This is a genomic window from Methylobacter tundripaludum SV96, from assembly GCF_000190755.2.
Lineage (GTDB): Bacteria > Pseudomonadota > Gammaproteobacteria > Methylococcales > Methylomonadaceae > Methylobacter_A > Methylobacter_A tundripaludum.
This window is the reverse complement of record NZ_JH109152.1, coordinates 2,613,576-2,728,918: the sequence shown is the minus strand read 5'-3', so window position 1 is coordinate 2,728,918 and position 115,343 is coordinate 2,613,576. Positions and strand designations below refer to the sequence as shown.

Annotated in this window: 103 protein-coding genes, 1 pseudogene and 1 riboswitch (1 of these 105 only partly in view); of the genes and pseudogenes, 48 read left to right on the top strand and 56 right to left on the bottom strand. The window is 48.7% G+C overall.

The window, feature by feature from the left end; all coding sequences use genetic code 11:
- From METTU_RS12165 to fdxA, 13 genes are all read left to right on the top strand, one after another.
- Positions 1-115 carry the end of a DUF2971 domain-containing protein gene (locus METTU_RS12165; RefSeq protein ID WP_006891922.1) on the top strand. 686 nt of this gene lie to the left of the window's left edge, so the window shows 115 of its 801 coding nt (coding positions 687-801); its start codon lies off the left edge, out of view; its stop codon occupies positions 113-115.
- Positions 116-477: 362 nt separating this feature from the next.
- Positions 478-1,983: a leucyl aminopeptidase gene (locus tag METTU_RS12160; RefSeq protein WP_006891921.1), complete on the top strand. Its 1,506-nt coding sequence runs from the start codon at positions 478-480 to the stop codon at positions 1,981-1,983.
- Positions 1,976-2,458, top strand: coding sequence for a DNA polymerase III subunit chi (locus tag METTU_RS12155; protein ID WP_006891920.1), 483 nt, complete (start codon positions 1,976-1,978; stop codon positions 2,456-2,458). The genes METTU_RS12160 and METTU_RS12155 overlap by 8 nt, the downstream gene beginning before the upstream one ends.
- A gap of 50 nt (positions 2,459-2,508) precedes the next feature.
- On the top strand, positions 2,509-5,304 hold the full coding sequence (locus METTU_RS12150; protein ID WP_006891919.1) for a valine--tRNA ligase: 2,796 nt from the start codon (positions 2,509-2,511) through the stop codon (positions 5,302-5,304).
- A gap of 124 nt (positions 5,305-5,428) precedes the next feature.
- Positions 5,429-7,141, top strand: a complete 1,713-nt coding sequence (pilB, locus tag METTU_RS12145; RefSeq protein ID WP_006891918.1) for a type IV-A pilus assembly ATPase PilB — start codon at positions 5,429-5,431, stop codon at positions 7,139-7,141.
- A 2-nt stretch (positions 7,142-7,143) separates the two neighbouring features.
- Positions 7,144-8,364, top strand: coding sequence for a type II secretion system F family protein (locus METTU_RS12140; protein WP_006891917.1), 1,221 nt, complete (start codon positions 7,144-7,146; stop codon positions 8,362-8,364).
- 180 nt (positions 8,365-8,544) lie between these two features.
- Entirely contained in the window at positions 8,545-9,432 is an 888-nt protein-coding gene (locus METTU_RS12135; RefSeq protein ID WP_367301497.1) for a prepilin peptidase, read from the top strand.
- Positions 9,433-9,436: 4 nt separating this feature from the next.
- Positions 9,437-10,039, top strand: a complete 603-nt coding sequence (coaE, locus tag METTU_RS12130; protein WP_006891915.1) for a dephospho-CoA kinase — start codon at positions 9,437-9,439, stop codon at positions 10,037-10,039.
- A gap of 7 nt (positions 10,040-10,046) precedes the next feature.
- A complete protein-coding gene (zapD, locus tag METTU_RS12125; RefSeq protein WP_006891914.1) occupies positions 10,047-10,817 on the top strand; it encodes a cell division protein ZapD in 771 nt (256 codons plus the stop codon).
- Entirely contained in the window at positions 10,817-11,023 is a 207-nt protein-coding gene (gene yacG, locus METTU_RS22485; protein WP_006891913.1) for a DNA gyrase inhibitor YacG, read from the top strand. Before zapD ends, yacG begins: the two co-directional genes overlap by 1 nt.
- A gap of 360 nt (positions 11,024-11,383) precedes the next feature.
- On the top strand, positions 11,384-11,860 hold the full coding sequence (locus tag METTU_RS12120) for a CYTH domain-containing protein (protein ID WP_006891912.1): 477 nt from the start codon (positions 11,384-11,386) through the stop codon (positions 11,858-11,860).
- 51 nt (positions 11,861-11,911) lie between these two features.
- Positions 11,912-12,598 carry a tetratricopeptide repeat protein gene (locus tag METTU_RS12115; protein ID WP_006891911.1) on the top strand — a complete coding sequence of 229 codons (687 nt, stop codon included), beginning with the start codon at positions 11,912-11,914 and terminating at the stop codon, positions 12,596-12,598.
- Between the two features lie 128 nt (positions 12,599-12,726).
- A complete protein-coding gene (gene fdxA, locus METTU_RS12110) occupies positions 12,727-13,050 on the top strand; it encodes a ferredoxin FdxA (protein WP_006891910.1) in 324 nt (107 codons plus the stop codon).
- A 147-nt stretch (positions 13,051-13,197) separates the two neighbouring features.
- Here fdxA and METTU_RS12105 read toward each other — a convergent pair whose 3' ends face one another.
- Both METTU_RS12105 and METTU_RS12100 read right to left on the bottom strand, forming a co-directional pair.
- Positions 13,198-13,485, bottom strand: a complete 288-nt coding sequence (locus METTU_RS12105; protein ID WP_006891909.1) for a hypothetical protein — start codon at positions 13,483-13,485, stop codon at positions 13,198-13,200.
- A 111-nt stretch (positions 13,486-13,596) separates the two neighbouring features.
- A complete protein-coding gene (locus METTU_RS12100; protein ID WP_006891908.1) occupies positions 13,597-13,911 on the bottom strand; it encodes a DUF3301 domain-containing protein in 315 nt (104 codons plus the stop codon).
- Positions 13,912-14,081: 170 nt separating this feature from the next.
- Here METTU_RS12100 and METTU_RS12095 point away from each other — a divergent pair, with 170 nt between their 5' ends.
- Both METTU_RS12095 and METTU_RS12090 read left to right on the top strand, forming a co-directional pair.
- Complete coding sequence (locus tag METTU_RS12095) at positions 14,082-14,495, top strand: GFA family protein (protein WP_006891907.1); 414 nt, start codon at positions 14,082-14,084, stop codon at positions 14,493-14,495.
- A gap of 39 nt (positions 14,496-14,534) precedes the next feature.
- Positions 14,535-15,206: an alpha/beta hydrolase gene (locus METTU_RS12090; RefSeq protein WP_006891906.1), complete on the top strand. Its 672-nt coding sequence runs from the start codon at positions 14,535-14,537 to the stop codon at positions 15,204-15,206.
- A gap of 99 nt (positions 15,207-15,305) precedes the next feature.
- On the opposite strand, the gene gltA is transcribed toward METTU_RS12090, so the two are convergent.
- From gltA to zwf, 4 genes are all read right to left on the bottom strand, one after another.
- The gene (gltA, locus tag METTU_RS12085) at positions 15,306-16,604 is read right to left on the bottom strand and encodes a citrate synthase (protein ID WP_006891901.1); all 1,299 of its coding nucleotides are present in this window, start codon (positions 16,602-16,604) and stop codon (positions 15,306-15,308) included.
- A gap of 212 nt (positions 16,605-16,816) precedes the next feature.
- A complete protein-coding gene (locus tag METTU_RS12080) occupies positions 16,817-17,467 on the bottom strand; it encodes a bifunctional 4-hydroxy-2-oxoglutarate aldolase/2-dehydro-3-deoxy-phosphogluconate aldolase (RefSeq protein ID WP_006891899.1) in 651 nt (216 codons plus the stop codon).
- 24 nt (positions 17,468-17,491) lie between these two features.
- Complete coding sequence (gene edd / locus METTU_RS12075) at positions 17,492-19,312, bottom strand: phosphogluconate dehydratase (protein ID WP_006891897.1); 1,821 nt, start codon at positions 19,310-19,312, stop codon at positions 17,492-17,494.
- 179 nt (positions 19,313-19,491) lie between these two features.
- Positions 19,492-20,979, bottom strand: coding sequence for a glucose-6-phosphate dehydrogenase (zwf, locus tag METTU_RS12070; RefSeq protein WP_006891896.1), 1,488 nt, complete (start codon positions 20,977-20,979; stop codon positions 19,492-19,494).
- A gap of 439 nt (positions 20,980-21,418) precedes the next feature.
- Between zwf and METTU_RS23665 the strand changes: the two genes are divergently transcribed.
- Together METTU_RS23665 and METTU_RS12065 are read left to right on the top strand one after the other, a co-directional pair.
- Complete coding sequence (locus tag METTU_RS23665) at positions 21,419-21,592, top strand: hypothetical protein (RefSeq protein ID WP_006891894.1); 174 nt, start codon at positions 21,419-21,421, stop codon at positions 21,590-21,592.
- A 155-nt stretch (positions 21,593-21,747) separates the two neighbouring features.
- Entirely contained in the window at positions 21,748-22,110 is a 363-nt protein-coding gene (locus tag METTU_RS12065) for a hypothetical protein (RefSeq protein WP_006891891.1), read from the top strand.
- Positions 22,111-22,261: 151 nt separating this feature from the next.
- Here METTU_RS12065 and METTU_RS12060 read toward each other — a convergent pair whose 3' ends face one another.
- The 4 genes from METTU_RS12060 to hsdR all read right to left on the bottom strand — a co-directional run bounded on the left by METTU_RS12060 (position 22,262) and on the right by hsdR (position 28,870).
- Positions 22,262-24,109 (bottom strand): restriction endonuclease subunit S, encoded by a 1,848-nt coding sequence (locus METTU_RS12060; protein WP_006891890.1) that lies wholly within the window; start codon positions 24,107-24,109, stop codon positions 22,262-22,264.
- Positions 24,106-24,648, bottom strand: a complete 543-nt coding sequence (locus METTU_RS12055; RefSeq protein WP_006891889.1) for an endonuclease domain-containing protein — start codon at positions 24,646-24,648, stop codon at positions 24,106-24,108. Before METTU_RS12055 ends, METTU_RS12060 begins: the two co-directional genes overlap by 4 nt.
- 8 nt (positions 24,649-24,656) lie before the next feature.
- Positions 24,657-26,441 (bottom strand): type I restriction-modification system subunit M, encoded by a 1,785-nt coding sequence (locus METTU_RS12050; protein WP_006891888.1) that lies wholly within the window; start codon positions 26,439-26,441, stop codon positions 24,657-24,659.
- A 77-nt stretch (positions 26,442-26,518) separates the two neighbouring features.
- Positions 26,519-28,870, bottom strand: a complete 2,352-nt coding sequence (hsdR, locus tag METTU_RS12045; RefSeq protein WP_006891887.1) for an EcoAI/FtnUII family type I restriction enzme subunit R — start codon at positions 28,868-28,870, stop codon at positions 26,519-26,521.
- 185 nt (positions 28,871-29,055) lie between these two features.
- On the opposite strand from hsdR, the gene METTU_RS12040 reads away from it, so the two are divergent.
- Positions 29,056-29,346 carry a DUF5710 domain-containing protein gene (locus METTU_RS12040; protein ID WP_040580534.1) on the top strand — a complete coding sequence of 97 codons (291 nt, stop codon included), beginning with the start codon at positions 29,056-29,058 and terminating at the stop codon, positions 29,344-29,346.
- A gap of 90 nt (positions 29,347-29,436) precedes the next feature.
- On the opposite strand, the gene METTU_RS12035 is transcribed toward METTU_RS12040, so the two are convergent.
- Positions 29,437-30,438: an efflux RND transporter periplasmic adaptor subunit gene (locus METTU_RS12035; protein ID WP_006891885.1), complete on the bottom strand. Its 1,002-nt coding sequence runs from the start codon at positions 30,436-30,438 to the stop codon at positions 29,437-29,439.
- A 279-nt stretch (positions 30,439-30,717) separates the two neighbouring features.
- On the opposite strand from METTU_RS12035, the gene gcvH reads away from it, so the two are divergent.
- From gcvH to mazG, 4 genes are all read left to right on the top strand, one after another.
- Positions 30,718-31,101 carry a glycine cleavage system protein GcvH gene (gene gcvH / locus METTU_RS12030; RefSeq protein WP_006891883.1) on the top strand — a complete coding sequence of 128 codons (384 nt, stop codon included), beginning with the start codon at positions 30,718-30,720 and terminating at the stop codon, positions 31,099-31,101.
- An 83-nt stretch (positions 31,102-31,184) separates the two neighbouring features.
- Complete coding sequence (locus tag METTU_RS12025) at positions 31,185-31,544, top strand: diacylglycerol kinase (protein WP_006891882.1); 360 nt, start codon at positions 31,185-31,187, stop codon at positions 31,542-31,544.
- 66 nt (positions 31,545-31,610) lie between these two features.
- On the top strand, positions 31,611-32,543 hold the full coding sequence (locus METTU_RS12020) for a carbohydrate kinase family protein (RefSeq protein WP_006891881.1): 933 nt from the start codon (positions 31,611-31,613) through the stop codon (positions 32,541-32,543).
- Positions 32,544-32,770: 227 nt separating this feature from the next.
- Complete coding sequence (gene mazG / locus METTU_RS12015) at positions 32,771-33,571, top strand: nucleoside triphosphate pyrophosphohydrolase (RefSeq protein WP_006891880.1); 801 nt, start codon at positions 32,771-32,773, stop codon at positions 33,569-33,571.
- Positions 33,572-33,613: 42 nt separating this feature from the next.
- On the opposite strand, the gene METTU_RS12010 is transcribed toward mazG, so the two are convergent.
- The 3 genes from METTU_RS12010 to thiC form a co-directional block, all read right to left on the bottom strand.
- Complete coding sequence (locus METTU_RS12010) at positions 33,614-36,247, bottom strand: methyl-accepting chemotaxis protein (RefSeq protein WP_006891879.1); 2,634 nt, start codon at positions 36,245-36,247, stop codon at positions 33,614-33,616.
- A gap of 158 nt (positions 36,248-36,405) precedes the next feature.
- On the bottom strand, positions 36,406-36,849 hold the full coding sequence (locus tag METTU_RS12005) for a universal stress protein (RefSeq protein ID WP_006891878.1): 444 nt from the start codon (positions 36,847-36,849) through the stop codon (positions 36,406-36,408).
- A 186-nt stretch (positions 36,850-37,035) separates the two neighbouring features.
- A complete protein-coding gene (thiC, locus tag METTU_RS12000) occupies positions 37,036-38,916 on the bottom strand; it encodes a phosphomethylpyrimidine synthase ThiC (RefSeq protein WP_006891877.1) in 1,881 nt (626 codons plus the stop codon).
- A gap of 29 nt (positions 38,917-38,945) precedes the next feature.
- Positions 38,946-39,063: riboswitch (TPP riboswitch) on the bottom strand.
- A gap of 335 nt (positions 39,064-39,398) precedes the next feature.
- Between thiC and minC the strand changes: the two genes are divergently transcribed.
- From minC to METTU_RS11980, 4 genes are read left to right on the top strand one after another with little or no spacing between them, the layout of a single operon-like run.
- On the top strand, positions 39,399-40,139 hold the full coding sequence (gene minC / locus METTU_RS11995) for a septum site-determining protein MinC (RefSeq protein WP_006891876.1): 741 nt from the start codon (positions 39,399-39,401) through the stop codon (positions 40,137-40,139).
- A 28-nt stretch (positions 40,140-40,167) separates the two neighbouring features.
- A complete protein-coding gene (minD, locus tag METTU_RS11990; RefSeq protein WP_006891875.1) occupies positions 40,168-40,977 on the top strand; it encodes a septum site-determining protein MinD in 810 nt (269 codons plus the stop codon).
- Positions 40,977-41,243 (top strand): cell division topological specificity factor MinE, encoded by a 267-nt coding sequence (minE, locus tag METTU_RS11985; RefSeq protein WP_006891874.1) that lies wholly within the window; start codon positions 40,977-40,979, stop codon positions 41,241-41,243. The genes minD and minE overlap by 1 nt, the downstream gene beginning before the upstream one ends.
- Positions 41,244-41,272: 29 nt before the next feature.
- Positions 41,273-41,470 carry a winged helix-turn-helix domain-containing protein gene (locus tag METTU_RS11980; protein WP_006891873.1) on the top strand — a complete coding sequence of 66 codons (198 nt, stop codon included), beginning with the start codon at positions 41,273-41,275 and terminating at the stop codon, positions 41,468-41,470.
- Positions 41,471-41,543: 73 nt separating this feature from the next.
- On the opposite strand, the gene rapZ is transcribed toward METTU_RS11980, so the two are convergent.
- The 10 genes from rapZ to METTU_RS11930 all read right to left on the bottom strand — a co-directional run bounded on the left by rapZ (position 41,544) and on the right by METTU_RS11930 (position 49,945).
- The gene (rapZ, locus tag METTU_RS11975; protein ID WP_006891872.1) at positions 41,544-42,401 is read right to left on the bottom strand and encodes an RNase adapter RapZ; all 858 of its coding nucleotides are present in this window, start codon (positions 42,399-42,401) and stop codon (positions 41,544-41,546) included.
- A 77-nt stretch (positions 42,402-42,478) separates the two neighbouring features.
- Positions 42,479-42,769 (bottom strand): ribosome hibernation-promoting factor, HPF/YfiA family, encoded by a 291-nt coding sequence (gene hpf, locus METTU_RS11970; protein WP_006891871.1) that lies wholly within the window; start codon positions 42,767-42,769, stop codon positions 42,479-42,481.
- Positions 42,770-42,824: 55 nt separating this feature from the next.
- The gene (locus METTU_RS11965) at positions 42,825-44,270 is read right to left on the bottom strand and encodes an RNA polymerase factor sigma-54 (protein ID WP_006891870.1); all 1,446 of its coding nucleotides are present in this window, start codon (positions 44,268-44,270) and stop codon (positions 42,825-42,827) included.
- A gap of 82 nt (positions 44,271-44,352) precedes the next feature.
- Positions 44,353-45,078, bottom strand: a complete 726-nt coding sequence (gene lptB, locus METTU_RS11960) for an LPS export ABC transporter ATP-binding protein (protein ID WP_027148893.1) — start codon at positions 45,076-45,078, stop codon at positions 44,353-44,355.
- 85 nt (positions 45,079-45,163) lie between these two features.
- Entirely contained in the window at positions 45,164-45,688 is a 525-nt protein-coding gene (gene lptA / locus METTU_RS11955) for a lipopolysaccharide transport periplasmic protein LptA (RefSeq protein WP_150107839.1), read from the bottom strand.
- A gap of 16 nt (positions 45,689-45,704) precedes the next feature.
- Positions 45,705-46,274 carry an LPS export ABC transporter periplasmic protein LptC gene (gene lptC / locus METTU_RS11950; RefSeq protein ID WP_006891865.1) on the bottom strand — a complete coding sequence of 190 codons (570 nt, stop codon included), beginning with the start codon at positions 46,272-46,274 and terminating at the stop codon, positions 45,705-45,707.
- A 1-nt stretch (position 46,275) separates the two neighbouring features.
- On the bottom strand, positions 46,276-46,833 hold the full coding sequence (gene kdsC / locus METTU_RS11945) for a 3-deoxy-manno-octulosonate-8-phosphatase KdsC (RefSeq protein WP_006891864.1): 558 nt from the start codon (positions 46,831-46,833) through the stop codon (positions 46,276-46,278).
- Positions 46,833-47,810: a KpsF/GutQ family sugar-phosphate isomerase gene (locus METTU_RS11940; RefSeq protein ID WP_006891863.1), complete on the bottom strand. Its 978-nt coding sequence runs from the start codon at positions 47,808-47,810 to the stop codon at positions 46,833-46,835. Before METTU_RS11940 ends, kdsC begins: the two co-directional genes overlap by 1 nt.
- Before the next feature lie 174 nt (positions 47,811-47,984).
- A complete protein-coding gene (gene pip, locus METTU_RS11935; protein ID WP_006891862.1) occupies positions 47,985-48,932 on the bottom strand; it encodes a prolyl aminopeptidase in 948 nt (315 codons plus the stop codon).
- Positions 48,933-49,099: 167 nt separating this feature from the next.
- Positions 49,100-49,945, bottom strand: coding sequence for a putative outer membrane beta-barrel protein (locus METTU_RS11930; protein ID WP_006891861.1), 846 nt, complete (start codon positions 49,943-49,945; stop codon positions 49,100-49,102).
- Between the two features lie 537 nt (positions 49,946-50,482).
- On the opposite strand from METTU_RS11930, the gene thiO reads away from it, so the two are divergent.
- Both thiO and METTU_RS11920 read left to right on the top strand, forming a co-directional pair.
- Positions 50,483-51,583 carry a glycine oxidase ThiO gene (gene thiO / locus METTU_RS11925; protein WP_006891859.1) on the top strand — a complete coding sequence of 367 codons (1,101 nt, stop codon included), beginning with the start codon at positions 50,483-50,485 and terminating at the stop codon, positions 51,581-51,583.
- 57 nt (positions 51,584-51,640) lie between these two features.
- Positions 51,641-52,654, top strand: a complete 1,014-nt coding sequence (locus METTU_RS11920; RefSeq protein ID WP_006891858.1) for a quinone-dependent dihydroorotate dehydrogenase — start codon at positions 51,641-51,643, stop codon at positions 52,652-52,654.
- Positions 52,655-52,736: 82 nt separating this feature from the next.
- On the opposite strand, the gene pmbA is transcribed toward METTU_RS11920, so the two are convergent.
- The 9 genes from pmbA to rlmH all read right to left on the bottom strand — a co-directional run bounded on the left by pmbA (position 52,737) and on the right by rlmH (position 64,564).
- Entirely contained in the window at positions 52,737-54,068 is a 1,332-nt protein-coding gene (gene pmbA, locus METTU_RS11915; protein WP_040579768.1) for a metalloprotease PmbA, read from the bottom strand.
- Positions 54,069-54,338: 270 nt separating this feature from the next.
- Positions 54,339-54,494 (bottom strand): hypothetical protein, encoded by a 156-nt coding sequence (locus METTU_RS23660; protein WP_006891851.1) that lies wholly within the window; start codon positions 54,492-54,494, stop codon positions 54,339-54,341.
- An 82-nt stretch (positions 54,495-54,576) separates the two neighbouring features.
- Complete coding sequence (tldD, locus tag METTU_RS11910; RefSeq protein ID WP_006891849.1) at positions 54,577-56,028, bottom strand: metalloprotease TldD; 1,452 nt, start codon at positions 56,026-56,028, stop codon at positions 54,577-54,579.
- Between the two features lie 95 nt (positions 56,029-56,123).
- On the bottom strand, positions 56,124-56,705 hold the full coding sequence (bamC, locus tag METTU_RS11905) for an NlpB/DapX family lipoprotein (RefSeq protein WP_040579767.1): 582 nt from the start codon (positions 56,703-56,705) through the stop codon (positions 56,124-56,126).
- A gap of 7 nt (positions 56,706-56,712) precedes the next feature.
- On the bottom strand, positions 56,713-57,516 hold the full coding sequence (locus METTU_RS11900; protein ID WP_006891847.1) for a carbon-nitrogen hydrolase family protein: 804 nt from the start codon (positions 57,514-57,516) through the stop codon (positions 56,713-56,715).
- A gap of 115 nt (positions 57,517-57,631) precedes the next feature.
- Positions 57,632-61,633, bottom strand: a complete 4,002-nt coding sequence (locus METTU_RS11895) for a YhdP family protein (protein ID WP_006891846.1) — start codon at positions 61,631-61,633, stop codon at positions 57,632-57,634.
- Positions 61,634-62,070: 437 nt separating this feature from the next.
- A complete protein-coding gene (gene rng / locus METTU_RS11890; RefSeq protein ID WP_006891844.1) occupies positions 62,071-63,525 on the bottom strand; it encodes a ribonuclease G in 1,455 nt (484 codons plus the stop codon).
- On the bottom strand, positions 63,522-64,097 hold the full coding sequence (locus METTU_RS11885; protein ID WP_006891843.1) for a Maf family protein: 576 nt from the start codon (positions 64,095-64,097) through the stop codon (positions 63,522-63,524). The genes rng and METTU_RS11885 overlap by 4 nt, the downstream gene beginning before the upstream one ends.
- Positions 64,097-64,564 (bottom strand): 23S rRNA (pseudouridine(1915)-N(3))-methyltransferase RlmH, encoded by a 468-nt coding sequence (gene rlmH / locus METTU_RS11880; RefSeq protein ID WP_006891842.1) that lies wholly within the window; start codon positions 64,562-64,564, stop codon positions 64,097-64,099. Before rlmH ends, METTU_RS11885 begins: the two co-directional genes overlap by 1 nt.
- Positions 64,565-64,697: 133 nt before the next feature.
- Between rlmH and METTU_RS11875 the strand changes: the two genes are divergently transcribed.
- The 3 genes from METTU_RS11875 to fliW all read left to right on the top strand — a co-directional run bounded on the left by METTU_RS11875 (position 64,698) and on the right by fliW (position 67,255).
- Entirely contained in the window at positions 64,698-65,342 is a 645-nt protein-coding gene (locus METTU_RS11875) for an LPP20 family lipoprotein (protein WP_006891841.1), read from the top strand.
- 153 nt (positions 65,343-65,495) lie between these two features.
- Complete coding sequence (locus METTU_RS11870; RefSeq protein WP_006891840.1) at positions 65,496-66,722, top strand: flagellar assembly protein T N-terminal domain-containing protein; 1,227 nt, start codon at positions 65,496-65,498, stop codon at positions 66,720-66,722.
- 77 nt (positions 66,723-66,799) lie between these two features.
- Positions 66,800-67,255 carry a flagellar assembly protein FliW gene (fliW, locus tag METTU_RS11865; RefSeq protein WP_006891839.1) on the top strand — a complete coding sequence of 152 codons (456 nt, stop codon included), beginning with the start codon at positions 66,800-66,802 and terminating at the stop codon, positions 67,253-67,255.
- A gap of 430 nt (positions 67,256-67,685) precedes the next feature.
- On the opposite strand, the gene panD is transcribed toward fliW, so the two are convergent.
- The 5 genes from panD to pcnB all read right to left on the bottom strand — a co-directional run bounded on the left by panD (position 67,686) and on the right by pcnB (position 71,797).
- Complete coding sequence (gene panD, locus METTU_RS11860) at positions 67,686-68,072, bottom strand: aspartate 1-decarboxylase (RefSeq protein ID WP_006891837.1); 387 nt, start codon at positions 68,070-68,072, stop codon at positions 67,686-67,688.
- Positions 68,073-68,174: 102 nt separating this feature from the next.
- A complete protein-coding gene (panC, locus tag METTU_RS11855; protein WP_006891836.1) occupies positions 68,175-69,017 on the bottom strand; it encodes a pantoate--beta-alanine ligase in 843 nt (280 codons plus the stop codon).
- 5 nt (positions 69,018-69,022) lie between these two features.
- A complete protein-coding gene (gene panB, locus METTU_RS11850; protein WP_006891834.1) occupies positions 69,023-69,838 on the bottom strand; it encodes a 3-methyl-2-oxobutanoate hydroxymethyltransferase in 816 nt (271 codons plus the stop codon).
- Between the two features lie 37 nt (positions 69,839-69,875).
- A complete protein-coding gene (gene folK, locus METTU_RS11845; protein WP_006891833.1) occupies positions 69,876-70,379 on the bottom strand; it encodes a 2-amino-4-hydroxy-6-hydroxymethyldihydropteridine diphosphokinase in 504 nt (167 codons plus the stop codon).
- A gap of 14 nt (positions 70,380-70,393) precedes the next feature.
- On the bottom strand, positions 70,394-71,797 hold the full coding sequence (gene pcnB, locus METTU_RS11840; protein WP_006891831.1) for a polynucleotide adenylyltransferase PcnB: 1,404 nt from the start codon (positions 71,795-71,797) through the stop codon (positions 70,394-70,396).
- Positions 71,798-72,019: 222 nt separating this feature from the next.
- On the opposite strand from pcnB, the gene METTU_RS25090 reads away from it, so the two are divergent.
- The 6 genes from METTU_RS25090 to METTU_RS11810 all read left to right on the top strand — a co-directional run bounded on the left by METTU_RS25090 (position 72,020) and on the right by METTU_RS11810 (position 78,604).
- Positions 72,020-72,199 (top strand): hypothetical protein, encoded by a 180-nt coding sequence (locus METTU_RS25090; protein WP_006891830.1) that lies wholly within the window; start codon positions 72,020-72,022, stop codon positions 72,197-72,199.
- Positions 72,200-72,670 carry an RDD family protein gene (locus tag METTU_RS11830; RefSeq protein ID WP_006891828.1) on the top strand — a complete coding sequence of 157 codons (471 nt, stop codon included), beginning with the start codon at positions 72,200-72,202 and terminating at the stop codon, positions 72,668-72,670.
- Positions 72,671-72,725: 55 nt separating this feature from the next.
- Positions 72,726-74,084: an HDOD domain-containing protein gene (locus METTU_RS11825; protein WP_006891826.1), complete on the top strand. Its 1,359-nt coding sequence runs from the start codon at positions 72,726-72,728 to the stop codon at positions 74,082-74,084.
- A gap of 7 nt (positions 74,085-74,091) precedes the next feature.
- The gene (gene prlC, locus METTU_RS11820; protein ID WP_006891825.1) at positions 74,092-76,179 is read left to right on the top strand and encodes an oligopeptidase A; all 2,088 of its coding nucleotides are present in this window, start codon (positions 74,092-74,094) and stop codon (positions 76,177-76,179) included.
- Positions 76,176-77,636, top strand: coding sequence for a 4-hydroxy-3-polyprenylbenzoate decarboxylase (gene ubiD / locus METTU_RS11815; protein ID WP_006891824.1), 1,461 nt, complete (start codon positions 76,176-76,178; stop codon positions 77,634-77,636). Before prlC ends, ubiD begins: the two co-directional genes overlap by 4 nt.
- A 137-nt stretch (positions 77,637-77,773) precedes the next feature.
- Positions 77,774-78,604, top strand: a complete 831-nt coding sequence (locus METTU_RS11810; RefSeq protein WP_040579766.1) for a hypothetical protein — start codon at positions 77,774-77,776, stop codon at positions 78,602-78,604.
- Positions 78,605-78,843: 239 nt separating this feature from the next.
- Here the strand turns inward: METTU_RS11810 and METTU_RS11805 are convergent, their stop codons facing one another.
- From METTU_RS11805 to METTU_RS24045, 5 genes are all read right to left on the bottom strand, one after another.
- A complete protein-coding gene (locus METTU_RS11805) occupies positions 78,844-79,734 on the bottom strand; it encodes an IS982 family transposase (protein ID WP_006890243.1) in 891 nt (296 codons plus the stop codon).
- Positions 79,735-80,073: 339 nt separating this feature from the next.
- Positions 80,074-80,286 carry a type II toxin-antitoxin system HicA family toxin gene (locus METTU_RS11800; RefSeq protein ID WP_006891820.1) on the bottom strand — a complete coding sequence of 71 codons (213 nt, stop codon included), beginning with the start codon at positions 80,284-80,286 and terminating at the stop codon, positions 80,074-80,076.
- Positions 80,283-80,489, bottom strand: coding sequence for a type II toxin-antitoxin system HicB family antitoxin (locus METTU_RS11795; RefSeq protein ID WP_006891818.1), 207 nt, complete (start codon positions 80,487-80,489; stop codon positions 80,283-80,285). The genes METTU_RS11800 and METTU_RS11795 overlap by 4 nt, the downstream gene beginning before the upstream one ends.
- Positions 80,490-80,765: 276 nt before the next feature.
- Positions 80,766-80,921 carry a hypothetical protein gene (locus METTU_RS23880; RefSeq protein WP_174269936.1) on the bottom strand — a complete coding sequence of 52 codons (156 nt, stop codon included), beginning with the start codon at positions 80,919-80,921 and terminating at the stop codon, positions 80,766-80,768.
- A 42-nt stretch (positions 80,922-80,963) separates the two neighbouring features.
- Positions 80,964-81,140 carry a hypothetical protein gene (locus METTU_RS24045; protein ID WP_217182822.1) on the bottom strand — a complete coding sequence of 59 codons (177 nt, stop codon included), beginning with the start codon at positions 81,138-81,140 and terminating at the stop codon, positions 80,964-80,966.
- 369 nt (positions 81,141-81,509) lie between these two features.
- On the opposite strand from METTU_RS24045, the gene METTU_RS11790 reads away from it, so the two are divergent.
- Genes METTU_RS11790 through METTU_RS11775 form a run of 4 tightly spaced genes read left to right on the top strand, consistent with a single transcriptional unit; the run spans position 81,510 to position 87,940 of the window.
- Complete coding sequence (locus tag METTU_RS11790) at positions 81,510-82,175, top strand: CerR family C-terminal domain-containing protein (protein WP_006891816.1); 666 nt, start codon at positions 81,510-81,512, stop codon at positions 82,173-82,175.
- Positions 82,168-83,730 (top strand): efflux transporter outer membrane subunit, encoded by a 1,563-nt coding sequence (locus tag METTU_RS11785; protein WP_040579765.1) that lies wholly within the window; start codon positions 82,168-82,170, stop codon positions 83,728-83,730. The genes METTU_RS11790 and METTU_RS11785 overlap by 8 nt, the downstream gene beginning before the upstream one ends.
- Positions 83,727-84,839, top strand: coding sequence for an efflux RND transporter periplasmic adaptor subunit (locus tag METTU_RS11780; RefSeq protein ID WP_006891812.1), 1,113 nt, complete (start codon positions 83,727-83,729; stop codon positions 84,837-84,839). Before METTU_RS11785 ends, METTU_RS11780 begins: the two co-directional genes overlap by 4 nt.
- Complete coding sequence (locus tag METTU_RS11775) at positions 84,836-87,940, top strand: efflux RND transporter permease subunit (RefSeq protein WP_006891811.1); 3,105 nt, start codon at positions 84,836-84,838, stop codon at positions 87,938-87,940. The genes METTU_RS11780 and METTU_RS11775 overlap by 4 nt, the downstream gene beginning before the upstream one ends.
- 153 nt (positions 87,941-88,093) lie before the next feature.
- On the opposite strand, the gene METTU_RS11770 is transcribed toward METTU_RS11775, so the two are convergent.
- The 6 genes from METTU_RS11770 to hemC (METTU_RS11745) form a co-directional block, all read right to left on the bottom strand.
- Positions 88,094-89,611: a GTPase family protein gene (locus METTU_RS11770; protein WP_006891810.1), complete on the bottom strand. Its 1,518-nt coding sequence runs from the start codon at positions 89,609-89,611 to the stop codon at positions 88,094-88,096.
- A 3-nt stretch (positions 89,612-89,614) separates the two neighbouring features.
- Positions 89,615-90,790, bottom strand: a complete 1,176-nt coding sequence (locus METTU_RS11765; RefSeq protein ID WP_040580531.1) for a YcjF family protein — start codon at positions 90,788-90,790, stop codon at positions 89,615-89,617.
- Positions 90,791-91,008: 218 nt separating this feature from the next.
- Positions 91,009-92,241 (bottom strand): heme biosynthesis HemY N-terminal domain-containing protein, encoded by a 1,233-nt coding sequence (locus METTU_RS11760; protein WP_006891808.1) that lies wholly within the window; start codon positions 92,239-92,241, stop codon positions 91,009-91,011.
- 12 nt (positions 92,242-92,253) lie between these two features.
- Positions 92,254-93,573: a uroporphyrinogen-III C-methyltransferase gene (locus tag METTU_RS11755; RefSeq protein ID WP_006891807.1), complete on the bottom strand. Its 1,320-nt coding sequence runs from the start codon at positions 93,571-93,573 to the stop codon at positions 92,254-92,256.
- A 1-nt stretch (position 93,574) separates the two neighbouring features.
- On the bottom strand, positions 93,575-94,345 hold the full coding sequence (locus METTU_RS11750) for a uroporphyrinogen-III synthase (protein WP_006891806.1): 771 nt from the start codon (positions 94,343-94,345) through the stop codon (positions 93,575-93,577).
- Between the two features lie 30 nt (positions 94,346-94,375).
- Complete coding sequence (gene hemC, locus METTU_RS11745; protein ID WP_006891805.1) at positions 94,376-95,317, bottom strand: hydroxymethylbilane synthase; 942 nt, start codon at positions 95,315-95,317, stop codon at positions 94,376-94,378.
- A gap of 191 nt (positions 95,318-95,508) precedes the next feature.
- On the opposite strand from hemC (METTU_RS11745), the gene argH reads away from it, so the two are divergent.
- Together argH and METTU_RS11735 are read left to right on the top strand one after the other, a co-directional pair.
- Positions 95,509-96,957 carry an argininosuccinate lyase gene (gene argH / locus METTU_RS11740; RefSeq protein WP_006891804.1) on the top strand — a complete coding sequence of 483 codons (1,449 nt, stop codon included), beginning with the start codon at positions 95,509-95,511 and terminating at the stop codon, positions 96,955-96,957.
- A gap of 98 nt (positions 96,958-97,055) precedes the next feature.
- Positions 97,056-99,860: a class I adenylate cyclase gene (locus METTU_RS11735; RefSeq protein WP_006891803.1), complete on the top strand. Its 2,805-nt coding sequence runs from the start codon at positions 97,056-97,058 to the stop codon at positions 99,858-99,860.
- Positions 99,861-99,862: 2 nt separating this feature from the next.
- On the opposite strand, the gene METTU_RS21790 is transcribed toward METTU_RS11735, so the two are convergent.
- Entirely contained in the window at positions 99,863-102,925 is a 3,063-nt protein-coding gene (locus METTU_RS21790) for a bifunctional diguanylate cyclase/phosphodiesterase (RefSeq protein WP_006891802.1), read from the bottom strand.
- A 291-nt stretch (positions 102,926-103,216) separates the two neighbouring features.
- Here METTU_RS21790 and gap point away from each other — a divergent pair, with 291 nt between their 5' ends.
- Positions 103,217-104,230, top strand: a complete 1,014-nt coding sequence (gene gap, locus METTU_RS11725) for a type I glyceraldehyde-3-phosphate dehydrogenase (RefSeq protein ID WP_006891801.1) — start codon at positions 103,217-103,219, stop codon at positions 104,228-104,230.
- A 15-nt stretch (positions 104,231-104,245) separates the two neighbouring features.
- Positions 104,246-105,691 (top strand): pyruvate kinase, encoded by a 1,446-nt coding sequence (gene pyk / locus METTU_RS11720; protein ID WP_006891800.1) that lies wholly within the window; start codon positions 104,246-104,248, stop codon positions 105,689-105,691.
- Between the two features lie 1,223 nt (positions 105,692-106,914).
- Here the strand turns inward: pyk and METTU_RS11715 are convergent.
- The 4 genes and pseudogenes from METTU_RS11715 to amoC form a co-directional block, all read right to left on the bottom strand.
- Positions 106,915-108,079: pseudogene (locus tag METTU_RS11715) on the bottom strand (IS3 family transposase); the annotation flags it as partial.
- A 185-nt stretch (positions 108,080-108,264) separates the two neighbouring features.
- A complete protein-coding gene (amoB, locus tag METTU_RS11705) occupies positions 108,265-109,509 on the bottom strand; it encodes a bacterial ammonia monooxygenase, subunit AmoB (RefSeq protein ID WP_006891798.1) in 1,245 nt (414 codons plus the stop codon).
- Positions 109,510-109,619: 110 nt separating this feature from the next.
- Positions 109,620-110,363: a bacterial ammonia monooxygenase, subunit AmoA gene (amoA, locus tag METTU_RS11700; protein ID WP_006891797.1), complete on the bottom strand. Its 744-nt coding sequence runs from the start codon at positions 110,361-110,363 to the stop codon at positions 109,620-109,622.
- Between the two features lie 123 nt (positions 110,364-110,486).
- Entirely contained in the window at positions 110,487-111,239 is a 753-nt protein-coding gene (amoC, locus tag METTU_RS11695; protein WP_006891796.1) for a bacterial ammonia monooxygenase, subunit AmoC, read from the bottom strand.
- 288 nt (positions 111,240-111,527) lie between these two features.
- On the opposite strand from amoC, the gene METTU_RS11690 reads away from it, so the two are divergent.
- Positions 111,528-111,965, top strand: coding sequence for a hypothetical protein (locus METTU_RS11690; protein WP_006891795.1), 438 nt, complete (start codon positions 111,528-111,530; stop codon positions 111,963-111,965).
- A gap of 294 nt (positions 111,966-112,259) precedes the next feature.
- Here METTU_RS11690 and rpmE read toward each other — a convergent pair whose 3' ends face one another.
- Positions 112,260-112,460: a 50S ribosomal protein L31 gene (rpmE, locus tag METTU_RS22480; RefSeq protein WP_006891794.1), complete on the bottom strand. Its 201-nt coding sequence runs from the start codon at positions 112,458-112,460 to the stop codon at positions 112,260-112,262.
- Positions 112,461-112,555: 95 nt separating this feature from the next.
- Here rpmE and METTU_RS24485 point away from each other — a divergent pair, with 95 nt between their 5' ends.
- Positions 112,556-112,786, top strand: a complete 231-nt coding sequence (locus METTU_RS24485) for an exonuclease/endonuclease/phosphatase family protein (RefSeq protein ID WP_254257908.1) — start codon at positions 112,556-112,558, stop codon at positions 112,784-112,786.
- A gap of 523 nt (positions 112,787-113,309) precedes the next feature.
- Here METTU_RS24485 and hemC (METTU_RS25085) read toward each other — a convergent pair.
- Positions 113,310-114,773, bottom strand: a complete 1,464-nt coding sequence (gene hemC / locus METTU_RS25085) for a hydroxymethylbilane synthase (protein ID WP_050897779.1) — start codon at positions 114,771-114,773, stop codon at positions 113,310-113,312.
- 206 nt (positions 114,774-114,979) lie between these two features.
- Here hemC (METTU_RS25085) and METTU_RS11670 point away from each other — a divergent pair.
- Positions 114,980-115,343: lyase family protein (locus METTU_RS11670; protein WP_040579762.1), on the top strand; the 364-nt coding region annotated here is incomplete at its 3' end.

Below are 115,343 nucleotides of genomic sequence, written 5' to 3'. Positions count from 1 at the left end.
CGAAATCATTGCCAAAGAAATTGTTAATAGACCAAAATTTAGGCATCTTAAACTTTTCAAAATGAGTATGCACTCTGATGAATACAAGTTGGTGCGAACAAAAATAGAAATATAATCTATCGCTCTCTCCAATTTTCTCCATCCCATTTTCAATTTCCTGTCGACAAACAAAGACCGCTCTGCATTGGCTGTAGTCTGTGGCTTTATCTTTAAAAAATCAACACACTTTCAGAGGGGCTTGAGTAAAAACTTCATGTCCTTCGTGTCTCGGCAATCGCTCCTGCATTGCTCTACCTCCTGCATCCATGCAGTCGTTCGTGGTGAATCTATAAAATCCAATTTACCGCCAACCCTACCTCCCCAATCAAAAACCGATATTTGTGTTGTATAATCCCAGCTAAACGGCCCATCTTGTAACGCGCTATTTTCCAGCCCGCTCAAGATAATGCTCTATTCAACAAATAACCGAGTTAAGTCATGGACTATTCAATAGAAACCGCGCCACTAGAAGAGCTGCAATGTGATTGTGTTATTGTTGGCGTTTATCAAGACCAACAACTCAGTCTATCGGCAACCGCCCTTAACAACAGCACCAACGGGCTGATTAACAACATCGTCAGCCGTGGCGACCTGAGCGGAAAAAACGGCGAAACCGTGTTAATCAACGCGGTTCCGGGCAGCAAGATTGAACGCATTTTGCTGGTCGGCCTAGGCGAGAACAAGCCGTTATCCGGCAAGAACTACAAAAAAGCCTTGCTGACCGCTGTCAACAGCCTGAAAAAGCCGCAAATCAAATCGGTGGTCTGCTGCCTGGCGGAATGCGATGTGACAGACCGCGACCGGCAATGGAAATCTCAGCAAATCATCGAAGTTTTTAACGATGCCGCATATCAATTTACCCACACAAAATCCGATAAAGAAACCGAAAGCAAGATTGAAAAAATCTCCATTACCGCCACGGAGACTGAACAGGCTTTGACGCACGCCGGATTAGTGCAAGGCAAGGCTGTTGCCGAAGCTATGAATTTAACCAAGCATCTTGGCGATTTACCGGGCAACATCTGCACACCGACCTTTCTTGCCGAACAGGCGCTTGAACTGGGCAGAAAATACGCCAGTCTGGCGGTTAAGATACTGGAAGAATCCGACATGGCGGCACTGGGCATGGGCGCTTTCCTGTCCGTCTCGCGCGGCAGTCGTCAACCCGCAAAGTTGATTACCCTGGAGTATCAAGGCAGCGAGAAAAACGCCAAGCCTATCGTGCTGATCGGCAAAGGCCTCACCTTTGACGCGGGCGGCATTTCATTAAAACCGGGCCCCGGCATGGATGAAATGAAATACGACATGTGCGGCGGCGCGACTGTTCTGGGTACCTTGCTCGCCGTAGCGCAAATGCAGCTGCCGCTGAATATTATCGGCCTGATCCCTTCATCGGAAAACATGCCCGACGGCGACGCCAACAAACCGGGCGATATTTTGACCAGCATGTCCGGCAAAACCATTGAAGTGTTAAATACCGACGCAGAGGGTCGTCTGCTGCTGTGCGACACCTTGACTTATGCGGAACGCTACAACCCCGATGTGGTGATAGACATCGCCACCCTGACCGGCGCGGTTGGAGTGGCTTTAGGCCGAGTGCCCAGCGGCCTGCTCGGCAATGACGATGCCTTATGCAATGAACTGACGGCGGCCGGTGAAATCGCCAACGACAGTGTCTGGCGTTTACCGCTCTGGGAAGAATATCAGGAGCAACTTAAATCCAATTTCGCCGACATGGCCAATGTCGGCGGCAAAGATGGCGGCACCATTACCGCCGCCTGTTTCCTGGCGCGATTTGCCGAAAAATTCCGCTGGGCGCATCTGGACATTGCCGCCACGGCTTGGCGCACCGGCCCAACCAAAGGCGCAACCGGCCGTCCTGTGCCGCTATTAAGCCAATATCTGATCAGCCGTGCGCAACCGTCACAGAATATAAGTGGCTGAAGTCAGCTTTTATATACTGCCGTCGGAATCGCTGGAAGAGAGGTATCTGTTTGCCTGCAAACTGATCGAGAAAGCCTATCGTAGCGGCAGTTTTTGTTACGTGCTGACCGATTCTGCCGAACAAAGCCGAACCATAGACGACCTGCTCTGGACTTTCAGGGCAGGCAGTTTTATTCCGCACCAGATATATACCGGCGAGCCGCCTGATATCGCCAGGGATGGTGTGTATGCCGCAGGCTCACCGGGAGCGAGCGCGGCCACGGAAAAAGTCATCCTGATCGGCTCATTGGATGCGCCCGAGCACTGGCAAAAAGTCCTGTTCAACCTATCCTCGCGCTATCCTGACGTAGGGCCGCAAACCGAGCGCATTCTTGAAATACTGGATAATAGCGAAACAACCAAAGAAGCGGGCAGAAACCGTTATCGCCGGTACCAACAGTCAGGCATGCCGGTTACTACGCATAAAGACTGGTAACAAATAAATCATCATACGCATCAACTATTACAAAAAAAGAGCGCCCATCCATGGAAAAAACATACGCCCCTCATTCAATCGAACAACGCTGGTATCAAACCTGGGAAGAAAAAGGCTATTTTGCGGCCAAATCGGAGGGTGAATCCTATTGCATCATGATCCCGCCGCCCAACGTCACCGGCAGTTTGCACATGGGCCATGCGTTTCAGGACACCATCATGGATGCGCTCACCCGCTACCACCGCATGAAAGGCTTCAGCACCTTATGGCAGCCGGGCACCGACCATGCGGGTATTGCCACGCAAATGGTGGTGGAACGTTTATGCAATGCGGAAGACAAGACCCGCCATGACTATGGGCGTGAAAAGTTCATCGAAAAAATCTGGGAATGGAAAGAGGAATCCGGCGGCACGATTACCCGCCAATTGCGGCGCATGGGTTCTTCGCTGGACTGGAACAAAGAGCGTTTCACGATGGATGACGGTATGTCCGATGCGGTGCAGGAAGTGTTTATCCGGCTTTATGAAGAAGGCCTGATTTATCGCGGCAAGCGCTTGGTTAACTGGGACCCCGTTTTGCATACTGCGGTTTCCGACCTGGAAGTGTTGTCGGAAGAAGAAAACGGCTCAATGTGGCATTTGCGTTATCCCCTATCCAATGGTCAGGGACATTTGATTGTTGCAACCACACGCCCTGAAACCATGCTGGGTGACGCGGCGGTAGCGATTCATCCGAATGACGAGCGCTATAAGCATTTGCTCGGCGAATTCGTGGAGCTGCCGTTAACCGGCCGCCGTATTCCGATTATTGCCGATGAGTATGTCGATCCCGAATTCGGCACCGGCTGCGTCAAGATCACCCCGGCCCATGACTTTAACGATTACGAGGTTTGGACGCGCCACCGTCATACGTCAGCTATCCAGGACTTGCCGCATGGCGGCTTGATTAATATTTTAACTGTCGACGCGAGCATCTGTGCCGAAGAGTTAGTCCCTGTTCAATATCAAGGCCTTGATCGCTTTGAAGCGCGTAAGAAAATTGTCGCCGATCTTGATGCGGCAGGTTTACTGGAAAAAATCGCCGACCATAAATTGATGGTACCGCGCGGCGACCGGACTAACAGCGTTATCGAACCGCTGTTGACCGATCAGTGGTATGTCAAGGTAGCTCCGTTGGCCGAGCCTGCGATTGCCGCTGTTGAAAACGGCGACATCAAGTTTGTACCCGACAATTGGAAAAACACTTATTTTGAATGGATGCGCAATATCCAGGACTGGTGTATCTCCCGGCAAATCTGGTGGGGGCATCGCATCCCCGCTTGGTACGACGAACTGGGCAATATTTACGTCGGCAACTCCGAGCAGGCCGTTCGCGCCAAGCATAACCTGCCCGCCGACTACCCGCTTAAACAGGATGAGGATGTGCTGGACACCTGGTTTTCATCAGCGTTATGGCCTTTCTCCACACTGGGCTGGCCGGAAAACACCGAAGAACTGGCCAAGCATTATCCAACCAGCGTACTGGTGACCGGCTTCGACATCATTTTCTTCTGGGTGGCGCGGATGATCATGATGGGGCTGAAATTCCAGGGCAAAGTACCGTTTAAGGAAGTCTATATCCATGGTTTGGTACGCGATGCCGAAGGACAGAAGATGTCCAAGTCCAAAGGCAACGTGCTCGACCCGATTGACATCATCGACGGCATAGAACTGGAAGCGTTGGTTACAAAACGTATTTCCGGCATGATGCAGCCGCATTTGGCCAAAAAAATCGAGCAGGATACGCGCAAACATTTCCCTGACGGCATCCAGTCTTACGGCACCGATGCGTTGCGTTTTACCTTTGCTTCATTAGCGTCCACCGGTCGCGATATTCGCTTTGACCTTGCCCGCACCGAAGGTTACCGCAATTTCTGCAACAAACTGTGGAACGCGGCGCGTTTCGTGCTGATGAATACAGAAGAGCAGGACAACGGCTTATCCGATGCGCCTGGCCAATACAGCCAGGTGGACCGCTGGATTACTTCCCGTCTGCATCAGGTAACGGCAGTAACCAGCAACGCTATCGACAATTACCGTTTTGACCTCGCGGCCCAAGCCATTTATGAATTCACCTGGAATGAGTACTGCGACTGGTATCTGGAGCTGGCAAAAATATCCCTGCAATCGAATGATGCGGCATTGCAACGCGGCACGCGTAAAACCCTGCTGACGGTTCTGGAGTCGATTTTACGTTTGGCGCATCCGATCATGCCGTTTATCACCGAAGAAATCTGGCAGCGGGTCGCGCCGTTGGCAGGTATTGAAGCTGACACCATCATGTTGCAACCTTACCCGGTTGCCGATGAAGCGCACATCGACAGCAATGCGATCGCCGAAACCAACTGGGTGATGAATTTTATTCTGGGTGTGCGCCGTATTCGCGGCGAAATGAATATCGCCCCCAGCAAACCGCTGCCGATATTTTTGCAAAACGGCTCTCTTGCTGATCAGCAAAGCTTAAACAACAACCTGGTTTATCTGCAAAAATTGGGCAGACTGCATTCAATTACCTGGTTAACGCCTAATGAAAGTACGCCGGAATCGGCAATTGCTTTAGTTGGCGAGATGAAAATCCTGATCCCGATGGCAGGCCTGATTGACAAAGAAGCGGAACTGGCGCGACTGGAAAAGGAAATCCAAAAAATCAACAACGACCTGCCCAGAGTCGAAGGCAAACTAAATAATCCGGCGTTCGTCGATAAAGCGCCGCCGGAAGTGATCGATAAGGAAAAAGCCAAGCTGGCCGATTTGCGTTCAATGCTTAACAACCTTGAAGAGCAGCAACGCAAAATACAGGCTTTATAAGAAAAGCAGACGAAAGGCTAAAGGCAAAGGAAATCCCTCCTTTAGCCCTTAGCCTTTCGCCTTGTACCCTCCCCCTTTTTCATCTATATTTGTCTAAACAACCGACAAAGCAATCATCATACCTATGACTACCGCATCAACAAATTTACAATTTAGTGGCCTTACACGGTGCTTGATTGAAAAAGGCTTGCTAACTGAGAGCGATGCGCAAATTCATAGTCAGGAAGCACAAAAAAACCAGATCCCGCTAATACGCTACCTTGTTACCAATAAGCTGATTAACAGTAAAGCTTTGGCACATCAAGCCTCGCAAGAATTCGGCGTCCCTTTTTTTGACCTGGATGCCATTGACTTCCGTAGGCTCCCTATCAATCTGGTCAGTGAAAAGCTGATCCGCAAATGCCATGCGCTGCCCCTGTTCGCCAGAGGCAAAACCCTATTCGTCGCCGTATCGGACCCGACCGACTTTCGCGCTCTGGATGACATCAAGTTTCACAGTCGCCTTAACCCCGAAGCCATTCTGGTTGAAGAAGACAAACTGATCAAAGCCATCGAAGCCTCCTTAGAGGCCGCCGATACCTCGATGACTGATATGCTTGATGAGGATCTTGATAATCTGGACATCACCGGAGGCGAAGAAGATACCGCTAAAGCCGATGTTAACTCGGATATTGATGATGCGCCGATTGTCCGTTACGTCAACAAGATACTATTGGACTCCATCAAACAGGGAGTATCCGATATACACATGGAACCTTACGAAAAAACTTTCCGCATCCGCTATCGATCGGACGGCATACTCCGCCAGGTTGCCTCCCCCCCTCCCAGCATCGCCAACAGACTTGTCTCCCGCCTTAAGGTCATGTCTAAAATGGATATTGCTGAGCGCCGGGTTCCACAGGACGGCCGTATCAAAATGACCTTGTCCAAGAATCGTGCAATTGATTTCCGGGTAAATACCTGCCCTACCCTATTCGGCGAAAAAGTCGTTTTGCGTATCTTGGATCCCACCAGCGCCCAGCTGGGTATCGAAAAACTGGGTTTTGAACCGGAACAACAACGGATTTTCCTTGAGGCTATCAATAAACCCTACGGCTTAGTGTTGGTAACAGGGCCAACGGGTAGCGGTAAAACGGTTACGCTCTATACGGGGTTGAATATCCTCAACACCATGGAGCGCAATATTTCCACCGCCGAAGACCCTGTCGAAATTACCGTGGAAGGCATCAATCAGGTCAATATGAATCCTAAAGCAGGCCTGACCTTCGCCAGCGCTTTACGCGCTTTTTTACGGCAGGATCCTGACATCATCATGGTCGGCGAAATTCGTGATTTGGAAACCGCCGAAATCGCCGTTAAAGCCGCGCAAACGGGGCATTTGGTGTTATCGACCTTACACACCAATGATGCGCCGCAAACTTTGAATCGCCTCATGCAAATGGGCATACCGCCCTTCAACATTGTTGCTGCGGTCAACTTGATTATGGCTCAACGTTTGGGTCGACGACTCTGTGAACACTGTAAAGTCCCCGCCAATTTTCCTGATAAAGTCCTCCTTGATGCAGGCTTTAAACAAGAAGAGTTGCGCGACCTTAAAATATTCAGCGCGGTGGGCTGCGAGCATTGCACCAATGGCTATAAAGGCCGGGTCGGCGTTTATCAAGTCCTGACGCTCACTGACAAAATGCGCTCACTGATATTAAACGGGGGTAATACCGATCAATTGGCGGAATGCGCCTTGGCGGAAGGCTTTAATGACTTGCGCAGATCAGGATTAAACAAAGTGCGCATGGGCATGACCAGTCTGGAAGAAATTGATCGAATCACCAAGGAATAAACATGGCAGAGCAAACTGAACAAATCGATTTCGTCTGGTCGGGAACCGATAAAAACAAAAAGAAAACCGGAGGAATAATCTCTGCAAAAACCGAAATTATTGCCAAAACCGAGTTGCGGCGGCAGGGCTATCGGGTTATTACATTCAAGAAAAAACCCAAGCCGCTATTCAGCGCAAAAGTCCAGGCTATCACGCCGGGCGATATAGCCATTTTTGCCAGACAATTAGCCACCATGCTAAAAGCGGGCGTGCCTTTGGTTCAGTCATTCGATATTGTCGGCAAAGGCCACGACAATGCCAGCATGGAGATTCTGCTGCTGGGCATCAAAGCCGACATTGAAGCCGGTGACACCTTAGCCGAAGCCCTTAACAAAAGGCCGCTGTATTTTGATGAATTATTTTGTAACTTGGTTGCCGCAGGCGAACAGGCGGGGGTATTAGAAACACTGCTGGATAAGATCGCCACCTACAAAGAAAAAACCGAGTCTATGAAGAAAAAGATCAAAAAGGCCCTGACCTATCCGATCGCCGTCATAGTCGTGGCTTTTGTCGTCACCACCATCCTGCTGATTTTCGTGGTACCGGTTTTTGCCGACATGTTCAAAAGCTTTGGCGCAGATTTGCCCGCCTTCACCAAAATGGTTGTTCATATGTCCGAATGGATGCAGGCATGGTGGTATATCGTTGTCGGTGTTGTTGTCGGCATCGTTTACACATTCGGTTATTTTAAAAAGCGATCCAGAGCATTTAATCATTTCCTGGATAAAACCCTGCTAAAACTGCCGATAGTCGGCCTCATTTTAAACAAGTCCGCTGTTGCGCGTTTTGCCAGAACCTTGGCAACCATGTCAGCAGCGGGGGTACCCTTGGTAGAGGCACTGGAGTCCGTTGCCGGCGCCTGCGGCAACATTATCTACACCGAAGCCGTTTTAAAAATGCGCGAAGAGGTGGCAACCGGACAAAGACTTCAATTCGCCATGCAGCAAGCAGGTCTTTGGCCGCATATGGTGGTACAAATGGTGGCCATCGGCGAAGAATCAGGTTCTATGGATTCTATGCTGTTGAAAGTTGCCGATTTTTTTGATGAAGAAGTCGACAATCTTGTTGATAATTTGAGCAGCTTAATGGAGCCAATTATTATGGTGATTTTGGGCACTTTAGTCGGCGGACTGGTTGTCGCCATGTATTTGCCTATATTTAAAATGGGTGCCGCGGTCGGCTAATTGCCTCACCTGCCAAGAAATGCAAATTAAACAGCATAACGGCCCATCCGTCTTGTTTTTAAATTGCTCCAGTAGAAGCGGCTATCAACCTCAGTCGATACAGCCTTAAGTTAAGCTACTCGCAAAAGCGCCCACCGTAGAACACTAACCCTCAAGAAAACACAGATGCAACAGCTTAGTATGCTTTTAAATATACCCACTCTCTTTTCGGTACTGGCCGGTGTTATTGGCCTGCTTGTCGGCAGTTTTCTCAATGTTGTTATCTATCGATTACCGATAATGATGCAACGAGGATGGCGTAAGGAGTGTTTGGACTATCTGCAAATCAGCCCGGAAACAGCACCAGCCGACGACGCCCTGAATGCAGGATCGGCAGAAGAACCCTTCAACCTGATTCTTCCCCTATCCCGCTGCCCCAGCTGCAACACGCCCATCAAGCCTTACCAGAACATTCCGGTCATCAGCTACCTTTTTTTAAGCGGCAAATGTGCAAAATGCGGCTGTCGCATTTCGATGCGTTATCCGATCATAGAAGCTTTCACGGCGCTAGCCTCAATCGTAGTGGCTTGGCATTTCGGCTATACGCCCCAGGCCGTTTTTGCCCTGATACTGACTTGGTCGTTGATTGCGTTAATTTTTATTGATGTCGACCACCAGTTATTACCCGACTCCATCACCCTCCCCTTACTTTGGCTGGGGATGTGCCTGAGCCTGTTTAATGTATATACCGATGCCCACGCCAGCATCATCGGCGCTGCTGCCGGCTATACGGCTCTTTGGGCGGTCTTTCACCTGTTTAAACTGGCAACCGGCAAAGAAGGCATGGGCTATGGCGATTTCAAATTATTGGCTTTATTCGGTGCCTGGCTGGGTTGGCAGTACTTGCCGATTATCATTTTATTATCATCACTGGTCGGCGCGGTTATTGGAGTGGGCATGATCATTTTTGTCAAACACGATCATAACGTCCCCATCCCCTTCGGCCCCTATTTAGCTGCCGCCGGATGGATCGCGTTGTTATGGGGAAATGACCTCAACCACCTCTATTTGACCACCGTAGGCCTGTAAGGTCATGCTGAAAGTCGGCCTCACCGGCGGCATAGGCTGCGGAAAATCGACTGTTGCCGAAATTTTCGCCGACTTGAATATCCCGGTGCTTGATGCCGACCAAATAGCCCATAGCCTGGTCGAAAAAGGCCAACCCGCACTGGCTCGAATACAGCAGGAATTTGGCACCTCCGTCCTGAACCCGGACGGTTCGCTGAACAGACGACATCTCAGGGAAATAGTTTTTTCCGACCTTAAGCAAAAACAGAAACTTGAATCGATACTCCATCCCTTAATCTATAAAACCTTACAAGCGGAACTTGAACCGCTGGTCGCTCCCTACTGCATTATAAGTATTCCATTATTATTCGAAACCGACATGATTCATCTTGTTGACCGGATACTGGTTATCGACTGCCCGGTTGAAACACAGATCGAACGCGTTAAAATCCGGGATAACCTGACTATTGAAAGAATACAATCCATAATCGACAATCAAGTATCGCGCGCATACAGAATAGCAAAAGCCGATGATTTGATTGATAACTCAACGACTGATTATAGACTTGCAGAACAGGTAAAAAAACTGCACAATTTATATCTTTCATTAAGCGCTTGCCGGGATTAACTTGTCTGTGAACACCACTATTACCTATGAATTTCCACTCAATGAACGCATCCGGGTTTTCATACGGTTAGAACAACTTTTCCAACAATTCAGCCATTTCTTAACGGGGGAGACGGTCGCCGATAAACGCGCCGCGATTAATGTGCTGCTCGACATCATGACAATTTTCAGACGCAATGACCTGAAATCGGAAATACTGAAAGAGCTGGATCGCCACGCCAATGTGCTGAATAAAATTGCCCATAACCAGAGCGTCGACACCCAAAAACTGGAAGAACTGCTTAACAAATTAAATGAAACCAGCAAAAAGCTTTATGCCACCAACGGAAAGATCGGTACCCGCGTCATGGAAAGCGATCTGTTCCAGAGCATAGCTCAACGCAGCTCCATCCCTGGCGGCACCTGCTCTTTTGATTTACCCGAATTCCATTATTGGCTGGAACAGGATGAAGCCATTCGATTAAAAGACCTGGAACACTGGAGCAAGCCCTTTGCCGACATTCGTACCGCAATTGACTTGATCCTTAATTTTATCCGTAATTGCAGCTCGCCTACCCAAGAGGTTGCTGAAGCAGGCTTCTTTCAATTTTTGCTGGACACCAACCAACCCCATCAACTGCTTAAAATAAGCCTGGATAAATCCATACACTGCTTTGCAGAAATCAGCGGCGGCAAACACCGCTGCACCATCCGGTTCATGGCGCCGTCGTCCGACAACAAACGTCCGACACAAAGCCCTGATGACATTCCTTTTTCCTTAACCTGCTGTCTTTTCTAATGTCGTCATCCAGCAAACCGCTCATTGTAAAATGCCCCAACTGCGGATGTTCTGTACCCTGGGTTCCTGAACAACAATCCAAACCCTTCTGCTCCGAACGTTGTAAATTGATTGACCTGGGAGAATGGGCAATGGAAGAAAAGAGGATTCCCGGACAATCAGTGTCATTGGAAGACGATAGCGAGGACGATACTTTTTTTCATTAACCGGGCTGCCCTACCTTATCCCGTGGAAACATCGCCACCGGCACGACAAGATACGCCCGACTGCAAATCCTATACTTCAAATGCCCCAGGTTGCCGGTCAAAACAAGACTGGCGTGACGGGGCTCATCTAAAAAATGCCCAATATTTAAGTTTGGCTTTGCAACGCTGTACGCCTCTGCCCCTTGAATATTCTTGCGTTACAAAGTAATTTTATAGTCCTCCTTCCTTCAATTGACATAGCAACACTAACACCCCGCTTGCTGCCAACGTTACCGCGGGAGAAACCTGAATACCTTTTCCATGCGCGTACACCAAAATACCAAACCTGCCCTATGGCAACCACTATAAGGAAATCTAATCATGGCTATAGAAATAGAACATAAATTTTTGCTCGCCAACGATGACTGGCGCAAGCACGTTAGCCACTCGGTAAAATATCGACAGGGCTATTTAAGCTCTCAGGCAACCAGCTCAATCAGGGTTCGGATCAGCGACGACCATGCCTGGTTGAACATCAAAACGGCTACTATCGGCACTCACCGGCATGAATACGAATACGAAATTCCGATGACTGATGCAAATGAGATATTAGATAATCTTTGCAGAAAACCATTAATCGAAAAAACCCGTCATTTCGTCACTGATGATGCCAATCTTTGGGAAATAGATGAGTTTGAAGGTGATAATCAGGATTTGATAGTCGCTGAAATTGAGCTGGACGAAACAGGACAATCTTTTTCAAAACCGCCCTGGTTAGGCTTGGAAGTCACCGGAGATTTGCGTTATTACAACAACAATCTCGCGATACATCCTTACTCGGAATGGCGCGAAGACTAAATATTTCATAGACATATTGAAATATTATGAGTTTTGTTCTATATTTTCCGCATGAAAAAATTAGTTTTTGTTGTTTTATTACTACTATCAACTCAATGTTTTGCGGAGAGCTTTAAAGACTCTTTAAAAAACATTGAAGCCGAATGGGCATCTGTTTACTACAGCATGCCCAAAAGCAAACAAGGGCCGGCTTATGTTCAACTGCTCGATAAGGCTGCGACCTTGGCCCGGCAATATCCGAATGCCGCCGAACCCATTTTCTGGCAGGCCGTGCTAAAGGCGACTTATGCCGAACAACAAGATGCTTTTTCTGCGCTTGGCGCCATCCATGAGGCCCGTGATTTACTAATCAAAGCCATCAAAATAAACCCGAAAACCATGGGCGGATCGGCTTATGTAACATTGGGTACGCTATATTACATGGTGCCCAAATGGCCTATCTCATTCGGCGATGACGACGCCGCCAAACAAATGCTGGAAGCCGCGCTGAAGATCAATCCTGACGGCATTGATGCCAACTATTTTTACGGCGAATTTTTGTTGCTACATAACAAACCCAACGAGGCGGCCCTTTATTTTGAAAGGGCAACCGCGGCTCCGGCCCGTACTGAACAACTTTATGCCGACAATCAACTTAAAACCGAAGCAAGACTCGCCTTAAAAAACGTTCAAAAACGAAAAATCAACGGCGAAAAAAGCATATTTTTGTCTGTATTTAATTCGGCAAGCGCAAAGTAAGCTTTATAGATTCACAATCGCATCAAACCCGGCTAAATGATGCCTTTAACAAACTTGGCATTCAATCGTGCAATTCTTTCTGCTAGAATAACGCCCTAAATTAAAAATCAACTTTCTTGGTAATAATTATGACTTTTGTAGTCACCGAAAACTGTATTAAATGCAAATTTACTGATTGTGTAGATGTATGCCCTGTAGATTGCTTTCATGAAGGCCCTAACTTTCTGGTTATTGATCCTGATGAATGTATTGATTGCACGTTATGCGAACCTGAATGCCCTGCCAACGCAATTTTTGCAGAAGATGAATTGCCGGAAGGACAAGAAGTTTTTATCGCATTAAATGCAGAACTAGCCAAACAATGGCCTGTTATTACGGATGTAAAGCCGGCTTTACCTGAGGCTGATGAGTGGAATGGTAAAGAAGGCAAGCTCGATCTGCTGGAAAGATAACGCCTTCGCGGTCAATTTCAGACGCAATGCCTTAAGTTAAGCTGTTTGAGAACTAACAGCTTAACCGGCACGCGGGCTAACAGGCGCTAAACGGCCGCCACTCTCCCACACGCCGATTAAGCGGGTCGCCCTCCTGTTTAATGATGACTACAAAACAGAAACGACCAAGGCAAAGACAAAGACGAAAATCACAAAAAGCGCAAACACGCCTTTTTTAGTCAGCCCCGCCCACATCAGCTTCAGTTCGGACAGCGCTTCCTGCTTAACATCATCCGAGTTTAGGATTTTTTTACATCGACCACGAAATGTCTGCATTTCCTCCCGCGCTTCCTGTTCGGCAATAATCTCGGCAATTTTTGAGTAGAAACTGCCGCATTCCGGACATTTCATATCGCGGTCATTACGCTCATGACCACATACTGAACATTTATTCATTTAATCCTCCACAAAAAACCATTTCTTCAGAATTCTTCGGCACACCGCTACTCCTGCCTAACCCCTTACCTACATCCGCATAGGCAATGCAGGTATTACATATAGCCCCATTCAACCGTCAAACCGGTATGGCTCCATCTGAATAGACTCGACCCGTCGTCCCAGCATAATGCAAATACCGTTATAACGTTCATTTCCGGTTGAAGAAAATTCAAACAAAAATATCCGTCGCACCCGCATTTTTCCTGCTGGATCTCTTTTTAACCGGATGCTGTTTAGGGCAACATACTCATCCAGCATCTGGACTTCCAGGTTCAAGCAATTCGCCCTGACTGCCTTAAGCGCAACCTCCTTCACCTGCTGCCCGTTAAACCAGTACAGGTATGCGCCCAGCAATAAAGCTATTAAAATAAGATCATCCAGCATTGTTTATGATTTGGTGTTGTTAAACAGAGTTTAGGTGTGTCCGTTCTATTGTACTAAGATTTGCCGACAAATCTTCTCGGCAATTGCTCCTGCATAACCCACAGGGATGTGGTAAATGCAAATTTTGCATGGAGAAAAAATACCTGCCCACGCAGTCGAAGGAGAACAACATGAAGCTTCCCATTACCGGCGGTTGCCTTTGCGGCGCAGTCAGATATGAAATCTCGGCCAAACCCATCGGCGGCTTCAACTGCCATTGCCGAACCTGTCAAAAAGCGATTGGAGCGCCTTATTTTGCAGGCATGTTCGTTCCAGCCTCAGCCCTCGCCATAACCGGAAACTATAAAGAATACGCAACCATTGCGGCAAGCGGCCACACGGTTTACCGCGCTTTTTGCCCCAAATGCGGAACCTCGCTGTTCGGCAGGAACAGCGCCTTTATCGACATAAGGCCGGTCGCCACCGCAACGCTTGATGATCCCGCCATTTTCCAGCCGCAAAAAGATATATGGGTGGCAGATGCCCAGCCATGGGACACTATGAACCCTGATTTACCAAAATTTGACGGCAACCCCTGGCATTAAGTTAAGCTACCTGCAATTTTTATTTATCCTGGAGAATTTATGAATTCCGAACAACTTAGCACCATCGAAATACAGCCTGAAGCAGCGCATAAATACTCTGTGATATGGTTGCATGGATTAGGCGCGGACGGTCATGATTTCGAAGGACTTGTTCCCGAACTGCATTTAAGCGCAGAAACAAATATCCATTTTATCTTCCCCAATGCGCCTGTCCAGCCCGTTACCGTCAATGGCGGAATGTCCATGCGCTCCTGGTACGATATTTTAGAGATGTCGCTGGAACGCAAAGTCGATGTTGACGGCATTTATCAATCAGCCGGTTTGATTGAACCACTGATCCAGCTGGAAATTGACAAGGGCATTCCATCGGAAAATATTTTATTGGCAGGGTTTTCTCAAGGGGGCGTCATTGCGCTTCATGCGGGCCTAAGGCACCCGCATAAACTGGCCGGAATCGTCGCACTGTCGACTTATTTACCAACCGTCGATCAACTGAAAACCGAGCGTTCAGCCGCCAATAATGGCACACCGATATTTATGGCTCACGGCATCATAGACCCCGTTGTAGCGGTTGAATCCGGCAAAGCCGCCTTTGATAAGCTTAAAGCAATGGACTACAACGTTGAGTGGCATGATTACCTGATGGAACATAGGCTTTGCGTTGAAGAAATCGAACATATTTCGGCGTTTATGAATGCAATTTTTATATGACGAACAGTCATGCTTGATAAATTCATTACTTGCAACCGCCCGGCAAAGACTGCCCTTACCGGGACTTGAGCCTTAATCAGCTCTGATCTTGCGGGCGATCTAACCCTTTTTAATATGCTGCGGTACATCGCGTCTTGTTATCCCGGTATAAAGCTGTCTTGGCCGCCCTATCTTTTGATCCGGATCCGCTATCATTTCATCCCAATTGGCAATCCAGCCCACGGTTCGCCCCATCGCGAACATGGCGGTAAACATGTTGCTGGGGATGCCTAATGCGTGCAACACGATGCCCGAATAATAATCGACGTTCGGGTAAAGTTTTTTCTCGATGAAATACTCATCCTCAAGAGCAATACGCTCCAGCTCCAGCGCCAATTTAAATATCTTGTCGTCATGCAGACCGAGCTCCGTCAGCACTTCATGACAGGTTTCGCGCATTAATTTGGCACGCGGATCATAATTTTTATAAACCCGATGGCCGAAGCCCATAAGCCTGAACGGATCGTTTTTATCCTTGGCCTTGTTTATATATTTATCAATATTCGAGACATCGCCAATCTCCTCAAGCATGTTGAGAACAGCTTCATTGGCACCGCCATGAGCGGCTCCCCAAAGACAGGCAATCCCGGCAGTAATGCAAGCATAAGGGTTGGCGCCACTGGAACCCGCTAAACGCACTGTCGACGTCGAGGCATTTTGCTCATGATCGGCATGCAGGATCAAAATCCGGTCCAGCGCTTTGACCAAGACAGGATTGGGCTCGAAGTCGTCACACGGCGTGCCAAGCATCATCCGCATAAAGTTTTCAACGTAACTCAGCTTGTTTTGCGGATACATAAACGGCAAGCCGGTACTGTATTTATGACACATCGCCACAATGGTCGGCACTTTGGCGATCAGGCGGATGGCGCTTATGTCACGATCTCTTTTAGATTTAATGTCCAGCGCGTCATGATAGAACGCTGACAACGCGCCAACGACAGCGACCATAATGGCCATCGGGTGGGCGTCTCGGCGAAAGCCTTTAAAAAAATTGGTCAGTTGGTCATGTACCATCGTATGCATGGTAATGGTACCTTCGAACTGCTGCATTTCATCAGTGTTGGGCAATTCGCCATTCAGCAACAGATAGCAAACCTCCAAAAAAGTACAATGTTCTGCAAGTTGCTCAATGGGGTAACCGCGATAAAGCAATATCCCTTTTTCACCATCGATATACGTTATCGATGAACTGCAACTGGCCGTGGAAGTAAATCCGGGATCATAGGTAAACATGCCGGTCTGTTGATACAGAGATTGGATGTCCACTACATCGGGACCCGTAGTTCCAGATAAAATAGGCAACTCGCATAAAGACTGAGTTTTCTCATTTAAGGTAACACTGCGCAATTTAGTCATGGTTTTTCTCAGTTTTGAAACAGGGTCTGTAGCGTCATCAAAAGGCCGGCTAAATTGCGAAGTTTTGCAGTTCGCCGGCCTTTTGAGTGTGATTAATCTTGACTGGTATTTTAAAAGAAATTTGCTTATAAAATAACAAGCTCCGGAAAATATCTTTCATTCATACAACTGCGCCATGCAGCCCTATAAATGATGACGTAGAAAATGCGCTATTAAACCGAAACCGCGCTATCTATGGCCTGTTTTGCCAATTCAGTCACTCTGGCCCAGTTTTTTGATTTTACCACATCCACAGGTGCCAGCCATGATCCGCCAACGCAGGCAACATTGCTTAACTGTAAATAACTGTTGTAATTTTGCGGAGAAATGCCGCCTGTCGGGCAAAAAGTTACGTTAGGGACAGGCCCTGCAATCGATTTTAACATTGGTATGCCGCCCGCCGCTTCGGCCGGGAAGAATTTGAAATGATCCAGCCCGTACTCCATGCCCAACATCAGCTCCGACAGCGTCGCTATGCCGGGTATCAATGCGATATTTCCCTCGTTGGCGGCTGCTAAAAGCCTCGGTGTCAATCCGGGACTAATGGCGAAAACAGCACCGGCATCTTCTGATGCTTTTAATTGCTCGGGCGTAGTAATAGTACCTGCACCGACAATGGCGTCTTCGACTTCCCGGCTGATAAGCCTGATCGCATCAAGCGCGATGGGCGTGCGTAGCGTAATTTCCAGTACCTTAATGCCGCCTGCGACCAAGGCCTTCGCCAGAGGAACGGCGTCTTCCAAATCCTGGATGACCATGACAGGCATCACCGGGCAAGTGTTTAAAATAATGTTAGGTTGAATTTTCCAGTTATTTTTAGTCATTGTTTTACCAAATTTTTATAGTTATTAATCGACGACAAACAGGTTGGAAGCGCCGGTTTCAGCAGAGGACGCCCCCAGACGGAAACCGCCGAACAATTCGCGGCCCATACCGAAATGGTGACCCTTGGCGCTGTTGGCGGCCGGAATGCGGGCATTAAATTCATCCGCGTCCACCAACACATTGACCTCGCCGGTTTGGGTGTTCAGGTGGATGATGTCGCCGGTGCGCACTTTCGTTAACGGACCGCCTTCTTCACACTCGGGGCACATGTGGATAGCGGAGGGAACTTTACCCGAAGCGCCGGACATCCGTCCATCCGTGACCAGCCCAACCTTGAAGCCTTTATCCTGTAACACGCCCAAAGACGGCGTCAATTTATGCAGTTCGGGCATACCGTTGGATTTCGGCCCCTGAAAGCGCAGCACCACAATAACATCTTTCTCCATTTCGCCGCGCCTGAAGGCCGCAACCACATCGTCCTGATCGTCAAACACCATCGCAGGCGCTTCAACGATCTGGTGTTTTTCCGCCACCGCGGAAACTTTGGACACCCCGCGTCCCAAATTGCCGTGCATCACATGCAAGCCGCCACCGGCCGCAAAAGGCTTGGCGACCGTGCTGATAACTTCCGCGTCCAAAGAGGCTTCCGGGCAAGGCTCCCAGACCAGTTTACCGTCAACCAGTTTGGGTTCCTGATGATAATTATTCATGCCGCGTTGGTCTGCTACGGTCAGAATATCTTCATGCAACAGGCCGTTCTTTAGCAGTTCGGCAATCAATACGCCCATGCCGCCTGCGGCTTGGAAGTGGTTGATGTCCGCTTGGCCGTTCGGATAAATACGGGTTAACAACGGCACCGCTCTGGACAGCTTATCAAAATCATCCCAATTGATAATGATGCCCGCGGCACGCGCAATAGCGACCAGATGGATCGTGTGGTTGGTGGAACCGCCCGTTGCCAATAAGCCGACAATGGCGTTCACAATCGCTTTTTCGTCGATCGCATGTCCAATCGGACGGAAATCATCGCCCAGCGCAGTAAATTTTAAAACCTGCCTGGCTGCGGCTTTGGTCAGTTCATCGCGTAACGGCGTATAAGGGTTGATGAACGAACTGCCCGGCAGATGCAGGCCCATGATCTCAACCATCATCTGGTTGCTGTTTGCGGTACCGTAGAACGTACAGGTACCCGCACTGTGATAGGACGCGGACTCGGACTCCAGCAGTTCTTTACGGCCGATTTTACCTTCGGCGTAAAGCTGGCGGATACGCACTTTTTCCTTGTTGGGCAGGCCGCTAGGCATGGGGCCTGCCGGTACGAACACGGCGGGCAAATGACCGAAACTCAACGCGCCGATCAGCAATCCCGGCACAATCTTGTCGCAGACGCCCAAGTACAGTGCGCCGTCAAACATGTTGTGGCTTAAACCGATGGCCGTGGCCATCGCAATCACATCACGGCTGAATAACGACAACTCCATGCCGGGCCGTCCTTGCGTGACGCCGTCGCACATCGCCGGTACGCCGCCGGCAAACTGGGCAACGCCCCCGGCTTCCTTAATGGCGGCCTTGATCAGAGCAGGCGCGTCTTTAAACGGTTCATGCGCCGACAGCATGTCATTATAAGAAGAGATAATGGCGATATTGGCTTTTTGATGTCCGGTTAAATCGCTTTTTTCCCCGGCTCCGCAAGCGGCGAAAGCATGAGCCAGATTGCCGCAAGCCAGCTCGGCACGATGCGGCTCTTTTTTAGCGGCCGCATTGATACGCGCCAGATAGGCAGTGCGCGTTTCGCGGCTGCGTTCAATAATTTCATTAGTTACGTTTTCTAATACAGGATGCATAATTGTTCCTTCTAGTTTGAGCGGTCAAGTTTTCGGCTTTTTCAATTCACCGTAGGGCACGCTGTGCGTACCTTTTGCGTTGACTTTTATGGTAATTTCTAAAGGTACGCACAGCGTACCCTGCCTAAAAAACCGAAAATCGACCGCTTAAAGTCTATCGACGGTTAATCAGGGCCAAGTTAAATTGATTTATCGGCTTCATCTTCCCAAGCCCTTTCGTCCCTGGCAATTAAATCATTAGCCGCCTCAGGACCCCAAGTCCCGGCCGGGTAGGGTTGCGGCGCGGCATTGGTATGCGCCCAGGCATCCTGTATCGAATCGATCCATGTCCAGGCTTGCTCGATTTCCTCGCGGCTCAGGAACAGAGTGGGATTACCGCGCATCGCTTCCAGCACCAATTTCTCATACCCGCCGAAAATCTTGCTGTTTTTAAAGGTGTCGGAAAAACTCAAATCCAGCTTGGTTTTTTGCAGCTTAATGTTTTCGTCAATGCCCGGAATTTTGTTGAGCATCTGAATTTCCACGCCTTCATTCGGCTGCAAATGAATGATCAGCTTGTTCGACGGCAGGTCCTCGAAGCTTTCCTTAAAAATATTATGCGGCAGTTGCTTGAAATTGACGACGATTTCAGTGCGCTTATATTTCATGCGTTTGCCGGTACGCAAGTAAAACGGCACACCGGCCCAGCGCCAGTTATCGATAGCCACTTTCACCGCGACAAAGCTTTCCGTCGTGCTTTCGGTATTGGCTCCGTCCTCTTCAAGATAGCCCGGCACCGGCTTGTCCTTGATCGCCCCCGCCGAGTACAGTCCGCGGACGGTTTTTTGTTCGACATTCTCTTTGGTGATCGGCCGTAGCGCGGCCAGGACTTTTATTTTTTCATTATGAATACTTTGCGCTTCCAGGTTGACCGGCGGCTCCATTGCCACAAACGTCAGAATCTGCAACAGGTGATTTTGCAGCATGTCGCGCAGCTGCCCGGTTTTGTCGAAATAATCCCAACGGCCTTCAATGCCGACTTCTTCAGCAACGGTAATCTGAATATGATCGATGGTATTGTGATCCCAGTTGGTGGTAAAAATGGAATTGGCAAAGCGCAACGCCAGCAAATTGAGCACCGTTTCCTTGCCCAGATAATGATCGATGCGGTACACCTGTTTCTCGCTGAACACCTCGGCAACGACATCGTTAATTTCTTGTGACGATTTAAGGTCGTGGCCTATCGGTTTTTCCATCACCATGCGCGATTCTTCATTCAAAACCCCGCACTTAGCCAGTCCCTGACAAATATTGGTGAATAAAAAAGGCGACACGGCAAAATAATTCACCATAACCCTGGATTGTCCGTTAATGACGGTATTCAACAGCTGGTATTGATCCATCTGCGTTAAATCTATTTTCAGGTAGGAAAACCGTGCCGAAAACCGCGCCCATATTTGTTCATCAACGACTTCATTCAAAAACTCTTGCAAACTGTTATGAATAATCCCGACAAACCCTGAATTATCGCCCTCGTGTTGATCTATACCGATGATACGGGTATCGGCTTCAATCAAATTGGCTTTTTCAAGTCGATACAAGGAAATGAGCAACTTGCGGCGGGATAAATCGCCCAAAGCGCCAAAGATAACCAGGTCACAAGGTTTAAATGTTGTTTTTTCGTTCATAGATGCGTTGTTGAATAAATAGTTATAGCCGACATCGGTCCGGCACAAATAGGCAGAAAACTTGCGCTTATTATCGCAGAATTTGCCTTAGGATGCAGTTCTGGATGCACCGCCTTAGCGCTGAGCTTGTTTTTTAAATTCAAAGACGGTGAAACTGTTTGACATATACCGCTTGTATCGAATCGATATTTAGTTGACAGCATTCTTGAGCTTCTTTTATAGTATTGATCCGCTACTATCACAAAAGAGAATATTTTACGCGTCACGCGCCTACCGACATGCACCACAACTTGGCAGACGAAATTGTTGATCGCTCAAAAATATCAAGGTGAAGTAGTTTATCAGGAGGAATCAATCCCGGCGTTGATGAAAGCCATGATTTTCATATCAAACCTTGCCGCATCCATTGATGATTTAAAAACAACAGAAGGTATAAAAAATGAACGAAGAAACACAAGTAAAAGACAAATTCTGGCTGTATGTCGGCTGCACAGTAATTACTTTATTGGTCGTCATCGGCATGGTCAAACAAAGCGAGAGCGAAAAATTTGCGCCTATCAAACAGCAAATGGAAGAGGAGACGGCCCAGATGAATATCCGTGTGTTGAACTGAACTTACCGGCCATTATTTTCATGACAAGGCGTTGTTTTTATTTAACCGCTACATCGGATTTTGATTAGCTCGCGCACTTGCCTATGGATAAGCCGCAGTTCTTGTCGACCTTAGCGTGACCATGCACCACTTAATATAATAATCAGGAGAGAACTATGAAACTTAATTTGATATGCCTTTGCGCGGCGTTAGCTTTGTTTTCCGGAACAGCGTCGGCGACAGAATATATTTATCGGGATCTTATGGCCAACACACTACCCTCGGCGGGCTGTGAAGTGGAATCCGAAGCCATTGCAACCGCGTCAAAGCCTTACAACATCACCCGATACAGCAAAACATTCTGTCAGTCGCAAGGTTACGGCTGGCATGTTGAGAAAGTGAAAGATGAAGGCAAAGCGGCCTGCACACCCTGCACCGGCGCTAATCAAGGTAAAAATCAGTGCCATATGGAAGATGTGGTTGTTACCTGCAAACGCATCAAACCCGGCTCGGTCGGCATGTTGCCTGGAAAAAGTTAATGGTGGTAGCGTGAGCAAGCGGATTGACCTTGCTCACGCGCATCCAGCCCCATTAGCCAGTTAATCATCCTCACTCGGAATTCTCCTCACAAATAACGCACCTTACAGCGTTGACCTTTCTAAAGTGACGCCAGGCTATTCAATTCGTTCGTTACGATATTGCCCGTTCAACCACCACATCCGCCAGTTTTTGCTGTAACTGATTGGCTTCGGTGATGCGGGTTTTTAGTTGGTCGCACAGTGCCATTAGTTCATCAACTTTGGCGACGATGCGGTGTTGTTCGGCAAGTGGTGGCAAAGGAATAACCATCTCATCCAAATCACCTAAGCGAAAGCTATTCTTAATGCCTCGCTGTGGCGCATTAAACTGCATGGCTGCCATTGGCGATCTCATGACCTCTGGAAAATACCTATTCCGACACTGGGAAACAAACCTCAAAAGGCATGTATGCTGGTTAATGTACGCATCACCAAAATCTTCTGGAATCCTGCCCAAGTTTCCCACGTCCCCCGTAATAGAGATTAAAAGATCATTTGCCTCTAATTTAGTGCGCGAACCCTCTCCGTCCTTAGGAGGATTTACGTGCCGCATATTTCCTAATCTGAGCTCGTAACTACCCCTAGAAAGATTCCCCATTGTGACAAACTTGGCGCCTTCATTAGATAAGTATTGCGCCCAATCTCGCGAACCTGAAGTTATCAATTCAGCAACTTCTGAAACTTTAATCCACTCCCATCCCTCCGGCAAACCAAACGGCTTTTCATCATCAGTTATCGGCGGAAGCTGTTTATCTTTCTTGATCTTGCCTTCGGCAATCAGCTTGGCTTTTTCAGTCTGTATGCGCTTGAGCAATTCACCGGCCGGTTCGTCGTTCGGGTCTTGTGGCACGAGCTTACCCATCACCGCCAGTTGCAGCAGGGTTTGCTTGAGGGCGTCGATACTGGTTTCGGTGGTGAACAGGATATCGAAATACGCGGCGATGCGCTGCCAGTTGGCGCTGAAATCATCGGCGTTTTGCGATTGCGTGAGTGTGCCGAGCAGATGGCTCACGAGTTTTTCGTGAGCTTCGGCGGCGTTGCTGTGCTGGGTTTCCAGTTGGTCGCACAGCGCCATCAGTTCATCGACTTTGGCGACGATGCGCTGCTGTTCTGCCATTGGTGGCAGCGGGATCATCAAAGCCGCAATTGATTCCGAATTAAGTGTGTTACCTTTAATTGCACTTTTGGAATTTCCAGCCATTGCGCGAGCAGGTAAAACCTTAAACAAAAAATCCTTAAAAACACTTTGATTGGGATATATTGAAATAATTGCTTCATTATGGAAAGCAGGCTTATCAAGTATAGAAATCTTGCCCAAGGTCAATTTGAAACTCATAAGAATTGTTCCTGCTGGTGCAGGATCACTCCTAAATACTTCAGATACAGCTTTATCTGTTATCTGCTTGTTTGTTTCAAAAACGCTGTCATCATGGTTCAGATCCGCAATGCTAACCCAATTAAAACCATCGCCAGAATTTGTCCAATAAACACTACTTTTTGTAGACGGAGTTTTCCCAACCTTGTAATCACTTACATCAGGCAAATGCACCCACTCCCAACCTTTCGGTAACTCAAACGGTTTTTCTTCCACAGAAATCCCCCCCGGCCCCCCTTTTACAAAGGGGGGAGAGTTTGAGTTTGATGTCGCTGCTATTGGGGTTGATCCCCCCCTTTGTAAAAGGGGGGTTAGGGGGGATTTTCTCTTGATCTTGCCTTCGGCAATCAACTTAGCTTTTTCAGCCTGTATGCGTTTGAGCAATTCACTGGCCGGTTCGTCATTAGCATCTTGCGGCACCAGCTTGCCGCGCACGGCAAGTTCCAGAATCAGCTCGCGCAGTTTCTTGATGCCATAGACGCTGGCGGCATTATTTGAGCTACGGCCACGGCCTGACTTTTTCGCGGTGTCGGCGGCTGTCCAGATGTCGATGTGATCGGTCAGTAACGTCTGAATGGTGCTCATACGGAATTGCCCTTTTTTGAAAATCCCCCCTGCCCCCCTTTTTCAAAGGGGGGTGATGTTTGTGATGTTTGTGGTGTTGTTTGTGTCTGTACTGCCGTGGAATCCAGCCCTTTGTCAAATCCAGATGTTGATGTTGACGCTATTACTCCCCCCTTTGCAAAAGGGGGGGGGATTTGGATTTTGATTTGCTTTTCAACTACATTAAAAACAACACTCATCACTGCGTCCAATTCTGTCAATACCTGACGGTTATCAAACCGCAACACCATTATGCCCATTGACTCCAGCGCCCGATCTCTTTCTGCATCACGAGCTTGGTGATCCGGTTCGAAATGCTGCGAACCATCGAGTTCAATGACGAGATTGGCTGCTGCGCAATAAAAATCGACGATGTAGTTAGCCAAAGGTTTTTGGCGATAAAACTGCAAGCCCAATATTTGCTTGCGGCGCAATTTTGACCAAAGCAACTGTTCGGCATCGGTCATGCCGCTACGCAAGTTACGGGAAAATGGTTTTAGGACTGGATTGTACGGTTTCATAATCCCCCCTAGCCCCCCTTTTTCAAAGGGGGGGACTTTTTTTTCCCCACTTGTGAAGGAATGAGCTTTTGAGATGTCTCATTCCCCTCCTTTTGTGAAAGAGCAGGCCTTTGAGATAACTCATTCTCCTCCTTTTGTAAAAGAGCAAACTTTTGAGACACCTCATTCCCCTCCTTTTGTAAAAGAGCAGCCTTTTGAGACACCTCATTCCCCTCCTTTTGTGAAAGAGCAGCCTTTTGAGATACCTCATTCCCCTCCTTTTGTAAAAGAGCAGACTTTTGAGACACCTCATTCTCCCCCCTTTGTAAAAGGGGGGCCGGGGGGGATTTAGGGGATTTCAAAGCTTCATCCAAAATATCTTTCAGCTGCCCGCGTAGCGCGGCGATGTCATTCTGCATAGTGTTATATTGCGCCAGCAGCAGCTCGGGATCGTGAATTTCCTGTTCGCCGATATGCGGATTTTTGCTATCGAGGTTGTAGTTGCGCGCCTTGATGTCATCAATGCCGACCTTCCACGCGTATTGGTTTTCGACGCGCTGTTTGAAGCCGTCGGTTTCCTTGCCCCACCAGGCCGCCTCCGCATCAAACTCTGCAATCTTCATCGGCTTGGTTTTGTTGTAGTTTTTTACGCCGGGCGGGTACGGGTGCTCGTAAAACCAGATGTGCCGGGTCGGCGTGCCTTTGCTGAAAAACAGCAGGTTGGTTTTGATGCCGGTATACGGCGCAAACACGCCGTTGGGTAGGCGCACGATGGTGTGCAGGTTGCATTCTTCCAGCAGTTTTTCCTTGATGCGGGTTTTGATGCCTTCGCCGAACAGGAAACCATCCGGCAAAACCAGCGCGGCGCGGCCACCGGCTTTGAGCATCTGCATAATCAGTACCAGAAACAGGTCAGCCGTTTCACGGGTGCGGAATGTTGCCGGAAAGTTGGTTTCTATACCGTCTTCTTCCATGCCGCCGAACGGCGGGTTGGTGACGACTACATCGACACGCTCTTTCGGCCCCCAACTGATCAGCGGACGCGCCAGGGTGTTGTCGTGGCGGATATTGCTGGGCACATCGATGCCGTGCAGGATCATGTTGGTGGTGCAGAGCAAATGCGGCATCGGCTTTTTCTCGATACCGAAAATGCTCGCTTGCAACCGCGCTTCATCATCTACCGTTAAGACGTCCTGCTTACGGATATGTTCTATCGAGCAGGACAGGAAGCCGCCGGTGCCGCAGGCCGGGTCCAGCACTTTTTCACCGAGGCGCGGGTTGACCATACGCACCATGAATTCGGTCACGGCACGCGGCGTGTAAAATTCGCCCGCATTGCCTGCCGACTGCAAATCGCGCAGCAGTTGCTCGTACATATCGCCGAACAAGTGGCGCTCTTGCGCCTTGTTGAAATCGACGCCTTCCTGAATCTTGTTGATCACCTGCCGAATCAACTGGCCGGATTTCATGTAGTTGTAGGCATCTTCAAACACCGAGCGGATCACATAGGCACGCTGGTCGCCGCCTTTGGCTTCCAGTTGCTGCAAGGCGGGAAACAGGTCATTGTCGAGAAATTGTTTGAGCGCATCGCCGGTCATGCCTTCTGCATTGGCTGCCCAGTTGCGCCAGCGGTATTGCTCCGGCAACGGCGATTGGTAATTGTCTTGCAAAATCTCCCATTCGCTTTCGCGGTCGTCAAAGATTTTCAAAAATAACATCCAGACCAGCTGGCTCAAGCGTTGGGCGTCGCCATCGACACCGACGTCTTTGCGCATGATGTCCTGGATAGATTTGATGGTGGAGGAAATGCTCATTGGTTTGATTATATTGGTTTGATTATTTATCGGTAAGAGTTTATTCCCCCCCTTTGAAAAAGGGGGGCAGGGGGGATTTATGCGTAAAGGTTTTCTTCCAACTCATACAGTGCTGCCATATAGGCTGGCTTGCCGCCAAAAGCTGACACCAACTCACTGGCCGTGCCCATATTTTTGAATGGGTCCAGCGTGAGAATTTTAATGTCTTCGATATTTTCTATGCCGGTGTCGGCGTATTTTTCCAGCAGGGTTTCGAGCACTTTGCGCGCCTGCTCGCCGTATTTGGCGAAATAGTTGCGCTTTTTTACCTGGTCGGCACGCTCGCGGCGGGTTAGAGGCGGTTGGTCAAAGGCAACGTGGCAGATTAGGTCGAAGGCGTCGAAGTCTTTGCCCACTTCGTCGGCCAGCGGTTCCAGCAACAGGCCGTGTTCTTGCAGCTCTTGCAGGATGGCAGCCTTGCGTTCGGCTTTGCTCCAACGGCGCAAGAATTCGTCGAGTGAGGAATAATCCTTTCGCACCGTTTGACGGGTGTAATCCTTGAGTGATTCGGTAATCAGTTTGCCTTCCGGCCCGTAATACTGGACGCGCTCGGCAACGACATACACGGTCACATCGCCGAGTATGTATTTCATGCGTTTGGAAAATCCCCCCTCAATCCCCCCTTTTTCAAAGGGGGGAGGCTGGCTGTTGCTTTCATTGGGGATGATTTCGGGCTCATCGTCTGGCGGTACGGGCGACTCCCCGCCTTCCGGCACATAAATCATCACCGGTTCGCCATCAAAGTCCTTGTCGGCAAACAGCTCGGTCGCCTTTTTGAAATCCATGATGGTGAACCAGAATTTGTCGTAATCCTCGTTGATGCGTGTGCCGCGCCCGATGATTTGCTTAAATTCGGTCATCGACTTGATGTGCTGATCCAGGACCACCAGCTTGCAGGTTTGTGCATCTACGCCTGTCGTCATCAGTTTGGAGGTGGTGGCGATCACCGGATAACGCTCTTCGGGGTTGATGAAGTTATCCAGCTCGGCCTTGCCTTCGAGTTCATCGCCGGTTATGCGCATTATGTATTTGCGGCTTTCCTTGACCCGCTCGGGGTTCAGGTTGACCAAGGCCTGGCGCATGCGCTCGGCGTGGTCGATGTCATCGCAGAACACGATGGTTTTGGCGTAAGGATCTGTCGCCACCAGAAATTCGGTGATTTTCCTGGCGACCAGCTCGGTGCGCTTTTCCAGCACCAGAGTACGATCCATATCGATCTGGTTGTAAACGCGGTCTTCAATCAACTGGCCGGTTTTGTCGGTCTGGCCTTTGCTGGGCCGCCAGCCTTGCACGTCTTTGTCGATGTCGATGCGCACCACTTTGTACGGCGCAAGAAAGCCGTCTTCGATGCCTTGCTTCAGCGTGTAGCTGTAAACCGGGTCGCCAAAGTAATAGATGCTGGAAACGTTCTTGGTTTCTTTCGGCGTGGCGGTTAAGCCCACATGCGTGGCCGAGGAAAAATAGGCCAGAATATCGCGCCATGCGGAATCTTCCGCTGCGCTGCCGCGATGGCATTCGTCGATCACAATCAGGTCGAAAAAATCCGGCGAGAACTGCTTGTAAATGTTCCGCTCTTCTTCGCTGCCGGTGACGGCCTGATATAAGGACAGGTAAATCTCGTAGCTCTTGTCGATCTGGCGCTTGCTGATCTTGGTCATCGCCGCGCCAAACGGTTTGAAATCGTTGTTTTTGGTTTGATCGACCAGAATGTTGCGGTCGGCCAGAAACAGGATGCGTTTTTTGGTGCCCGACTTCCATAATCGCCATATGATCTGGAATGCGGTGTAGGTCTTGCCGGTGCCGGTCGCCATGACCAGCAGGATGCGCTGCTGGGCTTTCGCCACCGCCTCCACCGTGTTATTGATGGCGTTGGCTTGGTAATAACGCGGGGCACGGCCTGTGCCGTCATCGTAGTACGGCATTTCTACGGTATGGCGTGCTTCTAACGTTTCCAGTCCCTTCCACTGGCAATAGCGCCGCCACAACTGTGCGGGCGACGGGAAGTCGCCCAGCGCCAGCTCCTGCTCGATCTTGTCGGCCAGCCCGGTGCGGTCATGCATCAGGAAAGCGTCGCCATTGGAGCTGAACACAAACGGCACACTCAGGGTTTCCGCATAATTCAGCGCCTGCTGCATACCGGCACCTACGCTATGGCCGTTTTCCTTGGCTTCGATTACTGCCAGCGGGATATTCGACTTGTAATACAGTATATAATCGGCACGCTTTTGCTCGCCACGGGTATGCAGCTTGCCGCGTACGATGATTCGTCCTTTAGTGAAGCTCACTTCCTCCCGGATCTGGCTATGCAGATCCCACCCCGCGCCAGTGATGGCCGGGGTGATGTACTTGGTACAGATGTCGCGTTCGGAGAGACTTTTCTTGTCGGCCATAGGGCGGGAATGTCCTTGTGTGCATTGGGTTGTAAAGCGGCGTTCCAGTGTGCCGCTTTCAGGTGCATTGTTTTTTGGTAAAAATCGGACGCTGGGGGCGACCTTAATTATCCGATTCCGTTACGTTGGCAATGCCTTATAATACAGCAATTCACCCCATCAAGCCCGCCCCCCTCTATTACAAAATGGCAGAATCGAAAACTTATCTGAATGTACCTTTTGCCCAAAAGGATGAGGCGAAAGCGCTCGGCGCGAGATGGGACGCAGTCCCAAAAAAATGGTTTGTCCCGGCAGATAAGGACATTGCGCTGTTTGCCCGATGGCAAGCTGAATCCGGTGCTGTGCAATCGTCTGGATTGAAGACTTCACCCGCAAAAACCGGTTCTTCATCCAGGAAGCCCGCCGCCGGTGTCAAAACCCATGCAACGGTTAAAGATTTTGTGGCCTATAACGGCGATACGCCGCCTTGGGATTAATGTTGGCTCCTTCAAGTAGGGCGTGCCATGCGCGCCTTAATTCCCGGAGAGGCGCGCATGGCACGCCCTACGCGCTAACGCTTCTCCTGATTAATCATCCTCATCCGGGATTTGTCCCCTGAATTCTTCCGACAGCAGCATTTGCCCTCCAGTGACAACCAGTTGTTCACCGGCACTGATGCCGCTACCGACGAAATAGCCACCGTTCGTTGCCGAATACTGATCGATAGTGCGGCGAGTAAATTGTTCGGCATCGGTTTTAATGTAAACAAAAGCCTGATCCATGTACCAGACTAAAGCGGACTTCGGAATAACGACGCCGGACCGGTTTTCACCTTGTTCAGGTATCCACGCCGCAACACGCATGCCGGTTCTGATACGGCGCCCCTCGGTCTGGAAAAAATAGCTTTCGCCTTGCGCGGTATTATCTGTTTGCGGGGCCGCTGAAATCAGCTCGGCTTTAGTCGCCGCACTGCGATTGCCCGAGGCTTCAACGTAAATGCTCTGAATCTCGTTCGCCAGCTGTTTGTTAACCGGCAAGGTAATTTGCAATAGCGTTTTCTGGCCGGATAAAAAGCCGTTCAGCGGTTCGGCGTCGGTAGATAATGCCCACTCGGTCAGCTTGTTACCCCAGTTGATTCGGGCTTCATCCATGATAGCTTTGCCTTGAACGCCGCTGGCATCAACCTGGGCTTTATCGGTTTGCCATTGCGCTTGCTGAACTTGCAAGTTACGTTTCGATGTTGCGCCATCGCGATACAAGTCTTGCTGGCGCTTGATACTCTGCTCGGCCTGCTTAAACCTTGCCGTAGCGCCGCTGCGTTCGGTTAACGCGACCAAATACCGATGTCGCAACTCGATCAGCGGCTGTATATTGACCGCTTTTCCATAAGCCGTGAATTCAGGATGATCGCTGACCGGAGTCAGCGTTACTGTCTGCAAGCCCGATACAGATTGGGCTTTGGCGGCCAGGAAAATAGTTCCTTGCCCTGCGGAGGAAACCGGCAGGTTGGCGACCGGCTTATCGTCATCATCCGCAATAACGGGCGCGACACTGAGCATAAAAAAACAGGCGATTAAAAGAGCATTCATGTAGACAGGAAAGTGAGTGTATAGACTGGGTTCATGTTATAAGATTTCCCTTCTTAAATGCATTTTTTTGTTGTTTTTAAAAAATTGCACGTTATCCTTCGACTGTATGGATACAAGAGGTACGACTCCATGGATGGAGGAGGTAGAGCAATGCATGGAGCAATTGCCGAGAGCAACGCAGGAGCAGTTGCCGACGACTGCATGGATGCAGGAGGTAGAGCAACGCAGGAGCAGTTGCCGAGCAAACAAAGCAACTAACTATACTATTTGGAGATTATCATGAGCGCTGTACCGGATAACTTAAAGTACGCAAAAACCCACGAATGGGCGAAAATGGAAGACGATAATATCATTCGCGTCGGCATAACTGATTTTGCGCAGGAAGAATTAGGCGATTTGGTTTATATTGAACTTCCTGAACTGGGGCGCAAAGTAACGGCGCAGGAGCAGTGCGCCGTAGTCGAATCGGTTAAAACCGCGTCCGATTTGTTTAGCCCGGTTAGCGGAGAAGTCGTCGCTGTCAACGAAGCCCTGGTAGATGAACCTGAGCAGGTCAATGATGACGCTTATGGAACTTGGCTGTTTTGCATAAATGCGAACGACCCGTCTGAGTTGGATGCATTAATGAATGCCGATGCTTATCAGCAGATGATCGAACAATAATCCGGATTTATCCTACTTGTAACGAAACTGACACACATCTGTGTAATATTTATCTTTTCAATAACACCTATTCGTAACAAATAATGGCAAATCCAAATGCAAAAGGCGTTAAGCGCCTGATTAACGCGTGCTTTTTTTCTGTTGCCGGTTTTAAAGCAACCTGGACACATGAAGAAGCATTCAGACAGGAAGTCGTCCTGTTTGTGGTAACGACCCCTCTGGCAATCTGGCTGGGGCAAAGCAATATCGAAAAACTGCTGTTGATCGGCAGTATCGTTTTAGTCATGCTCGTCGAATTATTAAATTCAGCGGTTGAGGCTGTAGTCGATAGAGTGGGACTTGAACATCATGAATTATCGGGGCGCGCCAAAGATATTGGCTCCGCTGCTGTTATGATGTCACTGGCCTGGGCTGCGGTAACCTGGGCATTAATTTTACTTTAACCGCGACGGCTACCGGCAGTCTGCGGCATACACACCATCCCTGGCAATAAAGAGGAACACAACACAATGAGTGCATTAATATGCGGGTCTATGGCTTACGACACCATCATGGTTTTTCATGATAAATTTAAGCATCACATTTTGCCGGAAAAAATCCATATCCTGAATGTATCATTCCTGGTGCCGGTCATGCGGCGCGAATACGGCGGTTGCGCGGGCAACATCTCCTACAACCTGAAATTACTGGGCGAAGAGCCGTTAACCATGGCTACGGTCGGCCATGATTTTGAACCCTATGCCCAATGGATGGCCCAAAACCAGTTATCCAGCGAGTTTATTCAGATTATGGACAACAGTTATACCGGGCAAGCCTATATCACCACCGATGAAGAGGCTAACCAGATTACCGCATTCCATCCCGGCGCAATGAGCTTTTCGCATTTAAATTCAGTGCCGACTGACCGGAAAATCAGCATCGGCATCGTATCGCCCGATGGCAAGGACGGCATGCAATTGCATGCCGAACAGTTTGCAGAACTGGATATACCGTTTATTTTCGATCCGGGTCAGGGCATGCCGATGTTTAATGGCGAAGAACTGCTCAAGTTTATCGATCAGGCCACCTGGGTGACATTGAATGACTATGAATCCGAGTTAATGCAGGAACGTACCGGCTTGACGCTGGAACAAATGGCTGAGCGGGTTGAAGCGCTGATCATTACTTTGGGCGGCCAAGGTTCTCAAATTTATACCCACGGCGAGTGCATCACCATTCCTGCTGCAAAACCCAAAGCGATACTCGATCCGACGGGTTGCGGCGATGCCTATCGTGCAGGGCTTTTATACGGCTTGATGAATGACCTGGGCTGGGAAGTGACCGGCAGGGTTGCCTCATTAATGGGCGCGATTAAAATCGAAAATAACGGCACCCAGAATCATTCATTTGATATGGATAGCTTCAAGCAACGCTACCGCGAGAATTTCGGCTCTTCGTTTTAATCGTTAATTAGTTATCACCAAAAAGCATTTATCACCACGAACGACTGCATAGGCAGATATTTGCTCCTGCGATATCTGCATTTCCCACATCCCTGTGGGTCATGCAGGAGGTAGAGCAACGCAGGAGCAGTTGCCGAGACACGAAGAGCACGAAGAAAAAAACAAAACTTCGTGTCCTTCGTGTCTTCGTGGTGAATTTGATTTAAAAAACTTATGAAAAGCACTTCATGCTAAAACACACCCAAAATCTCCTAGACATCATGTCGCGCCTGCGCCACCCGGAACAGGGCTGTGCGTGGGATGTCAAACAGGACTTCACCAGTTTAATTCCTTACCTGATCGAAGAAGCCTACGAAGTCGTCGATGCGATTGAACGCAATGACCTGGACGATTTGCGCTCTGAGCTGGGCGACCTGCTGTTGCAGGTGGTATTTCATTCCCAGATCGCCGAGGAACAAGGACTGTTCAACTTCGAACAGGTTTCAGCGGGCATTTGCGACAAACTGATCCGCCGCCATCCGCATGTTTTTTCCGATGCCGTTTTCAACACCGATGAAGAACGTCATCAGGCTTGGGAACAGGCAAAAGCCGACGAACGCCGAAAAAAAAACAAAACGGAAGAGCAAGACAGCGTGTTATCAGGTGTGGCCCGTAATCTTCCGGCATTGATTGAGTGTGAAAAAATACAGGATCGCGCCGCAAACTACGGCTTTGATTGGCCGGACGCGTTGCCGGTTTTCGATAAGGTACTGGAAGAACTGGATGAGGTTAAAGAAGCTTGGCAATCCGGGGATCAGGCCCATATTCAGGAAGAAATCGGCGATTTATTACTGGTTGCGGTCAATCTGGCCCGGCATTTAAACGTCAATGCCGAAGTCGCGCTCAAGGAAAGCACTAAAAAATTCTCCAGACGTTTTCAACACATAGAACAACAGGTTAAAGCGTCCGGCCTGAGCCTGAAAGACTGCGAGCTGGCCGAATTGGATGCTTTCTGGAATCAGGCAAAACAGGCTTTAAACAAAAAATAGATCATGAAAAAGGGGCGGCCAACGGGTCGCCCCTCATATAGATTAAAACTCTTCCCACTCATCAGCACTTGCTGTCATGGTTTGAGGTTTTGACTTGGCAACAGGAGCACTTGCCGAAGTATTAAAATCTTTTTTCAAGCGCATAATTGCAACCCCGACTGCCGTTGACGCGGCAACGAACGCGGATCCGTTACCCAGCAGTGTTTCCGCCTCTCTGAATTTTTTTGCATTGATCATATTAGCTATTCTGCCGGCCTCGATATGAAAGGCTGCATGTCTGGCCACACAATCAGCATAACTCGGCTCATGGGCAAGGTGAGACTTGACGCCGTGGTGCAGCCATTTACCGAAATCGCAACAATCGTCTCTTGAAATCGTTGCGGCATCCATTTCTTCGCGTTTTGATATGGCGGTACGAAGCTTCACCTTCCACTCGGAATGTTTCTCAAGCGCCTTATCCAAGTCTATGCCGACGTTATTGGGCACGGGCGTATTTTGATAAGACTCTTTCCTGGCAGGAACCTTTTTTGCGCCGGTTTGGCTAACAGCACGCACCGGCTCAGTATTAACGGCCCCAGCAGAACTGGGCGAATTGCCGTCCAATTTAAAGTGCCCCACCGTAACAGCCAGGTTTTGCGTTTGCTCTTCCAGCGATTCCGCTGCCGCTGCCGCTTGCTCCACCAACGCGGCATTCTGTTGGGTCACGTCGTCCATTTGACCGATCGCCTGATTAACCTGCTCAATACCGGATGTTTGCTCCATGGAGGCGGCGCTGATCTCGGACATGATGACCGTCACACCACGGATGGCGCCAACGATTTCTTCCATGGTTTTTCCCGCTTGGGCAACCAGCTTGGTGCCGTCTTCAACCTTTTCTACCGAATCGCCAATCAAGCCTTTAATTTCCGCAGCGGCAGCGGCGGCGCGTTGCGCGAGATTGCGCACCTCGACGGCCACCACGGCAAACCCGCGGCCTTGCTCACCCGCACGTGCCGCTTCTACTGCGGCATTGAGCGCGAGAATATTAGTTTGAAAAGCGATGCCGTCTATCACCGAAATGATATCCACAACCTTGCGTGAAGACTCATTAATGCCTTCCATGGTCGATACCACCTCCCCAACCACTTTAACGCCCTTACCCGCAATATCCGTTGCACCGACGGCAAGCTGATTGGCATGTTTGGCGTTTTGGCTATTAGCCTGCACGGTAGAGGTCAACTCTTCCATACTGGCGGCGGTTTGTTCCAGGCTGGCTGCTTGCTCTTCGGTACGGTGCGATAAATCATTGTTGCCTGACGCAATTTCTTTAGACGCAGTACCGATGGTAATAGAGGCTTCCTGGATTTTGCCAAGCATGTCTCTGAGGTTTTCCACCGTGACATTAACCGCTTCCTTAACTTGGCCGAAAGTACCGGGATAGTCTTTACTGATAGTCTGCGTTAAATCGCCTTCGGCCAAAGCTTTGGCAACACGTTCGACATCGCCAAAGCCTAAATCGCAGGTTTCGCTTAGTCTATTAAGGTTATTTAAAATATCCTTAAACATAAATTCGAAATTATCACTGTCAACACGGTGAGAGAAATTGCCTTGAACCCCTGCGTCTACGATGTCTTTAATTTCACTGCTTACCGCAAGCAGGGCTGTTTTAACGCCATCTACAGCGGCTGTCACCTTAGCTTTATCGCCCGGCAAGCGGTCCATATCTCGAGAAAAATCGCCCTTGGCATATTGACCGACAACATCAACGACTTGCATTTTTACCGCAACGTGACTCGCTACCAGCTCATTCAGTTCTTTTGCCATTTTGCCGTAAGTGCCTGGGAACTGGGCCGCATCCATCTGTTGGTGAATCCAGCCTTGTGCATGTTTGCGCGCCATGTCGGCCTGAGCCAAGACAAAATTATTAATCGAATCCTGCATAAGCTTCATCGAACGCAACAATTCACCTATTTCATCTTTTTTATCGACATCAATGCCGGAGTTCAGGTCGCCGACCGCAATAGCCGCGGCCGCCTGCTGTGCCGATTTCAGTGACTCCGAAATGCCGCGAATCAACATGATTCCAATCAAGCTCAGGGTCATCAAACCGAGAATAACGATAGCTATTGCAACACTCAGCAGCAATTGATAACGGCTTTGTGCGGCTTCATATTCTTGTTTGGCAATATCTTTTTGTAACTTTATTAACGCGTCAATATTTTCAAGAACGGAAAGATTTATTGGGCGCATTGTTTCGCGAATATGAGCCGCCAATTTTTCGTTATCGCCTGCTTTGATCAACTCAATAGCCGGATTCAAACCCTCAGCAAAATACTTATCTCTAATAAGAGTAAATTTATCTACCAATATTTTTTCTTCATCCGTAAGGTAAGTTTGTATGTACTCGTTCCATATATTGTTAATAACAGCGGTATTAGCATTTATTATTTTTAGATTTCTATCCTTTTCATCAGGAAAAGCAAAGATATGGGCGATTTTCAGACGGGTATCGAGTTGTCTGGCCTTAATTTCGGAAAGATCTGCTAAAGGAACGGCTCTATCAAGGTAAACGGTTTTTAAACCGGCATTGGTTTTTTGCATGCCGATCAAACCGAGCGCCCCCAAGGTAATCACGAGAACGGCCGAAAAAGCCACAATCAGTAACAAGCGGGTTTTAATAGTAAGATGATTAAACATAATAGAGTTTTGTAACTGAGTTTATTAAAGTTGGCGGTAACCGAATATTCTACGACGGTAAACCTTGAATAATATTTTCGTGACATTTACTGGTCACACTATGCTTCTTATAATCTTTGGGCCAATCAGCCCGCTTGGCAGCCCCTACCTAATCCGCGCTAATCATTTGCCAATCGAATCGCCATCACATCGCACTTAGAATAATGCAGAACGCTATTGGCCGTTGAACCCAACAATAGCGACAGACCATGCCGACCATGGGAACCGACAATGATTAAATCGATCTGCTCTTGCTCGGCAAGCCGGACAATCTCCTGTTTGGGTGTTCCCCAAATCATCCAGCGGTTAGCCGGGGCTACACCCAACTGCTCTCCGATCTGTATCAACCGGACTTTCTCAGCTTCAAGCAGCGCGTAGCCTGAATCTTCAGTTAGCGAAATCACTGTGCCGTAACCAGTATCGGGCATCGGGATATTATCCAGCACATGAATAATGCTCAATTTGGCCAGATGTTTTGCCGCCAAATCCTTTGCTCGTTGGGCAACCACTCCGCTATGCCCGGAATAATCAACCGCCAGTAAAATATGCTGATAAGCGCCCATTGTGTTTGCCTTATTTCCGCTCATTATTAATTTTGGGCAAGTGTATTAGAGTTATTATCTGCGGCAAAGGAAAAACTCTTTTCAAATAACTGGCGCAAGAGCAATGTAGTAATGTGACGCGAAGCTTGTATGACAGGAATAAAATAGATCAAAGCCCTTCCCTGTTAAGAGAAGGGCTTCATATTCTTAGACTTTGTGGTAAATATCGGCGCCTTCTTCAAGGAACTGTTTGGATTTTTCATCCATGCCTTTTAATAAAGCCTCTTCTTCTTTAATGCCTTTTTCTGCGGCATAATCGCGCACATCCTGGCTGATTTTCATCGAGCAGAAATGCGGGCCGCACATGGAGCAAAAATGCGCGACTTTGGCCGAATCCTTAGGCAAGGTTTCATCATGAAATTCGCGGGCTTTTTCAGGATCGAGGCCGATATTGAACTGATCTTCCCAGCGGAATTCAAAACGCGCTTTGGACATCGCGTTATCGCGCGCCTGCGCACCGGGATGGCCTTTAGCCAGGTCGGCCGCATGGGCGGCGATTTTGTAAGTCACAATACCTTCACGGACATCCTGCTTGTTCGGCAAGCCCAAATGCTCTTTTTGGGTAACGTAACAAAGCATCGCGCAACCGTACCAGCCGATATTGGCCGCACCTATCGCCGAGGTAATGTGGTCGTAACCGGGAGCGATGTCGGTGGTCAGCGGGCCCAAGGTGTAGAAAGGCGCTTCGCCGCACTCTTCCAGCTGTTTTTCCATGTTGACTTTGATCATGTGCAACGGCACATGACCCGGGCCTTCTATCATGGTTTGAATATCGTGTTTCCAGGCGATTTTGGTCAGTTCGCCCAGCGTTTCCAATTCCCCGAATTGCGCGGCATCATTAGCGTCATAGATTGAACCCGGACGCAGGCCGTCGCCTAATGAGAAAGACACATCGTAGGCTTTCATGATTTCGCAGATTTCTTCAAAGTGCGTATACAAAAAGCTTTCGGTATGATGCGCCAGGCACCATTTAGCCATGATCGAGCCGCCGCGCGAAACGATGCCGGTCATGCGTTTTGCGGTTAGCGGTACATGGTGCAAACGCACCCCGGCATGGATGGTAAAGTAATCCACGCCTTGCTCGGCTTGCTCGATCAAGGTGTCGCGAAAGATTTCCCAGGTCAGGTCTTCGGCTTTGCCGTTGACTTTTTCCAGCGCCTGATAGATAGGCACAGTGCCGATAGGTACCGGCGAGTTGCGTAAAATCCACTCGCGGGTTTCGTGGATGTTCTTGCCGGTGGATAGATCCATGATGGTATCGCCGCCCCAACGAATACCCCAGAGCATTTTTTCGACTTCTTCCTCAATAGACGAGGTCACCGCCGAGTTGCCTAAATTACCGTTGATTTTAACCAGGAAGTTGCGGCCGATAATCATCGGCTCCAGCTCGGGATGGTTGATGTTGCACGGAATAATCGCCCGGCCTCTGGCCACTTCGTCACGGACGAACTCAGGGGTAATGGTATCGGGAATCGATGCGCCGAAAGAATCGCCGGGGTGCTGGTCTTTCCACAAATGGCGCATTTCTTCCATTTTCTGGTTCTCACGAATGGCGATGTATTCCATCTCCGGCGTGATGATGCCCTGTCTTGCATAGTGCATTTGCGATACGTTTTTTCCGGCTTTCGCCCTGCGCGGTTTGCGGATATGCTCAAAACGCAGTTCGGCGGTAGCAGGATCTTCAAGACGCTGACGACCGAATTCCGAGCTGGGGCCTGACAATTCTTCGGTATCGTTTCGCTCTGCAATCCAGGCTGAACGGATAGCGCCCAGACCTTTTTTCAAGTCGACTTCGACATTGGGATCGGTGTAAACACCCGAGGTATCGTAAACATAAAGCGGCGGGTTCTTTTCTGCGCCTTTTTCCGAGCCGAAATGCACCGGAGTATCGGATAAGGTGATTTTACGCATCGGAACTTGTATGTCGGGGCGACTGCCTTGAACATATATTTTTTCCGATGCGGGGTAGGAATCGATCTTTACGCTACTGGCTTCAGTAGACGTAACTTCTTTAAGGACAGCGCTCATGTTTATCTCCAACAACAAAACAATAAGGCGCAGGGAAGTCAGGGCTTTCCTACGCCGGTATTAACCGGGGTCAGGTTCAAAGGGTTTTTCTCAGCCGCCCTATCCCACGAAGCACATGGAAACAAGGAAGCACCCCTAGCCTTTACGGATGTCTTCCTAAGTTAAAGGATAATGTCCAAGATTGCAAGCTAAGACCGCTTCACTGGAACAACAAACACCATATAAAACAAATGGTTTTGATAACCGCAGCCATTTATAAAGCCTTCTTTACAGTCAACATCAGCCCTTCTACTGCCATTAAGATAAAATATCGGTTCATTGAAATATCCTGAGGATAGCATTACGCGGAAGGTTTTTGGTCGAACGCCTATCTCAGAAGCGCTCCGACCTATAGAAGAAATTGTCTATCAACACTGTAAAAATGATTTTTTTTACCAGCAATGTTAGAATCAATACAATCCCTGACTAACCAGATTTAACGGATGTCAACAGACTCTCAACAGAACGATCATCACTCACCCGTACTGGAATTTAAAAGCAGCACTTTTTCTGTGCCTGTTTTGGTTTTAGTCAGTAATGATGCCATTACTATCGAACAACAATTACAAGGAAAAATCCATCTGGCGCCTGAGTTTTTCAAAAACTCGCCGTTGGTGTTTGACTTACAGGAACTGAATAAACACGATCTCGACATTGATGTTACCGAACTCATCAACATCATCCGCAAGCTGGGCTTGTTACCGATAGGCATACGCGGCGGCGCTGCACAACAGAATCAACAGGCATTGGAGCTTGGAATTCCCGTACATTCCGGCCACAGCACCGCGGTCTCTTCCGGAACGCAAAAACAACAAACTCCTGAGCCTGAAGCAGCGACACCCGAACCGCAAGTCGTTGCTGAAACCGCTACATTGATCACCCATCCTGTCCGTTCCGGCCAACGCATTTATGCTTCAGGTGATTTGATCATTTTAGCTCAGGTCAGTGCCGGGGCTGAAATCATGGCCGAAGGCAATATTCATGTTTACGGCTCGTTAAGAGGCCGGGCTCTGGCGGGCGTACAAGGCAATACGGAAGCGCGTATTTTCTGTTCCGATTTACAAGCTGAGCTTATTTCGATTGCCGGAAATTACAAGATCAGCGAAGATTTAAATGGCGCCGTTCTCAACCAGCCCGTTCAGATCTACTTACAAAACCATACTTTAGTTATTAAAGATATTTAATTTATATTGCTCTTTGGAGGAAAAATTTGTGGCACGAATCATAGTCGTAACATCGGGTAAAGGTGGCGTTGGTAAAACAACCACAAGCGCCGCTATAGCCATGGGGCTTGCAAAAAAAGGTCACAAAACAGCGGTCATCGATTTTGATGTGGGTTTGCGTAACCTCGATTTAATCATGGGTTGCGAGCGCCGCGTTGTTTATGATTTCGTCAACGTCATCAACGGCGAGGCAAGTCTTAACCAAGCCTTGATACGCGATAAAAACTGCAATCTGCTTTACATTCTGCCTGCCTCGCAAACTCGGGATAAGGACGCCCTAAGCCAGGAAGGTGTAGGCAAAATTTTAGACGAACTCAAAAAAGAGTTTAAATACATAGTCTGCGATTCCCCTGCCGGCATTGAAAAAGGCGCTCATTTGGCTATGTATTTTGCCGACGATGCGTTTATTGTAACCAACCCTGAAGTCTCGTCAGTCAGGGACTCTGATCGTATGCTAGGTATCTTATCCAGCAAATCACGTCGGGCCGAACAAAACGAAGAACCTATCAGGGAATACCTGCTGTTGTCACGCTACTCGCCGGACCGGGTTAAATTAGGTGAAATGTTAAGCGTGGATGATGTACAGGAAATTTTATCGCTGCATTTGCTGGGCGTTATCCCGGAATCAAAATCGGTACTCAATGCGTCGAATTCCGGCACACCTGTTATTCTTGACGAAAAAAGTGACGCAGGCCAAGCTTACGCGGATATTGTTGCTCGCTATTTGGGCGAAGATAGACCACATCGATTCATTGATGAAAAGAAAGGCCTGTTTGGGAAGCTTTTCGGAGGCAAATAATGAGTTTACTGGATTATTTTAAGAAATCTAAAGCCAGCTCGGCATCACTCGCCAAGGAAAGACTGCAAATTCTGGTTGCTCACGAACGCAGCTCCAGAAACCAACCCTCTTACCTTCCTCAATTGCAAAAAGAATTGCTGGAAGTTATTCGAAAATACGTTAACGTAGAGCAAGATGCCATATCCGTTAATTTTGAACAAAACGATACTCAGGAGACACTGGAATTAAATATTGTGCTGCCTGAACATCAAACCAAGATTTCTTAACACAACAATCCAAGCTAAAGGTGACCACTATGTCTAATACAATCGGCGATGCAGCAGGAATAGTCTGGAAATATCTGGATAATAACGGACCCTCCAGTGTCAATAAAGTTACCACTGAAACAGGCATCAATAAAAATGATGTTCAACGCGCCATAGGTTGGCTATGTAAGGAAGACAAGCTGTCCATTGAGATGATAGGTCGAGCTGAAACGCTATCGTTGAAATAAATCGGCTGTAAAGACGTTGCACTGCAACGTCTTTACACTACTATTTTGACTTGATAAACAGCTTCCAAAAAACTTATTGCAATTCCCGGTGGCGGACAATTACATTCAAGAAAGGGCCTTTAAACTGCTTGGCGAATGCATCCACCAGATAAACCGAGCGATGCTGACCGCCTGTACACCCTATCGCTACCGTCAAATAACTGCGCCCTTCCGCCTCGAATCGGGGAATCCAGCGCTCAAGAAAAACCGTAATATCTTTAAAAAGCTCGGCAACCAGTTCTTGTTCATTAAGAAAGTCGATTACCGGCTGATCTTTTCCTGTTAATCCGCGCAACTCCGGAATCCAATAAGGATTCGGCAAACTGCGGGCATCAAATACAAAATCGGCATCCAATGGAACGCCATGTTTGAACCCGAAGGATTGAAACTGCAAGGAAATATGCCTGACATCCCTTTCGCCGACCTGGTCCCTGATAAGTTCACGTAACTCGTGGTAATGCGTTCGACTGGTATCGATGACCACGCTGGCGTGCCTGGCAACCTGCGTCAACATTTCCTTTTCAATTTTCAACGCTTCTCTTAACGGCACATTCGAATCCGTCAACGGATGCCGTCGTCGGGTTTCGCTATAGCGTTTCAATAAGGTAGACTCTTCGGCCTGCATAAAGATGATTTCGCAATCAATCTGCTTATTGCGTATTAGCTCCAGGCTTTCGGAAAAATTGGCCAGGCTTTCGCTCTGATTCCTGGCATCAATGCCTATGGCCGTTTTTGCATAGGTAAGCTTATCCACCAGCATGACATGGTTAATAAAGTCTTCCAGCAAGGTCACGGGTAGATTATCGATGCAGTAATAGCCGCAATCTTCCAGCGTATCCAAGGCGATACTTTTACCGGAACCGGAAAGACCGCTGACGATTAATAGTTTCATAAGAAATCAGGCGAAGGGCCAAGGGCGAAAGGCAAAGAAAGCTTTTTCAGCCCTTCGCCTTTCGTCTTTTGCCTATCTTATCTATGCTGTCCGGTTTTTTCTTTATGCTTGATAATTTGACGATCTAACTTATCCACCATAGCATCAATGGCTGCATACATATCTTCCTGATGATCTTCGGCGAACAATTTAGCGCCGCTCAATTGCAGCGTTGCTTCAGCCTTTTGAATTAACTTTTCCACGCTTAAAATGACGTGTACATCGGTAACATTATCAAAATGACGTGCTAATTTTTCAAATTTTGAGTCGATGTGGGCTTTTAACGCGTCGGTTACTTCAAGATGATGGCCTGTTACGATGACTTGCATGAGATGAACTCCTTTAATGGTGAATGATTGGTTTTTTTATGGGTGCCAGATAGCGTTATAAAATGCGCTTACGCTGGCTTGATGATGAAATGAGCATCGCTTCACGATACTTGGCAATTGTCCTTCTAGCAACATTAATGCCCTTTTCTTTTAATAGCTCGGCTATTTTACTATCACTTAACGGTTTTGCCAGATTTTCATTGCTGATTAGCTCTTTAATAAACGCCCTGATGGCCGTAGACGAGCACTCCCCTCCTCCTTCTGTTGAAACATGACTGGAAAAAAAATACTTAAACTCGACAATACCGTTGGGGGTATGCATAAATTTTTGCGTTGTCACCCTGGATATAGTCGACTCGTGTAATTCCAGTTCTTCGGCAATATCCCTTAACACCATGGACTTCATGGCAATAGAGCCATGTTCCAGAAACCCGGTTTGCTTTTCCACGATACAGCGGGCAACACGTAATAAGGTATCGTTACGGCTATGGAGACTTTTAATAAACCATCTTGCTTCCTGCAAATGATCTTTCATACAGGTATTATCCTTGCTGTTATCCGCCCTTTTTATCATGCTTGAATAAAAGGGATTGATGCGCAATTTAGGCGCTATATCGGGATTCAGGTTGACTTGCCATTTATCGTTTTGTTTAACCACGTAAACATCGGGGATAACATATTCGGAATCCGAATCTTGTATCTGCGCGCCCGGCTTGGGATCCAGGGTTCTGATTAACGCCACCACCTCATCCAGCTGCCGCTCTGTCACGCCCAACTTACGCATGAGTTTTGACTGCTCATGCGTAGCCAACAAATCCAAATATCGGGTAACCAGAGTCAGCGCCTCCTCTTTATAAGGCGCACCCTCCGGCAACTGCTGTATTTGTAATCTCAAACAATCTTTTAAATCTATCGCTGCAACGCCGGCCGGGTCGAAATTTTGTACCCTGTGCAGCACCGCGTTCACTTCGTCGAAATCCAGATCGTCTAATTGGCTCTGCAAGCCCTGAAAAATTTCTTCGGGACTACTGCTCAGATAGCCGTCTTCATTGATCGAATCAATAATAGCCATGGCAATGGCATGATCCCGCTCTGAAAAGGAGGTCAACTCCACTTGCCATAGCAAATGATCCAGCAAGGTTGAGGATTTACTACGTTGCGTTTCAAATTCAACAGTCTCAGCTGAATTGGCGCCCGACTCCATGGCGTATTCATAAACATCATCCCAAGAAGAATCAATGGGCAACTCATCCGGCATATCCGTTTGCGAACCTTGACTGGTCAGCAAATCGGTATTATCAACTTTTTTCTCCGGCGTTATTTCGGCTTCCTGAACGGTGTTTTCTTCCTCATTAACTTCCAGCATCATATTAGACTCAAGAGCCTGCTGAATTTCCTGCTGCAATTCTAATGTCGACATCTGCAACAACTTGATCGCCTGCTGCAATTGCGGCGTCATAGCCAGTTGTTGACCCAGTCGAAGATGTAAGGATTGTTTCATTCGGTCACACAATTTAGTAGGGGATGTCCCCTGTGGTTACTCTGTTCTTGGTTAGGACAACTGCAAGAGATTGCCCCCTAAATTAAAGACTAAAGTTATTACCTAAATAAACTTTACGCACTTCCTCATTGGCAACGATAGCCTCCGCGCCGCCTTCGGCGATCACCCTGCCGTCGTTAAGTATATACGCACGATCACAAATGCCTAATGTTTCCCTGACATTATGTTCGGTAATTAATACGCCAATGCCGCGATATTTCAAATGCTCGATGATTTTTTTTATATCGTCTACCGATATCGGATCAACACCGGCAAAAGGCTCGTCCAGCAATATAAACTGAGGGTTGGTCGCCAATGCCCTGGCAATTTCGACACGCCGCCTTTCACCGCCCGACAAGCCCAAAGCAGTTTGGTCGCGCAGATGAAGGATATGAAACTCCTGCAACAATTCCTCAATCACCAATTCCGCCTGTCCTTGCGTTAAATCGGAACGGATTTGTAAAACTGCACGCAAGTTGTCCGCCACACTCAGTTTTCGAAAAACCGAGGGCTCCTGCGGCAAATAACCTATCCCTAATTGCGCCCTCAAATGCATGGGATGATGGGTAATGACCTGCGAATCCAGGGTAATTTCACCTTCATCCGCTTTAATCAGGCCCACCATCATGTAAAAACTGGTAGTTTTTCCTGCACCGTTAGGCCCCAGTAAACCAACAACTTCACCGGTATCGACATGCAATGAAACACCGTTAACCACATTGCGTTTATTGTAGCTCTTAATCAGCTGTTTTGCGGCTAGTCTGGTCATGTTTAAAGGGTGAAAGGTGAAAAATAAAAAGAACATCGTTTGGTATCTTGCGCCCTGCACGTCATACCCTCAACCCTGCGCCCCATCATTTGCCATCGCCCTTCGCGGCCGGCTGTTCTTTAGCTTTCGGCTGCAATACGACATGGACGCGTTTACCGGCGGATTCTTTTTCTCCCGCTTTAACCAGCGAGGTTTTCAAATCGTATTCAATCAAGTCACTGGAATAAGCGCCGCTGCCTTGCCAGACGGTGGCTTTATCAATCAAAATCAACAAATTCTTTTTAGGATAATACTCGCCTGTTAACGCTTCACCGGTTATATCCTGGTCGCCCTCGTTAGGCGTTTGTTTAAATTTGGCGAGATTGCCTGTAAACACCATTTTATCAGCTTCACCGTCTATAAAATAAACGACCAGCTTATCCGAGTTCACCCGAATGCTGCCCTGAATTGAGATCACATTACCGGTATAAGTGCTGGTGGCTTTTACATCATCATAAGTCGCCGTATTTGAATCGATAATGATCGGCTGATCGCCGTCGCTTTCCAAGGCGTAAGCACCCGCGCTATAAAGCGCCAATAACAGTAAACAGCAGCCACTCCCACGTAACATGCGGCAGCGAAGGTTTTTATTTTGTTTCATAGTTACCCTTTACATTAGAGAGCAATTCCAGATGGATCGGTTCCGCAAAAGTCAGCTTCATACCGACACCTGTAGTCCAGTTTGGCAAACTGATCAACTCTGCCCACGCATCCGTTTCTGCATAACTGGTTTCCGGCTTTACTTTTAAGTTGAAGGTATAGATTTTAAGCTCCCTGACGCCCACCGCAGCAGCCCTGTCAACATAGACCTTGCCGGTTAGCAACAAATCCTTACCATCAGCAGACAAAACACCGGTTTCGGACTTAATTATCCACGGCGGCGTTTTCTCGTTATAAAAAAACATTAATGGCTTTACCATGTGCGTGGTGCTGTCATCGCTGTAATGAATCATTTCATCAGCAATCAATTTACTTTTCGGCCTGCCAAGCTCGCCCATTTCCCATTTCGTATAGCCGTTGCTGAAATAATCAGGACTGTGCGCCGGGACCGCTATGCGACCAAACTCATCAGAACCGGTCAATTTAATCAGCCACCAGCTCATTGCCGCGATAATGACCAGATACAGATAACTATAATTTCCATTTAACCGGGTCATGTCACTTCGTGCTCTCGCGAGTCAGGTAAGCATTCAATATTTCATCAAAACGTCCTTGCGCCTGCATAATAAAATCACAGACCTCCCTGACTGCGCCCTGCCCTCCAGGCAACGTCGTACACCAATCGGCGCGCTGTTTAACGGCAAAGTTGGCATCATTAACCGCAATCGCCAGGCCCACCCTGATCATTATCGGCAAATCCAGCAAATCATCGCCGACGTGGGCCGCCTGTTCATGGGTTATACCCATAAGCTCAATAATCTCATTAAACGCGGCGATTTTATTTTCATGGCCCTGATACACGTGCTCAATGCCCAGGTTTTTCATACGTAGCGCAACCGAGCTTGATTTACGCCCGGAAATAACCGCGACCTCGACGCCGGTCTGCCGCAGCAACTTGATACCGTGACCGTCCCTCGCGTGAAACGACTTGTATTCGTTGCCCTCAGCGTCAAAAAACAACCTGCCGTCCGTCAATACGCCGTCCACGTCGAGAATCAGCAATTTGAGCTTCTTGGCTTTTTCCAAAATAGCCAACTTATTTTGTATGTCCGTCATCACACGATTCCTGCACGAATCAGGTCATGCATATTCAAAGCGCCTATCGCTCTTTGCTGCCCATCAACAACAATTAACGCGTTAATCTTTTTTCGTTCCATAATTTGCATGGCTTCGGCCGCCAGAATATCCGCAGAAATAACCGCGCAATTAGGGGTCATGACTTCGGTGATAGCGGTCTTGTGTATATCAAGGTTTCTGCTCAGCATCCGCCGCAAATCGCCGTCGGTAAAAATGCCAGCGACGCGATTATCCGCGTCGACAATCGCCGTCATGCCCAGCTTTTTTTCGGTCATTTCCAGCAAGGCATGACTGATAAGCGCAGACTCCGAAACGATAGGCACTTTCTCATCGGCATGCATAATATCACCCACCATCAATAACAGCCGTTTGCCCAAACTGCCGCCGGGATGAGACAAGGCAAAATCATCGCGGGTAAAGCCGCGCGCCTCAAGCAAGGAAACCGCCAGCGCATCGCCCATCACCAAGGCCGCCGTGGTACTGGAGGTAGGCGCAAGGCCCAGAGGGCAAGCTTCTTGCTCAACAGCCACGTTGATATGGGTGGTGGCAAATTTGGCCAGCGTTGAGGCCGGATTTCCGGTCATGGCTATTAACGGTACGCCCAGTCGCTTAATAATCGGCAATATCGTTAAAACTTCCTCGGTTTCCCCGGAATTCGATAAAGCCAGCACGACATCCTGCCGGGTAATCATACCCAAATCGCCATGACTGGCTTCGCCCGAATGCACAAAAAAAGCCGGCGTTCCGGTACTGGCTAAGGTCGCGGCAATTTTACCGGCAATATGCCCTGATTTACCCATGCCGGTAACCACAACACGACCGTTACAATTGAACATCAACTTACAGGCAAACACAAAATCGTCATTAATCCGGTCGGCCAATGCGGCAATCGCCTGTGTTTCCACCTGAATAACAGCTAAGCCCAGTTTGCGGAGCTTTTCATCATGTAATTTCATTTATCGGTATAAAAATGTGCTTCCAGTCGTCCAAGGCATTATGGATTTGGCGTTTCAAACGTGTTTTCCATAAGTTGCGGCAATCTGGAGGGCTTATTAATTTGTATTAATGATAAAGCATTTATGGCTTTATGGGGCAGCTGAATGCAAATTCAGGACGATTTTTGATTATCGTCATTGCTGTTCTGCAAACTTGTCGGTTGCTGCAACCAACGCATTAATCATTTCTTTGCCCTGAGCAACATGCCCGGCATTCGGTAATACGATATATTCGGCATTCGGCAATACCTTACGCAGACTGTAACCGGCTTCCATCGGGCAGACAAAATCATGGCGTCCATGAATAATAACCGTTGAAATTTCATCCAAACCGCTGCAGTTATCCAGTATCTGGTTTTCCCCAATAAAATAATGTTGCCTGGCGTAATGCAATTCCATACAGACCTGTTTAACCATTTTCTCCGTCGCATGAGCGTCTTTCGGACTCGGCTGATAATCGTTGCCTAATGATACTTGCGCTCCCCAGGTCATCCACTCCTTGGCGGCCCGTCTTTGCGCTATCTCGTCTTCCCCCCATAATACATCGCACAGCCCTTGCACCGGATTGTCCCGCCCCTGTTCCGGGATACTTTCAATCAATCGCTGCCATTGCTCGGGATAAATCTTGCCTGCGCCATTCTTGGCAAACCAGTCCAAATCCTGCTGCCGCGCCAGAAATACCGCGCGAACAATCAAACCCATTACTTTATCTTTATGCTGCTGGGCATACAATAAAGCCAGCGCTCCGCCCCACGAACCACCAAATACCAGCCATTGATCAATAACCAGCTGATTACGGATACGCTCCATATCATCGATTAAATCCTGGGTGGTATTGTTTTCCAGCTCGCCAAAAGGCAACGACAAGCCGCAGCCGCGCTGATCGAACAGAATAATGCGATAAAGCTTGGGATTAAAAAAACGCCGGTGATCCGGCTTGGTGCCGGAACACGGTCCACCGTGCAGAAAAATAACAGGAATGCCGTCAGGGTTGCCGCTTTGCTCCACATACACAGCGTGTTTACTGCCGGTTTTCAGGAAAAACGTTTGATAAGGCAAAATTTCGGGATAAAGGGTTTTCATGGTTTGTAGCGTCAAATTTGATTTGTTTCCAGGCAAGAACCGGAAAAAATGCTATTTTACCTTGAGCCCTTACCTTGCACCTCTTTTTAATTCTTCAAACATAAAAAAAGGGAGGGGTTTGAAACCCTCCCTTTATACCCTTTTCGGGTGTCTCTAAGTATTTAAGCTTAGAACTTGAAACCGACAGAACCGCCCAATGTAAAGCCGTCAGTGTCAACGCCGTCGACGCTATTAAAGGCTTTATGGTAACGACCGTCAGCACCGATCACAATACCTTTCAGTATTTCATACTCTGCACCAGTACCGAACTGCATACCTGTGCTCAGCACGGTAATCGCTTGAGATGGCGGACTGATAATGTTGATGTCTAAACCGGCAGGAATCAACCACGGCCTGAATTTGTTACCGTGCATAAATTTGATTTTGGGTGACGCATTAATTCTTAACTGATTTACATTAGCTTGCTGTCCGCCCAAACCATTAGGCTTACTGTGCCCTAACTGCGCATACTCAACACCGAATTCAATGCCGAAAGAGGTATGATCCATCAAGCCGAACAGATCATTGTTCATATTGAAATCTATAGCGCCGCCATAATAATGGGCATCTCTATCAGCACTGAAGGTAGTGGCATTAGGACCAGTATTACCTAAAGTAGCAGAATTACCATCGCGATTATCATTGAAATGCATCCAGCCGCCACGAACAGAGAATAAGTGGTCTTTTTCTGCTACCTTCACAGGCGCACTCTTAACCGAGTTCATCCACTGATCCAGTTCCTGAACTTTACTAGCGTCTGCGCTAGAACGAGGACGGCTCGTTTCCGCTCTTAATCTGCTTAATTCAGCCTGCATTGCCTGCATTTGAGCTTCCAATGCGTCCACTTTATTATTTGCCGCTTCTGCAACGCGATCTGCTTTTGAGACAGCCATCGCTTGTGGAGAAACCAATGCGCCGGTCATTGTTAATGTTGCCGCCGCAATGCCCAGCGCTAGTTTAGTTTTATTGATCATTTATCCCCCTCATGAGGTTGTTATTTTATAAAAATTTGCTCTAATACAACAAAGCCCATCTTCCGGTGATAATAGTAGCAGCTAAACTAAATCCCTACAAGTTTTAACGCCATTTTTTTAATATTAATTAATCCTTATTTATCAATGACTATAAAGATACTCCTAATTCGAAACATCTACTTGTATGCAAAAAACAACAATTTCTCCAACCCATATATTCAAACAACAGTTAAAGATTCTTCTCGCTTCTTTACGGTAAAATAAAACGACTTTACAGCCGAGCAATAGGGCAACATTCGCGCCAAGCTAAGAAAATGCGACTTACCCGCTTGGTTCAAACGATTTTTTAATCACCACTCACGCACCAAGCCAAAACCATATACCATATATATTGGTTTCAATAATTTATGTGAATGTTAGCAAACAGGCGGCTTACTAATAACAAACCAACCATAGTCGCGGTAGTTATAATTAACTGTTTAGCCCTACCCACCAACAAGAATATTTATTTTTTGCACTGATTTTTTACCAACACACATGACCAACACCCCGGATATTACCATCATTGGCGGCGGCATTATCGGCCTGTTAACTGCCCGCGAGTTTATTAAAGCTGGCGCTACCGTCACGATTATTGAAAAAAACGAGCTGGGCCAGGAGTCATCCTGGGCGGGCGGCGGCATTTTGCTGCCGCTCTACCCGTGGCGACAATCGGATGCCATCACTCGCCTGGTGCTACAAAGCCTGAAACTCTATCCCGCCTTGGCCTCGCAACTAACTGACGAAACCCTGATAGACCCGGAATGGAATCCCTGCGGTTTACTGATCGTTAAAAATCCAGACCTTACTGCGGCTGTTAATTGGTGCGATGCTAACGCTATTTCATATCGGCCCGCCGGTGCGGATTTTTTTAACATGCTTAATACAGTCCCCGACCAGCCGCTTTGGCTACCCGAGATTGCCCAAGCGCGCAATCCAAGACTGGTTAAATCATTAAAACAAGACCTGCTTAACAAAGGCGCTACGCTACTAGAACATTGCGAGCTAACCTCCATTAACCTCACTAAAAACCGCATTACCTCAATACAAACCTCATCCGGTCAGTTCGCGGTCAACCAGTTGATTATCACTGCGGGCGCCTGGACCGGTCAGTTGTTTCGGCAGTGCTTTCCCGCAGCCATCGACGATGCTCCGAAAATAGCGCCCGTTAAAGGACAAATGCTGTTATTTGATGCCCAACCGGAAACACTGAGTTACATGGTACTGGATGGCGATCAATATCTTATTCCACGACGTGACGGTAAGATTCTGGCGGGCAGCACGGTAGAACAGGATGACTTTAATAAGACAACTACGACACAAGCCCGAGACCGGCTGAATGCATTTGCACTAAACCTGTTACCATCACTTAACGACTGCCCGCTAATTAAACACTGGGCCGGATTAAGACCGGGCACTGAACACGGCATACCGTATATCGATAAACATCCCGAAATCGACAATTTATGCATTAATGCCGGTCATTTTAGAAACGGCTTGGCGATGGGGCCTGCATCGGCGCAACTGCTGGTCGATCTTGTTTTGCAGCGCACGACACAGGTAGCGCCGGAGCCTTATCAACTCAACAGCACACACTGATTTTAATGGGCGGCCGGCCGGTAGCCTCCACTACATGAACTTCTATTAGCCACATTTATGAATCTTTATCCGTTACTACGCCCCCTGTTATTTTCCCTGGATCCGGAAACCGCTCACGAAGTGACGCTTAAACTGCTGAACGCGGCCTATATTTCGGGCTTGTCCAAACTCATCTACCCGGAAATTGACCGCAAACCTGTCAACGTCATGGGACTGGATTTTAAAAACCCGGTCGGACTTGCCGCCGGCCTGGATAAAAACGGCGATTATATTAATGCGCTGGCCGCACTGGGTTTCGGCTTTGTCGAAATAGGCACGGTAACGCCGCGCCCGCAACCGGGCAACCCGAAACCGCGCTTGTTCAGGCTGCCTGAGCATCAGGCGATCATCAACCGCATGGGCTTTAACAATCTGGGCATAGACCACCTGCTGACTCAGGTAAAACAAAGCCGTTACTGCGGCATTCTGGGCATTAATATCGGCAAAAATTTCGACACACCAATTGAGAATGCGGCGGACGATTATTTGATCGGTTTGCGCAAGGCCTATACATCTGCCAGCTACATCACCATTAATATTTCCTCCCCGAACACCAATAATCTACGCCAGTTACAGCAGGGCGATGAAATCAAAAGCCTGATTTCCGCCTTAAAAGAAGAACAACTGAAACTGCAACAGGAACACGGAAAATACGTGCCCTTAGCCCTGAAAATCGCGCCCGATCTGACCGACGATGAAATAATCCATATCGCCAAACTGTTGCTGGAGTTTGAAATTGACGGCGTGATTGCAACCAACACCACCATTGCCCGCGACCTGATTGCCGGGCATCCGCTGGCCGATGAAGCTGGCGGATTGAGCGGCGCGCCGGTTAAGGAAAAGTCTACGTTGGTCGTGCGTGGATTGGCGGCGGAACTGAATGGCAAGATTCCTATTATTGCGGCAGGCGGGATTTTAACTGCGAACGATGCACAGGAAAAATTAACAGCCGGAGCGAGTCTGGTGCAGATATACAGCGGGCTTATTTATCGCGGCCCGCAGTTGATCGAAGATATTGTTAAAAGCTTATGATATAAGACATCTCACCGCGAAGACACGAAGTTCACGAAGAAAAATAAGGTGAGCTTCGTGTCTTCGCGGTGAATTGATCCACTTATTCCCCGGCAATCGACATCCGCTCAACCAGTATGGAGCCGGTACGGATATTGCCGCGATAATCGACGTCATTGCCCACGGCAACGATGTTTTTAAGCATGTCTTTCAAATTACCGGCAATGGTGATTTCCTCAACCGGATACTGGATTTCGCCGTTTTCCACCCAGAATCCGGCAGCGCCACGCGAATAATCGCCGGTTACCATATTGACGCCCTGCCCCATCAGTTCGGTGACCAACAAACCGGTATTCAGTTCTTTTAACAGGCCCTGATAATCAAGTTTGCCCGGATCAATCGTTAAATTATGTACACCACCGGCATTGCCTGTACTGCGCATTCCCAGCTTGCGGGCGGAATAGGTGCTCAACACATAGCCGCGCAAAATACCGTCGCTGACGATATCGCGAGTTTGGGTGGCGACACCTTCACCGTCATACGCCCCACTGCCCAAAGCGCCTTTGAGGTAGGGCTGCTCATGGATACGGACAAATTCAGGAAAAACTCGGGTATCCAATGCATCCAGCAAAAATGACGATTTGCGATACAAATTACCGCCGCTGATTGCGCCGATAAACGAACTTAGCAAACCGGAAGCGGTTTCCGCGCAATACAGCACCGGACACTGCCGCGTGCTGAGGCTGCGGGCCTGCAAACGCCGAAGCGTCCGCTCGGCCGCTTTGTTGCCCACGCTGACTGCGGATTCCAAATCGCGCGCATTTCTTGCCACGGTGTACCAGTAATCGCGCTGCATGCTGTCGCCGCGTTGCGCCAATACCGAACAGCTCAAAGAATGGCGGGTTGAGGCATAGCCTTGAAGAAAGCCCAGCGTATTGCCCATCACCCGGATGCCCTGATGCGTATCAACCGACGCGCCTTCGGAATTGGTGATTTCCTCATGATAAGACCGTGCCGCATCTTCGCATTCAATGGCCAAGGCAATAGCCCCGTCAACACCAATATCCCACGGATGATTAAGATCAAGGTCGGGAAATTCGGTAGCCAACAATTCTTTTTCCGGCAGTCCTGAATACTCGTCTTCGCTGGTGTAACGGGCGATGCTGCATGCCGCACTGACCGTTTCCTTGATCGAAGCGGGCGACAAATCCGTGGTGCTGGCAGAACCTTTGCGCTTGCCAAAATAAACGGTCACGCCCAGCCCCTGATCGCAATGATGCTCAATGGTTTCGACATCGCCCAGACGCACCGATACGGACAAGCCGTTTTCCTGGCTCAAGCCCGCTTCTGCGGCACTGGCACCTTGCTTTGCGGCCTCGTCCAATATGGACTGAACGGTGTTTTTCAAGCGGTTGATTTGTTCGTGATTTTGCACTATTTTCTCTAATTCTGTGTAGGTCGGGTTAGCGTAGCGTAACCCGACATAAGTCATTCCGATTGTTGGGTTACGCTACGCTAATCCAACCTACAAACTCCAGCAATGCCGTATCCGTATCTTCAAAATATTTAATTTTCACGGCTCTATCTGCAAAAAGAAATGACGCACTATTTTGATTCGTGATCCTTGAAATCTTGATAAGAATCCCAGGCAAAATAACTGATTAAAGCTACAAAAACTGTAGCAATTAAAAACATGATAATAGTATTAAACATCGATTAACTCCTTTATCAATTTTTTGATAATGCGATACTGGTAAACAATAAATATACTGATGCCAACTATGGCCAGCAACGCCATAAATAACAACCAGCTTTTAACGACAAGATAGTTTGCTGCCGTCCAGCCGACTAAAGTAATCATGATAGCTACTGCTGCAAAAAGTATTTTTTCATGAAGCGAAAGTTCGGCTTTTATGCTTTCCTAACTTTGACATCAATTACACCTAAACACTCGTCCCGCCAACCGTCAACCCATCAATCTTCAACGTAGGCTGCCCGACGCCGACCGGCACGCTTTGACCGTCCTTGCCGCAGGAGCCTACGCCGCTATCCAGCGCCAGATCGGTGCCGACCATAGACACCTTGGTTAACACCTCCGGCCCGTTGCCGATCAGCGTCGCGCCTTTGACGGCACGGGTTATTTTGCCGTTTTCGATCAGATAGGCTTCGCTGGCGGAAAACACAAACTTGCCCGAGGTAATATCGACCTGCCCGCCGCCGAAGTTTTTGGCATACAGGCCTTTTTTTACCGATTTTATGATTTCTTCGGGATCATGCTGTCCCGGCAACATATAGGTGTTGGTCATGCGCGGCATCGGCAGATGCGCGTAGGATTCGCGCCGCCCGTTGCCTGTGGAATTAACGCCCATTAGCCGGGCATTGAGCTGGTCCTGCATGTAGCCTTTGAGTATGCCGTTTTCGATCAATACGGTAAGTTCCGTCGGCGTGCCTTCATCATCGATGCTTAACGAACCGCGCCGTCCCGGCAAGGTGCCGTCATCGACTACGGTGCATAAATCGGACGCCACCCGCTCGCCGACGCGACCGCTGAATGCCGAGGTGCCTTTGCGGTTAAAGTCGCCTTCCAGACCGTGACCGATGGCCTCATGCAGTAAAATGCCCGGCCAACCCGAGCCCAATACGACAGTCATATTACCGGCCGGGGCTTCGACGGCTTCCAGATTAACCAGCGCCTGTCTTACGGCTTCGCGGCCGTATGCTAACGCAGTATCTCCATCGATAAAATAGCTGTAATCGCTACGCCCGCCGCCGCCCATGCTGCCCTGTTCGCGCTGACCGTTTTGCTCGACGATGACGGCGACATTCATCCGCACCAAAGGCCGCACATCGGCAACCAAAGAACCGTCTTGCCTGGCCACCAGAATATGCTCATGAACCCCGACCAGGCTGACGATAACTTCTTCAATCCGGCTGTCCAGTTTGCGCGTTTCGCTGTCTACACGACGCAATAAATCGATTTTCTGCTGGTCTTCCAGCGATTTTAACGGATTTTGCGTAGCGTAATAGTTCGTCCAAGCCGCGGCTTTTGTGGTGACCTTGCAATGCGAAGGATCTGCATCCTGCCCTTGTCGGACGATAGCTTTAACATTATTAGCCGCCTCCAACAGCACCGGCAGCTCAATCCGGTCGCTGTAGGCAAAGCCGGTTTTTTCGCCGAATACCGCACGCACCCCAGCGCCCTGCTCGATATTATGGCTGCCTTCTTTAATGATGCCGCCTTCCATGACCCAAGATTCGAAATGGCTGGATTGAAAGTAAATATCCGCCGCATCAACCGGCGAGCTGAGCAACCGGTTCATAATCTTTTCAATATCGCCATCCTGAATACCGGCCGGTATTAAGATAGCTTGTCGTGCAAGGTTTAGTATTTCCATCAAAAAATCAATAATAGAGGTTTAAAGTAAAAGGCAAAGGGCCAAAGGTGCAAAACGACGTTCTTTCGCCTTTAGCCCTTTGCCCTGCGCCTTCATCATTCTTCTTCCAGCTTATCGCGCAAGGTCTTGAACAATAATTGCAACAGGTCTTCCGCACCTTCGGCAGACGGAGGCGGCGTACCATCCTGAGTCGCGCTGCTTTGTTCGGCCGCATTGGCTACAGTCGCAGTCACCCTTGTTTCTTCGCCTTCTTGTTTTACGGTCAGCAGATAGATGGCCGCATCATCGCTTAAAAAAGCAGTCGCTTTTGCAAAAAAACTGTTGGTATCCGTTGTATCCTGAGTGACATAAAAAAGCCCCTTATCACGTTCATGATCGGTTATTTTGATGCCGCTTTGCTTCAACGCCCGGTTTAAGGTGTTCCACGCGTCACCAAAAGACTGCTTGATCACCAGCTGCGTCGGCGTACTCAGGTAAACATCCGAGCCTAAGCCAGTACGGTCTTTTTTCTTCGGAATAGAGCTGCTGTCGACAACGCGCTGCTCCTTGGTCGGACTGCTGTTAGTCACAATTGGCGGACGCTCAAGGGCTTCGGTGTTGCGGTAACGATTTTCTTCCGTGGTTCCGCAGGAAACCAGAAAACCGGTCAACAATAAACTTTTAACTATTACGCGCATAGTTTCCTCAAAAAAAACGACGATGGTTCAACGCCGGAAATGCGCCCCGCACTTTTTCCAGACGCTCCAGATCTATTTCAGCGGAGACAAAGCCGCCGCCGGTTTTATAGCAATCCAGCACCACACCCCACGGATCGATAACCATGCTGTGCCCGAACGTTTTACGGCCATTAAGATGAAAACCGCCCTGATTCGGCGCAACCACATAACACAGGTTTTCCACGGCACGCGCACGCAGCAGCAACTCCCAGTGAGCGGCTCCTGTTTCTGCGGTAAATGCTGACGGAATGACCAGTATTTCCATGTCCATCTTACGGAAAAACTCGGGAAAGCGCAGATCGTAACAGACCGCGACGCCCAGCCTGCCGAAAGGCGTGTCAATCACCAACATGTCAGCGCCCGCTTCAATAGAGTCGGATTCGCGGTAAACGTCATTGCTGCCCGGAACGCTGACATCGAACAAATGCACTTTATCGTAGCGTGCAACCCGTTCGCCCTGGTCGTTATAAACCAGACAAGCCGCCCGTACTTTATTGCTGTCGTCGCCGACTATCGGAATGGTGCCGCCAACCACCCAGACGCCGTATTTTTTAGCGACCGACGCCAAAAAATTCTGGATAGGCCCTGAACCGTCGACTTCCTTTGCCTTGATTTTGTCCAGTTCATGATCGCCCATCAGGGCAAAATTCTCCGGCAAAGCCACCAGTTTTGCGCCCGCTTTAACCGCTTCCGCTATCAGCTTGTCGGCTTCCAGCAAGTTAGCGCTGATATTGGGACTCGATGCCATTTGTATGGCCGCACATCTACTCATATTGTTCTCTCTTTAATTTATAACCACTCAGCCACCGAATACAATGGAACGCAGATGAATATGATCATCGCAGAGTATTCGATGAAAATCTTATTTAATCTTAATCATCCGCGTTCTATTTTTCTAACTGCTGCGTAGTTTCTTCTTGCCGTAGCCATGGAAAGTCGGTAATGCCGTTCCAGGTTTTCTGTAACAATCCATCGTTTTTATGCATCGGAATAATTTCTGCATTTCCCCACGCACCTTTTACCAGATATTGGGAACCAAAGAAAAACCCTTCCTGGTCTTTACCTGTCAAAGACCGCCCAACCAAGGCCGCTACTTTACCCATAATTGTACCAGCAATAGGCACTGCATCGGCACTTTTAGGTGTGACATCAATAATATGGTCAACCGTTTGACTTACCAGATTGGTGTCCCCGCTGATAGCAATTTTTGCAGGGACGGCATCGACAACTAAATCATGAGTTGATGCGATTCCGCCAGCCAAATCAAAATGCCCCTTGATGCTGTTAAACGTCAATCCTTCTGCATAAATATCGCTGAAATCAAGCTGCGCGCGCTTTATCCACTGAGCCAGCGCCAGCATTCCCAGCACCCGGCCGAATCCGGGTTCTATACTTAAAATACGTCCGTTTTTGAGCTTAATATCCAGCCGGCCTTTCAAATCCGCCAACGAAAATTGATACGGCGCCGCGTTCCACTCAACGGTAAAATCAACGGCTGCGCTGGTTTCGGTCAGGTCTTTGGTAATGCCCAGCTGTGCCAGCATTTGCCCGGCACGAGGCACGTCCAGATGGCCTTGGGTATGTGTGACCGCTTGCCCTCCGTTTGCTTGCCAGTCGCCCGACAAAACCAGCTTTTGGTTTTCTCCCGACAGCTCAACGTTCTTAAAACCCATGCCGCCCGGTATACGCTCGGTTTCCAATGACAACCGGCCCAAATCGATCGACTGCCACAGCGTTTTTTGACTGGTGACCGTCAATAAAGGCATAAGCTCCGGCGATACCGCCTGGAGAGGCGAAGCCTGTTTTGCCCCTATTTGCTTTAATGCCGAAAGATCCAATAGTTCCATATCCAGATTGATTCTGTCTGTGCTTGTCATGCCGGACTGTCCCTGCCCGTCCCCCTTCGGGCGCTGCGCGTGCAAATCCGCTCCCGGCGGATTAGTAAAATCAACAGGAATCCGGATTTTTCCCTTTGCGAATGATCCGGCTATAGCCCCGGTCCAATAGCTGTCATTATGCTTCAAGGCCAGATCGAAAAGACCTATATCGGTTTTCTTCCACAACGCATGATCGCTGTGAATCTTCAGTTCCCTGACACCATCTCCCGCGCCTTGGGCAGCAGCCAAGCCCAACCAGTCTTGCAATGCCAACCGCTCACGATTGATCTCCAGCTTTAATCCTGCTTCCTGAGTCTGGGCGACCTCACCGGTCCCCACCAGGACATGCCCTGAATAGAGAGTCTTCTGCCTGGTATCCAACTGAATAGCCGCTTTCAGTTTATTGTCGTAATTTAGCATCAGCGGTAATAACTGTTTATCGCCTAAGCTAAACGTCAACGACAAAGGTATTTTTTGTTCCCGCGTCTTAGCCAATGACTCAGGCAAATCGAGTGACACGCCGGACAGCATCGACTCGACGACAAGCTCCGGAGCAATATTTCCGTGAGGCAGCTCCAGTTTTAACTGATAATCTGTTGTCCCGGAAGCGATTTTCCACCAAGGCATGTCAAATTGCGCCTGTAGGTCGCTAACCCCGGCGCTACCCTCGACGTTGACGGTGGTTTGACTCTCCGAACTTTTAATGTTGATTTGTATCGGATGACCCAAGGCCGCGGCACGGATGGTGTCGCTATAAACGCCCTGCTCATTGAATTTGAGTTCGCCGTTAATTTTGCTGACCGGCAGATCCAGCGACTTCACCATCAATCGGGCATCTTTCAACTGCGCCATGCCATCGACCTTGGTTGGCGCGCCGTCAACCAAGGGGATTTTAAGATCCAGCGTTACCAGGGTATTTCCTTGCGGGGTAATGGCTTCCAGCAGCGAATCCACCGGCGAGCTCAGCGGCGTCTGCTGCATAAAGGCCAAAACCTGGTCAATGCCGCTTTCAGCCTCGCCCTGAATCAGCAAGTGCTTGCTTTTATTCAACTTCGGAATAGTAACTTCGGCTTGCTTAATGATCACGTTACCGGATTGCCCTTGCAGGACATTAACCTTGAGACTGTCCTGCGAAAACATGACCTCGGCATTCATACCGGTAATGTGAGGCCATTCGGGAGCGTATGACAAATCAAACTGCTCGCCGTTAAATACCGCTTCAAAAACGCCCGGCGCACTGTTAAACGGAAAATCGTTCAGGTTACCGTAAACCAACAAGCCGCCGTTGGTCATGCTACCGCCAACAAAGGCGCTATCCAGCCAGGCAACGACACCTTTCTCCATAATGCCCACCGGCAAATAATGTTTGACCTCGCTTGCGTCTTCGCCGGCAAATGCGCTTTGCAGATCCATAAAAACGGGTTTACCTGTTTTGGGAATATCGATCCGAAACCGGGTTTTGCTCTGAAAACTCAAGGAATCCAGTTCAATCATGGGGCTGGATACAGACCAGGCATCATCCGCCTGCTGCCAGTCGAGCGTGCCTTGAAGACGATTGACCGGCAAAATTTCGCGGAACAGATCCGGCGCTATCAGCCGGGCATCTTTAGTCGCAAGCGTAATAACGCCCTGTTTTTCACTACCCTTTATTTGGCCGGTCAAATTCTCTATGCCGGGAACTGACAACAACGACGCAACACCGATTTTGGCAAACCTGCCGTTCAGGGCAACCGACTTTGTATCAGGATCGGCGAACAAGGAGAAATTCTCCAGCGTTCCTTGTAACCGGGCTTGCGCCAGGGTGTTAGCCTGTTCATCCGGCAAGGGGGCAAAGAACTGCGCCAGCTCGGACGCTTCCTGCAAGTCCACTCGTTCAACATACAGCGCTAATTTATGCAAAGCAGCATCATCCCTGCGCTGCCCGGAAACGCTGAATACGGCGGCAGGCCATTTTTTAACGACATCTTTGGGATTATCCTGAGTTTCCAGTGAAAAGTCGTTTACATCGAGTTGCCATTGCTTGCCTGCGTCATTGAGTCCCCAGTGAAGGCGGGTTTTCAGCTGTTTAACAGAAAATTCCCGCTTATCCTGCCGAACCAGCGTCATCTGTTGAATTTGTGCCGCAACATCCATTGACGTCAGCTGCGCTTGCCGCCAATCGCCCCAGATTTTAAAGTCGCCGGTGCCGGCATTGATATGTATTCGATCCCCGACTGAAGCTTGCCCGAGCGCGGCCAATTCAGGCAATAAAACGGCTTGTCCCTCTATATAAACGCGACCCTCAATAGTTGAAGGCTCAAAAACGTTGCCTTTAAAATCCATGGATACTCTTAATGCGTTGCCGACTCTTTTCGGCAACTTCATCAGCATATTGAGCCGATGATGCTCGCCCTGATTGCTGATCGCCAGATCCACCCCATTAAACAACAACGGTCGAGCACGGCTTGCTTCATCCTGCCAGATAATTTCGCTTTGCAAGACTTCGTATTTCCCACCCTGCAATAACCACTGCGGCTGTCCACCACTGGCTTTTAAACCGACAATAACGATGCTGCCGTCCTGTTGCCGTTTAATGGCAAGCTTGGCCCCCACCAAAGTGACCCATGACGATGACAATAAATCCCTTCTGACCAGCATATCCAGTAAGTTAATGCCCAACCGTATCTCATTAAACTGGATAGCGGGCTCTTCGTTCCCGGTGGGTGCGGCGGATGATAAATCCGCCTGGAGCGGATTTGCCTGTGTAGCGCCCGAAGGGGGATGGACTGGGGCAGCCTGGGATGAAACAGCAATGTCTTTTAATATCAGTTCAGGATTAAATCCGCGCATTTTTGCGCCCAGACGGCCTATTGTTACCGGCGTGCCGACAAGTGCGCTGATACTGGTCGCCAAATCGGACTTATAGTGCTCAATCCCCGACAAGAGCAAGCGTACGCCAGTCAAGCCGATAGCTGCCGCGATCAAAGACCAGAAAATGAGATGCCGCGTTGCACGCGTAATATGATGGATCATTAAAGATAAGGCTAAAGGCGAAGGACGAAAGGCGAAAGATTCATGACTAACAATTCAAGATCGAAAAATGGAACGCTGATAACTATGTTAAATAAGATTTTCAGGATGCTGGATTAAATAATCCCAAGACGGACGGAGCACAGCTACGGCCGAAACGTTTTGCGTTGCTTAAGCGCATTGTTATCGTTTAAACGTTAGAGGCGGGTTTTACAAATCTCGCCCCGCTTAGGAATAAGCATGAAATAACTTGAACAACCCGCGCCGTAAGTTTTCAGCGGGAGTGCAAGCTTTGCTTGCGTTTGCAGGCGAAGCCTGCACTCCGGCTATTGGCAACTTGCTCAAGTTATTTTGTGCATGTGCCTTAATTGCCTGATTATCCACACTCATCATATTCATCTACGTTCTATTGTATTTTGTCGCACATACTGCCCTGCGCCTTAAAGCAACACCACATCATACTGCTCCTGATTGTATTCAGCCTCGGCCCTGAACTTGATGCGTACGCTCAAGAAGACTTCCAGTTCAGCCAGCATATCCGCTTCCTCATCAAGCAGCATCTCCACAACTTCATTGGATGCCAGAACCAGTATCTTCTTAACTTTGTACTGCCGAACTTCACGAATAATCTCCCGAAATATTTCCAGGCACATGGATTCTGCGGTCTTCAAAACGCCTCGACCGCCGCAGGCGCTACAAGGTTCGCAAAGTATATGTTCCAGACTTTCACGGGTTCTTTTGCGGGTCATTTCCACCAACCCCAGCACCGATACTTCAGTAATGTTGGTTTTCGCGTGGTCTTTTTCAAGATGCCGCTCGAACGCCTGCAAAACCTGTTTTTTATGATCCTCGCTTTGCATATCGATAAAATCGATAATAATGATGCCGCCGAGGTTTCGGAGCCTGAGCTGTCTGGAAATGGTTTGCGCCGCTTCAAGGTTGGTTTTAAATATAGTCTCTTCGAGGTTACGGCCGCCGACATAGCCGCCGGTATTCACGTCAACTGTGGTCATTGATTCGGTCTGATCGAACACCAGATGCCCGCCCGATTTCAGGTTGACTTTGCGCTCCAGCGCTTTTTGGATTTCATCTTCGACGCTGTAAATATCGAATACCGGGCACTCGCCGGTGTAATGTTCGATAACCGGCACGATTTCCGGCGCAAAAATCTCCGCAAATTCAACCAGGCGATGATAGGTCTCCCTTGAATCCACCCGGACTCTTTCTATGCCTTCCCGATACAAGTCCCTCAAGGTTCTGATGCTCAGCGGCAAATCCTTGTGGATAAACTGCTTGGGCTTGGCTCCGGCAATTTTGGCGGCTATTGACTCCCACAATTTCAGCAAAAACGTCATATCGGCAATCAATACCGTTTCATCCACGCATTCTGCCGCGGTTCTTGCGATAAAGCCGCCGCATTTATTCTCCAGCCTGAAAGTGTCAAGGCAAGTTCTTAACCGGACGCGCTCGGTCTCGCATTCAATCCGCTGGGATACGCCGGAATTGTGCGCGTAAGGCATGTAGACCTGAAACCGCGACGGAATCGATATTTCCGTGGTTAAGCGTGCGCCTTTGCTGCCCAAAGGATCTTTGACCACCTGCACGATAATATGCTGACCCTCATGCAGGTAATGCTCAATGTTTTCCGAAGCTTTTTTTTCCAGATCCTTGGCGCACAAGTCGGAAAGATGTAAAAACGCCGCCCTGGGCAGGCCAATATCGACGAAAGCCGCCTGCATACCGGGCAGAACCCTGCACACTTCACCTTTATAAATGTTACCCACCAAGCCCCGCTGCCGGGTTCTTTCAATGATCAATTCCTGCAGGACGCCGTTTTCAATAACCGCAACGCGCGTCTCTGGCGGGGTAACATTGATTAAAATTTCTTCACTCATTTGAAAAACTCGATACCTTGCCTGGATAAAAGATCCGCAGTTTCAAACAACGGCAAACCGACTACGCCGGAAAAACTGCCGCTTATCGACTCTACAAATACGCCGCCCATGCCTTGAATTGCATAACTCCCGGCTTTATCGACCGGTTCGCCGCTTTGCCAGTAGGCCGCTATTTCGCATTCCGTCAGCGCTCTGAAAGTCACCTCGGTAATACTGACCGCTTGACCATGTTCCCGGCCCCTGAGCGAAATCGCGCTATAAACCCGGTGCATTTTACCGGACAACTGTCTTAACATGGCAAGCGCATCCTCCCGGTCTTTGGGTTTTCCCATAATCAGCTCGCCCAAAACCACGGCGGTATCCGCGGCCAGAACCGGCAAGCTGTCGCCCAATTGCGCGAGGCATGCCGCCGACTTCTCGGCGGCCAGTCGCTGCACATAGTCCAGCGGCGTTTCATTGGGCAAAGGCGTCTCGTCAAGATCGACCGGATTGACTCTATAAGCAACCTTAATCTGATCCAATAATTCCTGTCGGCGAGGAGAGGCTGAGGCAAGAATAATCTGTGCAGTCATTAGCGATGATAAGGATGGTTGTGGAGAATGCTCCAGGCACGATAAAGCTGTTCGGCGACAACGATACGCACCAGCGGATGGGGAAAGGTCAGTTTCGATAAACTCCATGATTCCCGCGCCAGTTGTTTGACCGAATCCGCCAGACCTTCCGGCCCGCCGATCAACAACGAGACATGCTGCCCGCTTTCCAGCCAGCGCTGCATCGCTTCCGCCAATTCGGGCGTCGTCCAGGGTTTGCCGGGGATGTCCAGGGTTACGATATGCGTGCTTTGCGGAATAGCCGCGATCATCCGTTCTCCTTCCTCTTTGACAATCCTGGCGACATCGCTGTTTTTGGTCCGTTTGCCCGGCGCAATTTCCTTAAGCACCAATTCGCATTCACGGGGCAGCCGTTTGGCATATTCATCGTAGCCCTGCTGAACCCAACCCGGCATACGATTCCCTACTGAAATCAGATTTATTTGCATGCGGTGCAGGATACAGGAGAACAGGCTTGAGATGCAATGCGGTCATATCCTGTAACAAAAATAGCACGCTAAAAAACTTAAGAAATGGGCTTATCAGCCGCTATATTGAAAAACCGACACAGGAGTAAGTACCGTGAACATTAAATATTTAAAACCCGCATTCGCCACGCCCGTTCCAGGCAAGCTTGCGACACGCACACCATCCCTGACGATAGCGGGGTTAGTCGTCAGCTTATTGATGACCGCTTGCACGACTGCCAAAGCGCCGCCGACTGTATTTCTGCCGCATAAAACTATAAGCGCCATAGGCTATGGCACCGTCGAAAAAAGCGATCGGTATTCGCGCTCGCAAATTAAATTAATGGCCATGAGGGCATCTAAAATGGATGCTTACAGAAGTTTGGCCGAGCAGCTTAACGGCATTCAATTGCGCGGCCAGACTGCTGTCGAAAATATGCAAGTCACTCATGACAGTTACCAGGTTTATCTTAATGCCTATTTGCGCGGAGCAAGAGTAAAAAGAACCTCACCTATCGGCAGCGACATCTACGCGGGAGATGATACTTTTGAAACGGTTGTAGAGCTTGATTTGACACCGAGATTCTATGAATGTATCAACGGTTCAAGCGAATTGATTAACCAGTGTCTCCAACAAAACCCGGAAAGTCCGGCGCCCAGTTTTGACCAAAACCCACCCAAGGTATCGAGCATTAATCCAGGATGTAATGCCATAGATTGTTACAGCTATCCTAATACCAAGGGATTTAATCGGAAATAATCCGACCAAAACCAAGTTATTGGAGGCGTAACTTTTTTGTATTCCTGAGCGGTTTATAAAACGGTTACGCCACAAACACTCGCTTTGAAAATTGTCTTAAATAGCGTTTAATGACGGCTGGTAATTACTCACCGCAACAAACCGGTTTAGTCAATGGCAAAAATATTATTCAAATGCATCTTGGTATCGGTAATTTTACTAGGCCTGTCCTGTGCCAATGTCCAACCTCAGGCGCGTGCTAATACTGTCACCGTTGAAGGTCAGGCGGCCATTAACAAAGGCATGCCCCTATTAGCTAAAAAACAAGCATTGCAGGATGCCATCCGTCAGGCATCCCTGCAATCGTCCGTTAATATTCACAGCCAGACTTTGGTCAGCCAAAATAACGTTTCGCTCGATACCGTTTCCATGCGCACCGCTGCTGACGTGAGCAATACTAAAATCATCAAGGAATGGACTACCGATAACGTTTATCATGTTGTAGCCATGGTGGAGTTATCCGCCGACAATTCCTGTACCGCCCACCATCGCAAACGCATTATCGCAACAGCCTTCCCTTTAGTTAAGCAAGAGCAGGTAACCGGTTATGAAACACAGGATTTATATAGCGGCATTCCACGCGAGCTTAATAATCTTTTAATCGAATCCGGCGATTTTATCGGTACCAACGCCACCAATATCAATTTATATCCGAGAGCCGACTTGGCCCCGGAATCACAAGACCAAGCGGCTTACCGCCCCTCAAAAGTGATGCAAATAGCCGCGTCAAACGGTGTGCAATTCGTGCTATCGGGCGTGATTAGGGATTTGGAAGTCGAATCCACCGAATACATGAGCGGCGCAGGACCTTTGGCATTCGCCAGAAGCTTGGCCCGCGAAGTTGTAGCCAGACGCGGCATTGGAATTGATGCTTATGTACATGACGGATTTACCGGCGCATTACTGTTCCAACAGCGTTATGTTGATACCGTCATCGGCGACGTATGGATCCCCGCAACTTATACGGTAGGGAGCGAGCGTTTTAACTCCACCTCAACCGGTGCAAAAATAGCCCGAATTATAGATCAGGCAAGCACTGATATTCGCAGGACATTAAGTTGCTACCCCTTTACAACCCGTATTGTTGAAATCAAGGATAATAAAGTGTTTATTAATGCGGGTGCGCAGGAAAAAATTAATGTCGGGGATCAGCTAGTGGTTTATAGTACGGGCGGGGATGACTTAAATCTTGATGGCGGCCTCGGTTTTATAGGTAAAGACAAGCAACCGGCCGGCGTACTGACCATCCACACTATCACTCCGCGTTACTCTATAGGCAGTTTGGAAGTCCCCGCCCGTGAACTGGGCGTCAAGGTTGGCGACTGGGTGAAATCCTGGTAAACAGTTCATCACAAGCTAGCATTGCTATACTGATAGCTTTAGACTATATATTTACTTTACATTTACCAGAGTCCATCATGGAAATTAAATCAAGTTTTTTCGGCGAACAAACCATTGACCCCAGCACTATCATTAGCTTCCCTAACGGAATCCCAGGCTTTGAAGATCAAACCCGTTTCAAGCTATTTCATCAGGAAGGCGGCAATCCCCTCATTTTCTGGCTTCAATCATTAGATGATGAATCTCTTATCTTTTCAGTTGCTCAGCCGTCTATGTTCAATATCAATTACAACTTTTTATTAAGCGATGCAGAAGAAGCCACATTGGGAATTGAAGATACCGCCGACGCACTTATCTTGATCATTCTGCTTAAAGACGAATCCGATCAGCCCACCGTTAAAGGCTCCATTAAATCTCCGCTGGTTATTAACAGTGCAAAGAAAATAGGTCTGCAAAAAGTGCTTACTCAAGTAGAACAAAGCATAACGTTGACTGACGTTAGTAATGAAATTAACGTTTCTGAAAGTGCGTAAAGCCAGCAAGCATTATGCTGCTGCTTCAAAAAGAGGCATGTAAACCGTTTTTTAGCCGCGGACTTAACAGCTCTATTATTACTGCCGCTTTTTAGCGGCAGTTTTGCTGCAGCGGCAGATACTTGCTCCTCGGTAATTACGCCCCTGCATTACTCTACTACACGCCATCCATGGCGTTATGCAATATCTGCATTCACCACATTCATGTGGATTATGTAGGCAAGGGGCGTGAGCATGGATGCAGGAGGTAGAGCAACACAAGCTTTTCAATATGCCTGCCATCAGGACAATATCCGAGCCCCCATGCATACTGAGAGCTATGCAGATTTCCAGTGAAAAAACCCTACCCTGTTGATAATTCTACTTATTCATTCAAGACATTGCCCGCGCTAATCCGGGAATGCTCAAAAACAGCCTCCAATACAGGCAATCAGGCAGAGGCAGCCTGAACGGGAATGGAACTGGCCGAACGCTGAACCTGGTTCTTTTCATTAAAATAAATCAGGGTAGGCTTATGATTTTCCGCTTCCTTTTGATCCAATATTGCAAATGCGCAAACAATAATCAGGTCACCGGGACACGCCAGACGGGCAGCCGCACCATTAACTGAAAACAACCCCGATCCTGCTTCGGCACGAATGGCATAAGTTGTAAAACGCGCACCATTGTTGATATTGTAAATCTGTATCTGCTCGTATTCCCTGATACCAGACAAGTCGAGAATATTGCTGTCAATCGCACAAGAACCCTCATAACCCAATTCTGAATGAGTCACCGTGGCTCTATGTAATTTCGCTTTAAGCATCGTGATTTGCATAATAAAACACTATAAATACCCTTGAGAACCGCGCATTATCCATTATTAGCAACAATGCATCAACTTTTAGCATTTTCCAAACCGCACAAATTCTGCTAATGCCTATCTGGAAAAGCAAATATTATCGATTAACCGAGTTTTGCCGAGCCTTGCCGCCGTCAGCAAAACCAGCTCCATATCATCCGTCCCTGCTTTTTTTAAATCACTCATCCTGCACACACTAAAATAATCCGGCTGAAAACCTGATTCCTGCAAAAACAGCAACGCCCTGTGCTCTATTTCCTCATAAGATTGCTGCCCCGCCAAAACCGCATCACGCGCAACGCATAAGGACTGATACAATTTTGCAGCGACTGTTTTTTCCTCTGCGGTTAAATAGCCGTTTCTGGAACTCATCGCCAAGCCGCTTTCTTCCCGAACCGTTTCTACGCCGATTATTTCAACAGGAATATTCAAATCCCTGACCATCGTCCGTATCACCGTCAACTGCTGAAAATCTTTTAAGCCAAATAAGGCGACATCCGGTTGCACCATATTGAATAATTTACAAACAACCGTTGCAACACCGTCAAAATGCCCCGACCTGGACGCGCCGCAATACTGTTCGGACAGACCGGCTACCGACACGACCGTCTTGGCATCCGGCGCATAAACTTCTGAAACAGCCGGTTGAAACAACAAATCCGCACCGGAGGCATCAAGCTTTTCCTGATCTTCACGCTCGGTGCGGGGATAGGTCTCAAAATCCTCGCCGACGCCAAACTGGGTAGGGTTTACAAAGATACTGACAACCACCCGATCCGCTTTTTTTTTGGCTTCATTCACCAGCGTTAGATGCCCCGCGTGCAAATTGCCCATCGTTGGCACCAATGCAACGCTCTGTCCTGCCAAGCGCCACGCTCTAACGGCATCGCGTAATTCTAATACGGTATTAACTATGCGCATAAGCCTTAAAAACTATGTTCAACGGCGGGAAACCGGGATTGCTTGACCGCCTGGTGATAAGCATTGATAGCTTCCTCGATATTCGCCGCGTCGCTCATGAAATTCCTGGAAAAACGCGGGCGTTTGATTGTGCCGATATTGAGCATGTCATAAAGCACCAGCACCTGTCCGTCGCAGTCTACACCGGCACCGATGCCTATAACAGGAATCGTTAACTGCAAACTGATCTCTTTAGCCAAGCTTGCAGGAACGCACTCCAATACCAGCAGACTGGCACCCGCTTGCTGTAATTGCTGGGCATCGACAAGCATTTTTTCGGCAGCCGCCTGTTCCTTGCCCTGAACCTTATAACTGCCCAATTGATTAATCGATTGCGGCAACAAGCCCAAATGCCCGCAAACCGGAATACCCTGATCGACCAGAAACCTGACGCAATCAATTCTCGACCCTTCCAGCTTAACCATTTGCGCGCCGCCAAGTTGCATCAATTTAGCCGCATTTTTGGCCGCCATAACCGGCGTGGCATAGGTCATAAACGGCAAATCGGCGATGATAAAGGCCCGCTGTCTGGCCTTGCTGACGCACCGGGTATGATAAATCATGTCCCTGATAGTGACCGGGAGCGTTGTATCATGCCCCTGGATAACCATACCCAGAGAATCCCCCACCAGCATCATATCGACACCCACTTTGTCGATCAGTGCGCTAAACCCCGCGTCATAAGCGGTTAAGCAGGAGATTTTCTCGCCGCGTTGTTTCATGGCGGCCAGATCGGTAATCGACAACGGCTTTAGCGCAGCTGTGGAGGAATATTGATTCATGTCATTCAAAGAAATATCGGATTTACTGGAGCAAGATTCAATCCAGCCGTTTCAGTTCATTCATCGGACATTGGGCAACCAGGTCGGCAATATTGCCTTTCCCGGGTACCACCAATTGCGGAGCGATTTCAAACAAGGGATACAAGACAAAAGCCCGATCAGCCAGTCCTGGGTGCGGCACGATTAAATCAGGATGTTCAATGAGCTGATCGCCATAGATCAACACATCCAAATCCAGCGTTCGTGCTCCCCAGCGTTCGGTTTTTCTGACCCGCCCATGGTCGTTTTCGATGCGTTGCAGGCAACGCAACAAATTTATCGGCGACAAATCGGTTGCGACACATATCACCGCATTAACGTAATCAGGCTGATCCTGCGGCCCCATAGGCGCACTATGATACAAACTGGAAAATGCCAGCTCCTGCACTCCTGCGATTTGTGTTATTGCAGTGCGCGCTGATTTTATTTGTTCGGCGGGGTTTGCAAGATTACTGCCTAAACCTATATAAGCCGTTATCAAGTCAGCTTTTGAATTTTCCATAGCTATCGAATACGTTAAGATTCTGTTTTTGGAGAACTATCTTTACCTTTTCTAGGATAGCTTCTTTTGCGCCCCGGCTTGTTACTTTGGGCGTTGCGCGGCGGCTGGGTCATTTTTCTTTGCTCGTTTTCACTGGCATTCTGATACTTGGTCCACCACTCGGCCAACTCGGGGTCGGCCCCTCCGGTCTCGGCGCGCAGTACCAAAAAATCATAGCCCGCTCTAAAGCGAGGATGGCCGATCAAACGACTGGGTTTAGAACCGATACGCGCCTTAAACTTGGGCTGCATATTCCAAACCTCACGCATAGCCATGCTGATATGACGCGGGAGAGCCGTACTTCTAATCTGCCTGGCAATAACCTCACTGGCCGCATCCTGATAGGCGACAAATTCAACTTCGCCTTGCGCCATTTTTTCTTTGGCCAACATCCGCACCGGCTCCCACAAAAAGGCCGCCAATAAAAAGTAAGCCGTAACCGTTTTACCTTCCGCTATCCTCTTGTCCGAATTTTCCAGCGCTTTAATCAACAGTAATCGGGGGAAACCACTGTCTTCAACCGCCAAACTGTTCTCCGTGGAAGGAAACAGCACTTGAAAAAGCCCGTAATGCCTGAGCATTTCAAAAGTTTGCAGCGCATAACCGGATAAAAACAATTTTAACGCTTCATCATAAAGCCGGGCGGACGGTATGCTGGCCAGTAACTGAACATCGTTGTGTATCGCCTTCTCGCAAGCGCTATCCAGCTTGAAACCGAGTTTTACGGCAAAGCGCACCGCCCTTAACATACGCACGGGGTCTTCACGAAAACGCATTTCAGGATCGCCGATAAGCTTGAGCGTGCCGGTTTTATGGTCAGCCATGCCGCCGACATAATCGACTACCGAAAAATCCTTGATATTGTAATAGAGTGCATTAACGGTAAAATCCCTGCGCCAAACATCTTCTTCAATCGTGCCGTAGACATTATCCCGCAATAATCGCCCTTCCTTGTTGAGTACCTGCTTGTCGTTCTGCTCTTCTCCCGCACCACGAAAAGTCGCAACTTCAATAATTTCCCGGCCAAAATGCACATGCGCCAGACGAAACCTGCGCCCGATTAACCGGCAATTGCGGAATACTTTTCTGACTTGATCAGGATCGGCATTGGTGACGACATCAAAATCCTTAGGCTCCCGTCCCAACAACAAATCACGCACACACCCGCCGACAAGGTAAGCATCGAAGCCCTCCTTTTGCAATCGGTACAAAACCTTCAGCGCATGCTCGCTGATCTGGGCTCGTGAAATATTATGTTCCGCACGCGAATAAATTTTGACGCGTGCATCGACCGGTTCAGCTTCATTTCTGGCTGACGCTTCGACCCTGCTCAGTACGGGCTTAATAATTTTTTTAAAGAAGTTTAAAATAGTCTTCACACCTTGTTTATTTTTCTAATTATTTTGATTATATCATTGCTAATGAATTCTAACCCAATCCGCAAGTTTCTTTTACATTCCCCTTTTGAATGGAGTAGAATCACCATTCTGATTTTTTTCAAGCAATTCTAATTACATCACGTTGCGCACACCAGATAAAAGATCAGACCACCATTTTTTAAACACTCGCACAATCATTAGCGTGCTTGACTGGAATTTGTTATGTTCAAAAAGATTCTTAATAGCTTAATTGACCAACCTTTGTTAACCAGCCTTTTTGCAACAGATTTTTTCATTCTTCTGTTTCATAGACCGCCATTTTTATTTTCTCTCGTAATGCTGGGAGCGCTCATGGCGATGTGCATGTATTTCGGTCAAAAACTGGCTTTATTTAAAATTTAATTGGTCGATTCTACAAAGAATATACAGCAAAAACCAGGTAACGCCCCCATTTCCAAACCTGGTTTTTTACGTCGTCTGACAGCAACACTCTACGACCTCCTGCTACTGATCGGCGTTTTATTTGTCGCGACCGCACTATTGCTACCTTTAAATGGGGGTGAGGCTTTCTCTGCCCAACAATTCTTTTTCCCCCTGTATCTACTGCTAGTCAGCTTCTTCTTTTATGCCTGGTTTTGGACTCATGGCGGGCAAACCCTGGGCCTGCGCGCTTGGAAAATCAAAGTACTCACGCTGGAGATGAAACCCATCAGCTGGAAGCAAGCTTTGCTCCGTTTCATGGTCGCCATCGTATCATGGGGATTTTTCGGACTGGGTTTCCTGTGGATTCTTATTGATAAAAATCAACGCAGCTGGCACGATCATCTATCCCAAACTGCCCTTTTTTTTGATACTCGCGACACACATCCTTAAGCCATTACAAAACATCAAGCTACATACCCTCCAAACAATAACACGTGATGTCATCATGAATTGGTTTACTAAACTATTTTCCCGCCGCCCCAAGCACACACACCCGGAAAAGAAACCAAACATCGCCCCCCTTGCCAGTCCAAATAATCCGCTTACCTGTTCGGAACCGGTCTTCACCGAACGTAAAAAACTCCCGTTGGCAACGCTAAAAAAACTGGCGCCGCTTCGAGACATGGATGATGCCTATGTTGAGCAACTGGCTCACACTACATTAAGCTATACTCAAGGCTCTGTAATTTTCAAGCTGGGTCAAAAAGCCAATTCAGTTTTTTACCTGCTTGAAGGCATCGTCGAACTTCAACCGGATAGCGACAACCGCTATACCCTGTCGGCAGAATCATCACTGGCCAATTTGCCGCTCAATAGCGGTAAGGTTTGCGGGGCAACCGCATTCGCTAAAACGAACGTCACTATTTTGGCGATTTCAGGAGAATTCATCTGCCACTGGTCGGGTAAAAGCCTCCAACAGTCTATTGCCGTTGAACTCCTTGACATTGACTTGCCCGAACAAATTGCCGGCAACCGTTTTTTCACCAGCTTTTCTCACGCCTACCGGGAAAATAGATTAAGCCTGCCCTCATTACCCAATGTCGCTTTAAAACTGAAAGAAGCGATGGAGAAAGATTTAGGCATCAACGAGGCTGTAAAAATTATCGGGGTCGATGCATCCATCGTAGCCAAGCTGATCCAACTGGCCAACAGTCCGCTATACTCGCCCATATCGCCGATTACCAACTGCCACGCCGCTGTTACCCGATTGGGCCTGGATCAAACGCGCAAACTGGTCATGGGCATCAGTCTAAAACAGTTATTCAGCTGCAATAACCCGCAACTGATGGAAAAAATGCAAACCTTGTGGAAAAACAGCCTCTATGTATCAAGCTTGAGTTTTGTACTTGCACAGGAAAACGGCACGGTCAACCCGGAAGATGCCTTATTGGCAGGACTGGTCAGCGACATAGGCACGATACCGATATTGCATTTTGCCGAGCAGAATCCGGATGAATACCCGAATTTAGATGTATTGGAGTCCGCAATCCCATTTTTGAATCCTTCAGTCGGCACCCTTGTGTTGCACACACTGGGCTTTTCTACAGAATTAGCAGGCATCCCCAAGCACGCCGAGGACTGGTTCTATGAAAGCGAAGGCGATAAGCTGAATCTGATTGATATAGTCATACTCGCCAAATTGCACAGTTATTTCGGCACCAACAGGGCCAAGGAAATACCGTATATGAACTCGATACCCGCCTACACTAAACTTAAAAACAGCAAACTAACCCCCGACTTTTCCTTGGACGTACTGCACAAAGCCAAGCATCGCATCAATGCAGCCATGAACTTTCTTTCCTGATACCACTATGAATAATCCTTTATTAGCCAACGCCACACTGCCGATGTTTTCCCAGATTAAACCGGAACACATCGTACCGGCCATTGACCAACTCTTGGCCGAAGCCCGTTCGTCTGTGGAACAGCATCTCCAGACTACACAACATTACACGTGGAAAAACCTGATCGAACCCCTGGAAGATGTGGACGATAAGCTCAACAAAGCCTGGTCTCCGATCAGCCACATGAATTCCGTAGTCAACAGCGACGAATTACGTGACGCCTATAACGCTTGCCTGCCCAAGCTCAGCGCCTACTCGACTGAAATGGGACAAAACGAAGCCTTGTTTAAAGCCTATCGCTTTATTGCCGACAGCGATGAATTTGCGACGCTGGACACCGCCCAGCAAAAAATCATCCGCAACGCCCTAAGAGATTTCAAATTGTCCGGCATCGACCTGGATAACGAAAAAAAGCAACGTTACAAGGATATTAGTCAGGAATTGTCCGCGCTTGCCAGCAACTACGAAGAAAACCTGCTGGATTCAACCAATGCCTGGAGCAAGCTGATCAGGGACGAACAGGATCTGGCCGGATTGCCTGAATCCGCCTTGGCCCAGGCCAAACAGACCGCCGACGACTGCAAGGATGCAGGAGGTAGAGCAACGCATGGAGCAGTTGCCGGAAGCCATAATGAAGACGGCTGGATGATCACCCTGCAATTCCCGTCCTATATTTCGGTGATGACTTACGCCGACAACCGAGAATTGCGCCGCGAACATTACGAAGCCTTCGCAACCCGCGCTTCCGATCAGGGCCCGCACGCCGAACAGTGGGACAACAGCGAAAACATGGAAAAAATCCTGGCTTTGCGCCATGAAAAAGCCCGTTTGCTGGGATTCAACAATTACGCGGAACTGTCGCTGGCGACCAAAATGGCGGAAAAGCCGGATGACGTGACCCATTTTCTGGAAGATTTGGCCGACCGATCCTGGCGACATGCGCGCAAGGACCTGGCCGAACTGCGCGAGTTCGCCAAGCAACACTACGGCATTAACGACCTGCAATCCTGGGATATGACCTACTATTCGGAAAAAATGCGCCAACATTTTTACCAGCTGTCGCAGGAAGAAGTTAAAACCTATTTTCCGATCACCCGCGTCCTGCCCGGCCTGTTTGCAATCGTGGAAAAACTGTACGGCTTGCAAATAACCGAGATTAGCGATTTCGACAGCTGGCATCCCGATGTGCGTTTTTTCCAGATCCATGACCAAACCGACCAGCTGCGCGGTCAGTTTTATCTCGACCTTTACGCCCGCGCCAAAAAACGCGGCGGTGCCTGGATGGATGATTGCGTCAGCCGCAAAAGATTCGACGACACCATTCAAATCCCAGTCGCCTACCTGACCTGCAATTTCACCCCGCCGACCGGCGATACACCGGCATTGCTGACTCATGACGAGGTTACCACCTTGTTCCATGAATTCGGCCACGGTCTGCACCATATGCTGACGCAAGTTGATCACCTCGGCGTCTCCGGCATTAACGGCGTGGAATGGGACGCGGTCGAGCTGCCCAGCCAGTTCATGGAAAACTGGTGCTGGGAAAAGGAAGCGCTGGCGCTGATGTCGGGCCACTATCAAACCGACGAGAAATTGCCGGATGCCTTGTTTGATAAGATGATCGCGGCAAAAAATTTCCAGGCCGGAATGATCATGGTACGGCAACTGGAATTCAGCCTGTTCGATTTCCGAATTCACCGCGACTACGACCCTGAAAAAGGCGGTCGCATCTATGAAATTCTGGAACAAGTCAGGGAACAGGTTGCCGTTGTCCGGCCACCCAAGTTCAACCGCTTTGCGCACAGCTTCTCGCATATCTTTGCAGGCGGTTATGGCGCAGGCTATTACAGCTACAAATGGGCGGAAGTCTTGTCCAGCGATGCTTTTTCGCTGTTTGAAGAAAAAGGCATTTTCGACCAGGAAACCGGCAAAGCCTTTTTAACCAACATCCTTGAAAAAGGCGGCAGTCAAATCGCGATGGAATTATTTATCAACTTCCGCGGCCGCAAACCCACTATTGACGCATTGCTCAGACATAACGGCATAGCCGCATGAAATACAAAGACCTGCGCGACTTTATCAAGCAGCTGGAAAAACAGGGGGAGCTAAAGCGCATCACCGTTAAAGTCGATCCCTATCTGGAAATGACTGAAATTTGCGACCGCACCTTAAAAATGGGCGGCCCCGCGTTGCTGTTTGAAAACCCCAAAGGCGCAAACATTCCGGTGCTGGCCAACCTATTCGGTACGCCGCGCCGCGTCGCGATGGGCATGGGCGCAGATTCCGTTACCGAATTACGCGGCATCGGCGAGTTACTGGCTTACCTGAAAGAACCCGAGCCGCCCAAAGGCATGAAAGACGCCTGGGAGAAATTCCCGGTGTTCAAGCAGGTGCTGAATATGGCGCCAAAAATAATCAGTTCCCCGCCGTGCCAGGAACTGGTTCGGGAAGGCGATGAAATCGATCTCGGCGATTACCCCATCCAAACCTGCTGGCCGGAAGACGCCGCTCCGTTGATTACCTGGCCGCTGGTCATTACCAAAGGCCCGAACAAGGAACGGCAAAATCTCGGCATCTATCGCATGCAAGTCATCGGCAAAAACAAAGTCATCATGCGCTGGCTCGCACATCGGGGCGGCGCATTGGATTTCAAGGAATTCCAGGCCGCACATCCCGGTAAGCCCTTCCCCGTTTCCGTGGCCCTGGGCGCCGACCCTGCAACCATACTGGCCGCCGTCACGCCGGTGCCGGACTCCCTGTCCGAATATGCGTTCGCCGGTTTATTGCGCGGCAGCAAAACCGAAGTCGCCAAATCGCTGATTAACGATTTGCAGGTCCCGGCCAGCGCTGAAATCGTGCTGGAAGGCTTTATCTATCCCGGCGAATTCGCCGCCGAAGGTCCTTACGGCGACCACACCGGCTATTACAACGAAGTCGCCGATTTTCCGGTGTTCACCATCGAACGCATCACCCAACGCCAAGCGCCGATTTATCACAGCACCTACACCGGCAGACCGCCTGACGAACCGGCCATCCTGGGCGTTGCGTTAAATGAGGTCTTCGTGCCCATTTTGCAAAAACAATTTCCGGAAATCGTCGATTTCTACCTGCCGCCGGAAGGCTGCTCCTACCGCATGGCCGTCATCAGCATGAAAAAGCAATACGCCGGTCACGCCAAACGCGTGATGCTGGGCACTTGGTCGTTCCTGCGACAATTCATGTATACCAAGTTCGTGATCGTCGTCGATGACGATGTCGATGTCCGCAACTGGCAGGACGTGATCTGGGCGATGACCACCCGCATGGACCCCGCCAGGGACTTGACCATACTGGAGAACACGCCGATCGATTATCTCGATTTCGCCTCGCCGGTTTCAGGCTTAGGCTCCAAGGTGGGATTTGACGCAACCAATAAATGGCCGGGCGAAACCAACCGGGAATGGGGCAGAACTATCGTGATGTCGCCGGAGGTGGTCAAGAAAGTGGATGAGATGTGGGATACATTGTTTTAATCATGTAGGGACCCTCATCTACGCAGGATGAGCTAAACGCAGTGCAGCGCATCATTCGCGATCGATGCGCTTCGTACCTCAGCACATCCTATGGGCTTGGTGGACTTAGTGATTTGGCTTTGTAGCGCAGCAGAAAAATGTTATTTATAGATGCTAGAGGAACTGGTGGGATGATTTCTATAACAACGCAGAAAGATGCAGGAAAAATTAGAGATTTGTCTTTCTGTTATATTTGCGGGATAGATTTTCAGGAAAGCGATTCAAAAAACCTCGACCATGTTCCACCAAAATCCATATTCGCTAAGCCAGACAGAGATTTTCCATTGAAATTTACTACCCATAAAGATCAATGCCATAGCCCAATGAATTTAGATGATGAAGTAATCAGTCAGTTGTTTGCACTAATTCACGGAAAACAGCCAAGCGAAAAAAACGACAAGTTAAAAATTGGCGTCTACCAAAGGACAGAGACAGGAGCAATAATGGCCTCTTTTAGTGAACGTAACATCGAAATTCTACTTAGACGCTGGTTAAAAGGATTTCATGCCGCCTTATACCGTGAGCCTCTAGATGAAAACACTAGATTTGCTATTCAAACTCCGTTTCCCTCAGGTGTTAAAAAAGATGATCAGTTCATTGATGCCCCTATAAAAGAACAACACTACGAATTTGTTGAGTGTATAAAGAAAAATCGAGCTATAGGTAAATTGGATTGCATCCAATCTAATAACGGAAGATTGAGATATGAGTGCGTATGGGATAAATTGAGCAATGGTTCCTGGAGTTGTATATTCGCTCTTAACTTGTATGATTGGAAAAACCTTGGTGATATCAATAACTTTAAGGCAAGAGGCTGTGCAGGAATGTATAGTCCACCTAATGGTAAAGCACCTAATAATGCTGCTCTAGCAACACAACTTGAGTTTCGTTTCGAAAACTTGGACGAGGCAGATCCATTCGGCTTATAAATTGGACGGTAGATAAAAAGTAAGCTAGGTAGGGTACGCTGTGCGTACCTCTTACATTGATTTTTACAGAAATTTATAAAGGTACGCACAGCGTACCCTACATCACTTACCGTTTCAGCTAATCTTATCAAGAATAAGTTGCCCCGCCTGTAACGCCTGCTTTCGCCATTGCTTCCAGTAGTTTTCTGATTGTTGCTGCCGTAAACAGCTCGTAGGATAGGTAGAGACTATAATGTGAATTAAGAGCTAACGCGTAAATAATTCCAAAAAAACATGGCGGCGGCCAACTTGCCGAATACATGCACCATCAGACCGCTGTATGATCGAACCTTACCCGCGCATTCAATGCCTGTTTGTTGTTCAATCCAGCCGAATAAAGTTTCAATCGGCTGCCTGATACGAGAAACGGCAGTCGATAACCATTGATCCTGGGGCTCTAAATACCTTTGGCCTTTTTGTTTTTTTACCGGCGTTAATACCGTCAGGTTTTGAGTTTCTTTCACTTCTTTTGCATCTGATCGGTGATAGGCTTTATCGCCATAGAGCTCATTGTGAGTTAATTCAGGCCTAATCTGATCAAATACTGTTCCATCATGGCAACTTGCTCCGGTTACACCAATGTATTCAGGATTCGGCAACGTGCCCGCTTGACGACGCCCGACGATATGAACCCGAACACCGTAATAGTACAGTTTCTTGGTTGAACAATAGCCCGCATCCGCTAACTCCCTTGCAACGCGTGCTTTAAACCGGTGACCTTGCTTGGCTAGCGCCACAGGGAAAGAATCCATCAACCAGACTTGCCCTTGATTTTTTTCTTCTTGCTCTTGCTGAATGATTTCCAGCAACGGCGCGAAAACATCAGCTACCTTATTCAGTCGCTGAACAAAGGCTGTGTAACTGGGTAGCCTTGGAAACCAATGCCGCAAATGGCGATCGGCATAACCATAGATCTTTTTTAGCTCTCTATTTTTATCAATGACACCGAATAGATAGATCGCTATGACTTCTTCATCTGTAAAACTCAAGTCTGCGTAATTCGACATTCGCTGACTATAAACCCAAAGGTTATCCTGATAGCGCTTGCATACATACAGGTAAATTGTTATTAATTGTTCTTGCCAGTTCATCGCTTACTTAGAGGATTGGGGGGAGTCGTGTCTTTCCCAATATTCTAGCCCAACCGGTGAGCTGGCTTCTATTTAGCTCTTAATTCACATTATAGCCGAAACCCATCATACTCAATCATCTATGCGATGGGTTTCGCGTTGCTCTACCCATCCTACCGCCTGCCCAGCCTAACCAGATATTAAACAATCCGGCGGACAATCGCGCGAGACGCCAATTCCAGTCCTGCAGGCTGGAATAAGCTTGCTTGAGCGAAAGCGAGAATAGGCGTTTCCGGTACAACAGCACGAAAAGCCGGAAACGCCCGGCGACGCTACCGCTTGTCTAACCGTATTCCGGGGCTACAAGTCGCTGGGTTTTAGCCCAGTATGTTTGGAAATACGAGCCAGCATACGAGGGCCTATTTCTTCGCTGTTATGAAAAGCGAATACGAAATCGGGCCAGCCGGTTCGAGCTAAGGTGTGATGCGATCCTGATTGACGCTTGATTTCCCAGCCGATGCTAAGCAGCGCGGCAAGAACACGTTTGGCCTTTGCCGAAGGCCATTGACTCATGCGGCAACGAGTTCAATGTTGATTGACATGGGACGGCTTTCCCCGGTTTCGATGCGCTCGGCCAGTGCGCGAAGGGCTAATATTTCAGCTTTAGCCATTGCCTCGTCAGCAGTAGCGCCATAAGTTAATACGCCGGGAATTTCGGGAACCTCTGCCAACCAACGGCCATCGTCTTCACGCTCATATTCAATATGAAAATTCATGATGCCTCCAAAGATGAAAGTGATTGTGCATTCTACACCCGTGAATAAAACAGGCCTAACAGTTGATGATTAAACTGAATTTATAGCATTCTCACGCTGAGCGTCGTTACCTCGCTTCAAATTAACACGGCAGTTAGCCTAAATTAGCGATGCAATATCAAGGATTAATGGGTGACGAAAGGCCCTTTTCTCCACGCTTTTATGCAATTCCGGCATCTGCCGGATAACCAAAAATCAACGAAATAGGTTTGGCTTTGAACAGAGCATTTACACGGCTTAACTTTTACCCCTGCCGATATTAAAAATAAGTTGCCCCTCGTGTAACGCCTGTTTTCGCCATTGCCGCCAGGTGCTTTCTACTTGCTGCTGACGTAAACAACGCAAATAACGCACCCGTTGCGCCGCGTTAAGATGTTCGTGAATCAGCGGCATCAAACCGTCTTCGATATTGTAAGCGGTTTTTTCAGGAGCAAGTTAAACGGGGACGATGCAGTCCAGCGGTAAACTCAAATCTTGGGCCAACGCGTCACAAGCCTGTCGAATGCTGTGTGCTTTGGCATTGTCCGGTTGTTGAATATTGTAGGGAGGGTTCCATTCCCGGACCGGACGCAAACGGCCGCAATGCGTAGCCACCGCAATGATAACCGGCAAGGCTTGATTGGGGCTTTGTTCTTGAAAAGAGTGGCAAACAGCATTCAGTTATTGTCAATCAACGCCCCACATTTTCCAGTTATCAACACTGACTCTACCCGCTTAATGTACTGTATGACATTGATTTCCTAAGCAACACTCTTGGAACCTGAAAAGTTTTCAATCTTTATTCCCCCGATTCCCCGATAATTTTTGCATGTTGATTAACACCCCATATTAATCCTTAACTTCGTCTAGGTTAATTTGCAGCAACTGGACACCTGCCTCAATAAATCCTCCAAACACCCCAGAATTGACAATCAAACGATTGATTGATATTGTGACAATCAATCGTTTGATTTATTTTTTGTAAGCAATTCCTGAGGCAGCATGGTCACTAACGAAAATCCCGGAACAGAAACTCACGACGCACGCAGCAGACTGGTCATGTCGGCATTACGGCTATTTGCCGAAAAAGGCTACAAGGCCGCCTCCACCCGAGAAATCTGCGAAGCGGCGGGCGCGAATATTTCGGCCATCCGCTACTACTTCGGCGATAAGGCCGGCCTTTATCGCGCCGCATTTACCGAACCGATGGGCGACACACCCTGTGGCTCCAATATCGCAGCTTATGCCGGTTTACCGCTGCCCGAAGCGCTAGCCAGGTTTTTCACGGAATTTCTTGAACCGCTGAAAAAAGGCGAAGAGATCAGGCTGGTGATGAAACTGCACTTCCGGGAAATGATCGAGCCGACCGGAGTCTGGCAGCAGGAAATCGATGCGGAGATCAAACCGCAACATGAAGCATTGGTTTCGCTGCTCAAAGAGCATTTGGCCCTGCAACGCATTGATACTGATGTTCATCGACTGGCTTTTGCCATCATCGGCATGGCCGTGCATTTTTATGTCGGGCAAGAGGTTGTTTCGGCCATTTCGCCGCAAGTGTTGAACACTCTCAAGGCGATTGATGTTCTGGCAGAACGCCTGGCCGGGTACGCCGTGTCGATGATCGAAGGCGAGGCCCGGCGTCGCGCGCAAGAAGCAAATCATGAGTGATAAAAATCTACAACGACTAAGCTGGAGTCTTCTGCCTTTGCTCCTTTCAGCATGCGGCTCCAGCGGCTTGCTGACCACTGTGGGTCCTGATTACCAAACTAAGCCTTTGAAGGCAGCGGCTAACTGGCAAGCCCCCCAGTCAGGCGAGAATAACTTGCCCACTGCTCACCAAGGCGACCCGGCCAATCTCAACCGGTGGTGGCAACGCTTTAATGATCCGGTTCTGAACCGCTTTTTAGCGGCAGCCCAGCAAGAAAGCGCGTCCGTGGCCGACGCCAGGGCGCGCATCGAGCAAGCCCGAGCCAACCTGGTCGGCGCCGATGCCGCCTTACTGCCCTCGATAGATTCCAGCATAGGCGCTAAACGCTCCTCTTCTTCCTTTGGAGGCGCTCCGTTCGTATGGAACCAATTACCGGCTGGGCTGCAATCCAGCTGGGAAGTCGACTTGTTCGGCGGCTTGGCGCGCCAGGAGGAAGCGGCCCGCAGCCAACTGGAATCGAGAAATGCATCCTGGCACGACGCCCGCGTCTCGGTGGCGGCGGAAGCCGCCAATGCTTATCTGGCTTATCGTTATTGCGAGGGTCAAGTGCAAATAGTGCAGGCCGACACCGCGTCGCGCCGGGAATCGGCCAGGCTCTCGGAAATCGCAGGTAAAGCCGGATTCCGTGCACCAGGCGACGTCGCGCTTGCCAATGCCAGTGCCGCCGAGGGCAATAGAACGTTGCTGCAACAACAAGCGCAATGCGAACGTTCGATAAAGGGTCTTGTCGCAATGACCGGCTTACAGGAACCGGAAGTTCGTAAATTGTTAACTGAGGCGCCGGACCGGGTGGCAAAGCTGCCCATCCCACCGGCGTTCCGAATTGATTCCCTGCCTGCCCGCGTGTTGCTGCAACGGCCCGACGTGGCCTCCGCCGAGCGCGATGTCGCGGAGGCCAGCGCCAATATCGGCGTCGAACAGGCCAAGCGGTTTCCGAAGTTGAGTCTGTCCGGCAACATCACGCCGACGTTGCAAAACATTAACGGGGGAGCGTTTTTGCTCGCACAAACCTGGGCGATCGGCCCGACACTCAGCTTGCCGCTGTTCGATGCCGGTAAGCGGGCCGCCGACGTGGAAGCGGCGCGAGTCCAATATCAGGCTGCCGAAAGCAAATTTCGCAGCAAAGTGCGTACGGCGGTAAAAGAAGTGGAAGAAGCCTTGGTGCGATTAGATAGCGCCAGCCAACGCTTACCCGAAGGCCGAAAGGCTGTCACCGGTTACCGGGCAAATTTTCTGGCTGTCCAGCAACTTTACCAAGTCGGATTAGGTAATTTGATTGATGTCGAAACATCAAGGCGTAACGTTCTGTCCGCTGAAATGGCCCTTAAAGAGTTAGAGCAGGAGCAGGTCAGCGCCTGGATCGCTCTGTACCGTGCAGTCGGCGGCAGCTGGGAAGCACATGACGATGCCCGGAAAATTGGCGCCGCAAGCTCTTCTGCTCCAAGCAGCGGCGAACCCGAAAAACCAGATCACTATTTAAATCATCAAGTCGATTTCACCGGAGGAAAATCATGATAAAAGGAAAAACAGGCGCTCTTCTGACAGCCTTAAGCGTACTGATCGGCATTGGCATTATCGCCGGACGCAGTAGCTATTCTGCCACCGCCGACACAGCTCCCGCGCCGAAGCCTGCGCTCAGCGTAACGGTAATCCAGCCTGCCATGCGCGACATTCCCATGACACTGACGGCCAACGGTTCGATAGCGGCATGGCAGGAGGCCATTATCGGCGCTGAAATAAGCGACCTGCGTTTGATTGAGGTGAATGTGCAAGTGGGCGAAACCGTAAAGAAAGGACAGCTGCTGGCGGTTTTTTCCGACGAAAGCGTATTAGCCGATGTCGCCCAAAGCCGGGCAGCGCTGGCCGAGGCCGAGGCGAATCTGGCCGATGCACGCGTTAACGCCGAACGGGCCGGACAGATCTCGGCTTCCGGGGCGCTAAGCAGCCAACAAGTGAACCAATATCTGACCGGCGAAAAAACCGCTAAAGCCAAGGTCCAGTCGGCCAAAGCGCAGTTGGACTCGCAATTGTTGCGGCTGAAATATACCAAGGTTTTAGCCGGCGATGAGGGCGTTATTTCTTCCCGTAGCGCCACCTTGGGTGCGGTCGCTGCAAAGGGGCAGGAATTGTTTCGCATGATCCGGCAAAACCGGCTGGAATGGCGGGGCGAAGTCACTGCCTCCGAAATGGCCCAACTCAAGCCCGGCATCGCTGTTAGCGTCGAAGTGCCCAACGTCGGCAGCATCAAGGGCAAGATTCGTGCATTGGCTCCGACCTTGGATGTCCAGAGCCGCAATGGTTTGGTCTATGTGGATTTACCGGAAGCCGCCCAGCATGGCTTACGCGCGGGAATGTTCGGCCGGGGCGAATTCCAAATCGGTATCAACGCCGGTCTCATCGTCCCCCAGACTGCGCTATCTTTGCGGGAAGGCTTCAGCTATGTCTTCAAACTGGGCGAGCAGAGCGGTTCGCTTGCCAAGGTCTCTCAGGTCAAAGTGCAACTGGGCCGAAGAACCGGTGACAGCTTGGAAATACTTTCTGGACTCAATCCGGGGGATCGTCTGGTTGCCATCGGCGCCTCATTCCTGACCGATGGCGATACTGTGCAGCTGGTGCAGCCATGAACGTCTCCTCATGGTGTATCCGCAACCCCATTCCGGCGCTGATGTTGTTTGTGCTGCTGAGCTTCGGGGGGCTGTTAAGTTTTCAGTCGATGAAAGTTCAAAATATGCCGGATCTGGACTTGCCTACGGTAACGGTCACGGCATCTTTGCCCGGCGCCTCGCCTTCCCAGCTGGAAAGCGAGGTGGCGCGTAAGATCGAAAACGCTATCGCCACCTTGCAAGGCCTAAAGCACATCACCACTAAAGTGCAGGACGGCAGCGTTATTATTACTGCCGAGTTCCGTCTGGAAAAACCCGTACAGGAAGTGGTGGACGACATGCGTTCCGCTGTGTCCAAAGTGCGTTCCGATCTGCCTGCCGATCTGCGCGACCCGGTCGTTACCAAGCTGGATTTGGCCGGTTCGCCGATCCTGGCGTTTACTGTCGCCTCCGCCCAGCGCGATGACGAAGCGCTTTCCTGGTTTGTAGAAGACACGATTGCCAAAAAGTTGCTCAGCGTGCGCGGTGTGGGCCAAGTTAGCCGGGTGGGCGGCGCTAGCCGGGAAGTGGCCATTGCCCTGGACCCGGTCAAATTGCAATCGTTGGGCGCTACGGCTGCCGACATTTCCCGGCAGTTGCGCGCGATACAAAGAGAAAGTGCAGGCGGCCGTACCAATTTGAGTAGTGGTGAACAGCCGGTACGCACCTTAGCCAACGTTGCGTCGGTGGAAGAAATGCGACCGTTGCAACTCTCGTTGGCAGACGGCCGCAGTTTCCGGCTCGACCAGGTCGCGACCATCGACGACACGGTGGCGGAGCCCCGATCGCTGGCCTTGCTCAACGGCAAACCGGTGGTAGGGTTTGAAGTCACCCGCAGCCGCGGCGCCAGCGACGTCGAGGTGGGCGCGGGCGTGCAAAAAGCGTTAGCGGAATTACGGCTTGCCAACCCGGACATAGAATTTACCGAAGCGTTCAATTTTGTCACCCCGGTGCAGGAAGAATTCCACGGCTCCATGACCATGCTTTACGAAGGCGCTTTGTTGGCGATATTGGTCGTCTGGCTGTTTTTAAAAGATTGGCGGGCGACTTTCATCTCCTCCGTAGCCCTGCCGCTGTCGATAATTCCGGCCTTTTTGGGCATGGACTATTTAGGTTTTTCCCTGAACGGGATCACTTTGTTGGCGTTATCTCTGGTGGTTGGCATCCTGGTGGATGATGCTATCGTCGAAGTGGAAAATATCGTGCGCCACTTGCGTATGGGCAAAACACCTTATCAGGCGGCCATGCAGGCGGCGGATGAAATCGGCCTGGCGGTGGTCGCTACCACGTTCGCACTGGTTGCGGTATTTTTGCCCACGGCCTTCATGAGCGGGATTGCCGGGCGCTTCTTCAAACAATTCGGCTGGACCGCAGCGCTGGCCGTACTGGCCTCGCTGGTAGTGGCGCGGATGCTGACGCCGATGATGGCCGCGTATCTGTTGAAAGACAGCGGCCACTTCGAGCCACCGGAAGGGCGCATCATGAAAAACTATATGAAACTGGCGGCCTGGTGTTTGAAGCATCGCCTGACCACGATAGCGGCTGCGGCGGCGTTTTTCATCGGCTCCTTGCTGCTGATCCCTTTATTGCCCACGGGATTCATACCGCCGGATGATAATCCGCAGACCCAGGTTTTCGTCGAATTATCGCCCGGCGCCGGCCTTGCCCAAACCAGTGCCTCGGCGGAAGCTGCCCGGCAACTGGTGGCAAACGTGCCTTATGTAAAATCGGTTTATACCACGATCGGCGGCGGTTCAGCCGGCGGCGATCCTCTTGCCGCCTCTCAAAGCGGCGAAGTGCGTAAAGCCACGTTGACGATTACGCTGGCTAATCGTCAAGACCGGCCCGTGCGTAAGCAAGTCATCGAGCAAAACATCCGGCAGGCGCTGCAAAACTTGCCCGGCGTGCGCACCAAAGTAGGCCTCGGCGGGTCGGGCGAGAAATACGTGCTGGTGCTGAGCGGCGACGATCCGCAGGCCTTAAGCACCGCTGCCCGTAACGTTGAGCGCGATCTTCGGACTATTCCCGGCCTGGGCAGCATCGCCTCCAGCGCCGCGTTGGTAAGGCCTGAAATTGCGGTACGAACGGATTTTTCCCGTGCCGCCGATTTGGGCGTCACCACCGCGGCTATCGCAGAGACGCTGCGCATTGCCACGATAGGGGATTACGACTGGTCTTTGCCCAAGCTCAATCTCGCCCAACGCCAGGTGCCGGTGGTGGTGAAACTGGCCGCAGATGGACGCAGCGATCTTTCGGTGCTGGAACGGCTCGCGGTGCCGTCAGGCAAAGCAGGTTCGGGATCGGTGATGGTGAGTCAGGTGGCCGATCTGGATTTTTCCAGCGGACCTGCGGTCATTGATCGTTATGACCGCTCACGCAACATCAATTTTGAAATTGAACTCTCCGGCCTGCCGTTAGGGGATGTGACTTCCGCAGTGCAAAATTTGCCCAGCATTCGCAATCTGCCTGCCGGGGTAAAGCGGATCAATATTGGCGATGCCGAAATGATGGCTGAGCTTTTCGCCAGTTTTGGCCTCGCCATGCTCACCGGCATGCTGTGCATATTCATCGTGCTGGTACTGCTGTTCAAGGAGTTTTTGCAGCCGATCACCATCTTGGCCGCGCTGCCGCTTTCTTTCGGCGGCGGTTTTGTGGCGCTGCTGTTGACCGGTAAAGCGTTTTCCATGCCGTCGCTGATCGGGCTCATTATGCTGATGGGCATTGCCACCAAGAATTCCATATTGCTGGTCGAATATGCCATTGTTGCGCGGCGAGATCATGGCATGCCTCGAAGGGATGCGCTACTGGATGCCTGCCGGAAACGCGCCCGCCCTATCGTCATGACCACCATTGCGATGGGTGCAGGCATGCTGCCGGTTGCGCTTGGCATGGGCGGCGCGGATTCATCTTTCCGCAGCCCGATGGCGGTCGCCGTGATCGGCGGCTTGGTGACTTCCACCTTGCTCAGCCTGTTGGTGATTCCGGTGGCGTATACCTATTTGGATGATTTCAATAGCTGGATCAAGGCGCTTTGGCGGCGCTATGCCTCCGCCAAAGCATCCGATGCGGGACTGAGGCTTTGAAGTTAATGCGGCTATACGGAATCCGTGAATGACCTGATCCCGTCTTTCGGCCATTCGGCAAACCCAGGGAACGGTTTGTGTTTATTTCGTTCATGGTTCTGTCGCACAGTTTGTAAAACCGAAAAATATTATTTAGCCTGTATTATTTTTTCTTCAACGTTTAAAAATAAGCTGCCCCGCTTGTAATGCCTGTTTTCGCCATTGCCGCCAGTAGCTTTCCGATTGTTGCTGACGTAAACAGCGCAAATAACGCACCCGTTGGGCCGCGTTAAGATGTTCGTAAATCAACGGCATCAAACCGTCTTCGATATTGTAAGCGGGTTTTTCAGGGGCCAGACAAACGGGGACGATGCAATCCAGCGATAAACTCAAATCGTGGGCCATCGCCTCACAAGCCTGTCGAATACTGTGTGCTTTGGCGTTGTCCGGTTGTTGAATATTGTAGGGGGGATTCCATTCACGGGCCGGGCGTAAACGGTCGCAATGCGTCGCCACCGCGATGATAACCGGCAAGGCTTGGTTTGGACATTGCTCCTGGAAATAGCGGCGAATGGCGTTCACTTGTTCTGTATCGACTTGGCGGGCGGCTTGCGCGGCATTGCAAACCATTAAAATCACATCGACTTTTGTCCACTCCTGCATTAATGCCTCAGGTGCCTGGTCGTGCATTAAGCCGCCGTAACCGGCGCTGTCCAGTATGATCGCTTGTTGCAAGCCGTCGCGTTCGAGCAGGTAAGGGGTGATTTCTGCGGTAGTCGGCAAGAGTCCTTCTGCGCTTTTTATTTCGCCGAATAAGGCGTTAATCAAACTGGATTTGCCGCTGCTGACTTGGCCTACAACAAGTAGCCGGAGCGGTTCTATCGACTGGTCATGCGCTTCGCTTTCCGCAATGTCTTGTTTTGATGCGGCGGTTAATCTGTCAGTCGGGACAATATCGTCCAAGGTTAATTGACCGCTGTAGAGTTGAATCGCGTAATAACCTAGCTTGTTGATATAAGCACTGATCAGGCGTTGCGATATTTCATGGGTAACGGCATTCAGGCCTTTGCCGATTAATACACTGCGCGCTTTAGCCAGCGCCGCACCCGCCCAATTAAACAGCCAATTCCCGACATCGAAAACTGATTTAAGCTTACTCAAGGTATCGACGGCTTGCTTGGCGCGTAATAAATCGCCGACTCTGACCGCATGGCTGCCGGGAATTTTGTCTAATACGTCGTGCTGAATATCTTCGCAGACCAATACAATCAGTTTCAGCAAATACGGCAGCGGAAATTCTAAAATGGGGTATTTGGAATCGGCATGAAAGTGCCGCGCAACCAGCGTTAATACTTCATTGGTCAGTTTTAAGGCTTTGCTTGAGTCCGTCAATACATCCGATTCTGTTTGCCAGCGTTCGGTTAACGGCTTAAGTTCTCGCCACGCCAGTTGGGCTTTATCCGGCCAGTTTGGATTAGGCTGAATCTCGATGGGTTCTACAAACAACGGTTTTTCGCTATGACTGCGCCAGTGCAGCAGTCCATAGACCAGCGCCATGTTCGCCGACAAGATGCCCAAGCCCTGATAAAGCCAACCGTGTTGCCATACCCAGTAACCGCCCAAGCCTATTAACGCCAGCCAAGGCATTAAAAACATCACCGCCAAGACAATGCTAAAGCGCGTTACAAGCATAAGCTAAGTTTCCTTGTTTTTGAGTAATTGACGCGCATGAACGAAGGCTTCGTCGTAAGCCTGTTTTAACGTCGCATGGTCAGGTAAAGCGCCGCGTTTTACGCCATGCAAATATACGCAAAAAGCTTTGCCCAGTGCATAAGTCATCGCTCCCGAATAAACGCCCGCCACCGCCGAGCCGTAAACAGGGACAAATTTAAGCAGTTCCCGTCCTAATAATCCTACGCCGACACTGACGCCGATCAGGCTGGTAAATTCGGCATAAAGTCTGCGGGTCAGCTCCAGGCCATAAATTGAAGCGATACTATGAAACAGTTTGGCCTGCACAGCCAGCACTAACGGCAAACCTGCCAGGGGAATCGCGCCCATGCCGACATTAAGCACTGCGTAACCGATCAGGTGCGGATGAGCTTGCTGAGCATGAAAATCCAGTAATTCTTTATGCTGTTCGGTACCGCGCAATAAGCCGATCACACCCGCCGGCAACACGCTTTCAATGGTGCGCCATAACGCATCCAACCCGTAATCGGCAGGCTCAAAACCGTCTTCCGGCAGCGTGAAATCAAGCGGCACAAAATGTACCGGCACCGACTTAAACCAGTCGCGCTGATGTAACAGCACTTGCGCCAAAGCATGAGGCACTTGCGGCGGAAAGGGGATCTGTTGGTAAGGATACGGTTGAATATGCTCGGCGTCGCTTACATATCCTTCGTGCAAGGCGGTTTGGACCACTATGATAGGCCAGTCCGGGTGCTGCTGATGAATGGTCAACACGGTATCAACCACTTCCGCTTGGTTCATGTCCAACGCCCGTAGCACTACGACTAATAAATGCGCCTGATTGGCACACCAGGCTAGGTCTTCGCCCGGATTGTAAGCAGTTTCGCCCAAACCCCGCGTATCCAGAAAACGCATCATCGGATGGCTGGATGACGGAAAATCATAAAATCGCGATCTTTTCGTGCAAGCCTGGAAGCCATTGCCGATTTCCGCCGCATCGCTGCCGGTTAATGCTCGAATCAGCGATGTTTTTCCGGCTTGTGTTTTGCCCAGCAGCCAAAAAACAGGAATCGGTAAGCGTTGCTTAACTTCGTTTATTTTGGACTCTATGCCGGTCGCTTTGGGGCTAAAGAGCGCATCGCCCAAACCTTTCCACGTCCAACTGCCGATGATATTCATAGGGATTAGGTAAAACTTTGCGGGCTTAATGTGATAATGATCATGCCAAATACAAGCATGTGTTATCTCCATAAAGTAAAAGATCGTCATATCCTGGCCTGATTGAATAAAGCGTGGGATATGAATTGGGGGGTAAAGCGTTAAAAAATTATAACTCTTTTTTATGCACTCAGTTCGTAGGATGGGTAGGGCGTTACTCTATCCATCCTACCGCCTACTCAAGATATTGAATCAATCCGGCTGACAATCTCGCTGGATGCCAGCTCCAAGCCCTGCTTGTAACATTCGCTGGCCCTGTCCTTGTCGCCTTGGGCAGACAGCAAATCGCCGAATAGTTGATAAGCCGGAACGGTAGGCTCTATCGAAAGGCTTTTGGTCAGGTAGGTTGTCGCTTTTTGGTTGTCTCCGCATTTCATGCTCAACTTGCCCAGTACGGTCAGGAACACCGCATCCCGTGGGTGCATCGGCAGCCACTGCTCGGCTGTTTCAAGCTGTCTTGCGACATCGATCGACTGGACATTGCCGAACAACACCACCAGCGTTTGATCCCAGGTTGTCGACAAGGCTCTGGACAAGCCGCCTTCGACCTTTGCGCCCGCCCCTGCATCAATCATCGCGGCGAAATAGATCGCCGAAACGCCCTTCATGTTTCTGATGTAATCGGGAATTTCCGACCATAACGAATCAATTTCATCAGCACTGCCTCGCTCGGCCGCCTGCTTTAACAATTTGCTGAATGCTTCGGTTTCCAGCAATTTTATCTCGGCTTCCATCAACACTTTATTATTGTTCAATGACGGAATCAGTTTGCGGATGCCTTCCCAATCGCCGGCTTGTTGATAGGCTTGATGTAGTAATTTTAAAACGCTGGCGTGAGTCGGATCGATGGACTGCAGGCGTGTCAAGGTTTGCAGGGCTTGCTCGAATTGTTTTTCCGATAAGTGCAGTTCCGCCTGGGTCAGGCCTATCGCCACATCGGAACCCGGCGCCTGGTCGGCTGCCTTTTTCAGGTATTCGTCCCTTTTGTCATACGCGCCACGGGATTGCGCGGCTCTTGCTGCGGTTAAATAGTGGATCAGCGGTGCGCCGCTGTGCGAGGCATGTTTGATTAATACTTTTTCGGCTTTTTCCCAGTTACCTTCGGCGGAATCGACCAGACCGGCAATCAAAGCTTCCTGAGAACGATTGAATTTGATGCTTTTGCCGCGGTTCTTGATTTGGCCCGGCAATCTGAGCAGCCAGCCTAAAAACCTGAAGAAGATATAAAATACAAAAAATCCCATGATCAAGCTAACCGCAAAAACGATTAACGATGTTTCAAGGGACCAATAGCCGATGCCGATCAGGACATAGCCTGGATTCTCGAATCCACCCAACCATTTATAGGCAAAAAAAGCGGCTGCAACGGCAACAAGGAGTGAACCCAGAAAATACATTATATTTTTCATCATGTACTCTCTGGATTATTGTGCGGCAGGTGCTGCTTCAACCGGCTTCGGTGTCTCGGCGGGCGGCGCGGTCTCAGTCGGCTTTATCGCTTCGGCCGGATTCACTGTCACCGGTTTTGCTGGTTCAACCGGTTTTTCGACCGGTTCGGATTTGGCTTTTTCAGCAGGCGGCATGGCTTTATCGGCTTCCAATCTCAGCTTGGTAATATCCCTGAGCATTTTCAACGACAGGCTGATGTCCGGGAAATGGCTGCGGATTTTGATGGCGCTAAACTTGTCCAGCTCGGCAATGAAATTGCTCGTCTCTGTGTTCTTGGCAAAGTTTTGTTCGATCCATTTTTTTGCATCGGCCAAACTGGATTGGTAAAGCTGCTCGTTTTGCTGAACCAGGGCAATTTTAACCATTTCCAGTTTTACCCTTAACTGTTCCCGAATAAACTGGGCTTGTTCCGGCGTTAATATTTCCTTAATGGGATGTTCGGTGTGCCTGATGGTCACTACCCCTTCCAATTGTCCCAATGCAGAATCAAGCAGATTTTGACCTTCCTTATCCGCCGGTTCCTGTGCCGGTTTGGGTTGAGTCAATGTTTTTCCGGTATAAGGCAAAAACAAGGTTAAGGTATCGACCTGACCTTGCAGCGATTGAATCGAGGCATACATCCCGACAATATCGGCAACGGCAACATTACGGATCGCGGCAATATCCTTGGCGATTTGTTCGCGTATTTTAAAAGCGCCTGCATCCCCGCTTTCTCTGAGACGTTGATCTGCAGCTTCCAGGGCTTCGCGGGTGGTATTAACATCGCCCATTAAATACAGGCGTTGATTGGCTATGCTTAACAGGTATTCCGCATCGGCAATTAACCAGTCGCCGCGTGTCTTGCCCAGCTGGCGTTGTACCTGCTGGACTGCACTATTTAATTCATTCCGTGTAGCATCCAGTTTTTCGCTATGTAACTGGGAAAAATCCGCCAGGGTTTTGGTATAGTGGGATTCCTTCCCGGCAACATCGGCTTCTACGGTTGCCAGTTGGGATTGAATGGCGGCAAGTTGCGTCTGATAGCCGCTAATCTGTTTCGACAACTCGATCAGCTGCATGTCGCCTTTATTAACTTCCCCGCCTAAATCAGCCTGTTGAGAGCGCAATTGCTGAAAAAGATAAAAACCCGCGCCTGCCACGCTGATAATAATGAGCAGCATAATGATGCCAAACCAGAGTCCGCTACGCGACTTGCGAGCTTCGCCTTCAGGACGTAGGCTAGGGGCGTTAGCAGGAGCGGAAGCTTTGCTATTTTCGCTCACATTCTGTTCTTGTTGTTCAGTCAATTCGGCCACTCTATTCCCCTGTCACACACGTTATTACTGTCTCAAGAATTGCTGTATCGATAGGACTATCCGTCACAGTAATTCGATTAAATCCCATATCGGCGGCTAAACACCTGATTCTATCGCTAACTACCACCAAGGGTATTAATGACAATAGCTTATTATTTTTTTCACCCAGCATTAAACTTAAGTTCTGCAACGCTTCGGCACTGGTCACGGTAATGACATCCAGGCGGTGCTGAGCAAGCAACTCGACAACCGGAGAGCTATCCATACGGGGGATTATTCTTTTGTAGACTTCCAGATAGTCAACTTCTGCGCCTCTGCTGCGCAACGTGGTTGCCAACTGTTCACGCCCGCCTTCACCGCGAACGATTAAACAATTTTGCCCTTCGACTTGCTGTAGTTGCGGCATTTCCAGCAACGCCTCACTGTTATAACCGTATTCAGGCACTAAATCGACGGGTAATCCGGCCATTTTCATGGCTTGCGCCGTAGCCTGCCCCACTGCGGCAAAACGCACGGATTTCGTGCGGGGTATTTTGCCACTATTCGTCTTTAGAGCAAAATTTACTGCATTGGCGCTGATAAAAACAACCCATTGGAATCCATCCAGATTCTCCAGCGTAGATTTTATCCGGTCGTCATCCCGCGAAACGATTTCCAGGGTAGGAAACCGGACCGCTATCCCGCCCCGCTGTTCAATTAAACGGCTCAGATTTTCCGCCTGATGCTCCGGCCGCGTGACTAAAACGCGTGCGCCGTTCAAAACTTTACTCAACGCTTCCGCCCCTTAACTACATCCCTGCATTCAATGAAACAGCGCTTGCAGAATTTCATCGGCGCCTTGAGCCAGTAAGTCTTCGGCAATCATTTTGCCGATAGCTTCAGCGCTGTCCACGCTGTCCGTCCGTTCAGCCCGATAGATCACGCTGCCGTCAGGACTGCCGACCAATCCGCGCATGAACAGTTGCTCGCCCTGCATCGTGGCAAAACCGGCAATCGGAACCTGGCAGCCGCCACTCAAACGCGCGTTCATTGCCCTTTCCGCCGCCACACACAGTCCGGTTTCACTATCATGCAACGCACTCAACATCTCATTAATTTCCGGATCGTCAATCCGGCATTCTATGCCTATCGCGCCCTGGCCGATCGCCGGTAGGCTGACGGAGGTATCCAGGCATTGAGTAATGCGTTCAGCCATGCCCAGTCTTTTCAAACCGGCCGAAGCCAGAATAATGGCATCGTATTCACCGCTATCCAGCTTGGACAGGCGGGTGTTGACGTTACCTCTTAACGACAATATTTCAGCTTCCGGGTAAAGCTCTTTAATCTGGCATTGTCTGCGCAAGCTGGACGTACCGATTCTGGCATTAGCCGGTAAATCGTGTAACGTCGCATAATGATTGGAGACAAAAGCATCGGTTGGGTCTTCGCGGATTAAAATGGCCGCCAAGTGCAAGCCTTCCGGAAACTCCACCGGCACATCTTTCATGGAATGCACGGCAATATCGGCCAAACCTTCCAACATGCCCTGCTCCAACTCTTTGACAAACAATCCCTTGCCGCCAATCTTGGCTAAAGGCGCATCAAGAATCTTGTCGCCCTGCGTGGTCATTTTAACCAATTCAGTCCTGCATCCTGGAAATGTCCGCTCCAAACGTTCTGCAACGTGCTCTGCCTGCCACAACGCCAAAGGACTCCGGCGCGTCGCAATACGAATAATTTTTTCAGTCAAAAGAACACCATTCATTTTCAACAATAAATTACGTTATTGTAACCCGTGTAAGTTGATGACGGTTAATCGAACTTTAATTACTTACCTGCACGAATGCAGGTAAGAACGGAAGCTTTGCCTACAAGGTTGTATGTAAGGAGCGTTAGCAGGAGTGTAAGCTTTCGCTGTATAATTTGCCCCAATAGTCAACTTACAATGAAACCGCCATGACCAACGTTAATTCCGACAAACTTTCCAGCGCCCGTTTTGCCCAGGCAACCGATGCCTTTGTAGAGGTATTTACCGCCTCTGTCGATTTTGACCAACGTATGGCGCAACAAGATATTGAGGGCTCAATCGCCCATGCCAAAATGCTTTGCTCTTGCGGTATTCTGACCGAACAGGAACGCGACGCTATTATTAACGGCCTGACCCAAATCAGCCGGGAAATAATTAACGGCGAATTTGTCTGGTCGATCAAGCAGGAAGATGTTCACATGAACATAGAAGCCCGCCTGACCGATTTAATCGGCATTGCCGGAAAAAAACTGCATACCGGACGTTCCCGTAATGATCAGGTAGCGACGGATATTCGCCTTTACCTGCGCAGTGAAATCACCCAGATTTTAGGCCAGCTCACGCGCTTGCAAACAGCCATTCTGGATTTGGCGGAGCAACACGCCGATACCATCATGCCGGGCTTTACGCATTTACAGGTCGCCCAACCGATTACTTTCGGCCACCACCTGATGGCCTGGTTTGAAATGCTCAGTCGCGACCGGGAAAGACTGCAAGATTGCTGCAAGCGCGTCAACATTATGCCTTTAGGCTCTGCGGCATTGGCCGGAACCAGTTACCCGATAGACCGCCAGATGACGTCCGATTTACTCGGTTTTAGCCGCCCTTCGGCCAACTCGCTGGACTCGGTCAGTGACCGCGATTTTGCGATTGAGTTTGCGGCGGCCGGCAGCTTGATCATGATGCATTTATCGCGTTTTTCCGAAGAATTAATCCTGTGGTCCAGCGCCCAGTTCGACTTTATCGAGATGCCCGATGCTTTCTGCACCGGCTCCTCGATTATGCCGCAAAAGAAAAACCCCGACGTACCCGAACTGGTGCGCGGCAAATCAGGCCGGGTCACCGGTCACTTGGTTTCGCTGCTGATGCTGATGAAAAGCCAGCCGCTGGCCTACAACAAAGACAATCAGGAAGATAAAGAACCGCTATTCGATACCGCCGACACCTTAATCAATTGCTTGCGGGCTTATGCCGATATGGTTCCCCACCTCGAAGCCAAAAAAACCAATATGTACAACTCGGCCAAACGCGGCTTTGCCACGGCCACCGACCTTGCCGATTATCTGGTACGTAAAGGCATGGCTTTTCGCGATGCTCATGAAGTCGTGGGCTTGGCAGTGCGCTTAGGGTTGGAAAGCAAACGCGATTTATCGGAACTGTCCCTGCCAGAGCTACAGCATTTTTCGGGCTTGATTACCGATGATGTTTTTGATTATTTAACGCTGGAAGGCTCGGTTTCGGCTCGTAAACACATTGGCGGCACGGCTCCCGGTACGGTTAGGCTCGCCATCCAGACAGCACGGGCAACGCTGGAGCACGATCAACTAAGCCTGTTAATTACTCACCACAAAACCGGTGCGGCAGCACCTGGATTGTAATATTTGTTAGCGTCCGGATCTTCGTATCTCGGCGGTGCGCTTTGTTAAAAGACTCTTGATTATCGGCTTAGTTTCAGTTTAAAAATAATGCTTTCACCATGATAAGACCACACCCAGAGCCTGCCATCCATTTAGGCTCACCCGGCGAAGAAATCAGCATACAAGACCTTCAAACGATTAAATACCGATTTAAACGCTTGAATCAGCTACGCGAACAACGAGTCCAGGATTTTTTGCAACCTCGCCAACAAACATTCCTGGACTTATTACCCCTGCTTTTCCATTGCAACTTCCCGATGTTACCGGGATTTATTTCTTCGACAACTCCCGCAGGAATACCCGAATACAACCCTGGCATCCAGGCAATAAATGCCGCCAGGCAACTTGCAAAAAACTTCACTTATACCCGCGCGGCATCACAGACTTACCCTATTGAAGGCCTGTTCTTGATGGGCAGCGTCGGCAGCATCGCATTTTCCAAAACCAGCGATATGGACATTTGGTTATGCCATCAATCCGACTTATTGTCCTGCGCCATTGCCGAGCTGCAAAAAAAAGCCACCGCAATAGAGATTTGGGCGGCATCGCTAGGACTGGAAGTGCATTTCTTTCTGATGGACAGCAAACAATTCCTGCTCGGTGAAAACACCCCCATTTCCACGGAAAGCAGCGGCCAAACCCAGCATTATCTACTGCTTGAAGAGTTTTACCGGACGGCAATTTATATTGCGGGGAAAAGCCCTGCATGGTGGCTGGTCCCGCCGCATGAAGAAAGAAACTACACAGCCTATATCAAGCACTTAATAGCTAACCGGTTCATTCCCGAACATGAGCTTATCGATTTCGGCGGCTTCGACGCTGTCCCGGCTGAAGAATTTACCAGCGCAACCCTTTGGCATCTTTATAAGGCGCTGCATTCACCGCATAAATCGCTATTGAAACTGTTGTTAATGGAATGCTATGCCAGCGAATATCCTCAGCCTGAATGGCTGTGTCAGGACATAAAAAAGGCCGTTTATCAGGGCGACTATATGACGACCGATCTCGACCCGTATTTGCTCATTTACCAAAAAGTCGAAAAATATCTGCAAAAAGCGCATAGCCACGGAAGATTGGCCTTGGCTCGTCAATGCTTTTATTTAAAAGTCATGGGTTCGTCCGACAACACCATGGATTCCCAGACCAGAGCCACCAGGGAAAAATATATGCACTCTATTGCTAATAACTGGAATTGGCCCGCCTCCACTATTGATAACCTTAAATATCAGCGACTCTGGAATATAAAAAAAGCAACGTCGGAACATGCCGTTATCGTGCAACAATTGACCCACTGCTACCGCATGATTATGGGGTTCGCCAGAGACCATGTTGCCCAAAACCAGGAAAACAGCAACGACCTGAAATTGATCGGCAGAAAGCTTCATTCCTTTTTGGAAAAAAAGCCGGGTAAGATTGAAATCATCACGACTCGCTCGGAAGTCCACTCAAAAGAAAATACCTTGTCTATCGTAGAAAACCGTCTTCCCGGCGGCGATGGCTGGGCTATGTACCTGAAAAACGTACAGATGACTAACGCCGCAGATTTCGAACCCATACAAAAATGTCGGTCTTTAATCGAAATCCTTTGCTGGCTGATCATCAACGGACTCTATCACAAACAGCTACAGCTCCAGTTCAGTTCGCATTCACTTAAAATACCGAATGAAGAGCTGCATTCAACGCTGACGCAGATCAACCTTTATTTAACCCAGAGCTTTAACTACGACCCTCCGCTGGAAACCTACCAAACCCTCAAAGCTCAACTGAATTCACTGCTTATTATCAATATGGGCATATCGGATGACGACGGCCTGTGCGTTATGAGTGAGCGTTCCGATGCGTTAAGTTACGGCATGAACCGCCAGTGTTTTATTCAAACTATCAACAGGATTTCACTGTCCAGCTGGGGCGAAATCACAACCAGCCAGGATGAAGGCATAGAAGGGCTATTTAACTGTTTAGCGGATGCCATTAATAACAGTAAAAAACCGTTATCCTTGAGTAGCCTGAAGTTTGTGTGCCACACTCCGGCTCGGGCCAAAGGCATTATCCTCCGCGTTGAAGCAGTATTTAATACCCTGATTAAACTTTTCTCCAAACAACATCATAATCGCTCACCCCGCTATATTTTGCCTGGCGGAACTTCGTTTTATGTCTTCCAATCCGCAAACAAAACCCTAAGCTACAAACAGCTGGCAACCAGAAAACAGTTATTAAGCGAATTAGCAAGCCCTCAGGAACAGTTCAGCACCATTCATTTCGACCCAGCGGTCCTCGAAAACACACCCATTCATCTTATTTATTCCCTGAACAGGCCGCAAGTGATCCAGCTTTTTTACTATGAAAGCAAGACTGACACCAGTGTCTATATTGTTGATGAAAAAGGCGCCCTGTATATCCAGCCGCATAGCAAAGCAAAGCCGAGCCAACTGCTAAAACAATATGCCATTTTTTTAGAATCGATCCTCAACCGCAATCTTTTTGAAACGCTTTTGACCATTGAATATTACGAGATCACGAAAAGTCCTGCCGGCATCTTTTCTTATGCCCCTGTACAACTGAAAGCAACCGCATCAAACCAGGAATTAAGCTTGCGCATTACCGGGGAAGATACCCACAAGGGCATTATCTATTCGATCTACTGCAATGAAAAAGAGTTTTCCTCGCTAGACCACGGCAATCAAGTCTTTTATGCCGCTTACCAGCATATACTCCAATTTCGGAACGGTAAGATTAATTATCCGATTCATATTACCGATATAGACCTGCCCCTTTCTGCATTCCGCATCGACAACCCGGAGCAATTGCAAACCATCCATTATTTAAACTACAAACAAAAAATAGAGGATAAATTCAACATTTAATCTTATCTGTCGCTTTCGACTGGCTTTTTTGGAGATGAATCGTTTGCCTGGAGCAGCGCGACAAAATCATCCGCCGGCAGCGGGTGACTTTTGAGATAACCTTGGTATAAGTCGCAACTTTGCTCTTGCAGGAAAGCCAGCTGTTCCAGCGTTTCCACGCCTTCCGCCAGCACTTTGAAACCCAAGATATGCCCCATCGCCACAATGGTCGCTGCAATTTCCATGTCGTCTTTATTATGGGGAATATCGTCGATAAAACTCTTATCGATTTTCAGTACGTCCAGAGGAAAGTGTTTGAGATAGGTCAGCGACGAATAACCGGTGCCGAAATCGTCAATGGCAAGATGAACGCCTTGGGCATGCAGGCTGTTGAGAATGTTCGTCGTTTTGTCCTGGTTTTCCATCAACCCGCTTTCGGTTATCTCCAATTCCAGCTGCCCTGCCGGAAAACCGGTGTCGCGCAGTACCGTTGCAACCAAGGCGTTAATGTCACTGCGCCGGAATTGGTGCGGGGAAACATTAACCGCCAGGGTTAACGGTGGCAACCCCATATTCAGCCACTGCCGACCCTGCCTACAGGTTTCGCGCAGCACCCATTCGCCAATCTCCACAATCAAATTGGTTTCTTCGGCAATGGGAATAAAGCGGCAAGGGGGAATCAATCCTTCGACAGGATCTTGCCAGCGCACTAACGCCTCAGCACCGACAATACGACCGCTGGCAATATCCATTTGCGGCTGGTAGAACACACGCAGCTCCTGTTGTTTAATCGCTTTGCGCAGACGGACTTCTAACGCAATACGCTCACGGACAGCAATAGTCAGGTCTTCGGAAAAATAGGCAAAGCAGCCGCGCCCATTATCTTTAGCGTGATATAACGCTGTATCAGCGTAATCCAGTAACATTTCTGGGTTGACTGCGTGTTGCGGATACAGGCTGATACCAATACTGACGCCAATCTGTACATCGTCACTTTGGGGAAGCTGAAAGGATTTGCTTAAGTCTGCGATAATTCCTTCAGCGACCCGCGCAGCATCGTCCGGGTGTGTAATATCTTCCAGCAACACGATAAATTCATCACCGCCCAAACGGGCAACCATGTCTACCTCTCGCAACCGGCTTGTTATTCTGCGGGCGACTTGTTGCAGCAACTCGTCACCCGCCTGATGCCCAAAGCTGTCGTTGACGGCTTTAAATCGATCCAGGTCGAGCATCAGCAATGCCAGCTGCTTGCCTTCGCGTCGTTCTACCTCAATACCGTGCTTCAAGCGTTCCAGCAACAACCGGCGGTTGGGAAGCTGGGTAAGCGAGTCATGGAAGGCCAGATGCTGGATCTCATATTCCGCCGTCTTGCGCTCGGTGATGTCGGAAAAGGATGCGACATAGTTGGTGACCTGGCCACCCTCATCGGTTACGGCGGTAATGTTGAGCCATTCGGGGTACACCTCGCCGTTCTTGCGCCGGTTCCAGATTTCGCCCTGCCAGTGTCCATCGCGAGACAGGCTTTTCCACATCGCCTGATAGAACGGGGCATCCTGCCTCCCGGACTTGAGCAGGGCCGGCGTTTTGCCAACAGCCTCCTCAACGCTATAACCGGTAACCCGGACAAATGCCTGATTGACCCGGAGAATGACTTGATCCTTATCGGTGATGGCCATGGCTTCCTGGGATTCGAAGGCGGTAGACGCGATGCGCAGATCCGTCTCAGACAACTTACGCCGGGTAATATCGATGCAGGAGCCGATGTAACCCAAGAATGTGTCTTGCTCGTCATAAAGCGGCACCCCATGATCGAGCAGCCAGCGGTATTCTCCATCAAAGCGGCGCAAACGATATTCCATGCTGAACTCATGACGGGCATCGAAAGAGGTGACGTAGGTATTGAAGCAACGCTGGAAGTCTTCCGGATGTACGTTAGCTATCCAGCCATTGCCTATTTCCTGCTCCATTGTCCGCCCGGTAAATTCCAGCCAGCCCTTATTAAAATAGTGGAAAAACTTGTCAGGACTGGCGATCCAGATCAGCACAGGCGCACTATCCGCCATAGTGCGGAAACGGGCTTCACTCTCCAACAGCGACGCCGTCGCCCGTTTGCGCTCAGTCACATCGGTGATGAAGCCGTGCCAAAGCACCGAGCCGTCCGCTTCCCGTTGCGGCAATGAGTTGCCGAACAGCCAACGCACCGTGCCATCGTCAAACTTCACACGATACTCATGCCGCCAAGGGGTCAACCGCCGTGCCGACGCTTGAATGGAGGCGACGATGCCGTCATAATCGTCGGGGTGCAGGACGGCGTATACCCTGGATGCATCATCTCGTACATCCTCCGGACTGACCCGATAGATATCACGGATCGCTTCACTGGCGAAAGGAAAGCAGGAACTACCATCGGGGCGCATCTGAAATTGAAATACAAGTCCGGGCACCCGACTGGCAATTTTCTGAAGACGATCCAACGCTTCTTGTAGTGCCGTTTCCGACGCTTTGTGCTCGGTAATGTCGCGAGTAACGGCGAGCAATGCAGTAATATGACCATGTGAATCGCGTAAGGGAACCGCATGGGTATCCATCCAGCGATATGTACCCTTGAGCCCACGCATCTCGAATTTCAGATTGCCGGACTCGCCCTCAAACACGCGCTTTGTCAGCGTTATAAAGGCGTCCTGATATTCCGCTGTCATAAGTTGCGGTATCTGCTGACCGAGGACTTGATCCAGGGAATCCGCTTCGATCATATTCAACCCGGCGCGGTTCATCTGCAGCAACGTTCCGTCTGCTGCCACCAGCTTTACGCACTCAGGTTCGGCTTCAATGATGGCGTATAGCTGCAGCTGGCTCTCGGTGAGTTTTTCAAGAAAATAGCCCAGCATAGCCACGACCAAAGAAGCCACAAAACACGACGCAACTAACCCGGTAAGCAGGTAATCGGGAGGCACTTCTCCCTTTAGCAATAACCCCATGACGGCAACAATGACCTCAGTCAACAACACCGAGAGGATCACTGAGAACAACCATAACTGCCATACTTTAAGGCGCTGAAGCAGCGGGAGAGGATTTATTTTCAAGTTAGCCCTTTACTGTTTTTGTGGTATGTATAATTTTGGATTCAAATTTTAAATTAAGCCGCCCACATTATCTCTGCTTACCTTCAAGTGAACTCTGTGGCCATGGACAATCAATAGCAATCTCTTATCCTTAACGATTTGCCAGTACAGCAACATGCTTATAGCCACAATAGCTGTCTTCTACGTCAATAGACTAACCGTCTTAATTTTTGGTACAATTAAACGGATTCTCGGAGACTTTAGGGTTATCCGTTTTTGTAAGTTTTCATTTCATCAATCTGGAGAAAATCTATGCCAATTAAAGTTGCAATCAATGGTTATGGTCGTATTGGACGTAATATCGTTCGCGCATTATACGAAGCAGGCCGTACCAATGAAATTCAAATTGTTGCAATCAATGATTTAGGCGACGCTGCAACGAATGCGCACCTGACTCAATATGATTCAGTGCATGGAAAATTTCCTTTCGAAGTAAGTGTTGATGGCGACTACATCGTGATCAACGGCGATAAGATCAAGGTTTTCTCAGAAAGAGATCCATCAAAACTACCTTGGGCAGAGCTGGGCATTGATGCCGTTCACGAATGCACCGGTTTATTCACCAGCAAAGCCAAAGCATCCGCGCACATTGCTGCCGGCGCAAAAAAGGTTATTATCTCCGCACCCGGCGGCAACGATGTTGATGCAACCATTGTCTATGGCGTAAATCATGATGTCCTGAAAGCTTCGGATACCGTCATTTCCAATGCCTCATGCACAACCAACTGCCTATCGCCATTAGTTAAGCCACTGCTCGACACCGTTGGCGTGGTACATGGCTTAATGACTACTATTCACTCTTACACCAACGACCAGGTTCTGACTGACGTTTATCACAGCGACTTACACCGCGCCCGCTCAGCTACGCAATCAATGATCCCTACTAAAACCGGTGCGGCCGCGGCTGTTGGTTTAGTATTGCCTGAACTGGTTGGCAAAATGGATGGTTTCGCGATGCGCGTACCCACCATTAACGTTTCTGTTGTCGATTTAACCTTCCAAGCAGCCAGAAATACCAGCAAGGAAGAAATCGACCAAATCCTGAAAACAGCCTCCGAAGGCCCTTTAAAAGGCATTCTGGAGTTCAACAGCTTACCACTGGTTTCAATCGACTTTAATCATAATCCGGCGTCGTCAATTTATGACTCAGCATTAACTAAAGTCATGAATGGCAACCTTGTAAAGGTTTTATCCTGGTATGACAACGAATGGGGCTTCTCAAACCGTATGCTGGATACGACAATTGCTTTAGTCAACGCGAAATAACGGATTTCCTACATAATGTTAAGAAGAACCAAAATTTTAGCAACGCTAGGCCCTGCTACAGACAAGCCCGGCGTACTTGAAGGCATGTTTGCAGCAGGCCTTGACTTTGTTCGCATGAACTTTTCACATGGTTCTGCTCAAGACCACATCAATAGAGCCAACGCTGTCCGTGAACTTAGCTTAAAAACCGGCAGACTGGTAGGTATTTTAGCCGATTTGCAAGGACCCAAAATTCGCATCGCCCGCTTTAAAGATACCAAGGTATTTTTACACGAGGGGCAGAATTTTGCTCTGGACATCAATTTTGACCCGATGGCCGGCGACAATACTCAAGTTGGCATTACTTACGAACCTCTAGCTTTAGAAGTCAAACCAGGCAGCAGACTGCTACTGGATGATGGACGTATCGTGCTTGACGTGGTCAATGTTGAAAACATGCGCGTTAACTGTACCGTTATCGTTGGCGGCGACCTGTCCAATAACAAGGGCATCAACCTGCTGGGCGGCGGTTTATCGGCGGCCGCATTAACCGACAAAGACAAAGAAGATATTAAAACGATTGCGATAATGAAATGCGATTATGTCGCCATTTCTTTTCCACGCACCGCCGAGGATCTTCATGAAGCGCGCCGCTTGTTAGTTGCCGAAGGCTGTCATGCCGGTATCGTGTCCAAAGTTGAGCGGGCCGAAGCCCTGGATGTTATTGACGAAATCATTCTGGCATCGGACGCAGTCATGGTTGCTCGTGGCGATCTCGGTGTCGAAATTGGTGACGCCAACCTGCCTGCCGTGCAAAAAATGTTGATTAAACGCACCAGAGAACTCAATCGTGTTGCGATTACCGCCACACAAATGATGGAGTCAATGATCGACAACCCGATTCCTACGCGCGCTGAAGTTTTTGACGTTGCCAATGCGGTTTACGATGGCACCGATGTCATTATGCTATCTGCAGAAACAGCATCGGGTAAACACCCGATTAAAGCGATTGAAGCAATGAATCGCGTTTGTATTGAAGCGGAAAAACAACCCAAAGTTCGTGTCTCAGGGCATCGTGTTGAGCTTCAATTTGAGCGCGTCGATGAAGCCATTGCAATGTCTGCGATGTATCTGGCTAACCATACCAAAATTCATGGTATTGCTGCGTTAACCGAATCAGGTTCTACAACTTTATGGATGTCCAGAATCAGCTCGGGTATTCCAATTTTTGCGCTCAGCCCTCACCCAGAAACGCTTGGCAAAGTCACTTTATACCGCGGTGTTTTCCCGGTACTTTTCATTCATGACCTTAGCGATCACGATGAAGTAAACAGGGCTATCATTGCAGAACTAAAAAGGCGCGGTGTTGCCGTTGAAGGTGATACATTCATCATCACTCAAGGTGACAGGGAAGGGATAGCGGGCGGCACCAACGCTTTAAAAGTTATCACTGTTGGACAAAATAACTCCTTGAATCTTTGATTGACCGCTTGATGGTTCTCAGCCCGAGAATTACACTTTCAACAACGATTGCATCTTAATGGCCTGAAAAACTAAATTTTTTAGGCCATTATTTCTGCTGGATACATTCAACTGCCATAGTTACATAGAAGATTTTTAGCCTTTAGCCTAACTCATAATTCATAGCCCACCTTCCAATCAGGAATTGCGACAACGCAATACATTGAATCCAACCATCAAAATCACATATTTCGTAATAACGTTCATTTTATTTTTACAGCCTTCCGCTTCCGCCTTTATTTTTGTAAAACGGCTTGAATATGCTTTTTAACTATTTGCTCAAAGCCCAGTGCATACCCTCAACCAACGACTACATTACTCGGATTAAATTCGCGCTACCAAACAACCCAAAAATGCCAGATAGATATATCCACTCTTTTGGCGTCGCAACTCCAAGCACTTTGCTTTATAACAAAACGGGTATTGCCCACTCAATAAAATCTCATCCGTCCACGCCCGCCATGATCATGGATACGATTAAATCAGCCATACAAAAATGCCAACATCACCGATTAAAGTCAATAATCAAATAAACCGAACTTTTCTGGGTAGCTGCATGTAAAAAACCAGACTCATGTTCTTTGAATTTCTGATTTTACCCTTCCTCCTGTCGCACTCGGGTAAATTCACGTATATAGAGCACCATGTTGGCGTTAATTTTTAGTTATCACTCACACAAAGCGCGATAGATTTATTAACCTAGATTCAGCTCATAAATGCCAATCGACAAGGAGCGGAAAAAAGGTTAGCTAATATAGTTTCACGCTTTTTCAAGCCGACCATGACGAGAAGGCGGCAAGAGAAACTGTAAACATCTAAGCCAAGCGCAAAGATACAGATTGATATATTAAAAAAGAAAGATATGGCAGAGTTGTTGTGCGGATCATCCACCGTGTATCGGAAGGCTTAACCGCTAAAATGACCGAAGAAGTGATATTGATGATTAAACACTAAGACTGAAACCTTGAGTAAGCTCGAAAGTTAAAAACTCCCATCAGCCATGAATACATTTATCAACACTCTGGATAAGCGTAATGACGGCTCATCGTATAAGCATCTCCGGCAATAAAGTGGACCCCATTGTCCAGACAAATAATACCTTAATTTAAGATAGAGCCCTGTTCACGCTCCAGCTGAATGGCGCTGTCCCAGTTTTGCGGCACGAGGTCTGATATTTCAGCCGTACCGTTAAATTTATCCACAATCTTTGCCCCGCCGCCTCTAGCCGTTTTATAGACTTCATCCGGCGTTTTGTAATCCAGCGCTTGATGCCAACGTTCCTGGTTATAGAATTGGAAGTACTCGTCAATCCCATCAACAAGTCCGGCATGTTGCTGTGCTGCTTTAAATACACTTCTTCATATTTCATCGTTCGCCACAGCCGCTCGACAAAGATATTATCCAATGCTCGGCCTCGTCCATCCATACTGATCGTGATGCTGTTGTTGAGCAACACGCCGGTAAAGGCGTCGCTGGTGAATTGCGAGCCTTGGTCGGAATTGAAAATGGCCGGTGTACCGTACAGCGTGATGGCCTCTTCCAGACAGTCCACGCAAAACCCAGCATCCATGGTATTCGATAGTCGCCACGACAGTACTTTCCGGCTGTACCAGTCGATGATCGCGACCAGATAAACAAATCCGCGGGGTAGCCGAATATAGGTGATGTCAGTGCTCCACACCTGATTGGGCTGAATAATGTCAACGCCACGGAGTCGGTACGGATAAATTTTGTGCTGCGGATGCGGTTTACTGGTATTCGGGCCGGGGGACATGCCGACCAAGCCTAACTTTTGCATTAATCTCTGTACCCGCTTGCGATTGACGCTATAGCCACATTCACCCAGGTATTTCTTCATGCGGCGCGAGCCATAAAACGGGTGCCTTGGGTACTCTTCATCTAACAAACGCATAACACGAGTTCGTCCTTATCCGTTTCTTTCAGCAAGCGTTTTTTCTGCTCATAAATGACTGAACGCGTGACCTTGAGAAACTTGCATTGCGTTGATAACGGGACAGAGGCATCCGGTTCTATCCAGCTCTGGCGTTCGTTTAAAGGCTGATCCCAGACTTTTTTCTAGTGCCCCGTGTGGGTATTCAGCCAATCCAACTCCATGTTCAATTGCCCAATCTTGGCGTATAAGCGGTCAGGGTTGCTTTCCGCGTTGATCGGTTTCGGCCCTCGCTTGCCTTCAAACAGGCTGCCCGCATTCTCCAACAGTTCTTTTTTCCATTGACTCACCTGGTTCTGTTCTTGAGCAATTTCATTGATCGTCTTCAACCCTTTGACGGCTTCTAAGGCAACCTTGGCTTTTTGCGCACCCGTAATCTTTCGTTTCTTTTCACTCATTTTCGGTCTCTAATTTAGCCCAGAGCATAGCTTAAACTACTGTCCGGATTTCGGGGACCACTTTAATCAACCTTGAGGACTCAAATTCATATTTTTCATTCAAAAAAAAACCCTCGCTACCTATTTGGTAACGAGGGTCTCAAATCCCTTAACTGACAACCAAAGTTATCAGTTAATTATTTCATTTAGATGAAAGATGGAATTAATGGAGCATCTACCATAATCATTTGACGGTTGCCAGCTTCATCAAAGAAGAATAACAAACCAGCGAAACGACTGTCTGGATCATAGATCAAGTCAGCTAAACGGTAAACTTCCCAAGCAGCGTCAGAAGCAGTAACTTGCACAGTTCTTGATGTGCCTGGAGCGATTGGGCTGTTATCACTAACAGTCAATCCTTCTTCAGCCAACAAGTCATCTGGGTAGCCTGTTTCGTCAACATGAACCTTAGGATCTAAGAATCGAACACCAGCAGTGTTAAACTCACCTAAACGTACTGAAGAATCACCATTATTAGTGATAGTCAGTGTCATTTGCATTGCACGACCTGGTACACGATAAGTTGCATCTTCAACTTTAACGTTAACAGTTTTTGCAGGCATTTCAATTGGTTTCATGCCGCGCAACAAACCAGCTTGCAATGGAGTTGTTACAGGATACGCTGCGTTTGTGCTGCTCATACCGAAAGCAACAACTGCAATTGTACCGATTGCAAAACCCATAGCAACTTTCTTGTCAGTAGCAGTGATCAATGAATCAGCTTTACCTGCTTCAACAGCAATGTGACGTGGAACAAATATTGGTTTACGAGCCCAATATCCCAACCAAGCCAAACCTAAGGCATACCAGAAAGCGTGCCAAAAGTAAGTGTTGCTCAGATTATACGTTTCCAGGTTGATTGTATCACCTAACAACGTAGTAACTGGGTTAACAAATGATCCCATAGTACCAGTAACAGTTACCCATTTACCTGGACCGATGATTGGACCACCGCCTTTAACGTTCATCATTGTATGTACGTGCCAGTCACCTGGACGACGTGCTTTTAACAATACTTTAAACTCATAAGTTTCACCCAATTCCAGAGAAACTGAACGTGGAACTAATTGACCACCGATCCATGAACCTTGACGAATAAATACAGGTCCAGGAATACCGATGTTCAAGAATGAAATTTCTGGTTTATCAACAGTTTCAGGCCATCCCGCGAAAACGTGGAATTTACCGGAAATTGTCATAGTATCATTCACAGGCACTGTATCTTTTGACCAATTCAAGTCAAACCAGTGAATTGTACGCATACGCATAAATGCGGCTTGCGACTTTTCGCCATGAGCAGATGCAGTTGGTGCGTAAAACATCGCTGCTGTAACAGTTACCAGCAGTGCGACAAAGGATAATTTAGCAACCTTGTCTTTTATTAATTTCATATATCCTCCTCTATAATAGAGAATCTATAGTTTTCAGAGTATCTAATGTCAACAGCTTATTTTTTAGTGTTAACATCAGTCTTTTTGTGTAATTTCCTACAACCAAGTGCTTACGCGCTTTGGGTGAATGAAGTACCACCGAACCATTTACCGAAGAAATGCCACAAGAAGTAAATCAAAATACTCACGAAAGCAGAGAAGAACGCTGATACTGGAGCAACGTCTTTACCGAAAGTTCTTAATGTACCTTTTTCAACCATTCTGATGTACTCAGGTGTACCAGTTCTTACGTAGTGGTAACCTTGTAAATCAGCTAGTGTCATCATCATGCCATTGTATTCAACAGGAACATGTAATGGTGCTATAACTGGCCAGTTGCCTGGATAGAATAACAGACCCCATGCCATACCACCGATTACCGCTGTAACTGTCATACTGCCTGACAGCATCAACACAACGTCAAGAACAATAGCACCTGGCATCAGGTTTGAAGGGAAGCAGAAATTCACTGGGAAATAAGTCCAACCCCAGAAGTTTAAATATCTGTTAATCCACTCACCTAAAAGCAGACCTAAGATACAAACTACCGCACCGAAAGGCAAACGGTAACGCCACCACAACACAGCTTGAACAGCTGCTGGGAAAGTGATTGAAACGATTGGAGCTACAGTTACCCATAGACGTCTATCTTTCCAGTCAGTCCAGAAATCCCAGTCACCACCAGTTAACATGTAGTGAATGTGATAACCACCAAGTACAACGAAGAACAATACGAACAGAATTAGCCAGTCGAACGTGCGTGAAACTTTAACTGCCTCAGCGCGTGAACGTACAGCTGATTGAGATGCGCTCATTAGCTTACCTCCTAAAGGATTTAAATTATTTTTATTAATGACCATCTTCAACTTTTGCTGTTTCGCCCTGAAAAAAAGCGAAACAGCAAGCGGAGATAGTAATTACAACCAAGACTTATATTATTAAGCTAAGTCTTTTTTCAGAAGCTTAGCGATAGCTATAACTTCTGTGTTCACAACACCCATTACACCCAAAGCTGCCCATCCGAAGAATACGAAGCCGTAGTGTAAAGGAGCAACAAACAACTCTTCCATAAACCAGAAAGTATGACCCCATTCATTCAAACCAACATTTGGCAGAATCATGAAAGGACCAACTACTGCAACCATATATTGAAGGTGCAGACCTTGCTGATAAGTAGGAAGTCTGGTTTTTGCATATAAGAAAGCAGCGCCGCCAGTAATGATGTAGATAGGATAGCTCAAATAAAATTCGATGATGTGACTTGGTGTAAAGTCAGTATCACGAACGATAGTTTGATGCCATGTACCATCTTGCTCTGTAAAGTAGCTAGCGCCGTAATAGATAGCGAAGCCATACATTACCAACCAAGTCCAATGAGTAAAATGTCTTCTTAACTCTTCTCTTGGTGTGATTGACATTACTTTACGATCACGAGATTTCCAGATATAGCCCCACAAAATGCCTGCAGTTGCTACTTCTAAAACAAACTCGATATAAAGAAAGTTCATCCAATATGTTTCGAATTCAGGAGCGAATGAATCCAGACCAGCTGACCAGCCATAGACACCTTCATACCAACGAACCCAACCATAGAACACTACATACAGCAGTGATCCAAGGATCATATTTTTCTTATTTAACAGCGGTGCTTCCGCAGCATCAGCTCTCACTGATTCAGTTGTAGCTGCCATTTCTACCTCCAAAAATTATCAAATCCCCGACCAGTTATGACCAGGGGCTATAGTTACAACTCCATTTTCTCACCCAAACCTAAAAACATTAAGGCCCAAGTGCCACCAAGTCAATTTAGTGAGCTGTCAGTCTACCAGTTCAATTAGCCTTGTCAAGTCAAAAACAAGCACCCAATACATTTCCTTGAATCCAGGCTTTACCCACCAAATTCCTCTACACTTAAAACATTGATTCCTGTTAGAATTAATTTTGATTTTACTTTTCTTTAACTCAATTATCTTAAGCCCATGAAGAAATACTCCATCATAATTTTTATTGTCGCATTATCAACTCTACTTTTAATCCAGAGCAAAGTCATCATGCCCTTCGTTTACAAAGTAGTTCAATCTGATTTGTTTCTTGTTGACAGCAAAGATCAAGGAGGGCAATCCCCTATCTCCACACCATTAACCAAACTCGCCTTTATGCATTGCAATAGCTACATTAAATCCAAACTTGGTCCAGATGTATCGATTAACTTCCCTGAAAAACCTCTTAATGCCTGGAGCTTAGGAAACTACCAATATATTATTAACGCCGAAATCGATATCACGAGCACTGCCGCAAACACAACCACCAAGAAATATGTCTGCCGAATTAATTACAAAAACGGCGACAACGATGAAGGTTCCCTTGATTTTGCCAACTGGTCCATTGAAGGACTGTCCGGCTTAGATTCTATTTAAGATATTGCCTACTGGCATTAATACGCAATTATTGCCCCACCCTCCAATTTATTGCGCGAACTACCTTTTAGAATTCACTCAAATCCCCCCATTAAATATAAAGTGTTATTGAATCCCAAGAATAACAAACGCTACAAAAAAATCGAAAGTCTAGTCGCCATAAAGCAGAAAGCCAGTACAACAATGCTGTACTGGCTTTCTGCTTTATGGCGGACATGCAAAATAAAAATGACTAATATACCTATGCCCTTTTGCTTACCTACGCATCAGATGCAATAAAAAATACCAATCCTTTTATTTACCGTATTTTTTACGGAATTTATCAACACGCCCCGCTGTATCAACAACGCGCTGCTTTCCTGTATAAAAAGGATGGCATGAAGAACAAACCTCAACTTGCAAGTCCTTACCCAATACAGAACCGGTCTCAAATTTATTACCGCAACCGCAAGTTACAGTAATTTGCTTATATTCTGGATGAATTTCTGGTTTCATATCACTTTCACATTACCCACAAACGGGCTACATACTTTATTAAAGAACCCCATATAATACGTATTTCATTAAAAGTTCGCAACTCAATTTAATTTATGCGCATTATTACTTTAAACGCAAATAGCATCCGCTCCGCAGGACGCAAAGGTTTCTTCACATGGATGCAGCCACAAAACACCGATATTATTTGTATACAAGAAACAAAAGCCCAGCCGTATCAACTCAGTTTCGATCCATTCTTCCTTGTAAACCATCACCGTTTTTACCATGGCGCAGAAAAAAAGACTCTAGCGGATTGGCTTTATATTGCAGAAACAGCCCGATAAAATCATTAACAGCACAGGTTGTGCGAGAAATCAATACCGAAGACCGCTTTATTGAAGCTCAATTTGGTGATTTAACATTATCCCGCTTTACTTACCTTTCGGCTCATCAGGGGAGAAGACCGACAAGCCTTCAAGGTTAAATTCATGGAAAAATTCACTCCTTCTTTACAATAATGCTCACAAAATGACCGTGACTACATAATCTGCGGCGACTGGAACATAGCCCACAAAGAAATTGACCAAAAAACTGGAGAGACAATCAAAAGAACTCCGGCTGTTTACCCGAAGGAAGGACTTGGCTGAATCAATTATTTGCTAATGGACGCAGGATAGACGCGTTCAGATTAAATTAATCAAAAAGCCGAACAGTAGAACAGTACGGGCGATCAAACAGAGGTCAATCTTTGGTAAAAACGTCGACTGACTCATTGATTGTCAAATAATCAGCCCCGCTCTTAAAGATTAAAGTAACGGTAGCGCTCATCTTATAAAAATGAGCACTCTTCCGATCATGCTCCACTCATCATGGATTATAGTTATACGCTTTAGACCGGCTTTGATAGCGCATCAGTAAAAGCACCAGCACGATTGCCGGCAAACCTACTGTTGATGCATATATAAAAAAGACAGTGTAGCCATAACTATCTACAACTACCCCGGAAAACCCCCCTAATAGCTGGGCGGGCAAAGTCATCAGTGAACTGAACAACGCATATTGTGTGGCTGTGTGCGCAGTGCTGGTTAAACCGGAAAGGTAAGCAATGAACACCGATGTCGCTATTCCACCACTTAAATTATCCGCACTTATAACACCTGCCAACAGCAATAAATTGGGATCGCTAACCGCCAAAACAGCAAACAACAGATTAGTAGCCGCCACCATAACCGCACCTAGCAGCAAGGAACGCATAATTCCATACCTAACAACCAGCACGCCACCCATTGCAGCACCGGCAATGGTCATAAAAAACCCAAAAACCTTACTAATATCAGCGATATCTTTTTTACTAAAACCCAAATCAAGATAAAACGGATTAGCCATAACCCCCATGGTAATGTCGCTCATTTTGTAAACTGCGATAAGCATTAAAATTAACAAACCGACCTTGCCGTTGCGTCCAAAAAACTCCACAAAGGGATGCAACACAGCATCCACGAAACTTATCGACAACCGCCGCCAGATATTCTGACGCTTTACCGCAACATCCTCGCTCAACCTTCCGTCAAAATGCTTATGGTCTGGCTCTTTAAGACAAAGAGTCGTTACCAGACCCACAGACATGGCCGTTGCCATTACAAAATAAGCCACTTTCCAACTAGCATAATCCGCGATATAAAAAGCACCCGCACCCGCTACCAATAAGGCAATCCGGCATTCTATGCCTATCGCGCCCTGGCCGATCGCCGGTAGGCTGACGGAGGTATCCAGGCATTGAGTAATGCGTTCAGCCATGCCCAGTCTTTTCAAACCGGCCGAAGCCAGAATAATGGCATCGTATTCACCGCTATCCAGCTTGGACAGGCGGGTGTTGACGTTACCTCTTAACGACAATATTTCAGCTTCCGGGTAAAGCTCTTTAATCTGGCATTGTCTGCGCAAGCTGGACGTACCGATTCTGGCATTAGCCGGTAAATCGTGTAACGTCGCATAATGATTGGAGACAAAAGCATCGGTTGGGTCTTCGCGGATTAAAATGGCCGCCAAGTGCAAGCCTTCCGGAAACTCCACCGGCACATCTTTCATGGAATGCACGGCAATATCGGCCAAACCTTCCAACATGCCCTGCTCCAACTCTTTGACAAACAATCCCTTGCCGCCAATCTTGGCTAAAGGCGCATCAAGAATCTTGTCGCCCTGCGTGGTCATTTTAACCAATTCAGTCCTGCATCCTGGAAATGTCCGCTCCAAACGTTCTGCAACGTGCTCTGCCTGCCACAACGCCAAAGGACTCCGGCGCGTCGCAATACGAATAATTTTTTCAGTCAAAAGAACACCATTCATTTTCAACAATAAATTACGTTATTGTAACCCGTGTAAGTTGATGACGGTTAATCGAACTTTAATTACTTACCTGCACGAATGCAGGTAAGAACGGAAGCTTTGCCTACAAGGTTGTATGTAAGGAGCGTTAGCAGGAGTGTAAGCTTTCGCTGTATAATTTGCCCCAATAGTCAACTTACAATGAAACCGCCATGACCAACGTTAATTCCGACAAACTTTCCAGCGCCCGTTTTGCCCAGGCAACCGATGCCTTTGTAGAGGTATTTACCGCCTCTGTCGATTTTGACCAACGTATGGCGCAACAAGATATTGAGGGCTCAATCGCCCATGCCAAAATGCTTTGCTCTTGCGGTATTCTGACCGAACAGGAACGCGACGCTATTATTAACGGCCTGACCCAAATCAGCCGGGAAATAATTAACGGCGAATTTGTCTGGTCGATCAAGCAGGAAGATGTTCACATGAACATAGAAGCCCGCCTGACCGATTTAATCGGCATTGCCGGAAAAAAACTGCATACCGGACGTTCCCGTAATGATCAGGTAGCGACGGATA

Coding starts and splice junctions, on each gene's coding strand:
- lptB (WP_027148893.1), bottom strand. CDS start 45,078: ATGACCAGACTAGCCGCAAAACAGCTGATTAAGAGCTACAATAAACGC.
- gap (WP_006891801.1), top strand. CDS start 103,217: ATGCCAATTAAAGTTGCAATCAATGGTTATGGTCGTATTGGACGTAAT.
- METTU_RS11920 (WP_006891858.1), top strand. CDS start 51,641: ATGAATCTTTATCCGTTACTACGCCCCCTGTTATTTTCCCTGGATCCG.
- minE (WP_006891874.1), top strand. CDS start 40,977: ATGAGTTTACTGGATTATTTTAAGAAATCTAAAGCCAGCTCGGCATCA.
- METTU_RS11775 (WP_006891811.1), top strand. CDS start 84,836: ATGAACGTCTCCTCATGGTGTATCCGCAACCCCATTCCGGCGCTGATG.
- panB (WP_006891834.1), bottom strand. CDS start 69,838: ATGAATCAATATTCCTCCACAGCTGCGCTAAAGCCGTTGTCGATTACC.
- METTU_RS12035 (WP_006891885.1), bottom strand. CDS start 30,438: ATGAATGCTCTTTTAATCGCCTGTTTTTTTATGCTCAGTGTCGCGCCC.
- METTU_RS11760 (WP_006891808.1), bottom strand. CDS start 92,241: ATGATGAAAAATATAATGTATTTTCTGGGTTCACTCCTTGTTGCCGTT.
- rng (WP_006891844.1), bottom strand. CDS start 63,525: ATGAGTGAAGAAATTTTAATCAATGTTACCCCGCCAGAGACGCGCGTT.
- METTU_RS12065 (WP_006891891.1), top strand. CDS start 21,748: ATGAAACTTAATTTGATATGCCTTTGCGCGGCGTTAGCTTTGTTTTCC.
- METTU_RS11805 (WP_006890243.1), bottom strand. CDS start 79,734: ATGAACTGGCAAGAACAATTAATAACAATTTACCTGTATGTATGCAAG.
- METTU_RS11780 (WP_006891812.1), top strand. CDS start 83,727: ATGATAAAAGGAAAAACAGGCGCTCTTCTGACAGCCTTAAGCGTACTG.
- METTU_RS11885 (WP_006891843.1), bottom strand. CDS start 64,097: ATGACTGCACAGATTATTCTTGCCTCAGCCTCTCCTCGCCGACAGGAA.
- METTU_RS23880 (WP_174269936.1), bottom strand. CDS start 80,921: ATGCCGCTGATTCACGAACATCTTAACGCGGCGCAACGGGTGCGTTAT.
- METTU_RS11785 (WP_040579765.1), top strand. CDS start 82,168: ATGAGTGATAAAAATCTACAACGACTAAGCTGGAGTCTTCTGCCTTTG.
- hemC (WP_006891805.1), bottom strand. CDS start 95,317: ATGAATGGTGTTCTTTTGACTGAAAAAATTATTCGTATTGCGACGCGC.
- METTU_RS12095 (WP_006891907.1), top strand. CDS start 14,082: ATGAAGCTTCCCATTACCGGCGGTTGCCTTTGCGGCGCAGTCAGATAT.
- METTU_RS11690 (WP_006891795.1), top strand. CDS start 111,528: ATGAAGAAATACTCCATCATAATTTTTATTGTCGCATTATCAACTCTA.
- METTU_RS12050 (WP_006891888.1), bottom strand. CDS start 26,441: ATGAGCATTTCCTCCACCATCAAATCTATCCAGGACATCATGCGCAAA.
- rpmE (WP_006891794.1), bottom strand. CDS start 112,460: ATGAAACCAGAAATTCATCCAGAATATAAGCAAATTACTGTAACTTGC.
- ubiD (WP_006891824.1), top strand. CDS start 76,176: ATGAAATACAAAGACCTGCGCGACTTTATCAAGCAGCTGGAAAAACAG.
- METTU_RS12005 (WP_006891878.1), bottom strand. CDS start 36,849: ATGGGCGCTTATCAGCATATTTTACTGGCGGTTGATTATTCCGGGCAT.
- bamC (WP_040579767.1), bottom strand. CDS start 56,705: ATGCGCGTAATAGTTAAAAGTTTATTGTTGACCGGTTTTCTGGTTTCC.
- panC (WP_006891836.1), bottom strand. CDS start 69,017: ATGCGCATAGTTAATACCGTATTAGAATTACGCGATGCCGTTAGAGCG.
- METTU_RS11800 (WP_006891820.1), bottom strand. CDS start 80,286: ATGAGTCAATGGCCTTCGGCAAAGGCCAAACGTGTTCTTGCCGCGCTG.
- METTU_RS11790 (WP_006891816.1), top strand. CDS start 81,510: ATGGTCACTAACGAAAATCCCGGAACAGAAACTCACGACGCACGCAGC.
- amoB (WP_006891798.1), bottom strand. CDS start 109,509: ATGAAATTAATAAAAGACAAGGTTGCTAAATTATCCTTTGTCGCACTG.
- METTU_RS11870 (WP_006891840.1), top strand. CDS start 65,496: ATGGCAAAAATATTATTCAAATGCATCTTGGTATCGGTAATTTTACTA.
- pip (WP_006891862.1), bottom strand. CDS start 48,932: ATGAAAACCCTTTATCCCGAAATTTTGCCTTATCAAACGTTTTTCCTG.
- minC (WP_006891876.1), top strand. CDS start 39,399: ATGTCAACAGACTCTCAACAGAACGATCATCACTCACCCGTACTGGAA.
- METTU_RS11770 (WP_006891810.1), bottom strand. CDS start 89,611: ATGCTTGTAACGCGCTTTAGCATTGTCTTGGCGGTGATGTTTTTAATG.
- METTU_RS12105 (WP_006891909.1), bottom strand. CDS start 13,485: ATGAATAAATGTTCAGTATGTGGTCATGAGCGTAATGACCGCGATATG.
- METTU_RS12060 (WP_006891890.1), bottom strand. CDS start 24,109: ATGAGCACCATTCAGACGTTACTGACCGATCACATCGACATCTGGACA.
- lptA (WP_150107839.1), bottom strand. CDS start 45,688: ATGTTACGTGGGAGTGGCTGCTGTTTACTGTTATTGGCGCTTTATAGC.
- METTU_RS23665 (WP_006891894.1), top strand. CDS start 21,419: ATGAACGAAGAAACACAAGTAAAAGACAAATTCTGGCTGTATGTCGGC.
- METTU_RS11895 (WP_006891846.1), bottom strand. CDS start 61,633: ATGATCCATCATATTACGCGTGCAACGCGGCATCTCATTTTCTGGTCT.
- METTU_RS12080 (WP_006891899.1), bottom strand. CDS start 17,467: ATGACTAAAAATAACTGGAAAATTCAACCTAACATTATTTTAAACACT.
- METTU_RS11795 (WP_006891818.1), bottom strand. CDS start 80,489: ATGAATTTTCATATTGAATATGAGCGTGAAGACGATGGCCGTTGGTTG.
- zwf (WP_006891896.1), bottom strand. CDS start 20,979: ATGAACGAAAAAACAACATTTAAACCTTGTGACCTGGTTATCTTTGGC.
- METTU_RS11810 (WP_040579766.1), top strand. CDS start 77,774: ATGTTATTTATAGATGCTAGAGGAACTGGTGGGATGATTTCTATAACA.
- rapZ (WP_006891872.1), bottom strand. CDS start 42,401: ATGAAACTATTAATCGTCAGCGGTCTTTCCGGTTCCGGTAAAAGTATC.
- edd (WP_006891897.1), bottom strand. CDS start 19,312: ATGCATCCTGTATTAGAAAACGTAACTAATGAAATTATTGAACGCAGC.
- METTU_RS12120 (WP_006891912.1), top strand. CDS start 11,384: ATGGCTATAGAAATAGAACATAAATTTTTGCTCGCCAACGATGACTGG.
- kdsC (WP_006891864.1), bottom strand. CDS start 46,833: ATGACGGACATACAAAATAAGTTGGCTATTTTGGAAAAAGCCAAGAAG.
- thiC (WP_006891877.1), bottom strand. CDS start 38,916: ATGAGCGCTGTCCTTAAAGAAGTTACGTCTACTGAAGCCAGTAGCGTA.
- amoC (WP_006891796.1), bottom strand. CDS start 111,239: ATGGCAGCTACAACTGAATCAGTGAGAGCTGATGCTGCGGAAGCACCG.
- METTU_RS12115 (WP_006891911.1), top strand. CDS start 11,912: ATGAAAAAATTAGTTTTTGTTGTTTTATTACTACTATCAACTCAATGT.
- gcvH (WP_006891883.1), top strand. CDS start 30,718: ATGAGCGCTGTACCGGATAACTTAAAGTACGCAAAAACCCACGAATGG.
- thiO (WP_006891859.1), top strand. CDS start 50,483: ATGACCAACACCCCGGATATTACCATCATTGGCGGCGGCATTATCGGC.
- METTU_RS12140 (WP_006891917.1), top strand. CDS start 7,144: ATGGCAGAGCAAACTGAACAAATCGATTTCGTCTGGTCGGGAACCGAT.
- METTU_RS12135 (WP_367301497.1), top strand. CDS start 8,545: ATGCTTTTAAATATACCCACTCTCTTTTCGGTACTGGCCGGTGTTATT.
- METTU_RS25090 (WP_006891830.1), top strand. CDS start 72,020: ATGTTCAAAAAGATTCTTAATAGCTTAATTGACCAACCTTTGTTAACC.
- METTU_RS12020 (WP_006891881.1), top strand. CDS start 31,611: ATGAGTGCATTAATATGCGGGTCTATGGCTTACGACACCATCATGGTT.
- tldD (WP_006891849.1), bottom strand. CDS start 56,028: ATGGAAATACTAAACCTTGCACGACAAGCTATCTTAATACCGGCCGGT.
- amoA (WP_006891797.1), bottom strand. CDS start 110,363: ATGAGCGCATCTCAATCAGCTGTACGTTCACGCGCTGAGGCAGTTAAA.
- prlC (WP_006891825.1), top strand. CDS start 74,092: ATGAATAATCCTTTATTAGCCAACGCCACACTGCCGATGTTTTCCCAG.
- mazG (WP_006891880.1), top strand. CDS start 32,771: ATGCTAAAACACACCCAAAATCTCCTAGACATCATGTCGCGCCTGCGC.
- rlmH (WP_006891842.1), bottom strand. CDS start 64,564: ATGCAAATAAATCTGATTTCAGTAGGGAATCGTATGCCGGGTTGGGTT.
- METTU_RS12150 (WP_006891919.1), top strand. CDS start 2,509: ATGGAAAAAACATACGCCCCTCATTCAATCGAACAACGCTGGTATCAA.
- METTU_RS11765 (WP_040580531.1), bottom strand. CDS start 90,790: ATGAATATCATCGGCAGTTGGACGTGGAAAGGTTTGGGCGATGCGCTC.
- METTU_RS12040 (WP_040580534.1), top strand. CDS start 29,056: ATGGCAGAATCGAAAACTTATCTGAATGTACCTTTTGCCCAAAAGGAT.
- gltA (WP_006891901.1), bottom strand. CDS start 16,604: ATGACTAAATTGCGCAGTGTTACCTTAAATGAGAAAACTCAGTCTTTA.
- panD (WP_006891837.1), bottom strand. CDS start 68,072: ATGCAAATCACGATGCTTAAAGCGAAATTACATAGAGCCACGGTGACT.
- argH (WP_006891804.1), top strand. CDS start 95,509: ATGACCAACGTTAATTCCGACAAACTTTCCAGCGCCCGTTTTGCCCAG.
- METTU_RS12100 (WP_006891908.1), bottom strand. CDS start 13,911: ATGCTGGATGATCTTATTTTAATAGCTTTATTGCTGGGCGCATACCTG.
- METTU_RS12010 (WP_006891879.1), bottom strand. CDS start 36,247: ATGTTTAATCATCTTACTATTAAAACCCGCTTGTTACTGATTGTGGCT.
- fliW (WP_006891839.1), top strand. CDS start 66,800: ATGGAAATTAAATCAAGTTTTTTCGGCGAACAAACCATTGACCCCAGC.
- yacG (WP_006891913.1), top strand. CDS start 10,817: ATGTCGTCATCCAGCAAACCGCTCATTGTAAAATGCCCCAACTGCGGA.
- fdxA (WP_006891910.1), top strand. CDS start 12,727: ATGACTTTTGTAGTCACCGAAAACTGTATTAAATGCAAATTTACTGAT.
- METTU_RS24485 (WP_254257908.1), top strand. CDS start 112,556: ATGCGCATTATTACTTTAAACGCAAATAGCATCCGCTCCGCAGGACGC.
- METTU_RS23660 (WP_006891851.1), bottom strand. CDS start 54,494: ATGATTACTTTAGTCGGCTGGACGGCAGCAAACTATCTTGTCGTTAAA.
- pyk (WP_006891800.1), top strand. CDS start 104,246: ATGTTAAGAAGAACCAAAATTTTAGCAACGCTAGGCCCTGCTACAGAC.
- folK (WP_006891833.1), bottom strand. CDS start 70,379: ATGGAAAATTCAAAAGCTGACTTGATAACGGCTTATATAGGTTTAGGC.
- METTU_RS12090 (WP_006891906.1), top strand. CDS start 14,535: ATGAATTCCGAACAACTTAGCACCATCGAAATACAGCCTGAAGCAGCG.
- METTU_RS12055 (WP_006891889.1), bottom strand. CDS start 24,648: ATGAAACCGTACAATCCAGTCCTAAAACCATTTTCCCGTAACTTGCGT.
- METTU_RS12160 (WP_006891921.1), top strand. CDS start 478: ATGGACTATTCAATAGAAACCGCGCCACTAGAAGAGCTGCAATGTGAT.
- METTU_RS11825 (WP_006891826.1), top strand. CDS start 72,726: ATGAATTGGTTTACTAAACTATTTTCCCGCCGCCCCAAGCACACACAC.
- lptC (WP_006891865.1), bottom strand. CDS start 46,274: ATGACCCGGTTAAATGGAAATTATAGTTATCTGTATCTGGTCATTATC.
- hsdR (WP_006891887.1), bottom strand. CDS start 28,870: ATGGCCGACAAGAAAAGTCTCTCCGAACGCGACATCTGTACCAAGTAC.
- hpf (WP_006891871.1), bottom strand. CDS start 42,769: ATGCAAGTCATCGTAACAGGCCATCATCTTGAAGTAACCGACGCGTTA.
- METTU_RS11900 (WP_006891847.1), bottom strand. CDS start 57,516: ATGAGTAGATGTGCGGCCATACAAATGGCATCGAGTCCCAATATCAGC.
- coaE (WP_006891915.1), top strand. CDS start 9,437: ATGCTGAAAGTCGGCCTCACCGGCGGCATAGGCTGCGGAAAATCGACT.
- METTU_RS12025 (WP_006891882.1), top strand. CDS start 31,185: ATGGCAAATCCAAATGCAAAAGGCGTTAAGCGCCTGATTAACGCGTGC.
- pilB (WP_006891918.1), top strand. CDS start 5,429: ATGACTACCGCATCAACAAATTTACAATTTAGTGGCCTTACACGGTGC.
- METTU_RS11965 (WP_006891870.1), bottom strand. CDS start 44,270: ATGAAACAATCCTTACATCTTCGACTGGGTCAACAACTGGCTATGACG.
- METTU_RS11930 (WP_006891861.1), bottom strand. CDS start 49,945: ATGATCAATAAAACTAAACTAGCGCTGGGCATTGCGGCGGCAACATTA.
- METTU_RS11735 (WP_006891803.1), top strand. CDS start 97,056: ATGATAAGACCACACCCAGAGCCTGCCATCCATTTAGGCTCACCCGGC.
- METTU_RS11980 (WP_006891873.1), top strand. CDS start 41,273: ATGTCTAATACAATCGGCGATGCAGCAGGAATAGTCTGGAAATATCTG.
- METTU_RS11940 (WP_006891863.1), bottom strand. CDS start 47,810: ATGAAATTACATGATGAAAAGCTCCGCAAACTGGGCTTAGCTGTTATT.